Origin of the sequence: Zobellia russellii (genome assembly GCF_044597075.1) — a bacterium.
GTDB classification, from domain to species: domain Bacteria; phylum Bacteroidota; class Bacteroidia; order Flavobacteriales; family Flavobacteriaceae; genus Zobellia; species Zobellia russellii.
The window spans coordinates 1,795,319-1,910,661 of the sequence record NZ_CP139000.1; the positions used below are offsets into that span (position 1 = coordinate 1,795,319).

At 37.9% G+C, this 115,343-nt stretch carries 77 protein-coding genes, 2 tRNA genes, 1 other RNA gene and 2 pseudogenes (2 of these 82 running past the window's edge); 30 read left to right on the forward strand and 52 right to left on the reverse strand.

Annotated elements, in window-relative coordinates; translation table 11 throughout:
• The 3 genes from SJY45_RS07195 to SJY45_RS07205 form a co-directional block, all read left to right on the forward strand.
• Positions 1-898 carry the 3' portion of a sulfatase gene (locus SJY45_RS07195; RefSeq protein WP_400073828.1) on the forward strand. 839 nt of this gene lie to the left of the window's left edge, so the window shows 898 of its 1,737 coding nt (coding positions 840-1,737); its start codon lies off the left edge, out of view; the stop codon is at positions 896-898.
• 87 nt (positions 899-985) lie between these two features.
• Positions 986-2,419 carry a cellulase family glycosylhydrolase gene (locus tag SJY45_RS07200; protein WP_400073829.1) on the forward strand — a complete coding sequence of 478 codons (1,434 nt, stop codon included), beginning with the start codon at positions 986-988 and terminating at the stop codon, positions 2,417-2,419.
• 42 nt (positions 2,420-2,461) lie between these two features.
• The gene (locus tag SJY45_RS07205; protein WP_400073830.1) at positions 2,462-5,224 is read left to right on the forward strand and encodes a glycoside hydrolase family 78 protein; all 2,763 of its coding nucleotides are present in this window, start codon (positions 2,462-2,464) and stop codon (positions 5,222-5,224) included.
• A 131-nt stretch (positions 5,225-5,355) separates the two neighbouring features.
• Here the strand turns inward: SJY45_RS07205 and SJY45_RS07210 are convergent, their stop codons facing one another.
• The 7 genes from SJY45_RS07210 to SJY45_RS07240 all read right to left on the reverse strand — a co-directional run bounded on the left by SJY45_RS07210 (position 5,356) and on the right by SJY45_RS07240 (position 16,163).
• Positions 5,356-5,994, reverse strand: coding sequence for a gluconate 2-dehydrogenase subunit 3 family protein (locus tag SJY45_RS07210; protein ID WP_215912354.1), 639 nt, complete (start codon positions 5,992-5,994; stop codon positions 5,356-5,358).
• 9 nt (positions 5,995-6,003) lie between these two features.
• Positions 6,004-7,704 (reverse strand): GMC oxidoreductase, encoded by a 1,701-nt coding sequence (locus SJY45_RS07215; protein ID WP_215441592.1) that lies wholly within the window; start codon positions 7,702-7,704, stop codon positions 6,004-6,006.
• A gap of 372 nt (positions 7,705-8,076) precedes the next feature.
• Positions 8,077-9,513 carry a sulfatase gene (locus tag SJY45_RS07220; RefSeq protein WP_400073831.1) on the reverse strand — a complete coding sequence of 479 codons (1,437 nt, stop codon included), beginning with the start codon at positions 9,511-9,513 and terminating at the stop codon, positions 8,077-8,079.
• 23 nt (positions 9,514-9,536) lie between these two features.
• Positions 9,537-10,970 (reverse strand): sulfatase, encoded by a 1,434-nt coding sequence (locus tag SJY45_RS07225; protein ID WP_400073832.1) that lies wholly within the window; start codon positions 10,968-10,970, stop codon positions 9,537-9,539.
• Between the two features lie 17 nt (positions 10,971-10,987).
• The gene (locus SJY45_RS07230) at positions 10,988-12,391 is read right to left on the reverse strand and encodes a sulfatase (protein ID WP_303406817.1); all 1,404 of its coding nucleotides are present in this window, start codon (positions 12,389-12,391) and stop codon (positions 10,988-10,990) included.
• 405 nt (positions 12,392-12,796) lie between these two features.
• Entirely contained in the window at positions 12,797-15,316 is a 2,520-nt protein-coding gene (locus SJY45_RS07235) for a hypothetical protein (RefSeq protein ID WP_400073833.1), read from the reverse strand.
• Positions 15,317-15,344: 28 nt separating this feature from the next.
• A complete protein-coding gene (locus SJY45_RS07240) occupies positions 15,345-16,163 on the reverse strand; it encodes a hypothetical protein (protein ID WP_215912358.1) in 819 nt (272 codons plus the stop codon).
• A gap of 372 nt (positions 16,164-16,535) precedes the next feature.
• Between SJY45_RS07240 and SJY45_RS07245 the strand changes: the two genes are divergently transcribed.
• Positions 16,536-20,621 (forward strand): two-component regulator propeller domain-containing protein, encoded by a 4,086-nt coding sequence (locus tag SJY45_RS07245; RefSeq protein ID WP_400073834.1) that lies wholly within the window; start codon positions 16,536-16,538, stop codon positions 20,619-20,621.
• 316 nt (positions 20,622-20,937) lie between these two features.
• Here the strand turns inward: SJY45_RS07245 and SJY45_RS07250 are convergent, their stop codons facing one another.
• The 11 genes from SJY45_RS07250 to SJY45_RS07300 all read right to left on the reverse strand — a co-directional run bounded on the left by SJY45_RS07250 (position 20,938) and on the right by SJY45_RS07300 (position 44,342).
• Positions 20,938-21,114 (reverse strand): hypothetical protein, encoded by a 177-nt coding sequence (locus SJY45_RS07250; protein ID WP_400073835.1) that lies wholly within the window; start codon positions 21,112-21,114, stop codon positions 20,938-20,940.
• A gap of 476 nt (positions 21,115-21,590) precedes the next feature.
• Positions 21,591-24,656, reverse strand: coding sequence for a sugar-binding domain-containing protein (locus SJY45_RS07255; protein WP_400073836.1), 3,066 nt, complete (start codon positions 24,654-24,656; stop codon positions 21,591-21,593).
• A 129-nt stretch (positions 24,657-24,785) separates the two neighbouring features.
• Positions 24,786-27,584, reverse strand: a complete 2,799-nt coding sequence (locus SJY45_RS07260) for a sugar-binding domain-containing protein (protein WP_400073837.1) — start codon at positions 27,582-27,584, stop codon at positions 24,786-24,788.
• Positions 27,585-27,586: 2 nt separating this feature from the next.
• On the reverse strand, positions 27,587-30,907 hold the full coding sequence (locus SJY45_RS07265) for a DUF5107 domain-containing protein (RefSeq protein ID WP_400073838.1): 3,321 nt from the start codon (positions 30,905-30,907) through the stop codon (positions 27,587-27,589).
• A gap of 53 nt (positions 30,908-30,960) precedes the next feature.
• Positions 30,961-33,792, reverse strand: coding sequence for a sugar-binding domain-containing protein (locus SJY45_RS07270; RefSeq protein WP_400073839.1), 2,832 nt, complete (start codon positions 33,790-33,792; stop codon positions 30,961-30,963).
• Positions 33,793-33,804: 12 nt separating this feature from the next.
• Positions 33,805-34,530, reverse strand: a complete 726-nt coding sequence (locus SJY45_RS07275) for an SGNH/GDSL hydrolase family protein (protein WP_400073840.1) — start codon at positions 34,528-34,530, stop codon at positions 33,805-33,807.
• Positions 34,527-35,927, reverse strand: a complete 1,401-nt coding sequence (locus SJY45_RS07280; protein WP_400073841.1) for a sugar porter family MFS transporter — start codon at positions 35,925-35,927, stop codon at positions 34,527-34,529. The genes SJY45_RS07275 and SJY45_RS07280 overlap by 4 nt, the downstream gene beginning before the upstream one ends.
• Positions 35,928-35,963: 36 nt before the next feature.
• Positions 35,964-37,559, reverse strand: coding sequence for a sulfatase (locus SJY45_RS07285; protein WP_400073842.1), 1,596 nt, complete (start codon positions 37,557-37,559; stop codon positions 35,964-35,966).
• 61 nt (positions 37,560-37,620) lie between these two features.
• On the reverse strand, positions 37,621-39,144 hold the full coding sequence (locus SJY45_RS07290) for a sulfatase-like hydrolase/transferase (RefSeq protein ID WP_400073843.1): 1,524 nt from the start codon (positions 39,142-39,144) through the stop codon (positions 37,621-37,623).
• 166 nt (positions 39,145-39,310) lie between these two features.
• Positions 39,311-41,065, reverse strand: coding sequence for a RagB/SusD family nutrient uptake outer membrane protein (locus SJY45_RS07295; RefSeq protein ID WP_155599862.1), 1,755 nt, complete (start codon positions 41,063-41,065; stop codon positions 39,311-39,313).
• A 25-nt stretch (positions 41,066-41,090) separates the two neighbouring features.
• Positions 41,091-44,342 carry a TonB-dependent receptor gene (locus tag SJY45_RS07300; RefSeq protein ID WP_166521589.1) on the reverse strand — a complete coding sequence of 1,084 codons (3,252 nt, stop codon included), beginning with the start codon at positions 44,340-44,342 and terminating at the stop codon, positions 41,091-41,093.
• A 447-nt stretch (positions 44,343-44,789) separates the two neighbouring features.
• On the opposite strand from SJY45_RS07300, the gene SJY45_RS07305 reads away from it, so the two are divergent.
• From SJY45_RS07305 to SJY45_RS07345, 9 genes and pseudogenes are all read left to right on the forward strand, one after another.
• Positions 44,790-45,671 (forward strand): AraC family transcriptional regulator, encoded by an 882-nt coding sequence (locus SJY45_RS07305; protein ID WP_400073844.1) that lies wholly within the window; start codon positions 44,790-44,792, stop codon positions 45,669-45,671.
• Between the two features lie 239 nt (positions 45,672-45,910).
• On the forward strand, positions 45,911-49,000 hold the full coding sequence (locus SJY45_RS07310; protein WP_400073845.1) for a SusC/RagA family TonB-linked outer membrane protein: 3,090 nt from the start codon (positions 45,911-45,913) through the stop codon (positions 48,998-49,000).
• Positions 49,001-49,017: 17 nt separating this feature from the next.
• Positions 49,018-50,607: a RagB/SusD family nutrient uptake outer membrane protein gene (locus SJY45_RS07315; RefSeq protein WP_400073846.1), complete on the forward strand. Its 1,590-nt coding sequence runs from the start codon at positions 49,018-49,020 to the stop codon at positions 50,605-50,607.
• A gap of 103 nt (positions 50,608-50,710) precedes the next feature.
• A complete protein-coding gene (locus SJY45_RS07320; protein ID WP_400073847.1) occupies positions 50,711-54,271 on the forward strand; it encodes a VCBS repeat-containing protein in 3,561 nt (1,186 codons plus the stop codon).
• Between the two features lie 131 nt (positions 54,272-54,402).
• Entirely contained in the window at positions 54,403-57,177 is a 2,775-nt protein-coding gene (locus SJY45_RS07325) for a PSD1 and planctomycete cytochrome C domain-containing protein (RefSeq protein WP_400073848.1), read from the forward strand.
• A 23-nt stretch (positions 57,178-57,200) separates the two neighbouring features.
• Entirely contained in the window at positions 57,201-58,718 is a 1,518-nt protein-coding gene (locus SJY45_RS07330; protein WP_400073849.1) for a DUF1501 domain-containing protein, read from the forward strand.
• Between the two features lie 26 nt (positions 58,719-58,744).
• A complete protein-coding gene (locus SJY45_RS07335; RefSeq protein ID WP_400073850.1) occupies positions 58,745-59,629 on the forward strand; it encodes a sugar phosphate isomerase/epimerase family protein in 885 nt (294 codons plus the stop codon).
• 12 nt (positions 59,630-59,641) lie between these two features.
• Positions 59,642-61,036, forward strand: a complete 1,395-nt coding sequence (locus SJY45_RS07340; protein WP_400073851.1) for a c-type cytochrome domain-containing protein — start codon at positions 59,642-59,644, stop codon at positions 61,034-61,036.
• Between the two features lie 454 nt (positions 61,037-61,490).
• Positions 61,491-61,781 (forward strand): annotated as a pseudogene (locus tag SJY45_RS07345) (transposase); the annotation flags it as partial.
• 319 nt (positions 61,782-62,100) lie between these two features.
• On the opposite strand, the gene SJY45_RS07350 reads toward SJY45_RS07345, so the two are convergent.
• The 6 genes from SJY45_RS07350 to SJY45_RS07375 all read right to left on the reverse strand — a co-directional run bounded on the left by SJY45_RS07350 (position 62,101) and on the right by SJY45_RS07375 (position 66,934).
• Positions 62,101-62,610: a hypothetical protein gene (locus tag SJY45_RS07350; RefSeq protein WP_215440721.1), complete on the reverse strand. Its 510-nt coding sequence runs from the start codon at positions 62,608-62,610 to the stop codon at positions 62,101-62,103.
• An 89-nt stretch (positions 62,611-62,699) separates the two neighbouring features.
• Positions 62,700-63,176 (reverse strand): Hsp20/alpha crystallin family protein, encoded by a 477-nt coding sequence (locus SJY45_RS07355; RefSeq protein ID WP_215440723.1) that lies wholly within the window; start codon positions 63,174-63,176, stop codon positions 62,700-62,702.
• Positions 63,177-63,588: 412 nt separating this feature from the next.
• Complete coding sequence (locus tag SJY45_RS07360; protein ID WP_400073852.1) at positions 63,589-63,954, reverse strand: Hsp20/alpha crystallin family protein; 366 nt, start codon at positions 63,952-63,954, stop codon at positions 63,589-63,591.
• A 513-nt stretch (positions 63,955-64,467) separates the two neighbouring features.
• A tRNA-Pro gene (locus tag SJY45_RS07365) sits at positions 64,468-64,542 on the reverse strand.
• 70 nt (positions 64,543-64,612) lie between these two features.
• Positions 64,613-64,701 (reverse strand) — tRNA-Ser (locus SJY45_RS07370).
• Positions 64,702-64,885: 184 nt separating this feature from the next.
• Positions 64,886-66,934 carry an HD family phosphohydrolase gene (locus SJY45_RS07375; RefSeq protein ID WP_400073853.1) on the reverse strand — a complete coding sequence of 683 codons (2,049 nt, stop codon included), beginning with the start codon at positions 66,932-66,934 and terminating at the stop codon, positions 64,886-64,888.
• A 121-nt stretch (positions 66,935-67,055) separates the two neighbouring features.
• Here SJY45_RS07375 and SJY45_RS07380 point away from each other — a divergent pair, with 121 nt between their 5' ends.
• Together SJY45_RS07380 and SJY45_RS07385 are read left to right on the forward strand one after the other, a co-directional pair.
• Complete coding sequence (locus tag SJY45_RS07380) at positions 67,056-68,228, forward strand: acetyl-CoA C-acyltransferase (protein WP_400073854.1); 1,173 nt, start codon at positions 67,056-67,058, stop codon at positions 68,226-68,228.
• A 25-nt stretch (positions 68,229-68,253) separates the two neighbouring features.
• A complete protein-coding gene (locus SJY45_RS07385) occupies positions 68,254-69,006 on the forward strand; it encodes a C40 family peptidase (protein WP_215912364.1) in 753 nt (250 codons plus the stop codon).
• Between the two features lie 71 nt (positions 69,007-69,077).
• Here SJY45_RS07385 and SJY45_RS07390 read toward each other — a convergent pair whose 3' ends face one another.
• Together SJY45_RS07390 and gyrA are read right to left on the reverse strand one after the other, a co-directional pair.
• Positions 69,078-70,340, reverse strand: a complete 1,263-nt coding sequence (locus tag SJY45_RS07390; RefSeq protein ID WP_400073855.1) for a tetratricopeptide repeat protein — start codon at positions 70,338-70,340, stop codon at positions 69,078-69,080.
• A gap of 44 nt (positions 70,341-70,384) precedes the next feature.
• Entirely contained in the window at positions 70,385-72,925 is a 2,541-nt protein-coding gene (gyrA, locus tag SJY45_RS07395; protein ID WP_400073856.1) for a DNA gyrase subunit A, read from the reverse strand.
• 256 nt (positions 72,926-73,181) lie between these two features.
• Between gyrA and SJY45_RS07400 the strand changes: the two genes are divergently transcribed.
• The gene (locus SJY45_RS07400; protein WP_289040759.1) at positions 73,182-75,728 is read left to right on the forward strand and encodes an ATP-dependent Clp protease ATP-binding subunit; all 2,547 of its coding nucleotides are present in this window, start codon (positions 73,182-73,184) and stop codon (positions 75,726-75,728) included.
• Positions 75,729-75,930: 202 nt separating this feature from the next.
• Complete coding sequence (locus SJY45_RS07405; RefSeq protein ID WP_400073857.1) at positions 75,931-76,332, forward strand: STAS/SEC14 domain-containing protein; 402 nt, start codon at positions 75,931-75,933, stop codon at positions 76,330-76,332.
• 75 nt (positions 76,333-76,407) lie between these two features.
• On the opposite strand, the gene SJY45_RS07410 is transcribed toward SJY45_RS07405, so the two are convergent.
• Positions 76,408-77,961 (reverse strand): NAD(P)H-hydrate dehydratase, encoded by a 1,554-nt coding sequence (locus tag SJY45_RS07410; protein WP_400073858.1) that lies wholly within the window; start codon positions 77,959-77,961, stop codon positions 76,408-76,410.
• Between the two features lie 379 nt (positions 77,962-78,340).
• On the opposite strand from SJY45_RS07410, the gene thrA reads away from it, so the two are divergent.
• Genes thrA through thrC form a run of 3 tightly spaced genes read left to right on the forward strand, consistent with a single transcriptional unit; the run spans position 78,341 to position 83,006 of the window.
• Positions 78,341-80,785, forward strand: a complete 2,445-nt coding sequence (gene thrA / locus SJY45_RS07415) for a bifunctional aspartate kinase/homoserine dehydrogenase I (protein ID WP_400073859.1) — start codon at positions 78,341-78,343, stop codon at positions 80,783-80,785.
• 2 nt (positions 80,786-80,787) lie between these two features.
• Positions 80,788-81,711, forward strand: a complete 924-nt coding sequence (locus tag SJY45_RS07420; protein ID WP_400073860.1) for a homoserine kinase — start codon at positions 80,788-80,790, stop codon at positions 81,709-81,711.
• Complete coding sequence (gene thrC, locus SJY45_RS07425) at positions 81,711-83,006, forward strand: threonine synthase (RefSeq protein WP_400073861.1); 1,296 nt, start codon at positions 81,711-81,713, stop codon at positions 83,004-83,006. Before SJY45_RS07420 ends, thrC begins: the two co-directional genes overlap by 1 nt.
• A gap of 45 nt (positions 83,007-83,051) precedes the next feature.
• Here the strand turns inward: thrC and SJY45_RS07430 are convergent, their stop codons facing one another.
• Positions 83,052-84,665: an aminopeptidase P family protein gene (locus tag SJY45_RS07430; RefSeq protein ID WP_400073862.1), complete on the reverse strand. Its 1,614-nt coding sequence runs from the start codon at positions 84,663-84,665 to the stop codon at positions 83,052-83,054.
• 129 nt (positions 84,666-84,794) lie between these two features.
• Between SJY45_RS07430 and gcvT the strand changes: the two genes are divergently transcribed.
• The 4 genes from gcvT (at position 84,795) to SJY45_RS07450 (ending at position 87,946) form a co-directional block, all read left to right on the forward strand.
• Positions 84,795-85,880 (forward strand): glycine cleavage system aminomethyltransferase GcvT, encoded by a 1,086-nt coding sequence (gene gcvT, locus SJY45_RS07435; RefSeq protein ID WP_400073863.1) that lies wholly within the window; start codon positions 84,795-84,797, stop codon positions 85,878-85,880.
• A 9-nt stretch (positions 85,881-85,889) separates the two neighbouring features.
• Entirely contained in the window at positions 85,890-86,738 is an 849-nt protein-coding gene (locus SJY45_RS07440) for a sugar nucleotide-binding protein (RefSeq protein WP_394370257.1), read from the forward strand.
• An 81-nt stretch (positions 86,739-86,819) separates the two neighbouring features.
• Positions 86,820-87,107: a 4a-hydroxytetrahydrobiopterin dehydratase gene (locus SJY45_RS07445; RefSeq protein ID WP_289040772.1), complete on the forward strand. Its 288-nt coding sequence runs from the start codon at positions 86,820-86,822 to the stop codon at positions 87,105-87,107.
• Between the two features lie 128 nt (positions 87,108-87,235).
• A complete protein-coding gene (locus SJY45_RS07450; protein WP_215440843.1) occupies positions 87,236-87,946 on the forward strand; it encodes a YebC/PmpR family DNA-binding transcriptional regulator in 711 nt (236 codons plus the stop codon).
• A gap of 68 nt (positions 87,947-88,014) precedes the next feature.
• Here the strand turns inward: SJY45_RS07450 and SJY45_RS07455 are convergent, their stop codons facing one another.
• The 7 genes and pseudogenes from SJY45_RS07455 to SJY45_RS07485 all read right to left on the reverse strand — a co-directional run bounded on the left by SJY45_RS07455 (position 88,015) and on the right by SJY45_RS07485 (position 94,458).
• Entirely contained in the window at positions 88,015-89,043 is a 1,029-nt protein-coding gene (locus tag SJY45_RS07455) for a hypothetical protein (RefSeq protein WP_400073864.1), read from the reverse strand.
• 135 nt (positions 89,044-89,178) lie between these two features.
• Positions 89,179-89,715, reverse strand: a complete 537-nt coding sequence (locus SJY45_RS07460) for a 1-acyl-sn-glycerol-3-phosphate acyltransferase (RefSeq protein WP_400073865.1) — start codon at positions 89,713-89,715, stop codon at positions 89,179-89,181.
• Between the two features lie 77 nt (positions 89,716-89,792).
• Positions 89,793-90,920, reverse strand: a complete 1,128-nt coding sequence (locus SJY45_RS07465; RefSeq protein ID WP_400073866.1) for an iron-containing alcohol dehydrogenase family protein — start codon at positions 90,918-90,920, stop codon at positions 89,793-89,795.
• Positions 90,921-90,923: 3 nt separating this feature from the next.
• Positions 90,924-91,626: pseudogene (locus SJY45_RS07470) on the reverse strand (HAD family hydrolase).
• Entirely contained in the window at positions 91,617-92,330 is a 714-nt protein-coding gene (gene kdsB, locus SJY45_RS07475) for a 3-deoxy-manno-octulosonate cytidylyltransferase (protein ID WP_215912482.1), read from the reverse strand. The pseudogene SJY45_RS07470 and the gene kdsB overlap by 10 nt, the downstream one beginning before the upstream one ends.
• 47 nt (positions 92,331-92,377) lie before the next feature.
• Positions 92,378-92,953, reverse strand: coding sequence for a DUF4126 domain-containing protein (locus tag SJY45_RS07480; protein WP_400073867.1), 576 nt, complete (start codon positions 92,951-92,953; stop codon positions 92,378-92,380).
• A gap of 65 nt (positions 92,954-93,018) precedes the next feature.
• Positions 93,019-94,458: an ATP-dependent RecD-like DNA helicase gene (locus SJY45_RS07485; RefSeq protein WP_215441066.1), complete on the reverse strand. Its 1,440-nt coding sequence runs from the start codon at positions 94,456-94,458 to the stop codon at positions 93,019-93,021.
• Between the two features lie 101 nt (positions 94,459-94,559).
• Here SJY45_RS07485 and SJY45_RS07490 point away from each other — a divergent pair, with 101 nt between their 5' ends.
• The 3 genes from SJY45_RS07490 to SJY45_RS07500 are packed head-to-tail and all read left to right on the forward strand — an operon-like array spanning position 94,560 to position 96,569.
• Positions 94,560-95,213: a hypothetical protein gene (locus SJY45_RS07490; RefSeq protein ID WP_400073868.1), complete on the forward strand. Its 654-nt coding sequence runs from the start codon at positions 94,560-94,562 to the stop codon at positions 95,211-95,213.
• Positions 95,188-96,021: a DUF3822 family protein gene (locus SJY45_RS07495; RefSeq protein WP_400073869.1), complete on the forward strand. Its 834-nt coding sequence runs from the start codon at positions 95,188-95,190 to the stop codon at positions 96,019-96,021. The genes SJY45_RS07490 and SJY45_RS07495 overlap by 26 nt, the downstream gene beginning before the upstream one ends.
• Positions 96,021-96,569, forward strand: coding sequence for an RsmD family RNA methyltransferase (locus SJY45_RS07500; RefSeq protein WP_400073870.1), 549 nt, complete (start codon positions 96,021-96,023; stop codon positions 96,567-96,569). The genes SJY45_RS07495 and SJY45_RS07500 overlap by 1 nt, the downstream gene beginning before the upstream one ends.
• A gap of 20 nt (positions 96,570-96,589) precedes the next feature.
• Here the strand turns inward: SJY45_RS07500 and rnpB are convergent.
• Positions 96,590-96,901, reverse strand: an RNA gene (gene rnpB / locus SJY45_RS07505) — RNase P RNA component class A.
• Between the two features lie 124 nt (positions 96,902-97,025).
• Here rnpB and SJY45_RS07510 point away from each other — a divergent pair.
• Positions 97,026-98,858 (forward strand): DNA polymerase III subunit gamma/tau, encoded by a 1,833-nt coding sequence (locus SJY45_RS07510; protein WP_400073871.1) that lies wholly within the window; start codon positions 97,026-97,028, stop codon positions 98,856-98,858.
• Here the strand turns inward: SJY45_RS07510 and SJY45_RS07515 are convergent.
• From SJY45_RS07515 to SJY45_RS07545, 7 genes are read right to left on the reverse strand one after another with little or no spacing between them, the layout of a single operon-like run.
• Entirely contained in the window at positions 98,847-99,206 is a 360-nt protein-coding gene (locus SJY45_RS07515) for a transmembrane 220 family protein (RefSeq protein ID WP_215440861.1), read from the reverse strand. The two genes, SJY45_RS07510 and SJY45_RS07515, sit on opposite strands and share 12 nt — an antisense overlap.
• Positions 99,203-100,582: an alkaline phosphatase family protein gene (locus SJY45_RS07520; RefSeq protein WP_400073872.1), complete on the reverse strand. Its 1,380-nt coding sequence runs from the start codon at positions 100,580-100,582 to the stop codon at positions 99,203-99,205. Before SJY45_RS07520 ends, SJY45_RS07515 begins: the two co-directional genes overlap by 4 nt.
• A gap of 3 nt (positions 100,583-100,585) precedes the next feature.
• On the reverse strand, positions 100,586-101,779 hold the full coding sequence (eboE, locus tag SJY45_RS07525) for a metabolite traffic protein EboE (protein WP_400073873.1): 1,194 nt from the start codon (positions 101,777-101,779) through the stop codon (positions 100,586-100,588).
• Position 101,780: 1 nt separating this feature from the next.
• Positions 101,781-102,944 carry a 3-dehydroquinate synthase gene (locus SJY45_RS07530; RefSeq protein WP_252735676.1) on the reverse strand — a complete coding sequence of 388 codons (1,164 nt, stop codon included), beginning with the start codon at positions 102,942-102,944 and terminating at the stop codon, positions 101,781-101,783.
• A 30-nt stretch (positions 102,945-102,974) separates the two neighbouring features.
• Positions 102,975-103,877, reverse strand: coding sequence for a UbiA-like protein EboC (gene eboC, locus SJY45_RS07535; RefSeq protein WP_400073874.1), 903 nt, complete (start codon positions 103,875-103,877; stop codon positions 102,975-102,977).
• Entirely contained in the window at positions 103,877-104,785 is a 909-nt protein-coding gene (locus tag SJY45_RS07540; RefSeq protein ID WP_215912381.1) for a TatD family hydrolase, read from the reverse strand. The genes eboC and SJY45_RS07540 overlap by 1 nt, the downstream gene beginning before the upstream one ends.
• Position 104,786: 1 nt before the next feature.
• The gene (locus SJY45_RS07545) at positions 104,787-105,644 is read right to left on the reverse strand and encodes an EboA domain-containing protein (RefSeq protein ID WP_400073875.1); all 858 of its coding nucleotides are present in this window, start codon (positions 105,642-105,644) and stop codon (positions 104,787-104,789) included.
• Between the two features lie 180 nt (positions 105,645-105,824).
• On the opposite strand from SJY45_RS07545, the gene SJY45_RS07550 reads away from it, so the two are divergent.
• Positions 105,825-106,406 (forward strand): tRNA-(ms[2]io[6]A)-hydroxylase, encoded by a 582-nt coding sequence (locus tag SJY45_RS07550; protein WP_215440873.1) that lies wholly within the window; start codon positions 105,825-105,827, stop codon positions 106,404-106,406.
• A gap of 62 nt (positions 106,407-106,468) precedes the next feature.
• On the opposite strand, the gene ppk1 is transcribed toward SJY45_RS07550, so the two are convergent.
• The 9 genes from ppk1 to rpsA form a co-directional block, all read right to left on the reverse strand.
• Positions 106,469-108,571: a polyphosphate kinase 1 gene (gene ppk1 / locus SJY45_RS07555; protein WP_400073876.1), complete on the reverse strand. Its 2,103-nt coding sequence runs from the start codon at positions 108,569-108,571 to the stop codon at positions 106,469-106,471.
• Positions 108,572-109,057: a histidine phosphatase family protein gene (locus SJY45_RS07560; RefSeq protein WP_215912383.1), complete on the reverse strand. Its 486-nt coding sequence runs from the start codon at positions 109,055-109,057 to the stop codon at positions 108,572-108,574.
• Positions 109,058-109,120: 63 nt separating this feature from the next.
• Positions 109,121-109,768, reverse strand: coding sequence for a pyridoxamine 5'-phosphate oxidase (gene pdxH / locus SJY45_RS07565; RefSeq protein ID WP_289040804.1), 648 nt, complete (start codon positions 109,766-109,768; stop codon positions 109,121-109,123).
• Between the two features lie 69 nt (positions 109,769-109,837).
• A complete protein-coding gene (locus tag SJY45_RS07570) occupies positions 109,838-110,743 on the reverse strand; it encodes a ribonuclease Z (protein ID WP_400073877.1) in 906 nt (301 codons plus the stop codon).
• A gap of 4 nt (positions 110,744-110,747) precedes the next feature.
• Positions 110,748-111,221, reverse strand: coding sequence for a DUF3291 domain-containing protein (locus tag SJY45_RS07575; RefSeq protein WP_215440881.1), 474 nt, complete (start codon positions 111,219-111,221; stop codon positions 110,748-110,750).
• Positions 111,218-111,550 carry a ribonuclease Z gene (locus SJY45_RS07580; RefSeq protein ID WP_215440882.1) on the reverse strand — a complete coding sequence of 111 codons (333 nt, stop codon included), beginning with the start codon at positions 111,548-111,550 and terminating at the stop codon, positions 111,218-111,220. The genes SJY45_RS07575 and SJY45_RS07580 overlap by 4 nt, the downstream gene beginning before the upstream one ends.
• A gap of 7 nt (positions 111,551-111,557) precedes the next feature.
• Positions 111,558-112,484: an aspartate carbamoyltransferase catalytic subunit gene (locus SJY45_RS07585; protein ID WP_215440883.1), complete on the reverse strand. Its 927-nt coding sequence runs from the start codon at positions 112,482-112,484 to the stop codon at positions 111,558-111,560.
• A 2-nt stretch (positions 112,485-112,486) separates the two neighbouring features.
• Positions 112,487-113,026 carry a bifunctional pyr operon transcriptional regulator/uracil phosphoribosyltransferase PyrR gene (pyrR, locus tag SJY45_RS07590; RefSeq protein WP_215440884.1) on the reverse strand — a complete coding sequence of 180 codons (540 nt, stop codon included), beginning with the start codon at positions 113,024-113,026 and terminating at the stop codon, positions 112,487-112,489.
• A gap of 195 nt (positions 113,027-113,221) precedes the next feature.
• Positions 113,222-115,054, reverse strand: a complete 1,833-nt coding sequence (rpsA, locus tag SJY45_RS07595; RefSeq protein WP_215912387.1) for a 30S ribosomal protein S1 — start codon at positions 115,052-115,054, stop codon at positions 113,222-113,224.
• A 266-nt stretch (positions 115,055-115,320) separates the two neighbouring features.
• On the opposite strand from rpsA, the gene SJY45_RS07600 reads away from it, so the two are divergent.
• Positions 115,321-115,343, forward strand: the 5' end (the start) of a protein-coding gene (locus SJY45_RS07600; RefSeq protein WP_215440886.1) for a LysM peptidoglycan-binding domain-containing protein. The gene runs 358 nt beyond the window's last position; the window shows 23 of its 381 coding nt (coding positions 1-23); the start codon lies at positions 115,321-115,323; the stop codon falls past the right edge of the window.

The window sequence follows — 115,343 nt, forward strand, 5'->3', positions numbered from 1 at the left end:
CGGCATTGACCGAGAAATAAAAAAAATTAGAAAAGAACTAAAAAAGAAAGGGCTTGATAAGAACACAGTCATCATTCTAATGGGTGATAACGGATACTTTTTAGGAGAGCGCCAAATGGCCGGTAAATGGTTGTTATATGATAATTCACTAAGAGTTCCACTGATTGTTTTTGACCCACGTGTAAAAAACCAGAAGGACAGTAAAGAAATGGCCCTTAACATAGACATTGCACCTACAATTTTGGATTTGGCAGGAATTCAAATTCCACAAAATTGGCACGGTAAAAGTCTTATGCCCGTTGCCACAAAAGAACAAACCAGTTTGAAAAGAGATACCGTTCTGTTTGAACATCTCTGGGAATTTGAACATATACCACCCAGTGAAGGGGTACGCACCAAAGAATGGAAATATTTCAGGTATGTAAATAATATGTCGCTCGAAGAACTGTATCATATAAAAAACGACCCACAAGAAACAAAGAACCTAGCTAAAGACCCAGAATTTAAATCCGTTTTAGAGAAGCTAAGGACCAAGTGCAATGCACTTATAAATGAAAAAAGTGATACTTATTTCAATGGTCCTACAGCATTAAAGGTCAACATTACAGAAGCTCCACAATCTATACCCGAATTTCAATGGCAGGTACCCACTAAAAACTTTGAACAAACCTCCTATCAAATTTTATTGGCTTCCTCAAAGAAAAAATTAGACCAGAATATAGGTGATCTATGGAACAGTGGCCAAGTAATCCAAAAGGTTGCCAAAGCTTATAAAGATGGAAGAATATATCTAAAAGATGGCCAAACGTACTTTTGGAAAGTGAGGGTTTGGGATCAAGAAAATAGGTTCTCCAAATATTCAGAATGTCAAACCATTCAGCTTAATGGCTCCAAATAAACACGTGGCTATTGGCATAAGAACATTTATTAAACAGGATAGTACAAGATAGATATCACTATCCAAGAACGTATTTTACCTCCGAAAATGAAAAATAAATTCCAAGCTATATCAAATAAAAAAATTGTTGGGTTACTAGCATTGCTCTTAACCTCTATGACCGCAATATCTCAAATTAAACACGGACTTAGAGATGATTCCGGCAGGCACGTTATTACACGAGGTTTTGTAATTAACACTAACGACCATAAAGGAGAAGTTTTTTTTGATTCTGACGATTATAAAAGAATGGTGCGTATGGGCGCCAACGCTCAGGTCATCCGTTTAGAGTTGGGCAAGTTAAGTTCCTTTCCTGGTGGAAGCCTAGACCAAACGTACTTAAAAAAACTAGACTCACTTGTTTCCCTAGGAAGAAACTCTGGCATGAAAACTGTCTTTAAGCTAACAGTCTACGGGGTTACCAGATTTTCATGGGAAGAGTTTTGGACAAACAAGAAAAATGAACACCAAACCTATATTAACGCTTGGAAAGTAATTTGGAAAAGATATGCGAACGATACCTCTGTTCTTGGCTATGACATTGTAAACGAGCCACGAAAATTGACCATGAATATTTCCTATGAGGATTTGACCAATACGTACTTAATACCATTATATCAAAAAATTATAGACGAAAGCCATAATATAAATCCTGATAAAAAGATATTACTCCAATCCATTTTCATGAACAAAGGAGAAGGAATTGACAATAATCAATATGCAGAGATAACGGCACCAGTAAATCGGAAAAATATCATTTTCGCACCGCACATTTACCAAAACAAAATAGATTTCATCAAGCCTGTTATGGATAGGTTTGATAGGGAATCTGACATGCTTGAAGCGCCAATTTTAGTAGGTGAATGGGGCTTTCCCACCTTTGCAACTACAGACACTCTTACATCTGGTCACCTTGGCCAATTAGAGTACAGGGAGCTTTACATAAAAACAGCGGAAGTTTTTGACCGCATGGGAATAGGTTCTATAAAAGCTTGGTTTTTAGGAAACCGAAGCATGCAAAACTTCCTTCCTGGCGGCCCATCTACATGGGCGATTTTTAGTGATGAAACGGATGCGGGAACAGTAGAACGAAAATATATTACTGACATTATTTCAAGACCTTTCCCCCAAGTAATTGCCGGAGATATACAATCATTCTTATACAATTTTGCGACGCGTACACTCAATTTAAAGATAAAATCCAATAATAGTAAAGGAGCCTCTAAAATTTTCATTGGAGCAGACCGGCATTACCCTGATGGTTTCTCCATTATTATCAACGATGATTTTATACTGTATCACAACCCATTAAAAAACATAGGTCTTGAAGTCTACAAATCTCCTGAAAACGGAAATCCATCCGATTTTATTTGGGACGACTATAGCCAACAATTGGTAGTGCTAAAATGGCCTATGGATAATTCCATGCTGAACATTAAAATTGTACCGGGTCTTCGGAATTTTGAACCAGAGAAAAACTAAAATACTAATCAACTCAACAAGAACAACTCAAACTCGCTGAAAATGAAACACAAGACAGAGATCACCTCTTTACTCCTTATTATCCTAACCATGGGACTAACGGCCTTCAGCATAAAAAAGGCCCAGGTGTACCAGCTAGTTACAGAATACAAAACCAACCCTATTGGTATTGACGTCCTCAAACCTAGATTAAGTTGGCAATTGAACTCAGACGAGAGAAATGTGATTCAGACAGCTTATGAAATTCGCGTAGCGGACTCAAAGGTTAATCTGCAAGAAGGTAAAAATCTTATGTGGACTTCAGGAAAAGTTGAAAGTGACCAATCCGTAAACGTAATCTACGAAGGCCCTAAACTGCAATCTATGCAACGAGTATATTGGCAAGTCCGGGTTTGGGACAACAAAAACAGAGCTTCGGCGTGGAGTACTCCCGCCTATTGGGAAATGGGTATTTTAGACAAAGCCCTATGGACTGCATCGTACATTGCTATGAACGACATTACTGCAGAAAAAAAATCACATCCGTCGCAGTACTTTAGAACGGAGTTCCAAACGAATAAAACCATTGTTTCGGCCAAGGTACAAGCCACTTCTTTGGGAGTCTATGAACTTTACCTTAACGGGGATAAAGTAGGTAAAGACCTTTTTACACCTGGCTACACTACCTATAACAAAAGGTTGCAGTACCAGACCTACGATGTAACGAATATGCTGAAAGACAATAATGCCATAGGTGCGATTGTAGGCGATGGTTGGTATAGAGGAAACATAGGCTGGAAAGGCGATTATGCCTTTTACGGAAACCAACTTGCCCTTTTAGTACAATTACATATAAACTATGCCGATGGAAGTAGTGAAACTATAGTAAGTAATGGTGATTGGAAAGCATCTTACGGCCCTATACTTGAATCTGATATGTACAATGGTGAAAAATACGATGCCCGATTAGAAATGGACGGTTGGAATCAAAACGGATTTGATGATAGTAATTGGAAAAAAGTGGAAATATTAGACCATTCCAAAGATATTCTGGTAGCGCCACAAGGACCTCCGGTAAGAGCAACTGAAGAAATAAAACCCAAAAAGCTAATTACCACCCCCAAAGGAGAGTTGGTATTGGATTTAGGACAAAACATAGTGGGCTGGGCCAGAATGAAGGTTAAAGGTCCTAAAGGCCATAAGGTGACCCTTAAATTTGCGGAAGTCCTTGATAAAGATGGTAATTTTTACACCAAAAACCTACGAGCAGCTCAGGCAACAGACAGCTATATTTTAAAAGGTGAAGGAGAAGAAATTTTTGAACCACATTTTACTTCCCATGGTTTTAGATATATCCAGGTCATAGATTACCCAGGCAACCTAAATCCTGACGCTATTACAGGAATTGTGATTCATTCGGATATCACGCCTACCGGAAGTTTTACAACTTCAGACCCAATGATCAATCAATTACAGAGTAATATTCAATGGGGACAACGAGACAACTTTTTAGATATTCCTACGGACTGTCCACAGCGCGATGAACGAGCGGGTTGGACAGGTGATGCTCAAGTTTTTAGCATGACTGCTGCTTTTAATTTTGACGTAGCTACATTTTATACAAAATGGTTAAAAGATTTAGCATTGGACCAGCACGATAACGGATCCGTGACCAACGTAGTACCCGACATTTTAACGGGAGGAGAAGGTGTTAGTGCCAAAGGTGGCGCCACAGGCTGGGCAGATGCTGCGGTAATCATTCCGTGGACGGTTTACCAGTCTTATGGGGATAAACGTATTTTAAAAGAGCAATATGCCAGTATGAAAGGTTGGGTAGATTTTATGGCTCAGAAATCAGGTGAGGACTATTTATGGAACGACCCCAAGCATTGGCATTGGGGAGACTGGTTAGCCTATAATGCGGACAAACCCGATTACAATGGTTCCGTAACCGAAAAAGATTTAATTGCTACCGCCTATGCTTATTATTCCACATCACTCTTTAGCAAAATAGCCGAAGTATTAGGTAAGACCGAAGACATTGAGAAATATGCTCAGCAAGCCAAAAACATAAAAAAAGCTTTTGTACAGGAGTATGTTACCCCAAACGGGCGTTTGGTCTCTCACACGCAAACAGCTTATGCAATGGCCCTTTCCTTTGATCTGATTCCTGAAAATTTAAAGAAAAAATCCGCTGAATACTTCGCTCAGGACGTGAAAAAATTCGGGCATTTGACTACAGGGTTTTTAGGGACTCCCCTACTCTGCACAACCCTTTCCAAAATAGGACGCGATGATTTGGCCTTTATGTTACTCAACAGAAAGGAATTTCCATCCTGGCTATATCCAATAACCATGGGAGCCACTACTATTTGGGAACGATGGGACACGCAAAAACCCGATGGGACTATTATTGAAGGTATGAACAGTTTTAATCACTATTCGTACGGTGCCATTGGAGAATGGCTTTATACCCATGTAGGAGGATTGAGAATAGACCCTAAAAAACCAGGTTATAAACACATCATATTTGACCCTCACCCAGGTGGAGGGTTGACAGCTGCAAAGGCTGAATTCATATCCCTTTATGGAAAAATAAAATCTGACTGGGAGATAAAAGATGGCGAATTTCATTATGAAGTAACCATACCCGCTAATACTACCGCATCTGTAACGTTATCGGGAGCTACACTAGAAAACATTAAGCTAAACAGCGCTAAGTTAAAAGCCGAAATGCAAAAAAACTTAAAGCAAACACAGCAAGGTGTACAGCTTGAACTGGGTTCAGGAACTTACCGCTTTTCGTATCCTCAACCGGCTAAATAAAATTACCCATTACTATTTGGGAAGAACAACAAAGCCCAGCTTTTAAAGCTGGGCTTTGTTGTTCTCGGATAAATGTGGCAATAAGTTGGTACTAAAAATGTAATTGACCAAGATATGGAGCATAAAGAAAGTTACAAAGACCAAGCTCTGCCTCCCGATACTTCCTGTAAATCTACACATCCTTTTTGCGCGCCCGGAATAGGGTCATAGGCCAAGACCTCTTCCCCAATAATTTTACTGACTTTAAAAGCTTCTATTCCCCTGTTTCGTAATGAATTCAAAACAAAAAAATTAACCGCATCATCGGATAGTAGTTGAGCTCCCTCCTTTTCGGAGGCAGCTACCTCCATATTCCATTTCTTTTTATTCTCGGCATCAGCCTTAAAATAATGGGCCACCCTTTTTTCTATATCACCTTCCGTTAAATCAGTTGAAACGTTCTTTCCAGATTTTTCAAGGGTTGTAGACAAATACTGCTCTACACCTGCTTTAAATGCAGTTTTTTCTTTTTCCGTAGATATAACATCTAGATAGCCATCTATAAATTGGGCCAAGTTCAAATCTGTTGCTCCAGGCACATCTGGAGTCTTAGGTATCATTACCTCTAAGGTCTTTGAAACAATATCAGCTTCATCGGGTGAAAAAAATACAGGGTTCCATGAAACCTTTTTTTCTTGGGTACAACTTTGAATAAGTGTGACTACGGCAGATGACATGGTTAAGGAACCTAGCGATAACCCAATGTTCTTTAGTGCTTTTCTTCTTTCCAAAACAGTTGTTTAAATATTCATTTTCTTTAATTCCTCTACAGCATGATTGGCTGCTCTTGCCGTTAGAGCCATGTATGTTAGTGAAGGATTTTGACATCCTGCAGAGGTCATACAAGCCCCATCGGTAACATATACATTAGGCACTTCATGCAGCTGGTTGTATTTATTCAAAACCGAAGTTTTTGGGTCCTTACCCATTCTAGCCGTACCCATTTCGTGAATACCGCCTCCCATGTACGATTCCCTTTTGTTGGCCCTGACATCTTTAAAGCCTGAATTTTCCAACATTTCTTGGGCCTGCTCTATCCAATCTTTTTTCATCCGTTTCTCGTTATCTTTGAACTCGGCATCAAAAACAATTGTAGGTAAACCGTAGTCATCAAGCTTATCATAATTTAATGACATATGGTTTTCATGATACGGCAATACTTCTCCAAAACCGCCTAAGTTAATTCGCCAACCTCCAGGTTCCAGCATGGCTGCTTTCAATTCTTCTCCGTAGGCATACTCAGGAATCAAAGTACTAAAGTCATTACGCCCGGCACTACCTTGGTATCCGTAACCCCGTATAAAATCTACTTTTTTAGAGGTGGAATCTACATTTCTAAACCTTGGTATATAAAACCCGTTAGGTCTTCGTCCTTTATAGTACTTATCATCATAGCCATCTATTTTTCCGCTTGCACCACCACCTAATTGGTGATCCATGATATTGTGTCCCAATTCACCACTGGCATTGCCCATACCGTTTGGAAAAACATCTGACTTTGATTGCATCAAAATTGCCGTAGAAGCCATGGACGAAGCACACAAGAAGACTATTTTAGATTTAAACTCTATTACTTCCTTAGTATTGGCGTCTACAATCTTGACTCCTGTAGCTTTTTTTGTTTCCTTGTCGTACAATACCTCGCAAACAATAGAATCTGGTCTTAGCGTCATATTTCCTGTAGCCTCTGCCATGGGAAGTGTTGATGAATTTGAGCTAAAATAACCACCGTACGGACACCCGCGTTTGCAACGGTTCCTGTATTGGCAGGTTCCTCTTCCTGCCCCCGGTTTTGACCCTTCCGTAATATGAGCAACCCTACCTATGGTTAGTACACGATCATCATATTTTTCAGAAATACCATTCTTTAAATGCTCTTCCACGCAATTGAGTTCCATAGGTTTTAAAAACACGCTGTCCGGTAAATGGGGCAACCCTAGGGCCTCTCCACTAATACCTACATGTTTTTCCACATGCTCATACCATGGCTTTAAATCTTTATATCGAATAGGCCAGTCTACACCAATACCATCTTTGACATTGGCTTCGAAATCCAAATCTGACCAACGATAGGTTTGCTTGCCCCATATGAGGGAACGGCCACCAACCTGTGTACCTCGAATCCAATCAAATCTTTTTGTTTCATCATAATCATATTTTGAATCGTCATTAAAAAAATGACGTGTGGTTTCATCAAAACCCCAACGCGATTGCTTTGGATATTTTTCCTTTATTTTAGCTGGGGTCTCACCTCCATTTGGTAAGTCCCACGGATCAAGGTTCATAGTTGGATAATCAACTACATGTTGTACCATTCTTCCACGTTCCAGAACTAAAGTTTTAAGCCCGTTCTCGCAAAGCTCTTTTGCTGCCCATCCTCCACTGACTCCGGTACCCACTACAATAGCATCAAAAGTTGTTGTTTCTGGTTTAATTGACATTTATCTTTTTATTAGATTATTTTAATTCTAACCACAAATAGTTTTGCTTGACTATTTTTATCGGTAATCAATCCAAAGCATTTTTTTTAAGTCATCAAAAAAATTGCTTAGAAAAGAATTTAAAATTAGGCTTTTGCATAAAAAAAGGTGTCCTGCACTGTACTGTAAAGCTCGTTTGAGATATGTTATACACGCCCTTTATAAAAACTCCTTATTAAAAAACCACGGCTGTGTAGAACAAAAATTATTGCCGTTAAAAAAGAAAATCCTACTATAAAAACAGACATCATATTTACATTACTCTTTCCCATAGCAAAGAGCCGTTACTAGGTATTGAACGTGATACATTAAACTATTTCCTTAATTACTCTATCACTTATAAAACGAATAATCAGTTCTAGGGAAACGTTCTCTCAGCAAGGTTTTCATTTTTTTCTCAACCCTTTTATGCGCTGTCTTGCCCGCAAGATTTTCCACAGCTATTGGATTGCCATCACTATGATTGTAAAGTTCTACTGATTTAACCTGTTGCGTTTGGCTATCTCGCCACTCCGTGTACCGCCATAAACCATCCGTAACGGTACAACCCATAATTTTCTCTCCTCTTGGATATAAACTATATGCACCATCATTCCACGTTACATCTGGATTTTTAAGTAACGGTAATAAACTCTTTCCGTCCAAATAAGGCATTTTTAGATTGCAGGCTTCCACAAGAGTGGGAAACAAATCAACATTTTCAACCAAGGCTTTTGACACCTGCATTTCTTGAGGGGCGCTACCATCGTAATTGTTGCTAATTATCAAAGGTACCCGTACATCCAATTCAAAATTGGTATGCTTACACCATGCTCCATACTCACCGATTTTATAGCCATGGTCACTCATAAAAACAACAAGGGTATTTTTTCTCAAATCTAAATCATTCAGCGTTGTCATTATCTTACCAACTTGAGCATCCATATAACTAATTGATGCATAATAGCCATGTATTAAATCTCTTGTAAGATTATCGTCTAAAGTACCTTCCTGGGGAATACCATAATAGGCACGTAGTTCGTTCCAATTCGTAAGGGCATTAGTGTACATATTTATAGGCTCATTCCGAGATGGTACTACGAACAAATCTTTATCATATAAATCCCAGTACTTTTTAGGTGCATTAAATGGTAAGTGAGGCTTTGTAAGTCCTACGAACATTACAAAATCATCATTCTTCAGTTCTTTTAAAGTTTGTATGGCATGTTGGGTTGCCCTGCCATCCTTATAACCTTCATCAGGTACATCTGCATTTTCAAAAGCAGGGCCTCTTGTGTTTTCTCGACCTTCCTTTTGAAATTTTTCGATAAGCTCTAGATTGGATTGGCTTGCCCATGAGTTGGGTTCTTTTTGAGTAAAATTGGTCCAGCTTTCTATATCGTCCCTCCCATGATGGTAGACTTTACCAATACTTACGGTTTTATAACCATGCTCTTTAAAATATTTAGGCACCGTTAACATCTCCTTATGTACTGACCTAAGCGGGGTAAACAAATCATAAATACCAACGGTTTCGGGACGTAACCCAGTTAATATACTTATTCGTGATGGAGCGCAGATTCCTTGCTGGCTATAGGCACGGGTAAATAGTGTACCCTCACTGGCCAACTTATCAATATTAGGGCTTTTAACCATATCGTTTCCATAACAGCCCAATTCTGTTCTTAAATCGTCTATTAAAAATACTAGCACATTTTGCTTCTCCTGAGCCTTTATACTATGTAGGGTCATTATTAACAATAGAACACTCCAAATCGTGTTATTTTTCATTTTTGTAAACTTCAGTTAATTTGTCATTCGCTTAAAAAATCTTTGCCCCATTTTTCCCTTAAGTCTTTTGAAAGCGCCTTCACCTTTTCCCTATATTCGGGTTTCTCTGCCAAATTATCAAGTTCTAAAGAATCTGTTGAATGGTCAAATAACATTCTTGCGTAGGCAGTACCATCATCTTTGATCCATTCAGTATAAAATAAATCGCCTTTGATATATGTAACGGCATCTTTGAATTTACTTACTGCCCAATCTTTACTAGATTTTTCACCTTTTAAAAGAGGGACAAAACTTTTGCCTTGTACGGTTTTTGGAACATTTTCAATATCAACAAGTTCTGCAATACTTGGGTAAATATCTATATATTCTGTTATAGCATCTGTTGTTTGACCACTGGTTTTTCCTGGAACTTTTAGTAGTAAGGGTGTTCTTAAAGCCGTTTCAAATGTGACATGTTTACACCATAATTTATGATCTCCTAAATTCCAACCATGATCTCCCCAAAGAACAACTATTGTATCATCTTCTAAATCTAAGCGTTTTAACTCGTCTAATACCAAACCAATTTGCGCATCAACATAACTTACGCAAGCATAATAACCATGTATGAGTTCTTTTGCTAAATCATCAGGGATTTCCCCACTTTTAGGAATGTTGCCATAGTTACGCAATTCTCCAAAATTATGAAAGGCTTCTTTAGGGGTTGTTTCTGGTTGCTCATAATTTTGAGGTAATTCTATGTTGTTTCTATCATAAAGGTCCCAATATTTCTTTGGTGCAGTAAACGGTAGGTGTGGCTTCATAAAACCTAGAGCCAAGAAAAAAGGTTTTTTCTCGTTTTTCAGCAATTTTAGGTCGGCAATACCTTTTTGGGCAATTTTACCATCAAAATAAGCGGTGTCATTAACTTCTGCCATTTCAAATGCGGTAGCTCCTGCAACAGCTAGATTGGCATTTCCGTTTTCTTCAATATTTTTTTTAAGTTGATAATTACGAATATTACCGTCAGGAAACCAAATGGCATCCCAAGCTAAACTATCATCATCTATTTGATGATAAATTTTACCGTTTGATCGTGTTGTATAACCATTTTGTTTAAGAAACTTAGGTAATGAAGTAGCAAAGGGTACGTCTACATCTGCTCTAGTGCTATAATCAATGAAACGATTTCTTGTAGGTCTCATACCGGTAAGCAAGCTCGCTCTTGATGCCCCGCATACCGGTATATTACAATATGCGCGGTTAAAGACTAAACTTTCACTGGCCAATTTGTTCAAGTTTGGTGAAATTATGTGTTTGGCACCATAAAAATTTAATTCTGGGCGCAAATCATCCACAGCAATGAACAATATGTTTTTCGGTTTTTTTTCATGGGTTACAATAGGTTTATTATTTTCATTTTTACATGAAAGCAACAAGGTTGCTACAAATAATATGTTATATGAAAATCTATTCATTTTAAATACTTTTATCATTACCAATGCTCAATTATTGTATAGTCTTCTTTTTGCAATGTATTTTTTAGTGAATCGGCAATTTGTCGTGTTGGCGTATCTTGATCCAACTTAAATCCTTTATTACCACTAGGGGTTATAATGGGCATATTACCGGCGATTTTATTAAGAATATCGCCTTGAGAATCCATCCAATTGAACATTTTCTTTGAAAGGGTGTCTTTTACGGGTTTTAGTTCTTGAACGTTGGCCAAGTTGTGCTGTTCAAATGGATCGTTCTGAATATCATATAACTCTTCAAAAGGTTCATTTTTAAACGTATTTGCCCCTCTTTTAATAAAGTAATCTACATATGTTTTTCCCGTGAGATTGTTCTCTACTACTTCTAGAGAATTAAAGTTTCTAATGTATTTGTATTTCTTGTTACGAATCATTCTTGAGGGGAAAATTTCTGAATTCAGTATATTTTGATTGGTTCTAACACCGTATACATATTCGTTTATTTCAACATCCTTACCTTGAAGTATTGGTAGAAAACTTTTACCATCCATATCTGGCATAGCTTTTCCGCCTGCAATATCCAAAAAGGTGGGTAGTACATCTGTGTAATGAACAAGTTGATCAGAGACTGATCCGGCCTTTATTACCTTTGGCCAACGTACAACAAAGGGTACTTTAAGGCCAATATCCTTAACAGTGAATTTGCCCGAAACACCATGATCTGCACTATAAATAAAAAGTGTATTGTTACTTAAATACGTGTCAACTAAATTTAAAACATCTTCTAGTTGCGTATTATCTTCTTTTATACTTCTATAGTAACCTGCTTTAGACTTTACATATTCTGGGTTTGTCTTTTTATCCTCATTAAAGGGATAAAATTTAATATCCTCTGCTTTAGGGTTATCAACTTCAAAATATTTTCCGTGCGGATATTTTGAGGTTATGAACATACAAAATGGTTTAGTCGTATTTTTTAAATAATTTTCTATGCTATCTAAGGGAATGTAATCTCTTGGTACGTTTTCCTTAGGCACTGGTTCCCATTCTCTATCCCATTGATAAACATTAGAGGGTTTTACATGACTTTTTCCGGCCAATACTACTTCATATCCCAATTTTTTCATGTGGTCGGTAACACTTTCAATAGTTGGTCTTGTAGCCGTATGATTGGCAAAACACCCATTTTTTAATGGATATTTTCCTGTAAAGAGTTGAGATCTACTTGGTGCACAAATTGCTTGACCGGTAAACGCGTTTGTGAACAATAAACCTTCTTGAGCTAAACGGTCTACGGCAGGTGTATGTACTTTTTCATTACCATAGCAACCATAATCATATACATCTTGGTCATCTGCCAAATAGAAAATGATATTGGGTGCTTGTTCATTATTTGTTTCAGTTTTTTTTAAACGATTAGTCATATTCTTAGCGTTACTGCCACAAGAAAAAGAATAAAGAATTAGACAAAAAAGACTAGTTTTTAGAATTAGGTTCATCTTATATTTTTAGTACACAACAATTCTTATTTGTAAATAGAAATCAAATTATTTTTCTATATCTGCTTTTTTCAATTTAAACTTGAGGGGTTTAACGATCCTATGACAATTAAGTTCTGACTAAAGACTGGAAATTTTACTTTTCTCTGCTTATCTTGTTACGAACCTTCGCTCTAAATTCTACTTAAAAAGCCGTTGGCTTCAGTTTTTCCTTTAGAAATTTTACTAGTTTTCCAAATCCTGTCTAACATATCATTAGGTCTAGTGATTTTCTTGATAACTTAAAATTGAATCTATTACAAGTCATACCAGAAACATGCTCGATGTTTATTACTCCGCGTCAAATTGTATTACCCCTCTCTTTAAAGAGTTTGACTTTAATTCTTTAGAACCCAATTTTAACACCTCTCCTTCTCCTATGTATAATACTATATTAGCACCATGAGCTTTAGCCGTCTTACGAACTACACCAAATCGCCCTTTGAAATACAGGTTCAATTCATCATTTTTATAAATGGCATTGTCCCTGTCCTGTACAATGATAATGTCGGTTATAAGCGAATCTTCAACTTTGGAGATTACAATGGCACCTACAATCTTATCTTCGTCCCATAATGGTTCTACCTTTTGAATACTAGCTTCTTTTTGAGTTGAAGGTTCAAATATTCCAATATAGGGTCTATCCCAAGCTTCGCCCTGTTGCCTAACGGCCAATACTTGCGTCTTTTTATCTATATACCCGTTTTTTGCTTCGCGAGTTGGAGGTGCCAATGCTTTGGTGTATTCCCTAGAAACTCCTTCTGGAATAAAAAGGTGCATGTAAGTATTGTCAAATTCAATATCAAACCTAACCTTTATTTCTTTTTTAGTAGCCTTAGTTGATTGTGTGTCCTCATAATAACGCCATCCGGGAGACTTCACTACGTCACCAATGTCATTTTGATAGCGGTCTGTTTTTTTTAGTGCCAATTCCTGATTTTCCAAAGTAAAAATTTGAGTTCTATCGCCTATATTATGATAGACATAATCATGGAATTTATTCTCATCATTGGATTTAGAGCGAAACATATCAAAATAATATCCCGTAGTTGCGCTAGTTCTTATAATACTTAAGGTACGTTCCTGTTTTGCATTGTTTACGGTATCATCCAAGAATTGAGTAGCAAAATTGAACTCTTTGGATATTCTTTCTTCCAAATGCTTGGGTTCCGCTGCGATATTTACCGTTTTATTCTGCCAAACATTAGCCTTGCCCTTCCATGAACCCTCGTCCCGCCCATGGGAAGAACCGTTCACGATTACTGTATTATTTCCCGCGTATAATCTGAAATAGTGTTCGTGCAAAGGAATTTTTCGCTCAGGAACAGAAGCCGGCAGACCCGCATTGGGCGCCATTATATAGCCCGCTCCATACAATTCCATACTTATTCCCGTAAGGTGACTATGTACGTAGTGAGCTCCGCCTATAATACCGCATAATCCATACGTTTCATTATTTTCATCAACATAATTTCGTTGAAGAGCTATACCCGCATGGTCTACAATAACGGTGGCTTTATCCAAGTTAACCGAGTCTTTTATTTTTTTGGGTACGGACTGCCCCCAAAATAGCTCCAACAAATTAAAATTATCAAAGACACTACCCGTGGATAGGTTTGGTCTATGACCTCCATTGGCCTCATAAGAATTTTTAAGAGCTAATTCCGCTTTATTCTGCAATGTCTTATATCCTTTTCTTGATGCAAGGTTCAATGTGTATCTATACAAATCCCCTGTAAAGTCATTATACCGTTTTGAATCTCCGTATCTAACAAAGGTCCTGTTGGGGTGCCGTAAATAATCGAATAGAAAGTTTCCTTCAAGAACATGTTTATAATCTGCCGCTACGTTCATTTCCGGTTTTACACTATCTACAATATTCAACACCATCATAATAATGGGCATAAAACTGTAGCTAAGTGATTCCGGCCAAATTCCTTGCCCCGAGAACATAGGCAAGATGGTGTTCTTGAACGAGTTTTGATGCGCTGTACCCTTCTCCCAAAAAGTTTTGAACAAACGCTCACGTTCCATGTCATCTTCAATACATAAAATTCCAAATAGTGCTCCAGGTGCGGTAAGTATAGGATGGTTGGAAACTCTCTTAACATGTACATCCGGCTTTCCATATTCTTGCAGAACATTGCCTACCATATTGGCAATTGCCTTTTGTGCTTTAGTATTATCAAAAGCAACTAAGTGACCCTTGTCTTTATCAAAGACCTTTACATTTTTTTGCTTTAAATAATTGTAGATAAAATCGTAGGCTACGGCAAATGGGGCATATGTAGTTCTTGGATCAAAAAAAGCATACCCGCATATAGTAGTGGTTTCGGGCGTTTTAATAAACAAAACATCTGTGTACACGGCTAAAATATCAGCTGCAAACTGTGCATATTTTTCATCTTGTGTTATGAAATATAGCGCTCCTGCATTAGCCGCTAGAGACAATACCTCGTTATGCGCAGCTGCTATTGGGCCGGCTTCTCTTTCTTTGTTCTCATGGTCATGAACCTCAAACGCGGGTATTCTATTTAAAATAATCAACGGATGGGTCTGATGAACTTCCAAAGCTCCATCTACATGTTCATGCAATTGAGAGACGACACTTTCTGCCCAATCATATTTTTTAATTTTCTCTAAAACAAAATCTCTTTCCTGTTGTGTTGTATAAATTATGGGATGTTGCAATGACTGCCCCTTAACCGTAATTGCCGTTAAAAAGAGAACTATAGAAATCCCTTTAAGAAATAGTTGATTTATCAAATAACATCCTGTAAGAGATTCTATACTAGATTTTCCATGCTCCATATTAAGTTTAGTTCAAAAATTTTTGATTTTAATTCTTATCTATGAAATCCAACAAAAGTGCTTTTACATTTTTTACAGTTCCCAACTCCAGTCCTCCGTTCGTTGCTCCAGTTATCCAGTACAAAATCATACCTGCATCCGAACAATCCCATTTTCCCTTTTGAAACTTAACAACATCATCTACTTCGGCAATTTTCCCCTGAAGCCAGATTTGTTGCAGTCTAGAATCCGGATGGTTTTTGGCCCAATCCCATTCTGGCAATGCTACTTTTAAATGGGTGTTTTGATCCGGAATACGAACTTCTTCCACTCCAAAATCCAATATTTGCTGCCATGTGTAAAAGTCTCCCGCATTATCATTAGCTGGATGATGCGTTACTACTTTTACATATTTATGTTTTGATTTTTCCGATGCATCTAGGGCCATTCCAATAATATCGGGCTCCCCTGCCTCGATAATCCAAAGCGGATCCTTTTCGGATGAAGCGTTAATTGCAGTTTTTAAATCGTTCACCGTTTTTTCTTTTTGCCAACTAGCATCTAAAAAAGTTAAGTCCGAAAAACCACCCCACCTTCTTGCAGTAACATCGCACGAACTCTGCATTAATGCATGTCTTTCATTTTCCGCTCGTTCAGAAATTCGGTCACCCCTAACCAAATCACAACTATGGGAATAATGCACAAGTCTATTATCTAGATTTGCAGCTCTTAATAGTGCCAAAGAAACAGCAGTACCCCCTAAATCATCAGGATCAGGGGAATTCCCATCTGCAACAATAGCAATGCGCCCCGCTGGTGGTTGAATCTCCGGAAACGTTTTTGTCTCCTTTATATTAGTTTGCCCCATTAAGGTTCCACACAAAACCATGCAAAAAAGGAACAGGTAAACAACAATGCATTTTTTCATTTCCATTTGAAATCAATAGATATCTCTCAAAATTAACTTTCAAATAAAATGATAGCATCCTGTACTGTCCCGATGTAGTCATTTCTAAAACAGAATTAGCACTTCACCAAAAAAATAATTTTGGTAATTCCTTCTTTTCATTAATTTTGAAAACCGACATTGCTCCATTGTTAAAATTGCCCACTCCGTTTTTTGCATCATTTTAAGTTCCAAGGCTTTCTATAAAACCATATGGCTGCCAAGAAAGATTAAATCATTTTTTTATAATACTTGCTTCATATCAAAACTGTGTCAAGAAACTAAAAATCACGAATGTCAACACTGAATCGTAACCGGTTTATGATTTTTTTTCTCCTCCTAGGAGAATGCCTTCTTGCGCAAGAAAATGATTTCCATTTTCGCCATTTATCAGTAGAGAATGGGCTTTCAAACAATTCGGTAATTGCTATTGAACAAGACCGTTTGGGGCAAATGTGGTTTGGCACCCGAAATGGCTTAAACAGATATAATGGCACCAACATTGACATTTTTAAATATGTTTCTGGAGATTCGACCAGTTTAAGCAATAGCGACATTCTATCTATAAATGAAGATAGTGATGGATACATTTGGGTAGGAACCTATAATGGGCTTAACCGGTACGATCCCGTTAAAAATACTTTTAAGAGCTTTTATAAAAGAAACGGTCCTGATGGTTTATGCAACGCTGTAGTTATTTGCAGTAAAGAAATAGGGAATGGAGAAATTTGGTTCGGTACGGCAAATGGAATATCAATCTTTAACAAATCTAAAAACAACTTTACCCATATACTGTACAAAGAAGGTGATGCCAATGGCCTGCCAGGCGAGAACATACAACGTATTTTTATTGATGAAAACAAACGGATCTGGATAGCGACTACCAAGGGCTTGGCCAGATTGGAGAGTAAAAACAATGATAGATTTACCTTTAAACAGTTTAAATACAATGACGGGACTGAAAACCTTTTCATTCAAGATATAAACCAAATAGATTCTACCACCTTAGGTATAGCAACCAAATACAACGGCTATATGCTGTTCAACACTGAGAATGAAAAATTTCTTTTACACAACGAACAGATTATTCCCCTCTCTGCAGATGTGCGCGTTGTTCAATCTTCCAATGATGGATCCGTTTGGCTAGGAACTTCACATGGGGTACGGGTCATAGGGCCCGAAAAAAAGATATGGGATTTAAAAAGTAACAATAGGGCAAAAAACTCATTAAGTCAAAATTTTATTAAATCTGCTTTTAAGGATAAAAATGGAACCATCTGGTTGGGCACATATAGTGGTGGTGTTAATATATGGACAGAGTCTAATGAAAACTTCGTGAATTTTGTCAATCATGATATTGATAATAATATAGTTAACTCAATTGTTTCAGATGATTCCTCTAATATATACTTTGGCACGGAAGGAGGAGATATTACCATCCTGAATCCAAAAAACAAAAAACTTGAGACCCTTAATTTATCGGATGCTGAAGAACTTAGGCCTAACAACATTCAAACCTTATACCTTTCTAAGAAAAACGTACTGTGGGCGGGGGTTTTAAACTATGGTATTCTCGTGTATGATGTCCATTCAAAAAAAATGTTGGAAGATGTTATATCCAATGAGCTTAAAGACTACCTCAAGAATACGGGTGTATACGTAATAAAAGAAGCAAAAGACCAAGTATACTGGATAGGTACGTTTGGCAAAGGACTGGTCAGGTATGATTTAAAAACCAAGACTTTTAGAATCTATGGAAAAAAGTCGAAAACAGGCCCGGTACTCTCGTCAAACGTTATAAAAACCTTATGTATAGATAGTATGGGTAGGATTTGGGCTGGCGGTTTGGGAGGCTTAAACCTAATAACATTTAAAGATGAGGAAGAAAACCAATATGAAGTATCTCAATTCTTTAGAAGTACACTTTACGGTAATGATATTAAGACGGTGATTGAAGACAGTAAGCAACAAATTTATGTTGGCACAAAAACCGAAGGTTTATTTAAGTTTAACGGTTTAGATTTTGAACAAATACCATTAAATAAAGAAAACTCCGTTTCTTCAGTATTCACTATTATTGAAAATGCCAAAGATGAATTTTGGCTGAGTACTGATAAAGGAATAGTTAAATACAATGCTAGCTCCAAAGAGTCTGTGGTTTACGACCAACGCTATTCATTAAATAGTAATGAGTTTAGCCCAAACGCAGGTTTGCGATTAAATGATGAAAAAATCTATTTTGGAGGTAACGAAGGGGTCACATTTTTTAATCCTAAAAAACTAATTACCAATACCTATGCTCCAAAAATTATCCTCTCGGATTTGCAAATAAAGAACAAATCCATACCCATAAATGATGAACGGAAAATATTAACGAGCACCATAACCTATTCCGATGAAATTACCCTGAATCATCAGAACTCTCATTTTTCCATTAATTATTCCATGCCAAGTTATATAAGCCCCAATAACAATAGTTATGCCTACAGGCTGGTTGGTTTAGATGACACATGGACATTCACAAAAAATACTGAAGCTTTTTATACACTTCAAAAACCAGGAGATTACCTATTTGAGGTAAAAGGTGCAAATAATGATGGTATTTGGAATGAAAGCGCAACACAGCTAAAAATCACCATTAAACCTGCCCCATGGAAAAGCAATTGGGCTTTTGCCCTATATGGTCTACTAATTGCTATTGGCTCTTTCAGTTTATACCTCATTGTAAAATCTCAGGCGCGGTTGAAACAGGATTTACGATGGGAGCAGTTGGAAAATAAGAGACAGGAAGAAAATCATTTAGCCAAACTGCAGTTTTTCACCAATATATCACATGACTTTAGAACTCCCCTAACCCTAATTTTAGGTCCCTTACAACAAATACTTGCAGATTATAAAGGTAGTAGCCTAATGTATAAAAAATTGTTGGTCATAGAAAGTAGTGCCAATCACCTACTTCAATTAATCAATAAGTTAATGGACTTTAGAAAATTAGAAGACCGCCAATCCAAACTGCAAGCCGCCGAAGGAAATATCATAAAATTTCTACGGGAAATATATTTGTCCTTTACAGAATATGCCAAGGATAAAAAATACACTTATACTTTTGAGAGTTCCCACGAAGAAATCTTAGTTTTCTACGATAGATATAAACTAGAGCAAGTTTTTTATAACCTCATCTCCAATGCATTTAAGTATACGCCAAACGGTGGCAAAATTGGTATCTATGTTTACGAAAACCATGAAAACATTTTTATAGATGTAAAAGATACAGGAATTGGTATTCCCTACCCCTATCTTAAGCAGGTTTTTGATAGGTTTTTTGAAGTACCCGAAGAAAAAAACGTAGGCCCCAATTATACAAAAGGAACAGGCATAGGGCTTGCCATTGCCAAAAACACCGTTGAGTTGCACCATGGATCTATAAAGGCTCTCAATAATGAAGGAAAGGGAGCCATTTTTAAAGTAAGTTTACCGCTAGGAAAAGAACATCTTTCAGAAGAGGAAATCATTCCTGATTTTAAGTTCAGTGATGATATTGCACAATACACCTCTCAATTAACCCATGGGGATAAAGAGTTAATTTTTGATGACCCAATTGAAAACCTTCGCCCAAACAATGAATTGCCCTTAATCTTAATTGTTGAGGACAATGACCAGTTACGATCATTTTTTAAAAATTTCCTAGGTAAAGAATATGCAATTAAAGAGGCTAAAAATGGAAAAGAAGGGTTGAAAAAAGCACTGAAATTTAATCCTGACTTGGTTATAAGCGATGTAATGATGCCTAAAATGTTCGGAACAGAATTATGTGTGCACCTTAAGCAAAATATTAAAACAAGCCATATACCCGTAATTTTACTTACAGCTCGTACCTCCTTAATATATAAATTTGAAGGTCTGGAAAGTGGTGCAGATGACTACATTAGCAAGCCCTTTAATATTAAAGAATTTAAATTAAGAGTACGAAACCTGTTGGAATCTTCAAGACGTTTGAGAGAAAAATTCTCAAGTGAAACCCATCTCTTGGCCAGTGAGCTAACCGTAACTTCCTTAGATGAAAAATTACTGGAAAAAGCCATGACAATTGTAGAATCCAACATTTCCAACGCCGAGTTTGATGTTGCTACATTTTGTAAAGAATTAGGAGTAAGCCGTACAATGTTATTCTCTAAAATAAAAGCATGGACTAATTTTACTCCAAAAGAATTTATTAGCGAAATAAGGCTAAAACGGGCGGCTCTTTACTTTGAACAAAGTAAAATGAATATTTCCGAAGTAAGTTATGAAGTAGGTTTTCGAAACCCTAAGTATTTTAGCAAATGTTTTCGTAAAAAATATGGGAAAACCCCTTCTGAATATATTAAGAAGTTTTCTTGACATAAAAATAATGTGACCTCGTATTATTATATATGCTAAAAACTTGCCTTCTTGATTATTCGTTAGTTCGTAGAATCAAAACAGAAAAAAACTGTAATTTTTATTATATATCCTAGTTACGCAATAACACATAATATTTCCCGTAACAAAAAATACTCTTTGTACCAGTACAAGATAGAATTACAATGTTCATTCTCTCTACTTCTTGCCCCAAGGATCTTTATATTCTAGTTTTTCATTACTTATTAGCGATTTATAAATATGCCTAGTTATAGGCATCCAGATTGGTCTTTCGTTCCAAAGAAGTTCCATTAATTTAGTTCTCCATTTTACATATTCCTGGTAAATTTGTTTTTTCGGTTGGCAAAATTCTTGTTAAACCAAAGGTTTTTGCTAAACCATTCTTTAAGTCATACATAACACTAACAAAACCTTTTAAAGCTATGAACCTTTTATCTCCTATTCTAACAGCACTCTCATCTAACTTTCTCAAAATAACTTCGTTAAGTAGATGCAGACTTAGCCTTTTCAAATAAGGTAAAAGTTTCACTCCATCCTAAATAAGCTCATCATCAACCTAAATATTAGCAGCCTTAACTGCTGTTGTACTAAATATATTCAAAGAAGATGTTAAGCCGTCTAAAGAATTACCAGAGGGTAATTGACCCGACCAACTTACTACAAACGGCACACGATGACCTCCTTCAAACTTATTTCCCTTCCAACCTTTTAGAGGACCGGTACTGCTTTGATTGTTATTCGCACCAATAAAATAAACTTTAAGTTAATTTTCATAGATATCCGTTGACTTAAAATTTTGTTATTTTGCCGACGCTTTAGTTTCTTCTATATCTTACTCCTATAAATTTCAATAGGCCGTTACTTATTTACTTGCTAAATTGACCGATTTTATATTTCCCTAATTAATAAAATGAGTCTTGAATTATCGAATTTTAATTAAAACACTGCTTATTCTATTGTTACTAAATCTATATTGGGCGCTTTGGAACCGGTTGACTTTAACTCAATATAATTAGACCCTACCTGAAATGGTACTTTTACGGTAATACTATTCCAATCAGCATTTTGAGAGCCTGTTGGTTCAAACTCTATCTCCTTAATCAATTTATCATTTACTTTTAAGGTCATTGGACATTTATTGTTCTCAAAATTATGAGCATACCTGAATGTTAGAGTGTATTTCTCTGCATCTCCATCATTTTCCTGAAACCATTTTACATACCCTTCATTTCCACCAAAATCTAAAAAACCTTCACCCCTGTAATCCTTACCAACGGTTTGCTTTATAGCTCCTCCAAATGTTGCATCCTCAGCCTGAAGTGAGTACCCCCTTCCTTTCCATGGATTTACGGTGTTTTCATCACCAATAAAAAAACCTTCTTCCTTCCCAAAATTTTCTTTTAGAGATAATAACACCTTGCCATTTTCAATAACTACGGCCCTTACCGTAGTTTTATCACTAGCTTCAAAAGGCTTGGAGTAGTCTTTGCCTTCCTTTAATGGGTCTTTCCCGGAAATGGTGTACTTAATCGTCAATTCGCTATCCACTTTTTCACCAATTAAGTTAAATCGGTTCGCAACGATAGTAATCTTTTCAGATTTAAAGAGTGACTTGTCTCCCAATATTGCAGCCATAGTAACAGTTGCATTTTCAGGTTTATCCGTTGATTGAATAAATGCGCGCGTTTTTCCCATGAACATTTTTCGATATTCGGATTTAATTTGGTTTACAGAGTCTACAGGGTCTCCATTTTCTAGCGAAACCAATCTAATACTTTTGTCAAAGTGATAATATATCCTGTTCTCTGCATAAGGATATATATTATCATTACTGTCTACACCATTTGTAGTAATAATAAAATAATCATTAAAACCTCCTTCGCCATTTAATCTTTCGATGGAATTTCTTAATCTAGAAGGTTCCCCTGCCGTGACCATTTCATCCTTTGCCACTTGTTGTCCTCCTTGGTAAGCAATAGCTTCTAGCTTTCCTTCTTCGTAGGGGACTAACCATTCGCACTGCATTTCATTCCAAACCGTACCTGGTTTATCTTTCCCAAGGGATTTGCCGTTTAAAAAAAGTTCTACTTCGTCAGCATTTGAATATACCCAGACCGGGACTAACGTGCCTTTGGGCATATGAGGATGTGTCCAGTGCGGTAAGATGTGTGTCATAGGTTTCTCTGTCCATTGGCTTTGATAAAAATAGAAAAGATCCTTTTCAAAACCGGCTACATCTATAATTCCGCCCATGAATAAACGAAAAGGCCATCCGCCATGTGCTAGTTCAGCTTCTCCGTAATAATCAAATCCAGACCAACGGAACTGCCCACTGTACCAAGGAAGATCACGTGCTAGTTCCCAGCTTTTCCTGGCCGATATTCTAACGGTTGCATTGTCGTATGATGAGTTAAAATGCTGTTTACGATTATTCCATTTTAAAGGTGCGGCCCATTGATCAAAAAATATTTCTTTCTTTGTAAGGTTTGGCAGCTCATAATATCGAGGGTTATATCCATCTCTAAACCAAGATTGAGTGCGGTAATACCCACGAGTCTGCCACGTATGGGGTGCTTCTGTAGAAAGAAAGGGTTTTTTAAAATTAGCGGTCTCAAAGAAAGTTTTTCGCTCTGAGCCACCGTTAATGCCAATAATGTCCATATCATCAGGATTTGCAGTACCGGACGTGACCATTCTTGACGGATCAAGCGTGTGTACAAGGTCAACTAAACGGGGAGCAACCTCTCCGTCTGTTTCATTACCCAATCCCCATAAAATGATACTTGGGTGATTACGATCTCGTGTAACCCACTCTTCTACATCTCTCTCCCACCATTCATCAAATGCCTGTTGCCCATAATCATAGAGCGCTTTTTTACTCCAACCGTCAAAGATTTCATCAATAAGCAGAATGCCCATTTCATCGCATAAATCGTAAAACATAGGAGGAAATGGTTTTACGGTCACCCGAATGGCATTAACACCCATACTTTTTAGTAAGTTAATTTTCCATCGCAGTAGCGGTTTGGTCCAAGCCCCGCCAAAAGGACCTCCCTCGTAATGCTCGCTAACGCCTTTTAATTTGATGTTTTCTCCGTTTAAATAAAACCCCGTTTTTGTTTTCCATTCAATCTCTCTAATACCAAATTTAGTATGTATTTCATCCAAGACTACATCACCATTTTTGATACTAGTTATCAACGTATATTGTTTAGGTGATTCCAAATTCCACAGCTCCGGTTGTTTTACCGATAAGATTACATTACCGTATGGCTTTGAGCTATCGATTTCTTTATTAAAGGCGAGCAATTCTTGACCATCTGGAGAGATAACCGATATAGTTGTATAAGCACCAGGCCATTTATCGCCTAGATTCAGTATTTTAAAATCAATATTGATTTTTGCCGAGTCTTTGGATATTTTGGGTGTTCGAACAGCTATACTATTGGGGGCAAAATGCAATTTATTGGTCATAATCATTCTGACCGGAGCATAAATACCACATGGGTGATACCAACGTGCAGATGGTTCCTTCGAATTATCAACCCTAACCGCTAGAGTATTTTTCCCTTTTTTTATATACTTTGAAATTTCATAACGAAAACTTATATATCCATATGGCCGTTTTCCAAGATAATTACCATTAATCCACACTTCACTATTCATATAAACCCCATCAAAGTCTATGTAAATCGCTTTTCCTGTAGAGCTTCCTTTTAAATCAAACGTTTTTCTGTACCATCCGATTCCTCCATCATGGTACCCCCCGGATTGACCTTGTGTTCCTTTCTTTGATATCCCTTCTTCAAAAGACCAGTCATGTGGAACTGAAATAATTCTCCAATCATTATCACTTAATATCTCCTTTGAATAATCCGGGCTATCACCTCGCTTAAATTTCCAATTCTTATTGAAATCAACCTCTGAACGAGATGAAAACAATTGGGTGGGAATACAAAAAATTATAATGATAATGCATATAATTTTTGAATTGTAAAATTCCTTTGTAATCATTTCAATGTTATTGTTTACTATTCAATCACATACTTACTAAAGAAAAACTCTAATAAAGTACGCTCTATAAAAACCTTTATATTCGTTACTATATTAACAAGCCACTATTTAAAACAGTTCACTCAAAGCTTAATTATAAATATCTTCAGCAGAGAAAATACTCTTGTTTTTATTTATTAATATGTTTTCCAAATCTTCAATACGAATTGATTTGGAAGGAACAAAAGCATCGCTCTCCATATAATTCAGTAAACTGTGTCTCAATTGTCTAGCCCCTGGTCTATCCTTTAAATTATTTGTAATATCTGTGGACGAAAAAATTAAGCTACCAGAACCTACCTTTACCTCAAATACATTTGATAAATGATGGTTGGTTACAAAATTATCTATAACCCTAACCAAAGGCGTAACCTCTAAGGAATCTGTAATAACAGATTTTGATTTGATACATAAGTCCCACCATTGCCAGTCTGTATGCGAATCTGTGGGGAAATCATTAAAAGCGGGGTGCTTTTCATCCAATAGTAAGCCCATAGTAGCAGGTTGGTTAGGAAAGTGAACAGGGCTCCAAAAAACTGGCACGAAACGACCCTCAATACCTTTAATTCTCTCAAAATCTGGATTAAGCAATACTTTCTTTCCTTTTTGTAAAGCTGCCCACGCCTCTTCTATTGTATTTGTAAACAGTATGTTGTCTGATCTTATCTTTACCTTTTTTGGATATTCCCAAATAGACCAGCTATTTTTATACTTTGAATCTTTTAAAGAAACCGTAACCTTTACTTTTTTTGCCGCTTTTGTATTGATAGGATATTCAATAGTTCCTAAATTTAAATTATTACCAATTTGTAGATTTACATTGATAAATTCTCCACTCTTTAAAACGGCTCCTTGGTCGTCTGTAATGGTCCATTCTAAAGTTTTATTTTTGAGTTCCTTATAAAAATTGGCCACTTCAACACTGGCGGCAAATGTTTCTCCGTTTTCATATACAGCTTTATTAAAACGGATTAAGGGTACCAGCTCACTATTAAACTGGCTAAATTCTTCTGGGGAAATAATTCCTTTCGATTCCCAAAATGCATTTAACAGCCCCACTAATGCTGTACCCTGACCAGGAAAATCTTGCAATTGTAATAGCTGAAAACCATCAAAACTTGGAGTTTTCAATGCTCGTTCTATTTCTTCTTTATATAATATTGCTGCTAATTTCCCCGAAGCCTGTGTAAAATCTTGAGCAAGGTTTAAGAGTTTTTTATGTTCTAAATCATTCTTTATTGCAATGAAATTAAGCGGTTGCAATACACCAGTATATTTTTGAATCTCACTTAAATCTGGATATACAGAATATTGACCAATTTCATGCGAAATTAATGGTATCTGTATGTGCTCGCTATTTTCAGAATAGTCCGCATTAAAATGGGGGGGCTTGTCATTAAAAATGCCCTGCCCTCTTATCCACCCTCTATCTGTCCATTGGGCAATAAAGAATTCATCTTCCTTCTCTGGCCTTGTTCCCGTAGGTTTTTGAAATGAAAACGAAGTTGTTGCGTACAAATGACGATTGTCTATTTTCTTTAACTTCTCTGTCATTTTATTTAAAACATCAATATCACCTTGCAATTCGTTACCCATTGCCATTAATATAAATGATGGGTGGTTACCATAATCATTAAGAATTTTATTGGCTTCTTTCTGTAAGAACTCTGTAGTATTTTTGTCTTCCCCTACCCTTAAACTCCAATGGGGCAATTCTACCTGAAAATAAAAACCAGCTTCATCGGCAGCCTCAAAAGCTGCTTTGGGTGGGCACCAAGAATGGAAACGCAAATGATTAAGACCATAGTCTTTAGCCTGCTTTATCAACGTTGCCCATTCTTTCTTTTGCATTGGTGGGTAACCGGTCAACGGAAATATTACACATTCTAAGTTGCCTCTAAGAAATATTCGTTTATCGTTCAGTGTTAAATTACCCTTCTTCTCACCTACATATTTGTATCCGAATTTTTCAGTTAATCTTTGCTTGCCAATAATTACGCTAAGATTGTAAAGGACAGGGTTAAACTCATCCCAGTTCTGCAATTGCGCTGGCTTCTTAATTTGGAAGCTTATAGATTTATTTTTAACATCCAAATCTACCGCAACTCCTTTTGCTAGTTCCTTTCCGTTAACATCTGAGATTTGATACTGAATTTTTTGACTTTTTTCAAGAACATCTTTTTCGAAATCAACGCGTATTTCATTCTCTGCGCTATTTGGATAAATCTGAAGATTTGATGCTTCGCCTATTTCCGTAGCCGACAATACAATATCCCCTAAAATCCCGTTCCATTTTATCTGCGTATGGTTAGTATAGGCATGGGCCATATCCTGATTTCTCTTTTCAGGATACATTGTTCCTGGTACATTTATTAAAGGGAATTTATTTGAGTTGTCTATACTTATAGTTAATAAATGTTCTCCTGGCAGCAGAAAATTCGACAAATCATATGTATGACTTCCAATTAAACTATTGGAGCTACCTATCTTTTTCCCATCTACATAAACATTAGACTCCCAAATAACACGTTCCAGTTCTAATTCAATTTTTTTGCCTTTCCAAGAATTTGGTATTACAACTTTCTTTTGATACCACGCTTTACCTGTATAGTGCCGTCTTCGAGTCAAATTTGACATCACATAATTATTGATTGCAGGTTCTATGTTATTAGGTTTTCCAATATTTGCATCATCTAAAGTTCCCGGCAAATTTATCTCTTGCCCAGCAATTTCAGTATTGGCCCAATTTTCACTATCTCCAATATTCAATGAATCTAAGCTAACCCTCCACTTTCCCGCTAATGAAATACTGTTCCCGTTTTGGGAATCGCATTGAACAAAGAGAAACGCTATTGCTATAAAGAAGGTTCTAAGAAAAATGTTTTTCATTATTATATTTTTACGGATTGATTTATGATATCTGCAACCATTTCACGATGAATAAATGCCTGCATATTATAATGATCAGAACTCATAACACAATCAAACATTTTTGAACTGACTTCGTATTGCTGCAACCCAAGGTTGCCCAAGGCCATTAAATAGGAACAATTAATTTTGTTACGTTCGATTAAATCTTCTTCCCAAATCAGCAAATCTGGTAATGAAATGGCAAAATAATCGAGCTTTACGTCATCTTCCATATGATCTTCACCATAAGCTATAAGTTTTGTAAATCTATAATTTGCTTCTTCCTTCCTTTTTAACTTTAGCAATGCCAAACCTTGATAAAATATCTTGTCTGGCTGCTGGTCGTTATAAAACATAGCAGGACTAGGTTCTGAGATGCCTGTAGCTGCAAATTCCCAGCATTCCTTTGCTTTATCGACCTCATTTATCCCTTCATAGGCACAACCCAACCAATAAAATATATCATTCTCTTGAGTCCCATACAGTTTTCCTTCTCCAAGGTTTTCCGGGTATGCTTGCGCAGCTAGCAAATACTCTATGGCCTTATTGTAATTTTCCTGTTTTATATTTTTTTTGGCCAATTCCACATTTACCGTTACATACTGAAAAGGCACTTTACCCTCTCCTCCTTCCCAAGGATGAAATTGTCTTTGACTTATAAGCTCCAGAGCATTTTCATACTCGCCTCTGAATGTATGCAAGCTTAAATATTCTAGGTACAGGTCATCGCGGGATTGAACCAAGTCAATATTTTTTTCTAAGAGAATTAAGCGTTCATTTACAGAAACATTACATTTTTTATAGAATTGATCTAGCTCCATAAGTAAACGTGCATCCGTGTTGTCCAACTCAAATGCTTTCTCCAAATAAATTCTTGCTACTTGATGGTCGTTCTTCTTATTAAAGTTTAATAGTGCAAGGTTTCTATAACAGATTGCGTTGGAATTATCATACTCAATAGCTTTCTCCCAACACAAGCGAGCCTCTTCGTACTGTTTAGATGCGTACCAAAAATTACCCAAATAATAGTTTGTTTTAGCGTCTTGAGAATTACTTCTGATAGCCGCCTGTAATACCACTACTTCTTCCAATCGGTTTGGAAAACAATAGTCCATTGGCATTTTACTTCCTAGTTTGAAATTTTCATTGGCCTTGTCGTATTCGCTGTTCTCTAAATGATATGCCCCTAGAAAATAATATACCATAGGGTAATTGGCCAAATTTTTATCCACTAGAATATTTAACAGAGCTATAGCCTCATTGTATTGCCCCGCCTGCGCATAATCAATTGAGAACTCAATAAAGTTCTGTTGATTGGCCCTAGTGATATCCAATAGATTTTCTAAATCTTCCGAAGCACCAGTAATTTGATATCTTTCATAGATTACCCCAAAGTTAAAGGCATCTATGGCCAATGAATCATGTATTAACTGTTTTGCTTCATCTACATGACCCAATTTTCTTAAAATAATGACCTTAAGATGTCTTGCCTTATGGTTATGCCAATTTTTAATAAGTGATTTATCTACTAGTTCCAGTGCTTTTTCCAAGTTATCATTGGCACACTCTATTTGTGCACAGTTAAAATAGCCTGCATCCTGCCAAGCAGCATTCCAACAGGATTTATAAAATGCGGCATATGCTTCCTTCTTATTTCCTAAATATGATAGGGTCAATCCTTTATTAAAATACGGTTCGCCATCGTAAGGATTAGGGTTACGTTCTATCAATGTATCTATAGCTGCTTCAAAATACTTTAAGGCCTCTTCAAATTTCGCTCGTTTTAAATACCAAAGTCCCATAGCGTTATTGCAACGAACATCTTTAGGGTCGCGTGACAAGCCTTCCAAATAATAGGCAGTTGGATCGTAAGTAGCATGCCTATACTGTTCTAAATGAAGCCCTCTTAAGAACAACTGCTCAACACTATTAATTTCGTTTGGTTGCTTTGCAGCTTTTGCTGCTTCTGGTATTTCACTATCAGAGAGACTGGCCGGAGACCAAGACACCAAAATTTTACCATTGGCATCCTTTACCTTAGCCGTAAGGCTCTTATAGCTAATACCATTAACAGCAATCAGTTCCTCAAACCCATTTGCCGGGTCTAAATTTCGAACAGATTCAAATAAGATTTTATTCTCTGAATATAAGCTTATTACAGATTTTGGGTAATGAGAGGTTACATGGATTTTTAACCGCACCTGCTCTTCTTCCATTTCCAAATTCAACAAAGCTTCTTTGGTAGCATTCTTTACGATCCCAACGTTATAATAGGGCATAAAATACTGTTTAAAACTTTTTTCCTCATAAGGATGCATCCAAGAGAAATCTGGTTGATTATCAGTATATACTCCACACATTAACTCTATGTAAGGCCCGTCGTTATCCGTAAGATTACGGTCCCATGCCTTTCCAAAATCGCCATTACCCCAAGTCCATTGTTTTTTACCAGGTGATATATGATGATCTGCAACATGCAATAGTCCACCTTTAGAATCATTCTCATATCCACCTACAAAGTCATAATCAGAAGTTATAGCCATATACGATGTGGGAACGGGTATATTCTTATATCTAGAAATATCCGTACCCGGTGAATAATCTACTTTATAATATTCGCCCTTAGCTATAGGAAATTCAGAAACATCCCTTTTACCATGATCAAAAACCGCATTTACATCTGGTGGAAAAACAGATTGGTAATGGTCATTTACTGCCACCGCAGGATTTGCCCACCATAAAAAAGTTTGGGCTACAAATGTTCTATTATATAGTTGGCCTTTTATTTCTAGATATGCTTTATCCGGATATAGCGTAAAACCAGCCATACCTTTAGTTCTGAACATACGTTCTACTTCACTGACCCAAACCGTTATGCTACCATCTTTATTCTCTTCAATATGAAAATCTGTTGGATCATATGTACTAGGCCTATGGTGTTGTGGCCAGTTAAACTCTATACCTCCTGAAATCCATGGCCCTGTTAAACCAACTAAAGCAGGCTTAATTACATTATTGTAGTAAACAAAATGACGTTCCCTGATTTTATCATAGGCCATCTGGATCCTACCGCCAAGGGAAGGAATTACCATTATTTTAATAAAATCATTCTCCAAGTAAATTACATCCCATTCTTTATCAACTTTTTCATCGCTAATTTTTTCAATTACCGGATGGGGATAAACAACACCACTACTAGCCTGATATACTCTTTTTTCTAAAAAAACAGGATATTTCTCTGGTTTTCCAACTTCGTAGGTAGGTATAACTACTGTATCTTTCCAAGCCTTTACTATACTCATCTCGAATTCTATTATGTTCGACTTTGAACATCGAACCATTTAAACATAATTTCTTAATACTTTAATAAACTTTTGATTTCCCTAGGTTTCAACTGGATTTTTGGATTAAATTGGTTACTGACTATGTACCTTTTTAAACTATATAACAATTGACGTGCTTCGGGTCTGTCTTCCATACTACTATGTAAATCCACACCGGAGAACAACAATTTACCTTTACCTACTTTTGCCTCAAAAAGTAAGGCCGTTCTACGATTTTCAAACCAATCATCAATTACGCGAACAATTGGATGCAAATCAGAAGAAAAATCATCTAGAACAATAGCATTTGAATGGCTCATAGCATCCCACCATTGCCAATTGCTATGATACTCTGTTGGAAATTCAGCCAAAGCAGGATGGGCGGGATTGGTAAGAATACCAAGTGTGTGGGGTTTTTGCCCTTTAGTCCATGAGGTGTTCCAGAAAATACTCGAAAAGCCCACACCAATATCACCACCTTTATCAGCCTTAATATCTCCTTTGGTTATAGTAAGTAATACGTTGCCCCCGTTATTTAAATAATCAAGAGTTCTGGGATCTAGCTTCTGAACAACGCGAAAATTATCGCTACTTTTTATTGGTTCATTTTCAGAAGGGTACACCCAAACATCCCAACTGTTTTTATATTCACCAACATAGACGGTAAGTACTAATTTTTGAGGTGTTAAGAGTGAATCTAATTTTACTGAAATCTCACCTAGACTAAACCCATTTCCAACCGGAATAGTAGTTTTTGAGAATTCACCTTTCGCAAAAGAATTTTCTGTTTCGTCCGTGAGCTCCCAGGTAGGGGTTACATTATGTATTGGCTTCTCACCATAGTGAGCGACTTCTACTGAGGCTTTTAAAGTTTCATTGTTTAAGAAAATACGTTTGGCCAATCTTGCCAACGGTACAGTTTCTGAATTAAACTCACGAAACTCACTAGGAGTTACATAACCTTTCTCTTCCCAAAAGGCATCCAAAACCCCAATAAGTGCTGTACCTTGACCAGGAAAATCATGTAAGTCTAACAACTGAAAACCTGCCATGTCCTTGGTACGCAAGCCCGCTTCTATATCTGCCTTGTAACATAGTACCTGCAATTTACCTGATGCCAATAAAAGACTATCAGCTAAGTGACCTAGATGATTCTCGTTCAAGGTTTCTTTAAAAATCTCAAAATTTTTAGGCTTTAAAACACCGGTATATTTTGACATTTCCTTAAAGTTAGGATACACGCACCACTGTCCCATTTCATGACTTACATAAGGCATAGGGGTTTCTTCAATCAACTTTCTATAATCAAATTCCGTTTGCGGTGGCTCGGCATTTATAACACTGTTAAGTTCTTGGGCCCAACCTTGAATACGCGGTCCTTTATGATTGTAATAATCTAGATTATCCAACAAAGGCCAACCGGCAGCACTGGTGTATAATCTGCGGCTATCCAAATCTTTAAAATGTGATACAAACTTTTCCAGATATTTGGCGTGATTTTTACCTGACGGTTCGTTACCATAGGCCATCATCACAAAAGAGGGGTGGTTCCCATATGTATCTATTATATCTTCCGCCTCTTTATATAACCAATCGTCTATTGGTTTCCCATCCCCTATAGTTGCCCACGCAGATGCTTCTACTTGAATATACACACCTAATTCGTCCGCAGCTTGAAATGCCGCTTCCGGCGGACAATATGAATGAAAACGAATATGGTTTAAACCATGATTCTGTATCGTTCTCAGAATACGTTTCCATTCCTCAACATCGGTAGGTGGGTATCCTGTTAAAGGGAAAATAGAACACTCTAACGTGCCACGTAGATAAACTGGTCTTCCGTTAATCGCAAAGCGCTTACCATCAACTTTAAAATCACGCATACCAAAGGTTATTTCCTTCTCACTTATACCTAAATCGGATTTCAATCTTAATTGCATCTTGTACAAATTAGGATTGAACTCATCCCACAATAAAGGTGAGTCTCCCATAGGATAATCTATTTCAAATTTCCCATATTGGTCAATTTCAATTTGATGAACAACTTCTTGCAAGCCATTAGCACCACTAGCAACCTGCTTTGCCTGAAGCACTATTTCACCCTTTTGTGTATTTCCACTAAAATTGACAATTGTTCCCTTAACGCCAACAAGGTTGTTATTTACATCTGGATAAAGTTTTACATCTTTAAACGTAAAGAGTGGCGATGTTATCAACTTGATATCGCCTACTATACCGTTCCAATTAGTCTGGGTGTTATCTGAAATACTATGAGCGTCCACACCAGGATCTATATCCTTTACCCTATTGTCTATACGTAACGTAATTGTGTGTTCTCCTGGTTTAAGGTATTTATCTAAACGGTAATTGTGGGGTGTCCCTAAGCTATGTTGTGTGCCTACTTCCTTATCATCTACCCATAAGGTTGTTTCCCAATGAGGCCGTTCTAATTCTAGACTGATATACTGATTTTCCCATATAGTTGGAATGGTTACTTTTTTTTGATACCAAGCCGGGCCTGTATATACTTTGTCAGGGCTTAACCAAAATGATACTTTTACATTTCCAGGTTCACGGTACTTAGCATATTTAGGGTCTTTATACCAAAGACTGTCGTTCCACATACTACCTGTCCAATGCGTATTGACCGTTATTTCGTCACCTTTCCCATTTTCAGCCATTGAACCGGGTAATTCAATAACATCATTTAAATTATTTACGAACCATTGTTCAGATATACCTTGATCTAAGGAATCTATTTGAAACTGCCACTCACCGGATAAATCCAATTCTTTAATCTGTGCATCCTCACAAGAACAAAGTGCAAACAAGAGTCCGGAAAGCATAATAACTCTAAATTTCATACGCGTATATATTTATTTGCTTTGAAAATCTTCTATAAAAAAATCACGTATTGCTTTTGCAACAATTTCATGCCCTTTTTCATTGATGTGGTTACCTTGAGCCATATAATCTTTAAGGTTTTTTGTGTTAGCCAATTCCCGAAACAGGCCATAACTATCAACAAGACCTACTTCATGCTTTTGTCCCAATTCCCTAATCTGTTGCGTGTGTTTATAAAGTTTGGTGTCTATGGATTTAATATCTTCATTTAAATCTGGTGTAGGGGTCATTAGAATAACTTTTGTCCCATATTCCTTTGCCTGAACTATCATTTTTTCCCAAGCTATTTTGGCTCTTTCCAAGCCTATATTCCGATCGTTTAATGCATAATCTATAAACAATACATCCGGTCTGTGAACCAATACATCTTCTTTAAATCTTTTCTCTCCTTGTTCAGAATGCTCCCCACCAATTGATGTAGTAATACTATTGACCACAGCATGAGTATAAATTTGCTTGACTTCCTTAAGTGTCTTATAAGGGTATGACTCTAGCGTATGTACTTTTGGTGTCTTGAAATAGCCAGATGGCACAGAATGCCCATGAAAAACAAGGTTAACAGTCTTATTGTCAGGCCAAGTTTTCTTTAATTCGGATTTTACGGAATCAAGGTAATTGCAAGCATCATCTTTTTCCTGGGCAAAAGCACTATGGACCAACAAAAGCACAATAATCAGAACATTGTATTTATATTTCATTTTTCTTCCGTTAATTCAAATTCAATTTCTTCTAAACTTTTCCCTTTTGTTTCAGGTAATTTTTTCTTTACAAAAATGAAACCTGCCAAGCATATTAAGCTATACGTCCAAAAGGTACCGTAAGACCCTAATGTATTATTCATAATAGGAAAAGTAAACACTAGGATAAAAGAAGCTATCCATAATGAAAATGTTGCGATGGACATTGAAATTCCCCTTAACCTGTTCGGAAAAATTTCTGAAAGTATCACCCAAGTAATTGGAGCCAACGACATGGCATAAATAGCAATTGCAGTTATAACTAAAACTAAAACAGGCCAGCCACTGAACTCGAAAAAATATGCCCCACCTAGCAAAGCATACACTATTGAAAGACCAGCAGCCCCAAATAGCATTAATTTTCTACGGCCCCAACTGTCTACGGTACGCATTGCCACAAAAGTAAATAGAAGATTGACACTACCTGTTATTACTATATTGAATAGCATATCACCAACAGTATACCCTGCGGCGGTAAATATCTCATCGGCATAGTTGAATATTATATTAATACCACACCATTGCTGAAAAATGGCCAATACAATACCTATAATCATTATTGGCAATACTCTTTTGCTCTTTAATTCCGAAATATTAATTTTCTTTCCATCATCACTTTTAAGTGTAGACTTCATGTTTTTAACTTCATGATGCGCATAAATGTCCCCTCCTATCTTGGACAAAACCTTTTTAGCCGTTTCAAGTCTTCCTGTCTTAGCTAGAAATCTTGGGCTTTTCGGAACTAGGAACATTAGAAAGAAGAATAATAACGCAGGTATAAGTTCGACCCAGAACATATAGCGCCATCCCGTTTGCCCGTTCCATGATGTATGAATATCGGCATCGCTAAAATTAGCAGGTATTGCTTCAGCAATTCCCCAATTAGCAATTTGAGCAACCAAAATTCCTAATACCAGGGTTAATTGATTTATAGCAACGAACCTACCCCTGTATTTGGCTGGAGCCACTTCGGCAATGTACATTGGCGAAAGTGTTGAGGCCAAACCAATACCCAAGCCACCAATAATCCGATAGCTAATGAAAATGGCGAAATTATCTGCATAACCTGTGCCAAAGGCGGATAAAGAAAATAGTGCCGCAGCCAATATAAGACTGTTTTTTCGCCCCCATTTATCTCCTAAAAATCCTGAAACTACTGCACCAAATATACAACCAACCAAAGCGCTACTCATAGCCCAACCTTGTAGAGTTGGAATAGTAGAAATGTCAAAATAAAGCTCGTAAAACGGTTTTGCGCCTCCTATAACCACCCAGTCATAGCCAAATAAAAATCCGCCCATAGCCGAGACCATTGCCAAAAAAAGTAAATAGGTAAAATTGAATTTGGATTCACTCATAACATTATAGTGTAATTTTGTGGGCGTTCCTAAGCCTTAATCTTTTGTAGACTTACTATCGAACCAATTATTTTGAGGATTAAAATCCTTAGATAGTATTTTCTTTCTCTGCTTTTCTAAATTGGGAAGCATCTGGTTTTTACGTGTTTCATATAGTTCAATTGCCTTGGAGTTATTATACTTAGAATTAGACACTGGCACGGCCGCACCAGTTTCTTCTAAATTATTTTCCAATTCTTTCTTTAGTTGCCGGGCCACTTCCATATTCTGGGCTACTACATTTTCCTTTTCCCCAACATCATGCTTTAGGTTGTAAAGTTCATCATGACCATCTTCATAGTAATGGATAAGTTTCCAATCGCCCTTTCTAATCATACTAACAGGTTCACCTCCTTGATTGCCATAATGTGGATAATGCCAAAACAACGCTCTTTCATCTAAAGATTTTCCTTCAAACAATGGAACAAGACTCAACCCGTCCAAGTATTGATTTTTAGGCTTATCAACGCCGGCAAAATCTAATAGGGTGGGATAAAAATCTATACCTGATACAGGGTATTCTATAACACTAGGGGCATCTTTATACATTGGTGCTTTAATCAAATAAGGTTCTCTTATACCACCTTCCCATTGATAACCTTTGCCGCCTCTTAAGGGGAAATTACTGGTAGAAAAAGCATCACCGCTGGCAACACCTCCGTTATCCGATGTAAATACAATTATAGTATTATCATCCAAACCAAGTTCCTTTAACCTATTTAAAACAACGCCTACAGCATCATCCATAGATTCTACTAACCCAGCATATATTGGATTGTCCTGTACGTTTCGGATAGGTAGAATGCGTTCCATATCGTAACCCGAATCTTTAATGCCTTTCTGTTCTGCCTTATTTCTATATTTCTCCCATTTTGCTTCAGTTGTTTCTATAGGACCATGCACGGCGTAAAAAGACAAAAAAGCAAAAAACGGCTGATCTTTGTTCTCCGTAATAAAGTCTGCTGTTTCTAGAGCTAAACGTTTGGTTAAATTTTCACCATTATATTTATAATCCAGTTTGGGATTGTTCCAAGGGGCATAATAGCCTCCTTTAGGGCTACCTACTTCCCATCCCCCTTTATTGATTTCAAAACCGTTATTTTCTGGAGAATATGGTTCATCACCCAAATGCCATTTTCCAGCAAAGAAAGTTCTATACCCACCAGCCTTGAACGCTTCGGCTATTGTAATGTCTTCTTCTTTTAGTGCATGTTCATAATCTGGCGGAAGGACCTTGGTATTATAATATTCACCCCATTTTTCACCTGTAGCCGCTCCTATCCAATCTGTTACGCCATGGCGAGCGGTGTATTGCCCGGTCATTAAACTAGCCCTAGAAGGGCTACATACTTGTGCAGCAGCATAGCCTTGAGTAAAATGTACCCCTTCCCTAGCTATAGCATCTATATATGGGGTTTCATAGTAGTCACTACCTGCATAACTTAAGTCATGCGCCCCCAAATCATCCGCTAGTATAAAAACAATATTAGGCTTATTAGAATTTGTAGCCTTTGGCTTATCTTCATTTTGTTTACAACCGTAAACTAAGGATGCTATTACAAAAAGATAATTTAATATATATAATTCTCTCAAAATAAAAAGTTTTTAAAACGATGTTCACCTTATAAATCAAGACAGTAAGGTATCTTGATTGTTACTTTTCACTCAAAATATTTGATAATGCTTTCTGCATTTTCTTTAATACGTCCGGATACTCATCTGCTATGTTCTCTTCTTCAAAGGGATCTACATCCAAATTATACAATTGGGGTACTGTACTAAAGCCGGGATCTACAAACTTATTAGCAATCCACTGGGGTGTTTGTGCATTTTTCTGGGGTTTGATATACTTATAACTCCCCATTCGTAAACCAAAAGTATACGCCTCTTCCAAAAGAAAATCTCTACCTTTTTTATCAAGACCCAACCAAGCTTCTATATGATTTTCACTATCCTTGGCGTCACCATTTTTAAGTTTCTGACCAACCAAAGAAGCCAAGGAAGCGTATAAATCTACCTGAGACAATAAAGCATTACTTGTACCTGGACGTATTTTTGATGGCCATGAGACAATGGTCGGTATGCGTGTACCTGCCTCATAAACTGAATACTTTGCTCCTTTATATTTACCTCCCGGTTTATGCTCCCCAACTAATTCCCTGGCATAATCCAAATAACCATCGTCTAAAATTGGACCATTGTCACTTGTAAATATGACCATGGTATTGTTGTCCAGGTTCACTTCTTTCAGCTTTTGCATTATAGCTCCTACACACCAATCCATTTGCGCTATAACATCTCCTCTAGGCCCCATTGTACTGGCTTCAACAAATTTTATATTGGCAATTCTAGGCTGATGAATATCATGAAGAGAGAAGAAAAGGAAAAATGGATTTTTACTGTTTTTATCTATAAATTCATTTGCCTTTTTCGTTAAATCAAATGGAATATCTTCATCTACCCATAAAGCATTTTCCCCTCCATTCATATAACCAATACGACTTATTCCATTCGTAATTGAGCCTAAATGTTGTACATCTGTGTGCTGTTTTAAAAGCTCGGGATGTTCGGTTCCAATGGGGTACCCATCCAGTTTTGAAGTATAACTAACAGTTATTGGATCTTGAGCATCAAGTCCTACCACTTTTTGATTTTCCATGTATACCGTAGGTATACGATCTCCTGTTGCGGGTATAAGAAAACTATAATCAAAACCTACTTCTCTAGGGCCCGGTTTTACTTCCTCGTTCCAATTTGCTTTTCCGTCCCCCAGTCCTAAATGCCATTTTCCGACCACCCCGGTACTGTAGCCGGCATCTTTTAACATGTCCGGCAACGTACGTTTATCAACATCTATAATCAGAGGGGCATCTCCATTTACTATTGCTGCATTATTCCTAAAAGCAAATTCACCCGTTAACAATGAATATCTGGAAGGCGTGCAGGTAGCCGCAGTAGAATGTGCGTCGGTAAAATTTAAGCCGCTTGCCGCCAACCTATCTACATTGGGGGTTTCTACGCCAATGGCCCCATTAACCCCAATATCTCCAAAGCCCAAGTCATCCACATAAATAAGTACAATATTTGGCTTGGCTTCCTGCGAATAAACACCTAAAGTTGATGTAAAAAAAACGAAGAAGCATATAAGTTTTTTTATAGAAAATTCTTTTAAAGTCATGCTATTTTTTGTTACGGACAATCTAATTGCCTGTCCCTATTTATATCTATATGGAAAAATAATGTGTCATGGAGATAACATTTAAGAACTGGTAGTAATTTAAAATTACTACCAGTATGCAACAAGTCTACTAACTAAACATCACTACAAAACAATCAATATCAACTTAATAACCAGGGTTTTGAACCAAATTTGGATTTTCCGCCAATCTTTCCTGACTAAATGGAAGATAATACCTTTCCTCTCCAAATTGTCTTATATCACCTTCCGCATTTTTAAGCGTTATATTGTACATGTCCGTATCAAGATTATATCTGAATACCAAGCCTTTTGTACGAACATTTCCTAGAACTTCCGTAGCAACACGCCAGCGGATTAAATCCCAAAAACGATGCTCTTCAAAAGCCAACTCCACTTGACGCTCCTGCCTAATAAAATCTTCCGTAATTTCTGACCTAAGTGGCATTCCTGCCCGTTCCCTGACCATATTGACCATGGTCAAAGCTTCACCAGAGTTTCCCAAATAATAGGCCGCTTCGGCTAAATTCAATAAAGTTTCCGCATACCTAAATACATAGAAATCTTGACCCGAATTTTCTGATTGCGTAGCTATATTTGTTGGATCTAACCTTTTTCTAAGTAAGAGCGCAGTATTTCTAACGTTTCTTGCCGCCGCTGTAGCCGGTATTTCCTCTCCATTTTGTTTGGTAAGTATTGTACCCGTACCGTTTACAACCTCTCCATTTACTAAACTACTACTGTGAAAATATATTTTTTGGCCTTTCCATGTAGTCTCAGGGTAAAATACACTCGCTACAAATCGAGGATCTCTATTCCCGAAAAAGTCGGTAACATCCCATTCATTTTCCAATGTTAAATCTTCTCTGGAAATACTACTACCGGTTCGACCATCTATAAAATCAAAATTTTCTACGAAATCATACAAAACCGGAAAGTTAGAGTTCCACTCCAAACCAAGTCCATCAGGATTTGCCAACCAGTCCAAAGAATGCCCTTTTATAAATGGCTCAAAACGTTCAGCAAAAATTATCTCATTATTACCTGTACCTTCATTCAGAAAAATAGAAGCAAAATTTGCTGCTTTGTCATCCCCCTCATCAATTAGTTGAAATAATTGAGAATCTATAACCTCCTTAGAAGCATCGTAACTTTTCTTATAGTAATCTTGGGCACTAGCCGATGGGACACCCACAATACCGTTAATTTGCTCTTCCCCAAAATTTGCTATACTAGCAGCATAAAGCATAGCCCTACTTTGCAACATAAGTGCAGTAAAGCGATCCACCCTACCGTTGGCTCCCGTTTTAACTTCGGATAAATCCGGAAGTATTTCTGCCAATTCATTGTATATGAAATCATATATTTCCTTTTCTGTTGCCCTACTCGGAAAAAGAACCTCATCAGAATCATCTTGATCCTGTACGGTAGTAATAAGCGGCACACCTCCATAACGTTTTACCATTTCAAAATATTCATACGCCCGAAGAAACCTGACCTCTGCCATAGTAGTCCTAATAAAATCTTCTTCTAACGAAACGCTATTTGGCAGGTCACGCAAAAGAATATTCATGTTTCTTATATTAAAATACGGCCAGCGGTCAAGATTTCCCGGACCGGTAACCTCTGTATATTGTCTTGAATATGATAAATTAGGATATTGCCAATTAGCAAAATTAATATGTTCGGCTCCTGCAGCCGCAAACAAACCTATACCAACATTTCCAAACCCACCAATTTCTTGAAAGTTCATGTTTAGATATAAATCTGCAACATACGAATTTGTAAGTCCTTCATCCTCGAAGACCGTATTTTCCGAAATGAAATCCGGCTCTTTATCCAATTGATCGTCACACCCTAAACAAAAGAGTACAAGTACAAAATATAAACTTTTTGGTAACATAATTTTTAGTTTTAAGGTTGATAAATTATAAGCCAATACGGACTCCAAAAGTGAATGTTCTTAAGATTGGCAGAGTTAACCCGGTTGCACTAGATGCTTCTTCCGGGTCTATTATGTCCTTATAGATACCTAACTTAGAAAACGTTAACAAGTTATCGCCCGCAACATAGAATTCTAAGTTTTCAAACTTTATTAAATCCAACACTTCAGCCGGTAATTTGTAGCTTATATTAGCATTTTTAAGCCTTAGATAGGTTCCATCTTTATACCAAAAGTCTGATGATGCACCATTCCAAATGCGAGCCCCACTTCTCTCAAAAGCCGGTAGCTGCGCATTGGGGTTGGCCCCTACTCCTGGGTTAGAAGGGTCTTGCCTCCAACTATATTTTTCATGAAGGGTATATGGTACAGTTTCATTATTAAATGGATTTCTTGCTCCCGCGGTTATCAATACATTAAATTTAGAAGCACCTTGCCACAACATGCCTAAAGAAAAATTCTTATAGGAAAAATTAGTGTTCAAGGAAAAAAGCATTTCAGGTATATTTCCAAAACCTATTTCGTATTGATCATCCCTATTCAAAATATTATCTCCATTTCTGTCAATATATCTTATGTCCCCAGGCTTGGGAGATCCATTTAAATCCTCAATAGTAAACTGATTCAAGTATTCATCTACTTCTTGCTGAGTGTTAAATAAACCGTCCGTTTGATATCCAAATGTTGTGTTAACATACCGTCCAGATCGTTTATCCAACCTTACCTGCGTAGGGTCCGTAAAGTCTATATTTTCTTGATAGTCTCCATAACGTTCTCGCGCCAACGTAAAAGTACCGGCAATATTTACCCCAAAATCTTCCCAATTATTTCTGTACCCCACTAAGGCTTCAAAACCGCGATTATTTCTTGTATCCAAGTTCGTTGCCGGTAAGTTTGCGCCAAAAGTTGTTGGTAAACCTTCTATTGGCAACCTCAGCAAGCCTTCACGAAGACGGTAAAAAGCATCTATATTTGCATAAAGTTTACCTCCGAACAAACTTAGATCCAAACCAATATTATACATTGTTGTTTCTTCCCATGTAACTAATTGATTGGCTATACCCTCTGTTCTAATAGTGGGCGTAGGAGTATTTTCATCCAAGTAATACACTTGACCTGTTTCTGAAAACCCTGTTAAAAACTCAAAAGCCGTATTTCCGATATTACTATCTATACCGGTCTCGCTATAAGACAACCTTAATTTTAGTTCCTTTATAGTTTCGCTATTCTGCAAGAAATTTTCCTTGGCAATATTCCACCCAAGTGATAGGGACGGAAAGTATCCCCATCGCACATCCGGACCAAATTTTGAACTTCCGTCCGCTCTAAACGTACCTTCCAACAAATATTTGCCGTCATAAGAATAATTAAGTCTACCTGCCACACTTTGCCTAGTATAACTTAACGGCACACCCAATCCACCTGTAGTGGTAAGGTTATCGTCTCCTGCACTTACCTGTGGAACATCAGAAGACAGAAGATCTCTTCTCAAGACAGTCAACCGTTCATAAAGATTATCTTCTTTTTCTGCGAATGCGAGTGCCCCAATCGTATGCTTAGAAATATCTTTACTATAGTTTAGATAAGCACGGGACAGTATTCTTCTTTTGGGATCATCATTAAAATTGGCTCCACCAATATATTTATAAAAGTCATTTACAGAAATTGTAGCCTCTTTTGTATACCCATCATTATCAGCAGAAACCGCACTAGGATCAAAAGACCACACATCATAAGGCTGTCGTAATCTATCCTGCGTTATTAAACGAAACCTAATATTGTTTTTGACCCCAATACTTAACCCTGGAACAAAAGGTAAATTATATTTAATATCCAAAGCCGCAGCTAAAGTTTCTAGATCTGTCCTTTCATAACCTGCAAATTTCTGCTGTGTTCTAGCTACTGGAGACCTTTGTGAAAATCCTGAATATGGTGCTCTATCCGGATCAGGCAAAAACGGATTATACAGAGGTTGTGCTGTTCTAAGGTCATTCCAAACATCGTTTAAACCTATTGCTGCATAATCCCTTGATTCATCTATATAGGAACTATTGAAACTTAAACTTAAATCAGGAGTAAGATTGGCATTTATATTATTGGTTATACTAATTTTCTTGTAATCATAGTCTCCATTAAATATACTTGTTTGATTTTGCAACCCTAATGACGTGTAATATTGTACATTTTCCGAACCACCCGAAGCACTTAAGTTATGTTGAGCTATTTGAGCCCCACCATTTCTTAGCAAAGCATCTACCCAACTATAACTTTTTTGTTCACCTGACCTTATCTCGGCCAATTTCTCTTCAGTAAACAAGCTACCATAATCTATGACCGCGTCAGGTGTTTCGGGATTATATTGAGCATTAAAAATGGCATCCCTGCCCAAACTAACAAACCCCTCTGCGCCAGATATTTCAGGAAAAGTTAATCGGTTCTGTGTTCCGTACCAACCATGATAGTTGATTTTGGTTTTTCCAGATTTACCGCTTTTTGTCGTTACCAAAATCACCCCATTACCGGCTCTTGCGCCATAAATTGCCGCAGAGGCATCTTTCAAAATTGATATCGTCTCTATATCATTAGGGTCCAACCTATCCAGATAAGACTCTACACCATCAACTATAACCAAAGGGTCACCAAACCCCCTAATACTGAAAGCAGCATTATCTTGACCGGGCAACCCCGGATTTTGATTAGTAATCAACCCTGCCGCTTGACCAATCAACAAATTTTTCACATTTGTTGCCGGAACTTGGGTGATATTATCCACCTTTACACTGGAAATAGAACCTGTAACACTCTCTTTTTTCTGTACGCCATAGGCCACAACTACCACTTCATCCAAGAATGCCGCATCGCTCAGTAATGTAACTGTAACATTCTTGGCACTATCCAAAGTTACGGTAGCTGTTTTCATTCCAATATAAGAAACTTCAAGAATGTCACCTACGGTCGCTTCTATTAAAAAATTACCATCAAAATCTGCTACCACGCCACGTGTGGTACCTTTTACCAACACATTTGCACCCGATAATGGAACACCATCTTCATCTAAAACCGTACCTTTTACAGTGGACTGCTCTATACTTCCCAACATCTTTGTAGTATAAATTGTTGTATTTCCACTAAAGGCTCCGCACACAGACGCATTCAATAAAAACACTCCAAGCAGAGGATAACACTTACCAAGTGCTTTCCAAAATTTAATTAGATGTATGAGTTTTAAGTTTTTCATAGGTTCTGGTTTTATGGTTACATTATATACTTCGGTATTAAAACCCATCTTCAACTATCTTATTCAATCAAAAAAAACCAAAATATGGACTATTACACTCGAAAAGATGTAAATTAAAATAAAGTGACACAAGTAAACTTATTTTAAAATAAGCTCGAATACATTGATTATTTAATAATTTTTGAAAAAATTGAAGTTATTATTTTGCTAAATTATCTAAATTTGAATTATCAAAAATGGAGTATTTACACAAAAACATGGATTTTTTAATATAATAAAGGATAAGATTTAAAAAAACATCAAAGTGATAGAAAAAAGAATTATTGCACCTATAAAACCAGTTTCACCTCCATTTATGAAGATTTGGATTCATCTTTCTTAATTGAATCAATTTTAAAAACCAGACAAATCCATATACCTTATACTACAAAACAATGCTAAATTCTAATGGAAAAATCTAAGATTAAAGAGGGTTTTTTAGGGCAAAAAATGATTGTTCTTCCCGATTCAATAAGAAAAGAACTTCATACCATTTGTGAATCTTTTTATATAACGGACATAGGTTTCTACCCCAATGCCCAACATCATTACAGGTCTAGAAAAAAAGGAATTAAGGAATATATCTTTATATATTGTATTGAGGGTAAGGGCAATTTAAAAGTTGATGGTCAGCTTATTCATGTACTCCCAAATACATATCATATTATCCATAGAAACACACCACATGAGTACAACTCAGACAAAAATGACCCTTGGAGTATCTATTGGATGCATTTTGGCGGGAACTTAACAGACAATCTTTACAAGCGCTATATGGAACACCGAAGCAACAATGGCAGTATTGCTTTTGAACGTTCCAAAATAAACTTGTTCAATGAAATATTTCATATGTACAAGACTGAATACACAGTTCCAAAACTAGAATATTCCAATATATTAGGATTAAACTTTATTAGCTCCTTTGTATATACGTCTAAAGGAATAGCTACGGAGTCTACCTCTCATACGAATATGATAAATTCCGTAATTGATTTTTTAATGTCCAACTTAGACAAGACATTTAAGTCTAGTGAAATTGCCAAACAATTTAATTGTTCACCTTCCTACCTTTTTAACTTATTTAAAAAAAGAACTGGCTATTCCCTGATTCATTTTTTCAATCTGAAAAAAATACAAAAGGCTTGTGAATATTTAAAATACACAGATTTGAGCATTAAAGAAATTAGTTATAAGGTAGGCATACAAGACCCTCTTTATTTTTCTAGAACCTTTAAGAAAAATTTTGGTGTTTCACCCAAAGAGTACAGAAAAACACAACAAGAATTCTAAGCTCAGGATTTCCTCCTTAACCGGTCGTAACATAATATAGTTTTTAACTTTTATTTTATCAATTAGACAAAACCAGCATGCTATTTATATGGTTTTGTTATTAATAAATTAAAAAATCCATGTTTTAGCAAAAAACGTCCATTTGTATAAGTTAAATATATTCATAATATTGTGTTAAGGATTTAACACGAATTTTTAGTTTTCAAAAAATCCTTAACTAAAAATCAATTAACAATACTATGAAGCTAACATTCTCAACAAATCAACTCAAACTATTAGCTTTAGGAATTTCCCTATTATGGGGTAGCCTAACACTAACTGCACAAACAACTATTAATGGTACGGTAACCGATGGAGAAACTAATTCTCCTTTACCAGGAGTTAATGTCATTGCGGGAACCCAAGGGGTCATAACTGATTTTGACGGTAATTATGAATTATCTGTACAAAGTGAAATTACCACGTTAGAATTTTCATCATTAGGTTTTGCTACACAAAGCGTTGCTATTGATGGCCGTACCACAATTAATATAACAATGGACCCTGAAAGCCAAGCACTTGACGAAGTAGTCATAGTGGGGTACGGTACAGTTAAAAAGAGCGACTTAACAGGGTCTGTATCCTCCATTGACGGAGACGCCTTTAAAGAATTGCCAGTTACGTCAGTAGACCAAGCCATACAAGCAAGAGCTCCCGGGGTTCAAGTAACCCAAACATCTGCAGCTCCAGGCGGTGGTGTTTCAGTTCGTATTAGAGGTTCAAATTCAATTAATAGTGGTAGCGAACCACTATATGTTGTTGACGGATTTCCAATATATCCAGACAATAGCGCTTATAGTGCTGGTGGAGCTAGACAAGCAACGAATATCCTTGCCTCTATAAATCCAAACGACATAGAGTCTATTGAAGTCCTCAAAGATGCTTCTGCCACCTCTATTTATGGGTCAAGAGGATCCAATGGTGTTGTATTGATTACTACCAAAAGAGGTAAGGCGGGAAAGGCAAAAATCAGTTATGATGGATCATTCTCAACCCAGACCATAACCAATCCAATAAACGTATTGACCGGTTCAGAGTTTGCAACCTACTTGAACACTTTGGAAACTAGCCAAGGCGGTGCACCTATTTACTCACAAGATCAGATAAGTGCTTTTGGTAAAGGAACAAACTGGTTAGACGAAGTAACAAGGGTAGGTTCTGTTCAAAATCATCAACTTACATTTTCAGGTGGAAATAAAGAAAATAGATATGCGATAACAGGAAATTATCATGACAATAAGGGTATCATTAAAATGACAGATTTCCAGAGATATGGTATTCGACTAAATGTTGACAATTCTGTTTTCAACAATTTTTTAAACGTTAGTTCTAGCTGGTCTTACAACAGAACGGTCTCCAACAATGCTCCTACCGACCAAGGAGGACCTGGTGGTATTATTATTACTGCTTTGGGTCTGGATCCAACGGTACCTGTATTTAATGAAGACGGGACCTACGCATTGGCATCCTACGATGGTAGATTTTCAATAAATCCCCTACAAGAGCTTGAATTTGCAACCGATAAGGATATCACCAATAGAGTTTTGGGAAATACCACATTTACCTTTAACCTAACAGAACACTTAAAAGCCAAAACAAGTATAGGAGCAGATATCTTAAATATAAATAGAACAAGTTTTTTTCCATCTGTAAACACTAGAATAGGTAGAGACAATGCTGGCGAATTAACTCTTGCCAACAGAAATTCCGGGAATATCTTAAATGAAAACTTACTTACTTACAACAACCAATTTGGAAAGCATTTTGTAGATGCCGTTGCAGGTTATACCTACCAAAAAGAAGTCAATAATTTCTTCAGCAGTACCACACGCGGCATTACAGCTGCTTCTGTAGACCAAGCCACTTTACAAGGAGGACCAGATATCATAACCCCAACTTCCAACAGAAGAGAGTGGTTATTAGAATCTGTTTTAGGTAGAATCAATTATAATTTTGACAGTAGATATTTGGCAACCGTAACGTTTAGAAGAGATGGTTCTTCAAGATTTGGAACCGAAAACAAGTGGGCAAACTTTCCTTCCGTAGCTTTAGGGTGGAATTTATCAAATGAAAATTTCTTTGCCGATAAGGGAATTTCAGAGATAATGAACAACTTTAAACTTAGAGCAAGTTGGGGATTAACCGGTAACTCGGAAATACCAGTTTACAATTCTTTGGCAAACCTTAGCGAATTTAATTATGTAGTTAACGGTAGTTTGGTTTTAGGTCTTGCTGACGACAGATTAAGCAACGCCGATTTGAAATGGGAGTCAACAACAATGAGAAACATTGGTATTGACGCTTCCTTCTTTAATAGCCGTATGAACTTAACATTAGATTATTTTAGCAATAGAACTGAAGACCTTTTACTTTTTGTTTCTATACCAAGTAGCCTTGGATTCCAATCTATACTTAAAAACTCCGGTTCACTGGAAAACACAGGATTTGAAATTGGATTGGATGGTTATATAGTGAATGGAGAGGATTTTAAATGGAATGTTGCAGGTAACCTTTCAATCCTTAAAAACGAGCTTACAGATTTGGGCGATAGCACTCCTTTCTTCTCTAGCTCCACAAGTGGTCACCTTGGTGTAGAAGGTAGCTGGGTAGAAGCTGGCAACCCAATAGGTGTTTGGAGAGGATATGATTATGTGGGTATTTTCCAATCAGAAGATGAAATAGCCAACAACCCTTCAAGATCAGGAGACAAACCAGGTTACCCACAATATAGGGATGTAAACGGTGATGGCGAAATTACTCCAGATGACTATGTGATTATAGGTGACCCAAATCCTGATTTCACTTGGGGATTAAATTCAACATTTACCTATAAGAATTTTGATATGGGCCTATTTTTCAGAGGTTCTCAAGGATTTGATGTAAGAAACTTGCAAGCTTCTGAATTAGGTGATGGTGTTCAAAAAATAAATCAAATCAGCACAATCCTTACAAACTCTTGGACACCTACCAATACTGGAGCCTCAAGACCCGTAATAGACGGAAACAGAGACTTTGCCAACTCTTACAGAGATTCAGATTACTTTATTGAAGATGGATCGTTCATTAGACTTCAAAATGTATCGTTAGGGTATACACTTCCACAATTTAACGATCTCATATCAAAAGCAAGAATTTATGTAAGTGGTCAAAATTTATTCACAATTACAGATTATACTGGCTTTGACCCAGAAGTGAATAATAGAGGTCAGAATAACTTAAATAGAGGAGATGACTATGACGCTTACCCACGATCAAGAACTTTGACTTTGGGAGTAAATCTAGAATTTTAATATAAAAAACACCAAATATGAAAAAGCATAAAAATGCAATTCCATGGAGTTTTATCCTACTCCTGACCATTGCTATAAACTTAATAGGCTGTACGGATTTAGAGGAGAATCCCGACTTTACAACACAAGAAAATTTCTTTGCAACTGCTGAACAACTAGAATTAGGAGTAAACGCCGTATACGATGGTATTGGGTACGGGCAAGACTGGTTCAATCACTATTACAACAGATTTGTATTTGAGTGTTTAGCGGGTTACCAAGTAGGTTGGGAGAAAGGCCCCTTAAATTATCAAAATGGGAATGTATCTCCGGATGATGAGTATATAGAAGCGTATTGGAGAATTTCCTACGAAAACATAAACCGGGCCAATGCTGTTATTCAAAAAGCAGACGAGTTAAAAGAAGAGGGTGTTCCCAATATTGCCCTAGTGGACAGAGTTAAGGCCGAAGCTCAATTTTTGAGAGCATTTTACTACTTTAATTTGGTACGGTATTTTGATAATATACCAGTAACAACAACAAGAACTGAAAGTGACCAAGACTTACCTTCTAACGAAAATGGAAAAAAAGTGGCTTTGGATTTAATACAATCAGATTTAACCATGGCCGCAAATATTTTACCAGAGTCCCATGATTCAGAAAACCTAGGACGTGCTACAAAATGGGCCGCCCTAGCCTTGTTGGTCAAGGCATACTTACAAGATGAAAAATGGGAACAAGCCCTAACTACATCCGAAACAGTTATTAATGAGAGTGGCGTTACTTTATTTGATAATTTTGCCGATACATTTTCTGCTGCTATGGAAAATTCCGGCCCAAGAATATTTGAAGCACAAGTTTCAGCCGGAGCCAACGCAGGTGAAAACCAGAATTATCATCAACATTTTATTCCTGGAGATTTGCCTAATGACCTTGGAGGTGTTGGATGGCACTGGCTAAATTCAACTCAAGCGTTCCGTGAGAAATATGACCCGACCGACAAAAGAATTTCGGGTACTTTTATTGAAGAATATCCAACTACCAGAGTCGGACCAAATACAGCAGGCGAAAGACCTGTTGTTAAATGGAGTGCAGATGCATCATACAATTTGAGCCGTTTTGGCGGAATGGTAGCCGCAGATGCAGACCCAAATAACCCGGATGAGCTTATTTTCTCTAACGGATGGTCTGCAAAATATACAGAAATGGGTATCGACAACGCTAATTTAACGGAAAAGAATATTGTTTATTTAAGATTAGCAGACATATTACTAGGACACTCAGAGGCTGCTAACGAAAGTGGTATTGGAGACCCTTACTTTGGCATAAACGAAGTAAGACGAAGAGCAGGATTGGCTCCATTGTCTGGGTTGAACAAAGAAACTTTAAGGGATGCGATAGTAAATGAACGGGTTCTTGAATTTGCAATGGAGTGCGAAGTATATCCTGAATTAAAAAGAAAAAGTACGTTTGGAGGCTCTCCCGACTATCTTGGAGATTATATTCAAGAATTTATTGATACCTATGATGTAGACAGAACATTATCTGCAAAAGACTATGTACTACCCTTGCCACTTAACGAGGTTTTGGGCAACCCTAACGTAACCCAAAACCCGCAGTATCAATAAGAAGTTGTTTTAGTTTATTTATTACGTTTTGAAACCTGTCTTTTACAGACAGGTTTCTATTTTTTCTTAAATTATACAATATTCCTGTATAAAGTTTTTATTTATGAAAACAGCCGTCCCAACCTATATACTTGTTCTTTCCACAATTCTATTGGCATTCTCTTCGTGCTCGGATAAAACATTAGACCAAAAAAACAACAAAACAACATCTCCTTTATTTGAGCAAGCCAATATAGAAAGAACCAATATCAACTTTTCAAATGAAATTAGAGAAAATGATCAATTTAATATAGTCGACTATTTTTATGTCTATAACGGAGGTGGAGTTTCAATAGGCGATTTAAACAATGATGGGCTTCCGGATATATTTTTTTCAGGTAATATGGTTAGCGATGCTTTATACATGAACCTTGATAGTCTTAAATTCAAAGACGTTACCAAAAACTTAGGCAACTATAATAATGGTTGGTCTACAGGAGCAACAATGGTAGACATTAACCATGACGGACTTCTTGATATATATGTATGCCGCTCTGGTAATTTTGAAGAAAACAAACGTAAAAACCTCCTGTTTATAAATCAAGGTGATTCTTCTTTTAAAGAACAAGCAGAAACCTATGGTTTAGCAGATAGTAGTTATAGCACCCAAGCCGTGTTTTTTGATTACGACAAAGATGGCGATCTTGATATGTATCTTTTAAACCATACCAATACCGTAAGAGACCCTAACAGCATTAAACACTTGTTGTCCAATGGCAAAGGCCCTGCTAATGACCGACTTTATAGAAATGACGAAGATAAAGGTAATGGTATAAGATTTACTGAGATAAGTAAACAAGCTGGTATTTTACTGGATGGTTTTGGTTTGGGGGTAAGCATTGCCGATGTAAATGATGATGGTTGGGAAGACATCTTTGTAACCAATGATTTTTTAGCCAACGATTACATCTATATAAATCAACAAGACGGTACTTTTAAAGAAATGGCAAAATCTTATTTAAAACATGTAAGCCATTTTAGCATGGGCAATGATGTAGCAGACTTCAACAATGATGGCCTTTTGGACCTTGTAACGGTAGATATGCGTCCTGAAGATAATTTTCATGAAAAAAAAATGTCAGGCGCCCTTAATTTTGATTTGTTTGAAAAAGCCTCATCGTTTGGCTACTTGCCCCAATATATGCGCAACACTCTTCAAATCAATAGAGGTAAAAATGCCACAACCAAAACGCAATTTTCGGAAATTGGACAACTCGCCGGGATTGATGCAACAGATTGGAGCTGGGGGCCCTTGTTTGCAGATTTTGACAATGATGGACTAAAAGATTTGTTTATAACCAATGGCTACTTAAGGGATATCACTGACCTAGACTTCATTAACTATACCAATACATTGGCCAATAGTAAAATGCGCGACAGCCTAGACCACATTTTAAAAGAAAAAGCTAAAGAAAGACCATCAATTAAAATTCCTAATTACGCTTTTAAAAATTCAGGCGGACTTACTTTTGAAAATGTCACTAACAAATGGGGGGTTGACCACCCATCACTTTCAAATGGTGCTGCCTACTCTGACCTGGATAATGACGGCGATCTTGATTTGGTCATTAATAATATAAACGATTTAGCCACAGTATACGAGAACCGATCAAACTCTATTAGTGAAAATTATTACCTAACTATAAATCTCATAGGAGACAGTTTAAATTTGGACGGTCTAGGAACAGAAGTTCGCATATATCAAGCAAGTGGAAGTCAATTAAAAAGACAATCGGTAACGAGAGGGTATCAATCCTCCGTAGATAAAACCGTGCACTTTGGGTTAGGAACCGATCCAAAAATCGATAGTATTTTAGTTGCCTGGCCAAACGGTAAAATCAATAAAATCCTAAATCCTAAAACCAATCAAAAATTAACAATTTCCATGAACTCTGGTAGTGCTATTTTAAAACTGCACTCCACAGAAAATAAGAAGATTTTTAAAGATAATACCAATAATCTAAAACTAGCTCTATCACATGGCGAAACCATTTATTATGACTTTAACAGAACCTATTTACTTCCTCATAAATTATCCGAACAAGGACCTGGCTTGGCTGTTGGCGACATAAACAATGATGGTTTTGAAGACTTTTTCATGGGAGGTGGCTACAATCATAGTGGGCGCTTATTCTTTGGTTCGAAAAGCGGTACTTTCAGCAATAAATTACTTACACCTAATGAAAAAGAAAAGTATGAAGAGGACACCGGCGTCCTTTTATTCGATTATGATAACGACAACGACCTTGATTTATATATAACCAGTGGCAGTAATGAGTTTCATGAAAACTCAAAATACTACCAAGATCGTTTATACGAAAACGACGGTCAAGGAAATTTTAAACTTACGGAAGGGGTCTTACCAACACTTTTGAGCAGTACTTCTTGTGTTAGAGCTGCAGATTTTGATAAAGATGGAGATTTAGACCTTTTTGTAGGTAGTAGACTTACTCCTTTAAAATATCCCCTACCCTCCAAAAGTTATTTATTAGTTAATGAAGGGGGTAAATTTATTGATGCTACTAACAAATTAGCTCCCGTCTTAAGAAAACCTGGTATGGTTACCGACGCCATTTGGACAGATTATGATTCGGATGGTGATTTTGACTTAATTGTGGTGGGTGAATTCATGTCCATTGAATTTTATGAAAACCATAATGGAACTTTCAGTAACAGTTCCCTAAAGACTGGACTTACCCATACTGCCGGTTGGTGGAACAGTATTAACGGTGGGGATTTTGACAATGACGGCGATATAGATTATATACTGGGTAATCTTGGACTAAATTCAAAATACAAAGCCACTTCAGAAGAACCGTTGTCCATCTACGCCTCAGACTATGATAAAAATGGCACTATAGACCCAATTATAACAACATTTAATAAAGGCAAAGAATATCCTGTACACTCACGAGACGATATTATAAAACAAATTCCTCCATTAAAGAAAAAATTTCCTGACTACGCTAGTTATGCGCAAGCAACAATAAACGAAGTTTTAACACCTCAAGAAGAAAGCAGTTCTTATAGTGCCAAAGTATTTGAATTTGCATCTTCTATCTTAATAAATAATGGCAACGGAAAGTTCGACTTAAAACCTTTACCAGAATGGGCACAAATTGCACCAGTTTATGGAATACTAATTTCAGATTTTGACGGAGATGGCAATCTAGATGTTTTACTTTCCGGTAACGATCACGGTACCGAAGTAGGAATTGGAAGATACGACGCTTCCAAAGGAACATATTTAAAAGGTACAGGAAAAGGGAATTTTATTCCTTGCGCATTTTCAGATTTAGGACTATTAATTGATGGAAACGCGCGTGGGGCGGCGGCCATAACCATCAATAATAAACAAGGGTATTTATTCGGGTCAAACAACGGTAATTTAAAATCTTATATGTTATCTGATCAAGTTAATTCTAACAAAGCACTAACCATACCCGAAAAGAGTGTAATGGCTAAAATTGTTTTAGATGACGGTAAAATAAGAATGCATGAACTCTACAATGGCTCAAGTTACCTTTCTCAATCCACAAAAAGCATTCAACTTTCTGGAAGAGAAAAATCGGTGATTTTTTCAGATAGCAAAGCACGAAAAACCGGTATTTACAATAAACCATAAAATACGCTAACAACTTATCTTACAAAATATTAAAGTCCATATCCTATCATTAAAAATCCATGTATTTACGCAATTATTTTATTAATATTAAACTGATTACAGATGAACATAGAATTAAAATTTTCAGAAGAATGAATCCTTCATTATCAATGGAAAAACTTCCTAACTTAATAAAGTATTTTATTGAGAAATACTGGTGCAAAAAACTAATAATCGTTCTGGTTTTCTGCTCCCTATGGTCATGTAATCAATCCTCCGAAAAAATTGATTTTAGTTCTCAAGTAAAACCCATTTTAAATAATAACTGTATCACTTGCCATGGTGGGGTTAAGAAAAGTGGCAATTTCAGCTTACTTTTTAAGGAAGAGGCATTTGCGGTAACGGAATCCGGCAAATCGGCAATAATTCCTGGAGATGCAAAAAACAGTTCATTTATTCAAAGATTGCATGAAGAAGACCCTGAATTGAGAATGCCTTATGAAAAACCGAAACTCACGGACGAAGAAATAGAACTGTTGACGAAATGGGTTGACCAAGGAGCCGAATGGGGGCAACACTGGGCATATACTTTACCCGAAAAGGTTGAATTGCCGCCAATCACCGAAGAAGCTGGATTAATATCATCTGAAACCAACAATTTCCTACAAAATAATATTGACCGTTTTATACTGAATAGATTAAAAAATGAAGAACTATCTCCTAATGGACCCGCTTCAAAAAACATACTTATCAGAAGACTTTCTTTTGACCTAACAGGATTGCCTCCAAGTGCCAAACTGTATGAAGAATTTACTAATGGCAAACTATCTTATGAAGAAACAGTAGATCAATTAATGGCCCAATCTACATATGGTGAAAAATGGGCCAGTTGGTGGTTAGATTTGGCAAGATATGCAGATACAAAGGGGTATGAGAAAGATCAGGGCCGTAGTATGTGGCGTTACCGGGACTGGGTTATAAAATCTCTTAATGAAGATATGCCCTATGATCAATTTACTACTGAGCAATTGGCAGGAGATTTGCTACCAAACCCATCTGTAGATCAGCTAATTGCCACAGCTTTTCATAGAAATACAATGAATAATGACGAGGGAGGCACAGACGATGAAGAATTTCGCATAGCCTCTGTTTTGGACCGTGTAAACACCACCTTCTCAGTATGGCAAAGTACCACTATGGAATGTGTACAATGCCATAGTCATACTTATGATCCTTTTAAACAAGAGGAATATTATAAGGTAATGGCATTTTTTAACAATACCAAAGATGAAGACACACCAGATGAAAGCCCCACTCTTCGTTTTTATGATGAGAAACAAATTGAACTAAAAAACAAGATTATATCGTGGATAGAAAAATATGGTTCTGAACAAGACCGAAAAAAGTACAGTGATTTCTTGACTTTTTTAGAGCCGAAATATTTAGCTCACAACGCCACAAACTTTGTTAATGGAGAACTTGCGGACACGAAATATTTGGCACTGTGGGACGATGGGTCCTGTGTGCTTAAAAATGTAAGTCCGCGCGGAGCAACATCAATGTACCTTAATCACCAAGCCTTTATGAATGGCACCACTATGACCATTAGAAAAAATAACGCTGATGGGGAAATTCTGGCACAGTTCAAAATGAACAAGACGGACGGCTACAACATTAAAAAAATAACGTTCAAGCCTATAAATGAAACTGTAGACCTTTATTTTGAAGCCAATAATGATGCAATTGGAAAACAGGTTTCTACTAGTTTCATTACCTGGTTAGCTTTTTTAAATGACGTACCAGGTTCTTCCGAGAATGGCTATGCACAAATCAACCAGTCGTTTTTAGAATTATTAAATAATAAAACCCAAGACCTACCTATTATGATAGAGAACCCTAAAGAGATGCAAAGGGTTACACAGGTCTTTGATAGAGGAAATTGGTTAGCCTTAACAGATACAGTTAAACCTGGTACTCCAAAAATTTTAAATGAATATAATGAAGAATGGCCGGCAAATAGGCTAGGACTTTCTAAGTGGTTAGTAAGCAAAGAAAACCCCTTAACCTCCCGCACCCTTGTCAATAGGGTTTGGCATCAAATTTTTGGCAGAGGTATTGTTTCTTCGCTTGAAGATATGGGTACCCAGTCTTCCCCACCAAGCCACCCCGCTCTTTTAGACTGGCTCTCACTTAGGTTCATGAATGAACAAAACTGGAGCATAAAAACTCTAATTAAGGAAATTGTAATGTCTGGCACATATAGACAGAGTTCCATTATTTCCCCAGAACTATATCAAAAGGACCCTCATAACGAACTTTACGCTCGTGGTCCAAGAATACGTTTAACTGCTGAGCAAATAAGAGATCAAGCCTTGGCGGTCTCAGGCTTATTAAGCACAAAGATGTATGGCCCCGGTGTCATGCCTCCACAACCCGATGGTGTATGGCAATCTGTTTATAGTAATGCTTCCTGGAAAGTAAGTCATGGAGAAGACAAATATAGAAGAGCTATATATACATACCTAAAACGTACAAGCCCCTACCCTTCTTTTATCACATTTGATGCCGGCAGTAGAGAAGTTTGTACTATTAGACGTACGGTGACCAACACTCCATTACAAGCACTGGTTACCTTAAACGATCCGGTTTACTTAGAGGCGGCATACGCTTTTGCAAAAGTTATGAATACCGACGATTTAGAGAAAGGCATTTCAGCAGGATTTAAAAAAGCGACACTATCAGAAATAGATCAAGGAGAATTGAAGATTCTAATGAATCTATACGAACAGGCAACAATAGAATTCAAGGCTGGTGAACACCAACAAAAGTTTCTAGGACTGGAAGAAAAACCCAGCACAAAACTTGCTGCATTAACTATTGTCGCAAATGCCATAATGAACTTAGATGAATTTTTAACCAAAGCATAAAACCTAAGGAAATACCCATTACCATGAAAACAGATATTAACAGACTCTTAGCGGAAAAGCAAAAAATAGACCTGGAAGTAAATACTCGTAGACATTTCATAAAAAAATGCGCTACCAGTATGGGTGGTTTAGCCTTAAGTTCCATTTTCATGGGATGCGACCCTTTAGGAAGTAATAAACCAAAGGTAGGACTACAATCAGGATTTACTGAACGTGACTTAAACCCTCTTGCTACTTTACCACCTCCTTTTTCCCCAAAGGTTAAAAATGTTATCTATTTGCACATGGCCGGGGCCCCATCGCAACTGGAAATGTTCGATTATAAACCCGAACTAGCAAAATTGAATAACCAAGAATGCCCACAATCGCTTCTAGAAGGAAAGAAATTTGCCTTTATCCGTGGTACACCAAAATTATTGGGGCCACAAGCCTCGTTTAAACAAGAAGGAGAAGCAGGTAACTGGGTGTCGGACAATCTGCCACATTTCAAACAAGTTGTTGATGAGGTCGCATTTTTGAAGGCTGTTCATACCGATCAATTCAATCATGGCCCGGCCCAATTGTTTATGCATACCGGCAGTGCAAGATTAGGAAGACCAAGTATTGGTTCTTGGGTTACCTATGGCCTTGGTTCGGACAATCAAAACCTTCCTGGTTTTGTAGTACTTACTTCTGGCGGGAAAGCCCCTAGTGCTGGGAAAAGTGTTTGGGGAAGTGGTTTTTTACCATCTGTATACCAAGGTGTACAATGCCGCTCAAAAGGAGACCCTGTACTTTATATAGAAGACCCAGATGGTATTTCTAGAGATTTAAAAAAGAACACCATTAAAGCGATTAACGAGATTAATAAAAAGGAATACACCAAATATGCCGACCCAGAGATTTTGGCCCGTATTAACCAATATGAAATGGCGTATAGAATGCAAATTGCAGTACCAGAGGTAATGAACATTAACAATGAACCGGACCACATTAAAGAAATGTACGGTGTAGAACCTGGTAAAGAATCATTCGCCAACAATTGCCTTTTGGCAAGAAAATTAGTAGAAGACGGCGTGCGCTTTGTACAGCTATTTGACTGGGGGTGGGATTCTCACGGTACCGGAGCGGATACTGCGGTAGATTTGGGGTTGAAAAATAAGTGCCGAGAAATAGATAGACCAATGAGTGCCTTGTTGCTAGACTTGAAACAAAGAGGACTCTTAGAAGATACTTTAGTAGTTTGGGGCGGTGAATTTGGCAGAACCCCTATGCAAGAAAACAGAGAAGGCAAAGAAATGGGCTTTAAAGGCCGTGATCACCACGGTGATGCGTTTACCATGTGGATGGCCGGCGGAGGCATTAAAAAAGGGGCGACACACGGCCAAACAGATGCAATTGGTTTTTCTGGAATAGAAGGTCGTGTATCGGTACATGATGTGCACGCCACAATTTTACATCTTCTTGGTTTTGACCATGAACAATTTACTTTTGATTTTCAGGGCAGGCCCTTTCGGTTAACCGATGTAGAAGGTAATGTAATACGCGAAATACTAGCCTAGAATTTTGAAACAGCAAATTATAACTTATGCATTTACTACATCGCCTACTTATCCTAACGCTACTCGTTTTCATTAACAATGCTTTCGGTCAAGAAATGAAAACCGTTCAATTTTTTCAAACAGATTGGGGGCGAACTATTTCTTGGGATGCTTTTTGTAAAAAGACATCAGACGCCGGGTATGACGGTATAGAAATATGGTTTCCCGGCAACCCGAAAAATCAAGAAGAACTTAAAATCGCTCTAAAAAAATATAATCTTAAAGTTGGGTTTATAAATGGCACCAACAAATCAATATCTTTTAAAGAAGGCCTCAAAAGCTTCACCAACCATTTAAAGACCCTAACCAGCTGGTCTCCAGCTTACATTAACTCCCATACAGGAAGTGATTTTTACAGCTTTGAACAGAACAAGGCTTTTATAGATGCTGCCAATAAAATTTCAAAAAACACCAATATCCCAATCTATCATGAAACCCATAGGGGTAGGTTTAGTTTTAATCTACCGGATACGAAAATCTATCTAGAACAGATACCGGAACTTAAACTCAACCTGGACATAAGTCATTGGATGGTTGTACACGAATCTTTATTAGAACAACAAAATAACGAGCTTGAATACATATTGAAGCGCACGCAACATCTTCATGCACGAGTTGGACATGCAGAAGGACCACAAGTAAACGACCCTGAAGCACCTGAATGGAAAAAAGCCTTGGACAGACACCTCGATATCTGGGAAAAAATTATTCGTGAGCATTGGAAAACGAACAAAACCTTTACAATTACCACTGAATTTGGACCTGCGGGCTATATGCCAACCCTACCCTACACCCAAGTTCCTGTAGCCGACCAATGGAAAGCAAATCTTTATATGATGGCAACCATCAAAAAACGAATGAATATTGAATAGCCCATTACTACTATGGATGTTATAAAACAACTTTTAGGAAGACTCCATCCTCTAATTGTCCACCTGCCAATTGGTTTTATCATTGCCGGGCTACTATTACAATTTTTGGACAGAAAAAAGAAAGAGTCTACGCAAGTCATCTCAACACTTTATTTATGGGGCGGATATTTTGCCGTCACAGCATGTATTACCGGCTATTTACAGTATTTGGGCGAAGGGTATGCATTTGACTCCATCAAGATACATTTATGGTCAGGTATAGCCACTGCCCTCTTTTCCTTTGTTCTGTGGGCAAGGTTAGAAGCATTTTCATTCGTTTTATTTCTTACCAGAATACCAATTCTAGTATTGTCAGGATTAATTTTCATATTGCTTTCATTTACCGGACATCAGGGTGGAAACATTACCCATGGCGAAGAATATTTGGTAGAACCATTGCCAAATTCTATAAAATCCGCTTTGGGCTACGATGTTTTTGAGGCAAAAGAAATTTTACTTACAGATGAGACCTGGGAATCGGCCATTTTGTATTCGGATATAATCGAACCTATATTGAATAATAATTGTGTAAGCTGCCACAACCCAAAAAAAGCAAAAGGTGATTTAGCATTACATACGGAGGAAGGTATTTTAACCAGCGGGGAAAACGGCCCTGTAATTGTCGCCAATCATCCTAACAAAAGTGATTTGTTCACCCGTATGGAACTCCCAAAAACAGATGATAAACACATGCCACCAGATGGAAAAAAACAGCCTTCCAAAGAAGAAATAAAATTGGTAGGTATTTGGATTGAAAAAGGGCACCCATTCAACAAAACCATTGGCGAACTGGAACTACCCAAGTTACTTTTTCAATCCTTTTTTCCTAGAACTGAAACGACAGACTATCCGGCAATTAATATTCCACCCCCCTCCTTAGATAGCGTCAAAATTATAAAGAACATGGGTATTCATATTGAGCCCATTAGTAAAAAAACAAACTTCCTAAAAGTTTCCGCCCTTAATATGCCGAGCTTTAAAAATGCTGATTTTGGACCGCTCAACTCCATAGCTCCTCAGATAGCTATACTAGACCTTGGCGGAACGCAAATAACAGATGGAATTTTTAATGACCTTACCAAATTACCTAATCTTACCATCTTAAAACTAGACAACACTATGATTACAGGTAAATCTATAGAAAACTTAAAAATCCTAAAGCACCTTAAATCCATCAATCTTTCTAATTCCAACTTTAAGGAAGCGTATCTGAATAACTTACAAAATTTCGAAAGCCTAGAGAAGGTATTCCTATTTAAACTAGGTGTTAATAAAACAGGAACTGAAATTGTCAACGAAGGCAAAACAGTTATTGAATATGGCAATTATAGTTTACCTAGTATTGAATCTGATTCAGTCATATATTAACATATTGAATTACAAACAATTGTTTAAATGAACAAAAAATAATTTGCTTCGAAAAACTTTAATTTTCAAATTTGACTATACTTTTAACTGGTTAACTAAGCCATAGATACCCCCCATTCAAAAGTTATACAGTAACTTCTGTAGTTCCATCACCAAAAGGATAGTCTAAAATTTAGAAAAAAACTTATTGCCTACAATAACTTCTTAAATATAAGTTATATATAAGCTTTAAATGTTCAGCCAAACGAATGTTTCTTATAATTTCATAGTAATTGACCCAATAAAACTATTGTTAAAAACTGAAACAGAAACACATAACCCGAAAATTACTGGTTCGAGTCCAGTCTTCGCTACTAAGATCAACTGGACTTACTACATTTGACTGGACCATGAGAAAAGAGCATGTTGACTGTCTGAATTGATTTTGAAAACATGTTAAACAAAAAGAGACTATAGAACGCAATTTAAACAAAATGCTGTCGAACTGATCTATGCTAGGGGTAACATCTCAGAGGTAGGTAAGGAACAGGGACTTAACCCTTCAGAATTGGGTCACTGGTGCAGGGAGGCAAAAAAACAGAGGGAGAACAGTTTTCCCGGAAAAGGTAATCCTAAGCTAACCGGTAAACAAAGGGAGAGAGTCAAGCTCAAGAAAAAACTGAGGGATGAGGAAATCGAGTATGATATCCTTAAAAAGGCGATAGCTGTCTTCCCCCAAGGTAACAGGAAAAATATAGGTTTATAAAACATTACTGGTTCAGATATTCTATCGGGAAGATGAGTAAAATGTTTAAGGTAATCAAAAGTGGATATTAACATTAGTTAAACCTGTGCTCTTCCAAAAGGTGGTCCGAGAACAAGGCTCTAACCGTGGTCATATTTGGTATTTTCATGGATAGCTTTAGTTACAGGGCGCGAAGAATCAGGGAAGAGCCCTTGGACAGGGGTATTGGGCCTCAAGCCCCGGAGTGGACCGGATAATGAGGACCAACTTACTGCCAAAATAAAAAGAAAGTCCTGCATAGAAATGCCGGACTTTACCCCTTAATTGTTCTTCCATTTATCTACTGCCGTTTTGTTGAATCCTTATCGTCATCAGCCTCTATTAATGGTTTATACCGATTTAAAAAGTGTTTCTGCATCGCTTCCATTCGTTCGTGCATTTCGTCAATTCTCATAAAATCTTTTCCAAAATCACTTTCAAAAAAATCATCGCTAAAGAAACGTCTGGTAAAAAGTGAATCTTCTTTAAAGAAATCACCAAACCCTTCTTGGTCAAAGTTGAAGCTTGAGAAGTTCTTATAAAATCTTGATTGCATTGACTTTAGAACACTATCACGGTCAAATGAGGCAAGCTCATCCAGATTGCTGCCAGACGAATAAGAGTAGATAGAATCATAACGAATTAAGTTTCCCGCTTCATCAAACTCCTTATTAATTTTCCAGCTACCCATAGGTGTAGATGTCGTATTTTCTTTATTTTGAGCTATGTGTTCATTTCTGCTCTCTTTCTCTTGACTATTGCAAGCCGTGCATAAGAAAGCTGCCAATAGCATCACAGTGTATTTTTTCATCTTTATAATATTTACGGTTATACAATCCTATTTTAAATATAAAAGATAAGAAAGGCCGGCATTGCCGACCTTGAATAAGCCATTTTAGGTTATGAAATTTTAATACTTCGTGGCGGTTTTTGTATAGCTTCTTCCTTTTTTGGAAGGTGAATCGTGAGTACCCCTTCTTTATAACCTGCCTTGATTTTATCTTCTTTTACCGTTTCAGGCAATGTGAAAGAACGTTTAAATGAAGAATATCCAAACTCACGTTGTATATAATTGTCATCTTTATGTTCATTACTTTCTTCAACTTCACTGGTAATTGAAAGTACCTTATTGTCAATATCAATTTCAAAGTCGGATTTTTTGAGACCTGGAACGGCCATATCCACAACGTAAGCATCTTTAGTTTCTCTAATGTTTACCTTAGGCAAGGTCATTCCTAAGTTAAAATTAGAGGTAAAAACCAAAGGAAAATCTCTATTGAACACTTCATCTATCCAAGAAGACCAACTTGGGAGGCTAAGGTTGTTATAATTTGAATTAGCAAAACCTCCATTTTTTACATTCACTAGATTACTCATAGCTTTAAAATTTTTTAGTTAAACTTCATCCAAATGTGTGTACATTAAAAGGCAAAATAAATGCCAAGTAAAATTTGTTCTGTCAAAATTTCAAAAACTGAAAAAATGACATATTACACTGATATTTAAAGAACTAAACTTTCTATAGATAATAAATAGTATTTTATAAATGCAGAAATGAAAATCTGATGTTCTACATGAATTATTTTAAAAACCGATCTAAAAAACTATTCTCCCTAGGAATAAGCAATACCATTAAGACGAACATGCTAATCAACCCTAGAAGCAAAAAGAAATTTCCATAAGGGTAGTGCCAAAGCTTTAGGGATGCCCCAAAAACAGTAGTAAAAAAACAAAACACCCCCAACCCTATTTGATATTTGGTTTTTTTCATAACAAAGCATATTAAGGGTTAAGCCGTATTTAAAGTCAATATTCGCTGCAACTCTGGCTTAAGAGTAGATTTAAATAATGTCAGAGTCAGCACTCCGCTCTTAAAGATTTGCTTTCCTATTGCATTGTATCCAGATTTGGGAAGATAGAAGTCGCAGACTAGAGGAAGTGCAAATGGCTTGCGTCCGTCATCATTGCCGATGAGCTTGAGTCTAAGCTTGTCGTTCTTGATTTCAACACTATGGTTGTTAGGCTTTAATACGGGGGAAGCGATACGAACTTGAATATATTCATCTTGCACGTTCATATCAAACTTTTCTACCCGGAAACGTTGCTGAGCACTTTCATGATTCATTGCTCGATTATCAATAGCTTGTGTTTGCATAACAGAAGATATTTAATATTAAACAATAGATTATGAAACTCACCCGTTGGTGAGCTGAAAACAAAATACTTAATTTTCTATTTACAAAAAATATACCAAATTTATTGACAGGTACCAACTGTCAGTTTATGGTAAAATCAGGCTAGTATATCTACTTCTATTGCGTCATCCTGTTTTCTTGTAAAAGAGCTTCTTTAAGAATATTGGACCTGCTGCAAAATATATCGCTTTCACTTTGCTAGCTATTCGTTTAGTTTTTAGTAAGCAATGGGTTTCTTAGTCTAGATACTATTGGAATTTAATCCTTATTTACAGATAAAATGCAAGTGTATACAAACTTGTCATGGCTTTGGTTTTTCATTGAAAAAAAAGTTAAACGAAAGTCTAATTAACTTAAAAATTAAATAGAAGTTGAAAACTATAAATTTAGTAACTAGTTATTTGAGCAGCTATTCTAGGAGATTTATTTTCTTTGAAAACAAAAAAACCAGTTCATTTCTGAACTGGTTTTTGTCGGGGTGGCAGGATTCGAACCTGCGACCTCCGCGTCCCAAACGCGGCGCGATAACCGGGCTACGCTACACCCCGAGTGGTTATCAATATTATTTCAATACTTGAGAAATTTTTCTGCCCTCGCAATTTGCTTTGACAGCTATTGCGGAGAGACAGGGATTCGAACCCTGGGTAAGTGTTTCCACCTACGACGATTTAGCAAACCGCTCCTTTCGGCCACTCAGGCACCTCTCCAATAATCTCTTCAATGAACTTAATTTCAGTACGTCTCCGTGGCTAAAATTGCGGTTGCAAATGTATGTTTTTGTATTCAAGTTCGCAACTATTTTCTTTATTTTTTTCAATAAGTTTAAAACTATTTCTAGATGGCCTCTAAAATAATTTGAATCGCCTACTTTCTAATATTCATACCCCCTTATCATTCAGGATATTCCACTCGCAGATGGTAGATGTTTATCAATTTTTGCTTAAAAATCTTTTTTATCGCCTCTATCTCCTTAAAGGTAATATTAGCGTTCAAAAACTGTCCGGCGCTCATTTGGCCCGCTACAATTTTATCCACAAATTCTTCAATAATTCCCGAAGTAGGGTTCTTTAAACTCTTGGATGCGGCTTCAACCGAATCTGCCATCATAAGTATGGCCGTTTCTTTTGAAAAAGGTATGGGCCCAGGGTATCTAAAGTTAGCCTCATCCACATCTTCTTCCAACTCTTGTTGTTTTTTATAAAAATAATAAACCAAAGATGTACCGTGATGCGATCGTATAAAATCTATGACTCGATCCGGTATCTTGTTTTTTCTGGCCAGTTCAATTCCATCAATTACATGGTTGATTATTATTTTACCACTATCCTTTGGCGACAATTCGTCATGAGGGTTTACATTGGTAATCTGGTTCTCCGTAAAATAAGTGGGGTGGTTCATTTTCCCAATATCATGATATAGCGCCCCTACTCTGACCAACATGGCATTTGCACCAATTTCGTTTGCCGCAGCTTCCGCTAGGTTAGCTACTTGTAATGAATGATGAAAAGTTCCCGGAGCTTTATTAGAAAGCTCCTTTAATAGCTTAGAATTGGTATCCGATAGTTCCAACAAAGACACATCGGAAACCAATCCAAAGACCTTTTCATATACATATATAAGTGGTTGCACAAAAAGGGTTATCATTCCGTTCAAAAAGAAAAGCCCCAACGTAAACCATTGAATATTGTCTAGATTTCCTTCATGTATGATATGAAAAGCCAAATAGCCCACAACATATATCAAAGTAATCTGGCCTACGGATATAAAAAGATTGGCTCTTTTATAAAGTTCGGATACCGTGAGTATAGTAACAATTCCCACAATTATCTGTAGAAAGATGTATTCAAAACTGTTGGGAACTACAAAGCCCAAAATAAGTACGGTCAACACATGAACAAATAGACCTAATCTAGCATCAAAAAAGGTCTTAAGCACCAAGGGTAAAATGCAAATGGGCACTACAAAAACAAAGGCTTCATCATATTTAACTACCATAGTGGTAACAAATACCATGAACAGAATATTAAAGAAAATAAAAGTAACCTTAGTGCTATTCTCAAAATTCTCTCTCCTATACTTTTTTAGGAAGAGAAAAAGCATCATGAGCACTAGGGCAACCAAAACGGTATAACCGAACAATATAAAATAATAGTTGTTGGCCGTCCATAATTCGGACTCATATTCCGTTTTTAGAGAGTTCAGCACATTTAAATTTTCGGACTCTACAACCTCTCCTTTTGCTATAATGAGTTTTCCCTCATCTACCGTTCCCCTGGTATGTGATATGCCTGATAACGCTTCATTCAGCGCTTTTTCAGAGAGATTTTTATCATACGTAATGTTTGGCCTCACAATATCCAAGAACAAGTCTTGATATTCTTGAGCATATATGTCTAAATCTTTCTTCTGAAGAATTTTTTTAAGTACAGTTCTCAAGTCCTTAATCTGAACAAAATTGCTGACCGCAACACGCTCCGCTTGGTTATCATTTACAAGATAGAACTGTTCTTTTACCCCTGGTTTACTGTTTTTTGCTAGAACTCCGTTTTTATACAACTGTTCTAGGATATCCTTCCCCGCTCCATCCAAAGCTTCCAGGGCACTTGGACTAAATCGTTCGCCAGTAAATACCGTAGAAAATTTTTGCTCGTATTCTTGGGCTACTTCTTGTTTAACAGAAGTATCTAGTTTAAAATAATCTATTTGATTGTTAAGAAGCTCGGTCTTTTCCTTAGAAATATCTTCATTACTTTTTTGTATGGAAAAGTCAAAAGGAGCATACAGATTCTCATACTGCCATGGTTTTCCTTTTTGAAACTCGTATTTAAATTTCCCCCCTTGGGGAAAGAATAAAACTATACAAACCACCGATACCAAGTATAGAAAATACTTATATAAAAGCGATTGGTTTTTAAAAAGTCTATCCAAAAAATTGCGCATGGGCCATGTATCTGAGTCAAAAATAGAAAATTATAAACTTCCGAGGGGCTTTTATCAAAACAACGAAATGTATTGCCTATTAATTTCTTAGTTTTGTGATACGAGAAATTCTTGTCTTAATATGAAAAAAGTAGTCATTGTATCTGCCACCAGAACTCCAATAGGTAGTTTTATGGGAGCGTTATCCTCAATTCCAGCTCCTAAACTTGGGGCTTCGGCCATAAAAGCGGCACTCGCTAAAATAAATCTTGAACCCAATCTAGTTGAAGAGGTTTTAATGGGTAACGTTGTTCAAGCAGGAACCGGACAAGCCCCCGCAAGACAGGCGGCAATTTTTGCAGGAATTCCTGATAATGTACCCTGTACTACCATAAATAAAGTCTGCGCTTCCGGGATGAAAGCCGTTATGCAGGCGGCTCAAGCTATTGCCCTAGGCGATATTTCAATTGCAGTGGCCGGAGGAATGGAAAACATGAGCCTAATTCCGCATTATGTTCATATGAGAAACGGTCAAAAATTTGGCCCCACTACTTTGGAAGACGGAATGCAAAAAGACGGTCTGGTAGATGCTTACGACCAACAAGCCATGGGGGTTTGTGCCGATGCATGTGCAACAGAATACAAGTTTTCCCGAGAAGACCAAGATAATTTTGCCGTACAGTCTTACAAAAGGTCCGCAGAAGCATGGAAAGACGGGAAATTCAACAATGAGGTAACGCCAATAGAAGTACCTCAGCGTCGTGGAGAGCCTATAGTTGTTTCCGAAGACGAAGAATTCAAGAATGTAAGAATGGATAAAATTCCCGCACTGCGTCCAGCCTTTTCAAAAGACGGAACGGTTACCGCAGCAAATGCTTCTACCATTAATGATGGAGCAGCTGCACTGGTTTTGATGAGCGAAGAAAAAGCGAAAGAATTAAATTTAAAACCCTTGGCTACTATTAAAAGTTATGCTGATGCCGCTCAAGAACCAAAATGGTTCACTACCGCACCGGCCAAAGCACTTCCAAAAGCTATTGCCAAAGCTGGTATTTTAATAGATGACATAGACTTCTTTGAGTTTAACGAAGCGTTTTCCGTGGTAGGATTGGCTAATATGAAACTATTGGGGTTAACGGATAAAAATGTAAACGTAAATGGTGGTGCCGTATCCCTAGGACATCCATTAGGTTGTTCTGGGGCGCGTATTCTTATAACGCTGTTGAATGTCTTAGAGCAAAACAATGCAAAAATAGGGGCTGCCGCAATATGTAATGGCGGAGGTGGCGCTTCTGCAATAATTGTAGAACGATAAAGAACACCTTCATTCAACCAAACATATGCAATACGGAATTTGTCCCCTAAGTATAGTTTCCGTTCGTGTAAATGCCGATGAAACGTCAGAAATGGTTTCTCAATTGGTATATGGCGAACATTTTAAAGTCTTGGAGCGTAGAAAGGCTTGGAGCCGCATTCGCCTTGCTTTCGATAAATTTGAAGGATGGGTGAACAATCACCAAATGACCCTAATTTCCGAAGAGACATATAAAAGTATAGAATCTTCTAAAAATGTAAGTTACACTTCTGACCTTATTTCTTTCGTAGAAACGGAAAACTCAGTTCTCTTACCCGTAATTCTGGGATCAACAACCAGTAATTGCTCCATACTTTCCCATACTTTTGACGGTAAATGCAACGGTAACAAAAAAGACAAAAGCCAAATCATACAGACGGCATTACTATACCTGAACGCTCCATACTTGTGGGGCGGAAAAACTCCTTTTGGTATTGACGCCGCAGGGTTCACCCAAATGGTGTACAAAGTTAACGGGTACCGGCTACTTAGAAAAGCGGCCGATCAATCCGGCCAAGGTCATGCATTAAGTTTTATTGAGGAAACCGAAGCTGGGGATTTAGCTTTTTTTGACAACAATGAAGGTGAAATTTACCATGTTGGGATTATCATGGAAAATAACTACATCATTCACGTAGATGGAAAAGTACGGATAGATCGTATTGACCATACCGGAATATTCAATAATGAAACAGGTAGTTACACCCATAAACTTAGGGTAATCAAACAAATTGTTTAGACCCAAAAAAAACGGCATAAAAAAATCCCCTAGGAAATTCCTAGGGGATTTTTTGTGCTTATAAACAGGGATTACTCTCCTAAAAGCTTCTTAACTCTTGTAAAGTTCTCCGTGTCGCCCATTGCGCCATAGATGTTTTTCAACTGCGTTAAGATACCTTGGTTATCTGGGTTCAACTTTAAAGCGTCCTCCAATACAGTAGCTCCTTGAGTGAAAAGATTATCCTTCTTTTCTTTTAGCTCATCATAACGAGCAATATCTTTTTTAGAATTACCCAACGAGTTCATCTCATCAATTAGACCGTTACCTTCGTTAACGTAAGTTGTAGAAAGGTTTAACTGAGCATTAGTGTAACCAGGGTTGATTTCCAAAGCTTTCTTGTAAGAAGCTCTCGCATCTTCCAAGTTACCCTGCTCCATGTTAATTACCCCAATGTTGTAATGTAAATCTGGATTATCAGGAGCTACAGAAGCTGCTTCCGCCATTAACTCTTTAAACTTTTCCTTATCACCCATCTTGTAATACAGGTTAGCTTCGTTCAAGATCAGGTTTACATCCTCTGGATCGTTAGCTCTTGCCGCTTTATAAGCTTCCAAAGCTTTATCATCTTGTCCTAATTGAGTATAGATTAAAGCCGTATTCTTAACGATTTCAGCTTTCTTAGACGGAGATCTCTCATCTTTAGGGTCTTTGTAAGTTCCAGACTTTACCATCAAATCTCTTTGAGTTTTGTCCATCTCCTCTTCTTGACCTGTCTCTACATTAGTAGCTTTATAGATAACACCACTACCGTCGTAACCTATTTCTTGAAGTTCGTTATAGTAAGACAACGCCTCTTCATAGTGACCACCGTTTACAGCGCTACTTGCCGCATAGTAAAGGTAAGATGTATCCTTTGGGCTAATCTTGTAGCTGGTATACAACTTTTCTGCAGCTTCTTTAAACTTCTTGTTACCGTTATCTTCTACAGCAGAGTTTACCAAATCAGCACTTAAGGCAGACATGTGTTGTTGAGTTTCATCGGAATATTTTTTCTTTCCGCTTTTTTCTTCTATTTCAATCACTTTTTGAAAAGCATCCGCTGCTTTTTTGAAAGCACTGGCATCACCTTTTTTCGCTAAATCTGCATAAGCTTTACCGCTTACGAAATAGTATTGCGCCTGTAATTTTGCATCAGCTCCTGAAATGGAACCCGAAACAGCTTCAAGTGCGCTACTCGCAGAAGCAGCATCACCAGCTTTCATAGCCTTTTCGGCTGCTTTTATTTCGTTCTTCTGTGCGAATCCTACCATGCAAAAACAAAGGCTCGCAACTATTAAAAATCTACGTTTCATTTTCAATTTAATTAAATATTAGTGTTATAATTATAGTTCAAAATTTATTCTTCTTCTGTTCCTTCGGTATTGTCATTATCAAGAGCCGTGCCATCTTCTTCTGCCTTAACATCCATATCCAATACATCTGCATCCGTAAGATCGTCTTCGTCCTTCATCACCTTAGCTACTGCCGCAATAGAATCGTTACCTTTTAGATTGATAAGACGAACCCCTTGTGTGGCTCTACCCATAACCCGAAGATCCTCTACACTCATTCTAATAGCGATACCTGATTTATTGATAATCATTAGGTCATCCGAATCCGAAACATTCTTAATGGCAACAAGACCTCCCGTTTTTTCAGTAATAGAAATGGTCTTAACTCCTTTACCTCCTCTATTGGTTATACGGTAATCATCTATATTGGAACGTTTACCATATCCATTTTCAGAAACTACAAGAAGGTTATCTTCCATATCATGAACGGAAACCATGCCAATTACCTCATCATTATCGTCCGCTAGGGTAATACCACGCACACCGGAAGCGTTCCTACCCATAGGGCGTGTCTTACTTTCCTCAAAACGTATAGCCTTACCAGACTTCAAACCTAAGAAAATTTGGCTAGTACCGGTAGTCAATTTTGCTTCTAGCAACTCATCGTCTTCACGAATACCAATAGCATTGATTCCATTTTGTCTTGGACGTGAGTATTGTTCTAAGCTAGTTTTCTTAACCACACCTTTTTTGGTGGCCATAATTACGTAGTGGCTGTTTACGTACTCTTCATCCTTAAGATCTTGGGTACAGATAAACGCTTTAACGTTATCATCCTGCTCAATATTAATTAGGTTTTGGATAGCCCTACCTTTTGATGTTCTACTACCCTCCGGTATTTCATAAACCCGCATCCAGAAACACTTACCTTTCTGAGTGAAGAATAGCATGTACTGGTGGTTGGTCCCCACAAAAAGATACTCCAAGAAATCTTCATTTCTAGTAGATGATGCTTTTTGACCAACACCTCCCCTGTTCTGTGTCTTGTACTCAGAAACCGGGGTTCTTTTAATATATCCAGCGTGCGAAATAGTAATTACTACTTGCTCATCCGGTATCATATCCTCAATACTTAAATCTCCACCGGCCAAGTTAATTTCGGAACGACGTTCATCTCCGTACTTCTCTTTTACCTCTAACAGCTCTTCCTTAATGATTTCCATTCTACGCTCTTTTCTAGCAAGAATATCTTTAAGATCCGCAATAGTCACAAGAATCTCATCATACTCGGCACGTAGCTTATCCTGCTCCAGACCTGTTAGTTGACGAAGTCTCATTTCCACAATGGCTTTCGCTTGAATCTCCGTTAATTTAAAACGTTCCATCAAGTTCTCCCTTGCCTCATCTGCATTAGAAGATGCCCTAATAATTGCAATTACTTCATCTATATTATCAGATGCAATAATCAACCCTTCCAAAATATGGGCACGGGCTTCCGCTTTCTTAAGTTCAAACTCCGTACGCCTTACCACTACTTCGTGGCGATGCTCCACAAAATAATGAATCATTTCCTTTATGTTCAATAACTGCGGACGGCCGTTTACCAACGCAATGTTATTGACACTAAAAGAATTTTGTAGTGCGGTATACTTATATAAGGTATTAAGAACAATGTTAGGAATGGCATCTCGTTTTAAGATATAAACGATACGCATTCCATTTCTATCGGACTCATCCCTAATACTAGAGATGCCTTCTATTTTCTTTTCGTTAACAAGATCGGCGGTTTTCTTGATCATGTCCGCCTTGTTCACCTGATACGGAATCTCTGTAACTACAATGCATTCCCTACCCTGTACCTCTTCTACAATAGCCTTTGCTCTAATCTTTACCCTACCTCTACCGGTATGGAAAGCCTCTTTAACTCCATCGTATCCATATATAATACCTCCTGTTGGAAAATCAGGGGCTTTGATATGGGTCATGATCTCATCGATCTCAATATCATTATTCTCAATATAGGCTACGGTTCCGTTTACAACCTCTGTTAAGTTGTGGGGCGGCATATTTGTTGCCATACCAACCGCAATACCAGAAGCTCCGTTTACCAATAAGTTAGGTACACGGGTAGGAAGAACGGTAGGTTCTTTTAAAGAATCATCAAAGTTTAATTGATGATCTACGGTTTCCTTATCTATATCCGCCAACATGTCATCGGCAATCTTTCTCATTCTTGCCTCGGTATAACGCATTGCCGCAGGGCTATCACCATCAACGGACCCAAAGTTACCTTGGCCATCTACTAACATGTAGCGCAAGCTCCACTCTTGTGCCATACGCACCATAGAGTCATATACGGATGTATCACCATGCGGGTGGTACTTACCTAGAACCTCACCCACGATACGCGCAGATTTTTTATGGGAACTAGTGGATCGCACCCCAAGTTCGTACATCCCGTAAAGCACCCTTCTGTGAACTGGTTTTAAACCATCCCTGACATCAGGTAAAGCACGTGACACAATGACTGACATCGAATAGTCGATGTAAGCAGATTTCATTTCCTCTTCGATGTTAATCGGGATCAATTTTTCTCCTTCTGCCATTTTTAAATCCTAGAATTATTTTAGTTAAAAAACATGCCAATATACACAAAATGATAGCCTTTAAAGCACATACACCCTTCTTTATTAAACAATTTATCAACACTTTTTCAATACCAAAAAGCCACCCTTCTTACCCTAAGCACCTTTTAGGGGCATTCCTTTTTCAATATTTCAAGCTACTTTCTCTAATATTAGGTACACTATTTGCGTTAGATTGGTATAGTTTTACTAATTTTATAGATGAAAGGATAAATTTATGGATGATAATTTTTCACCGAGAGTAAAAGACGTAATTGCTTATAGTAAAGAAGAGGCGCTGCGGTTAGGCCATGATTTCATTGGTACCGAGCATCTAATGTTGGGGCTTTTACGAGATGGCAACGGCAAAGCAATTAGTATTCTTGACGCTATGGAGGTCGATTTAGATCATCTTAGGCGTAAGGTAGAAATTCTTAGCCCTTCCAACCCAAACCCGAACACTTTACAAAAAGATAAAAAGAACCTGCATTTGACGAGACAGGCAGAGCGCGCCCTTAAAACTACGTTTTTAGAGGCTAAGCTATTCCAAAGTTCATCGATCAATACTGCACATTTACTATTATGTATTTTGAGAAACGAAAATGACCCTACCACGAAGCTACTTCACAAACTAAAAGTAGATTACGATGGCGTTAAGGAACAGTTTAAATTTATGATTACAAGCGATGATGATATTGTAGACTCTCCAACTTCCGAATCATTTCCTAGTGATAATGATGACAGTGAAGGAAAAGAAGGAAGTTTTGGCACTACAGCCGGACAAAAAGGCAATAAAAAGTCTAAAACTCCTGTATTGGACAACTTTGGTCGTGACCTTACCCTTATGGCAGAGGAAAACAGACTGGACCCTGTAGTTGGACGAGAAAAAGAAATTGAAAGAGTTTCGCAAATTCTAAGCAGAAGAAAGAAAAACAACCCTTTATTAATAGGTGAGCCCGGTGTTGGTAAAAGTGCCATTGCCGAAGGTCTGGCTTTGCGCATCATAAACAAGAAAGTTTCACGTATTCTTTACAACAAAAGAGTAGTAACGCTTGACTTGGCCTCTTTAGTTGCCGGCACAAAATACCGTGGGCAGTTTGAGGAACGCATGAAAGCCGTTATGAACGAACTTGAAAAGAATGATGACGTTATTCTTTTTATTGATGAAATCCACACCATTGTTGGCGCTGGTGGCGCTACGGGTAGTTTGGATGCTTCCAACATGTTCAAACCTGCTTTGGCAAGAGGCGAAATTCAATGTATTGGTGCTACTACGCTAGACGAATACCGTCAATACATAGAAAAAGATGGTGCTCTAGAAAGACGTTTCCAAAAAGTAATCGTAGAACCTACTACTGTTGAAGAGACTATTGAAATTCTTCATAATATAAAAGGTAAATACGAAGATCACCACAATGTAAACTATACGGACGAGGCTATTGTTGCCTGTGTAAAATTAACAAACCGTTATATGACGGATCGTTTTTTACCGGACAAAGCCATTGATGCCCTAGATGAGGCCGGTTCGCGTGTTCATATTGTGAATATGGATGTTCCTAAGCAGATTCTAGAATTGGAAAAACAGCTAGAAGACGTTCGCGTATTGAAAAATAGTGTTGTAAAGAAACAAAAATACGAGGAAGCCGCTAAGTTGCGTGATGACGAGAAGCGCCTTGAGAAGGACTTGGCCACTGCTCAAGAAAAATGGGAAGAAGACAGTAAGCTCCATAAAGAAACGGTTAACGAGGACAATGTAGCGGATGTTGTTTCTATGATGAGCGGTATACCCGTAAACAGAATAGCGCAAACGGAAAGTAATAAATTAGCTGAATTGCCCAACCTCATAAAATCCAATGTAATTGGTCAAGATGATGCGGTTGCAAAGGTTGCCAAAGCCATACAAAGAAACCGTGCCGGACTAAAAGACCCTAACAAGCCTATTGGTTCGTTCATTTTCTTAGGTCAGACCGGGGTAGGTAAAACGCAATTGGCCAAAGTATTGGCTAAAGAACTTTTTGATTCGGAAGACGCTTTAATCCGTATTGACATGAGCGAGTACATGGAAAAATTCGCCATATCTAGATTAGTAGGTGCACCTCCGGGATATGTGGGTTATGAAGAAGGTGGCCAGCTGACGGAGAAAGTACGACGCAAACCTTATTCTGTTATCTTGTTAGATGAAGTTGAAAAAGCGCATCCAGATGTATTTAACATGCTCTTGCAAGTTTTAGATGATGGATTCCTTACGGATAGTTTAGGACGAAAAATAGATTTCAGAAACTCTATAATCATCATGACCTCCAATATTGGAGCCCGTAAATTGAAAGATTTCGGTCAAGGCATCGGTTTTGGAACATCTGCCATGAAGTCACAAGAAGAGAGTCACCAAAAGAGTGTTATTGAAGGTGCGCTTAAAAAAGCGTTTGCTCCTGAATTCTTAAACAGAATTGATGATGTTATTGTCTTTAATGCTTTGGAAAGAGCAGACATTCACAAAATCATAGATATTGAGCTTCGCAAACTATTCGCAAGAATTAAGGATATTGGATATGATTTAAATCTTACCGATAAAGCCAAAGATTATATCGCGGATAAAGGTTTTGATAAGCAATATGGAGCTAGACCTTTAAAAAGAGCCATCCAGAAGTATATTGAAGATGCTCTAGCCGAAGAAATAGTGAACTCTAAACTTGATGAAGGAGATACTATTTTGATGGATTTGGACGAGAAGAAGGAAGAGCTTACCATAGAGATTAAAAAAGCAGAAAAATCTTCTAATACATAAACTTAACGTAGGAAATGTGAGCAAAGGGAGTCAATTAATTTGACTCCCTTTTTTCTTATGATAAAATTTTGAAGTAAGAAACACAACACATTTATTTTCCAGCAATAGCACTATAAACGATATTTACGCTTTTAGTCTATTATTTTTCGCAAAAGATTACGATACATCTACATTCGTCACAGGACATTATAATATATTTAAAATGAAAGTGAGACGACCAAAAAAGACTGTTATAGTCAGGGAGTATCAATTAGATGTTGGAAAAATACAGGTTTACGAAAACTATATGGTTTCGCTGTTCGATGAAGGAGCAACACTTACATTGGAAAGAGTATACCAAATAATAGGAATTTCAGAAATACATTTTAGGGACAAAAACTTTGGTTACATAAGTCTAAGAAAAAATTCTTATGCTGTAGACCCTACCATATACACCTATTTGAGACAGTTAGACAACCTTAAGGCAATGGCTATTGTTTCCGTAAAGGAAATAGATATGCACAACTTTAAAATTGAAAAACTCTTCTACAAAAAACCAATGAAATTTTTTATTGAGTTTGATAATGCGGTAGCTTGGGTAAAAAGACGGGTTAAGACCAGATAATATTGTTTTATTCCATAAAAAAAGCCTCAAGATTCTAGAATCTTGAGGCTTTTTTTATGTCTTTAAGTCAGTCTATTATTCTGCTGACGCCTCACCACCGCTCTGCTCAGGCCTATTTTCCGGTTGTGCAAACAAATCTATAAAGGCCAAACCAATTGCGTCAACAACATGAGATGCCGTAAGTGCCTGATATCCGGTTTTTTCCACAGCAATATCTCCCGCTCTTCCGTGTAAATAAACCCCAAATACGGCCGCGTTAAGTGGGTTGTAACCCTGAGCTATCAAACCCGTTATCACCCCTGTTAAAACATCTCCTGTACCACCTGTTCCCATTCCCGGATTACCCGTTGTGTTTACATATCCCTTATCATCATAAATAGTAATCGTATGAGAACCCTTAATCACCAATACACAATCATATTTCTTTGAAAATTCTTTGGCTTTTTTCAGCTTGTCAAAATCATCTTTCCAGCTTCCAATTAATCGCTCCAACTCCTTTGGGTGCGGTGTTAACACGGTCTGAGCAGGAATTTTACCCAGCAATGCCTTGTTTTCTGAAAGAATATTAAGCGCATCAGCATCTATAACCAGAGGTTTTTTATTGTCGCCCAGAAACTCATCCAATGCTTTTACAGTACTCGCATCCTTTCCTAATCCAACACCAATACCTACTACCGTGGGGTCAATATCAAATTCAAGTTTTGAGATATGATTTTCATCATTGTCGGTTAAAACCATGGCCTCTGGAAAATTGGTTTGCAACGGAATATATCCGCATTTGGGCACAAAAGCCGTAACCAAACCGCTCCCCACATGTAAACAGGCCTTTGAAGCCAAGTGAACCGCTCCTATTTTTCCATAGCTACCACCCACAATCAATCCATGCCCGTGGGTGCCCTTGTGCGAAAACTTCTCTCTGGGAATGTAAATAGGAAGCATTTCATTTTTTCCTATCAGCTCATATTCCGTTTCCGTATTCACCAGAAATTCGGGGTCAAGACCAATATCTAAAACTTCCCATTGTTCCGTAAAAATGCCAGTTTCGGGCAAGAAAAAAACCAATTTGGGCACTTGAAAGCTCAAGGTATGGTTCGCTTTTACAACTGCTTTTTCGTCCTCTGGTACTCTATCTGTAAATAAACCGGAAGGAATATCCACAGAAAGCACAAAGGCTTTAGATTTTTCAATATGTTCAAACAAATTCACCACCCAAGAATCGGGAGCTCGGTTAAGTCCAATGCCAAAAATAGCATCAACAATAATATCATCACTACCAATTTCCGGAAGCACTGAGCTATCATCCAAAAATTCCGGCCATATTTTTCGGTCTTTTAATCGGTCTAAATTCACCAAAAAATCATCTGACCGCTTCTTGCTATAGTTTACAACATAGACTCCAATATTATAACCATGTTCTTGTAAATGCCGCGCCAACGCAATACCGTCTCCCCCATTATTACCTATTCCGCAGAACAAGTGAATTTTAACCGGCGCCCCTTGAATTCTAAGGTGCAACCAATTAAAAAGTTGAACGGCAACCCCTTCCATTAATTGGTCACTAGAAATATTGTTCTTTTTAATTGTAGCCTTATCAGCTTCATAAATTTGCTTTGACGAGAAGATTTTCATGTATAAAATTGTAGAATTATCTGGTTCTTAGGTATGTAACTAGTTCTATATAGTTAGCCGTTTTGCCGAAATATTAGACTTTAGCCATTAATTTTTTGCGAAAATCTCACAAAAATCTGAATAATGTAAGTAATTAACATTATCGCTCAATAACTAACAACAAAAATTTGATTAAGAATCCAAAAGTACTACTTTTGATGCTTTCATTTTTACAATGTACCAGCATATCGCAAACATATCAACTGAATTTTTCTTCACGACCAATGGTTCAATCAACACATTTGGCACCACCACCCCTTTGGGGTAGACAAAAACATATCAGTTCGTTTTCGCGTTATTTCGCATCCAATCTATTTTTTAAGAGTAAATTTCATCTAACATGAAAGTTTTAAAATTCGGCGGCACTTCTGTTGCCAACGCCTCTAACATATCATTAGTAAAAAATATTGTTGCTAACACAGAAGCCAAAAAAACCATTGTGGTAGTTTCGGCCTTTGGCGGTGTTACAGACCTATTATTGAATGCAGCACACTTAGCCTCATCGCAGAGCCAAGGGTACAAATCTATTTTGAAAGAAATAGAAGATAGGCACTTAGATACGGTAAAAGCTCTCATTCACGTAAGTGCACAAAGTAAGGTACTAAGTAAGGTGAAGAGCGAATTGAACACTCTGGAGACCTTACTGGAAGGCGCCTCCTTAATTGGTGAGACCACTCCAAGACTTTCGGATAAAATTGTTAGCTATGGTGAACTTTTATCATCTTATATCATTAGCGAATACTTTTCACAGGAAAAGTTAAATGCTGGTTATGTAGATAGTAGGGAACTCATAAAGACGAATAATATTAATGGTAAGGCTGCAGTAAATTTTGACCTGACCAATGCTAATTGTGAGCAGTTCTTTAATGCAGACGAGCATCAAATCATTGTCATGGGAGGTTTTATTGCTTCCTCAGAAAACGGAAACTCCACTACTTTAGGACGTGGAGGATCGGATTATACCGCCGCTATTGTAGCTGCAGCAGTGAATGCGGAATTCCTTGAAATTTGGACGGACGTTAGCGGCATGTATACTGCTAATCCAAAACTGGTGAAACAAGCCAAGGCCATCCCGCACATATCATACGAAGAAGCCATGGAGCTATCGCACTTTGGCGCTAAAGTTTTATATCCCCCAACTATTCAACCTGTATTGGCCAAGGGCATTTCTATCGTAATCAAAAACACTTTTGAACCTGAAAACGCAGGTACCCTTATTACCAAGAACAAGAATAAACAAGGTAAGACCGTACGTGGTATCAGTCACGTTGAGAATATTGCCCTTTTATCTTTGGAAGGCCCAGGAATGGTAGGGATACCAGGAACTTCAAAACGTTTTTTTGAGGTGCTTTCCCAATCAGAGATAAGTGTTGTTTTAATTACTCAAGCTTCGTCCGAACATTCAATTTGTGTTGGTATTTCCGCGGATGATATCGATAAGGCGACAGAAGTGGTAAACACTGCTTTTGAATATGAAATTGAGAGAGGCAAAATTAAACCTGTCATTGCGGAAAAGGACTTGGCCATCATAGCACTAGTTGGTGACAACATGAAAAGCCACCAAGGTTTAAGTGGTAAAATGTTTAGCACATTAGGTAAGAACAATGTTAATCTAAGGGTTATTGCGCAAGGGGCTTCAGAGCGAAATATATCTGCGGTCATCAAAAAAGAGGATGTTAAAAAGGCCCTGAATGCACTTCATGAAGAGTTCTTTGAAGAGAATATAAAACAATTAAACCTGTTTGTAATGGGTGTTGGTAACGTTGGCTCCAAATTTTTGAACCAAGTGCATCAACAAAAGAAATTTTTGAAGGAAAACCTAAAATTGAACATACGTGTAATAGGTATGTCCAATTCCCGTACCATGGTTTTCAATGAAACTGGAATTCCCCTTAAAAACTGGGAATCAGAATTAGCTGCTGGTGAAAAAGCGGATAAAGTTAAGTTCATGCAAAAAGTGAACGAACTTAATTACCGTAATAGCATTTTTGTAGATAATACGGCCAGTGAAGAGGTTTCAAAAACATATAACACCTATTTGGGTAACAGCATTTCTGTTGTTACTTGCAACAAAATTGCTTGCTCGTCAGCTTTTGAAAATTACCAAGAACTAAAATCATTGGCTAGAACTTACAATGCTCCATTTTTGTTTGAAACAAACGTAGGCGCAGGTCTGCCAATCATTGACACCTTGAAGCATTTGATTGCTTCAGGTGATAAAATCCTTAAAATTCAAGCGGTACTTTCTGGAAGCTTAAATTTTGTCTTTAATAATTTTAATGACAAGACTACTTTTCACGATATCGTAAAACAAGCCCAGCAAGAAGGGTATACCGAGCCTGACCCAAAGATTGATTTGAGCGGTGTGGACGTAATGCGAAAAATATTGATTTTAGCGCGGGAAAGTGGAAATCAGCTAGAGATAACCGATATCGAAAACAAATCTTTCTTACCACAAGAAAGTTTGGATACCGATAATAACGAAGACTTTTTTGCTACCCTGATAAAGCATGAAGAAGATTTCCAGGCCATGTACAAAGAAGCTAACGACGCTAATAGCAAACTAAAATACGTTGCACAATTTGAAGATGGTAAGGCAAGCGTAGGTTTACAAGCCATACCAAAAGGACATGACTTCTATAACTTGGAAGGAAGTGACAATATCGTTTTATTTTATACGGAACGCTACCCAAATCAGCCTATGATTATTAAGGGGGCAGGTGCAGGTGCCGATGTTACCGCTTCCGGTATTTTTGCCGATATCATCAGAATTGGAAATTTCTAATTATGGAGGAAATCAAAGTATTTTGCCCGGCCACAATTGCCAACATCTCATGTGGATTTGACGTATTAGGCGTTGCCCTTGATAATGTAGGCGACATTATGGTAGTTAGGAAAACCCAAGAAAAAGGCATTCGCATCACCAAACTGGAAGGTCAGGATTTACCTATGGAAACCGAGCAAAATGTTGCCGGTGTAGCAGGTTTGGCGCTTTTGGAAAAAAGTGATTACGCAGGTGGGTTCGAAGTAGAAATCTATAAAAAAATTAAAGCCGGTAGCGGCATTGGCAGCAGCGCAGCAAGTTCTACCGGTGCCGTCTGGGCCATGAACGAGCTTTTGAACAGACCGTTCACGACAGCTGAACTGGTTACATTTGCTATGGAAGGCGAAAGGTTGGCAAGCGGTGTAGCCCATGCGGACAATGTAGCCCCTGCCCTATTTGGCGGGTTTACTTTAGTACGCAGTTATGCTCCATTGGATATTGTCCCCATTCATACGCCACCCGAATTGTACGCTACTGTAATACATCCACAGATAGAAGTTAAGACATCTGATTCCAGAAAGATTCTTAAGACCAATATTACATTGGCCGATGGCATCAAACAATGGGGTAATGTAGGTGGTCTTATAGCCGGTCTATATACCGAAAATTACGACCTTATTGGCCGTTCTTTGGAAGACCATATCGTAGAACCTATACGCTCCATTCTTATACCTGGTTTTGACCAGGTTAAAACCGAAGCTTTAAAAGCAGGTGCTTTAGGTTGTGGCATCTCAGGGTCAGGGCCCTCAATTTTTGCATTCAGCAAAGGCATAGACACCGCTCACAAGGTAGGTGAAGCAATCAAAGAAGTTTACAAGAACATTGGTATTGACTATGACGTTCATGTATCTAAAATTAATAGTGAAGGAATTAAGACCATACAGTAATGAATTTTTACAGTCTAAATAAAAAAGCACCCGACGTTTCATTTAAAGATGCCGTAATTAAAGGAATTGCTCCTGACAAAGGCCTTTATTTTCCAGAACGTATAGAACCGCTTCCAAAGCGATTTTTTGAGCATATTGAAGACCTTACAGATCACGAAATTGCTTTTAACGCTATTCATCAATTTGTATCCAAGGAAATCCCTAATGATAGACTTAGAGAAATTATAGCCAAGGTGCTAGATTTTGACTTTCCAGTGGTAGAAATTGAAGAAAACGTAGCTACGTTAGAGCTTTTTCACGGTCCCACAATGGCGTTCAAAGATGTAGGCGCCCGTTTTATGGCCAACTGTCTCGGTTATTTTTCCGAAGGCGAAAAACAGGATGTGACCGTTTTGGTAGCGACTTCCGGCGATACTGGCGGTGCCGTAGCCAATGGTTTTTTAGGCGTAGAAGGTGTTCGTGTGGTAATTTTATATCCGGACGGAAAAGTGAGCGATATTCAAGAGCGCCAGTTGACCACTTTAGGTGAAAATATAACAGCCCTTAAAGTTGACGGTACTTTTGACGATTGTCAAAAAATGGTAAAAACCGCATTTCTAGACGAAGCTCTTCTAGAAAAAATGCAATTGACCTCCGCCAATTCGATTAATGTAGCGCGGTGGTTACCCCAATTGTTCTATTTTCTATTTGCCTACAAACAGGCAAAATCCCAGGGAAAAGAAATTGTATTTTCCATACCTAGCGGAAATTTTGGAAATGTATGCGCCGGAATGGTAGCCCAACGTTTGGGTATGCCCGTAAAGCACTTCATTGCCTCAACGAATGTTAACGATACCGTTCCCCAGTTTATGCAAACGGAAGAATACAAACCTAAACCGTCTACAGCTACTATCTCAAATGCTATGGATGTGGGTGACCCGAGTAATTTTATCCGTATTAGACATTTGTATCAAGACAATTTTGATACGCTAAAAGAGAACCTCAGCTCCTATTCTTTTACAGATACAGAAACAAGGGAGACCATGAAGAAGATATACGGTGAGAGCGGATATATTGCAGACCCACACGGTGCCGTTGGTTATTTAGGATTGAAAAAATATCAGGAATCACACCCAAATACCTACGGTATCTTCTTAGAAACCGCACATCCGGTTAAATTCTTGGATGTAGTAGAAGACACCATTGGAAAGTCCGTTGAAATCCCAGAGCAAATCCAAAAGGTAATGGACAAAGAAAAGAAGGCTATTTCAATTAAGGAATACGACGAGCTAAAGCAATATCTACTGAATAGATAGCAAACAAAAAGCCCCTAAAGAAAATTCTTTAGGGGCTTTTTGTTATTAGTTTAAAGTAGGAAGTTCAAATTTGTCCAGCGGACTTGGCTGTTTCATTACTTTCTCTATTTCTTCAGCTTTTCTAGGAGCCATAGCCGATAGATTAACCGGGCCATCTTTTGTAATTAGGATATCATCTTCAATTCGTACCGCAATACCCCACCATTTCTCATCACAAGCACTACCTTCCGGAATATAAATACCGGGCTCCACGGTAATAATCGTGTTTTCTTGAAAGGGCCTATAAGTGCCGGCATCATGCACATCTAAACCCAAATAGTGAGAAGTGCCGTGAGGAAAGTAAATACGGGCGTCTTCCTCTTTTGTAATAATGCCCAGTTTCATCAATCCCTCTGTGACCACTTTACTGGCCGCCTGACCCGGTGCCTGAAACGGAGCCCCCACTACACTAGCCTTAATACCGGCCTCCTGCGCGTCATAAACAATATCGTAAACTTCTTTTTGTTCTTTTGTAAACTTTCCATTTGCAGGTATAGTCCTAGTAACATCTGCAGTATACCCGTGATATTCCGCTCCCAAATCCATCAATACCAAATCATCACCTACCTTAGGTTTATTGTTTTCAATATAATGCAAAATACAACCGTTGTTACCCCCTCCTACAATGGAAGGATAGCCTTCATACTCGGCTCCATATTTCTTATAAACATACTCGTGCACCCCCTGAATCTCCGTTTCAGACATGTTGGGATGCATGGCTTTCATTACCTCAACTTGACCCACCGCAGAAATCTCAATAGCCTTTTTCAAAAGCACCATCTCCTCTGGAAGCTTAGTCTCACGAAGGCTCGCCATTACTTCACTTAACATGGAAGAGTTTAAGTTGTTCGCCGCTAATTTTAAGGACACTTTTTCCTTTATTTCGCTCCGTAACTTATCATCCTCAGCATTTACAAATCCATTTATGAGTTCATCTTCTTTCAAGCTTTCGTCCCTGCTCAAATAACGTCCTAAAATCTGAGCGACATTAGCACTGTTCTCAACATCCGTAGAGGTAATCATAGAGTAGAACCTATCTTTTGAACTATCATAATCCGCAGGGTAATTGGCCTTTTCCTTAAATGCCTGAATCAAATCGAACAAATCTGCTTCGTCCCTAGAATCGCGATAGTCATTTTCAAAGTCAAAGAACAATACTTTATCAAAATCCTTAAAATTAATTTCTGCCGCTTTAAAAGCACTTCCGTTAAAAGCAGTTTTAAAACCCAGTCTACCTTTCGCTCCTTCAACCCCTAAACGTTTTCCGTTCCATTGCTCGGCCCGTGGGTCCTTTTCTTGAACATATAATATTTCATTATCACTGGCCCCCGAAATTTGTTGGTCTTCCGAAAAAAGAACCAGAACGGCATTAGGCTCATTGTATCCCGTTAAATAATAAAAATTAGGGTCCTGATGATAAACATAATCCACATCATTTGCCCTATTTCGTACGGCATTGGCAAAAAATACGGCAACACTATTAGCCGGCATCATTGCGCGAACGGCGTCTCTCCTACCTTTATGAAAATCCGCAGGAAGAAAATCTGCAGGCCCTTCTTGTGCTATGTTGGCCAAAGGAACCAACAATAACGCCACCATTACATAAAGTAGTCTCACCATCCTATTTGTTTTTAGAAAATTAATTTTTGTGTTCGGGTAATTTACAAAGATTATGCAAAACATAACAAACTGCGGTTATACTATAGTTAAATATTTCAATAGCTTTGTGAACCTAAATATAGAAGTACAATGAAAAATACTGCATTAACCAAGACCCATGAAGCACTAGGAGCCAAAATGGTGCCCTTTGCCGGGTATAATATGCCCGTTTCTTACGAAGGCGTAAATGTAGAACATGAGACCGTTCGTAACGGTGTAGGCGTTTTTGACGTCTCCCATATGGGTGAATTCCTTATTGAAGGCCCAAAAGCACTTGAATTAATTCAAAAAGTAACTTCTAACGATGCCTCAAAACTCACTATTGGAAAAGCACAATACAGCTGCCTGCCCAACGAAACAGGTGGCATTGTAGATGACTTGATCGTATATCGCATTAAAGAAGAAACCTACCTCTTGGTAGTTAACGCTTCCAATATTGATAAAGATTGGGCTCATATTTCTAAATACAATGAAGAAATAGGTGCTACAATGCGTAATATTTCCGATGGGTTTTCTCTTCTTGCCATCCAAGGACCTAAAGCTGTTGAAGCCATGCAGTCTTTAACTTCTGTAGATTTGGCCAGTATAAAATTCTATAATTTTGTAGTTGCCGATTTTGCAGGAATTGAACACGTTATTATCTCTGCAACAGGTTATACTGGTTCTGGCGGATTTGAAATTTACTGTAAGAACAGTGAAGTTCAGCAAGTTTGGGACAAAGTTTTTGAGGCCGGTGCCGCCCATGACATTAAACCTATAGGACTTGCCGCTCGTGACACTTTACGCCTAGAAATGGGGTATTGTCTTTACGGAAACGACATTGACGATAGTACTTCTCCTTTTGAAGCAGGTCTTGGGTGGATTACTAAATTCACTAAAGATTTTGTAAACAGCGATGCTTTAGCAAAAATAAAAGCACACGCTCCTGAACGTAAACTCATTGGTTTTGAACTAGACGAAAGAGGTATACCAAGACAAGGGTATGACATTGTAGACGGACAAGGAAATAAAATTGGCGTAGTTACCTCCGGTACCATGTCACCCTCACTGAGCAAAGGCATAGGGCTTGGTTACGTACCTACCGTGTTTACAGAAGCAGGCAGCAAAATACATATTCAAATTAGAAAAAACGCAGTATCGGCTACTGTTGTAAAACCACCTTTTTACAAGGGGTAAACAACATATATGAGTAAGAGAAGGGGAAAGATGGACGACGGAAGTAAAAAGATTCTCATTTTGGGTGCCAGTGGTTTTTTAGGTAATGCTATATACAAGGAACTGTGCAATTATTTTGATACGTACGGTACGTACAACTCGGCCAGGCGCTCGTTTGAGGACAACCAACAGTTCTTCAAATATGATATGGAAGAGGATGACGTACATGAAATCTTAAACAAAATACGTCCTCAAATAATTATTTCTGCCGTTCGGGGTAATTTTGCCGCTCAAATCATGGCGCATCAACATCTGGTTGAATATTTAAACGAGAATGAATGCCGTCTCTATTTCCTGTCTTCGGCCAATGTTTTTGATGCGTACCGGAAATACCCTTCCTACGAACATGACAAGACGTTATCCGAAAGTGTATACGGACGGTTAAAAATTAAAATTGAAAACATGCTTCTTAGGCTGCCCCAAAAAAAAATGGGCATCCTTAGGGTACCCATGGTTTTTGGTAATAGTTCTCCAAGGATAAAGGATATTAAAAAATACATTTGGGACAACGCTCCCGTAGAAGTTTTCCCTAATTTGGTTTTAAACGTAACCAATGATGATAAGCTTACGCAGCAAATACACTATCTCATAAACAGGGATAAAACCGGAATCTTTCACTTGGGAAGTAACGACCTTGTTCACCATGAAGATTTTATAAAGGAAGTGGTTGAACGCATTGGAGAATTCACCCCTATTTACAAAAGGGTGTTTACTACCAATGAAGAGCGTTATCTTGCCGTATTGCCAAAGGATAACAAATTGCCCAAAAATTTACAGTACGGATATCAAGATATAATTGACCATCATGTAATGCGCTAATTTAAAATTATGCTCTTTTTTACATTGAATTGCTTACTTTCAAACTCCCTACTCACACGAACAAAAATTAACTAGAATACTATGAAAAAATTAACGGAACAAGAAATTGAAAGCCAACTTGCCAAACTTAACGGTTGGGAATATGTTGATGGCGCAATAGAAACTTCATTTGAGTTCAAGGATTTTAAGGATGCGTTCTCGGTCATGACCCGTATTGCATTTGAGTGCGAAGCACAGGGCCACCATCCGGATTGGAGCAATGTTTACAATTCTTTGAACATTAGACTCAATACACATGACGCAGAAGGCGTAACGGAAAAGGATTTTAAACTGGCACACAGCATTGAAGAGATTATAGAAAGCGAATAAAAAATGTGAAGATTTCACGTAAACCTGAGTCAAAATGCATCCTTATTGAATTGGTGACGCTCAGTTACTTGCAACCCTTACCATTTTTATTAAATTTGCTACGTTCAACAAATATTTAGTTACAGATTATGGGAAGAGCTTTTGAATTTAGAAAAGCACGTAAAATGAAGCGATGGTCCGCAATGTCCAAAGCCTTTACACGTATAGGCAAAGATATTGTAATGGCGGTCAAAGAAGGTGGGCCAGACCCAGACTCCAACGCAAAATTAAGGGCGGTTATACAGAATGCCAAGTCTGTAAACATGCCTAAAGACAACGTAGAACGTGCTATTAAAAGAGCAAGTGACAAAAGTCTTGGTGATTATAAAGTTGTTTTATTTGAAGGCTACGCCCCTCACGGAATTGCAATCTTGGTAGAAACGGCAACGGACAATAACACAAGAACCGTAGCAAATGTTCGCAGTTATTTTAACAAATGTGATGGTAGCTTGGGAACTTCAGGTTCTGTAGAATTTATGTTTGACCATACCTGCAACTTTAGAATTCCTGCAGAAGGAATTGACCCGGAAGAACTGGAATTAGAACTTATTGATTTTGGTGCCGAAGAAGTTTTTGTTGATGAAGATGGAATCCTTATCTACGCTCCTTTTGAGAGCTTTGGTGCTATTCAAAAAGAATTGGAAAACCGTGAAATAGAGATTCTTTCTTCTGGATTTGAGCGTATTCCGCAAGTAACCAAACAACTTACTGAGGAACAAGCGGCAGATGTAGAAAAGCTTTTGGAGAAAATTGAAGAAGATGATGATGTACAGAACGTATATCACACCATGCAAGAATAATTTATTCCAGCATCCATAAAACAAAAAGCGACCTTTTCAGGTCGCTTTTTTTATGCTCTACAATCTGTTTACTTGTTAGAATAAAAGTAAAGTGATGAAGCCGAAGCCAAACTGTTATTAACTGATGGAGCTATATCTCCACCAGCATCTGTATTTGAAAAAGCTAAAACTCGGCCTCCTCCATTAGCAGCTTCTGCTATAAATACCATTTTTGAATCTGCATCATATTCGGCGGAAACTGGATTACCTAAAAAGGTGCTGGCACCAGATACTCTAATTTGGTTATTGGCCACTGCCATAACCTCTCCGTTTGCGACCGCACCAAATTTAGAATCAAAATCAGAGATGATATGAAAAGCCCCATCGGAATCGGACGCGGCATCACCCACATCTGTCAGAATCATTGTTCCATTATCATAAGCCAAACCATGGGTACGGACAATTCCTTCTATTGCAATCCGTTTTGACGCACTCACTGTAGCATTTGTAGTATTCGTTGCTGTAAATTCTGTAAAAACAGCCAATTCATTGGTTTTATCTACTACGGCATATAAATCATCTTCTACCATTTCAATTCCCCAAAGTGCAAAATCTGTAGTTACTATATTTTGTAACGTAATTTCCCCATTACTTCTGGTGTATATGAACAACCTTCCATCGGGTGTGTCCGCATTTCCATCTACATCCGCATTATCGGCAACTACAATAAAATCATCGTTTACAGCAATATCTCTTGGGCTTTCTAAATCCGCAGAACTAGAAACTGATGCCGTAAGGGCTGCATCGACCAAAAAAGTAGAAATATTCGCAAATGCATTCAATTGGCCCGATGACCTGGATGCCTGGATAATTTCATCTGTATCATGATCATAATAAATACCTTCTGCGGCGGTAGAAGTTGTGGTCAATGTTTTGACTTCTCCCTTTGTCATATCATAAACCGTAACATTCCCATTGCTATTGTTGGAAGCAAATAACTGTACTTGCTCGTCTTTTTGGTCCATTTCAACCGTATCGTCATCATCTTTATCACATGAGACCATTAAGAAAGAACCTAAAGCGATTGCTAAACTGAGTTGTATTACATTTTTGTTCATCTATTCGTGTTTTATTTATCTATATCTACGAAGGACGAACTAGATGGTTTTAAAAAAAATGTTAAAAATATGGGAACCTAAGCAACTAAAAGATTTACAGTTGGTTGGCTCCTAAAAAGGATAGTTTATAAAAAGTTATGATCTACGTGTCCTACCTACAACCCCCTTAAAAAAGCTTTCGTAAACTTTAAAATCCGCTTCTTTATCATCGGTAGTAAGCATGGGCTCCGAAATTTTGACCTGTTTTTTTCCAAAATCAAAAGCTATCAAAACAATAGGCACTTGAGCACCTTTGGCTATATAGTAAAACCCTGTTTTCCATTTTTCTACTTTCTTGCGCGTACCCTCGGGTGCAATGGTCAACCTAAACTTTTCCCGTTTTTGGAACACCTTTACCGTAGCGGAAACCATATCATTGTTCTTACTGCGATCTATGGGTTCTCCTCCCAACCGTCTAAAGATATATCCAAAGGGAAATGTAAACAGGCTTTTTTTACCCACAAAATTGATTTGCTCGTTCCAAACTTTTCTGATGAGCAGGCCCAGAAAAAAATCCATATAACTGGTATGTGGCACCACTGCAATTACAAACTTGTTCAGATGACCAGGAAATTGACCTACCATTTTCCAGCCCATTACCTTGAAGTAAATAAATTGAGCTAGTTTTTGCATGAGTATACGTAGAGTTTCAACAAAGAAAAATTAGCGTTCCCAGCTAGGGAAACGATTGTGTTACACATCTAATAAGACTATATTTTTCTGTAGATGGATTCCAATTTCTCAGGAGTAATGGTGTCTCGCCAATTCTCTCCAAGTGCATTTTCCCATAGGGGAACCATGTTCATTGCAACAGAAATCATGGTGTCAAATTCTTTTTCGCTTAAATTAGAGCAAATACCTGTAGGTAGAACAATACCATGTTTTTCTTTCATTTTATTAAAAAGCGCCACACCTTCCGGATAGAACTCTTCCAAATGCTGAAAAACGAGACAATTTCCAATACCATGTTTAACACCTAACAAATATCCTAGGCCATAACTCAGAGCATGCGCTACGCCCACTTGAGAATATGCGATGCTCATGCCCCCATGCCAAGAAGCCATCATCAGCTTATCTCGTGAGTCCTCTTCAGATAAATCACCTAAATAAACTTCTTTACACAATTCCAAAGCCTTTTCTCCGTAACTCTGGCTAAAGGCGTTCAAATACGTACCTGTAAGCGATTCTATGCAATGGATGTAGCAATCCATACCAGTGTAAAACCATTGTTCTTTTGAAACCCCTTGGGTTAAATCCGGATCTAGCAGCACTTGACCAAAAGTGGTATGATCAGAGTTGATTCCCAGTTTTTTCTCAGGCCCAAGCAAAACCGTGGTTCTAGAAACCTCGGCACCTGTGCCACTAATTGTAGGAATACCAACGTGAAAAATAGATGGTTTCTGAACTAAATCCCACCCCTGATATTCTGATGAACTGCCCTCATTAGTCAATAAAATGGCCACTGCTTTTGCCAAATCCAACAAAGTGCCTCCTCCAATACCAACTATACCGCTTGGCAAGTCTTTATATTCTTTCTTTATTTTGTGAACCAAAGCATCAACTTGCACTGTCTTAGGCTCCTCTTCCGCAGAGATAAATATAATCTGATCGTTGAAAATTAATGGGATTCTTTGAGCCAGCTCGGTTCCCTCAAAAACATCATCTACCAAGAAAATAAAAGGAGCTTCGGAATGTTTTCTTTTGGGTAGTAAAACATCTCCCAATTGATTAAAACTTCCTTTGCCGAAAACAACTCTAGGTACCATTGGAAAATTCTTGAATTCCGGCTTTTTACCTACAGTTTTATGTTTTACCTGCACTTCTTTCTTTACCTCCATAAGCTATTTCAAATACTCAACTATATCCGATAATTTATTTATTTTCAGATATTTATAATCACCATTCTCTATTTTAACTTCTTCATGCTGCCATGTAGTATGAAAGGGCACATGCACCGCCTGAGCACCAATTTCAATAAGCGGCAACACATTCTGATTTTAATGAATTTCCAATCATCAAAAATTCATTCACATCAATCTCTAAATGGTTCAACAAATGTAGATAGTTTTCTTCTTTTTTATCACTCAAAACCTCCACATGATGAAAGAATTCCGAAAGTCCTGACCTTTCCAATTTACGCTCTTGGTCTAAAAGATCGCCTTTGGTCAGAACTATTAACCGATAATTATTGCTTAATTTACGTAAAACTTCTCTTACACCGTCTAATAATTCCACAGGTTGGCGTAACATCTCCTTCCCAAGATTTAAAATTTCACCTATTGTGTCTTGAGAAACCCGATTATTAGAAAGCTGCAAAGCGGATTCTACCATAGAAAGCATAAACCCCTTTACACCATACCCATACAATTCAAGGTTTTTAATCTCCATTTTAAAGAGCTCCTGATCAATGGTGTTCATGGTTTCGTATCCCTCTAGAAGCTTGGCGAACTTTTGTTCGGTATCCCTAAAGTAGGTTTCGTTTACCCACAGGGTATCATCGGCATCAAATCCAATTACCTTTATATTACTGTAATCTACTTCCATGCTGCTTGCGCTCTTTTCAAATCTTCGGGCGTATCTATTTCTATTCCCGAGACGGTAGTTTCTACCATTTTAATTTTTTTTCCGTACTCTAAATATCGAATGGCTTCAATTTTTTCAATAGCTTCCAAAGGCAGCATAGGCAGTCTCTGGAAATCCATTAAAGCCCTTTTCCTAAAGGCGTAAATACCTTTGTGCTTGTAGTATACACTTTCAATCTCTTTATTTCGGGGATAAGGAATTGGCGAACGGGAAAAATACAGTGCAAAATTACGGTTATCCACAATTACTTTTACCGTATTGGGGTTGCTTATTTCCTCTTTGTCCGTAATCCTGACCATTAACGAGGCTAAATCTATCTCTTTCTCCGGATCATTTTTAAACACCTCCAAGACCCCGGCCAAACTTTCCCTATCCGTAAAAGGTTCGTCTCCTTGAACGTTTACAATGATATCAACATCCATATTGGTTACCGCTTCCGCTATACGATCACTTCCACAGTCGTGCTCTTTTTGGCTCATCAGGACTTTTCCGCCGGCGTTGCTTATAGCATTAAAAATGACATCACTATCCGTTACCACGTATACCTCATCAAACAACTTGGTTCCTACTGCCGCTTCGTAAGTGCGCAGTATAACGGGCTTTCCCGACAAGTCCTGCATCAGTTTTGCAGGAAATCTAGATGCCGCATAACGGGCAGGTATCATGGCTATTATTTTCACTTTATATACAAATTATAGTTTTTATTCTATTGTTACGTCCGGTCATTTCTTTTGGGTCTTAATTTTCTGTAAATACGAAAAATCACTACCAAAATAATTATGACCAAAATTACGGCAAGTACAGGAGCGAATATGGATGCCGTGGTTACCACGACCGCCGTGCCCGTTTCTACGGTAGAAACCACAGGATTGGCCAAACCGCCTGTTGAAGCCGTAGAGGCCAACCTACCGGTTGCCCCGGCCCCTTTTATGGCCGTAGCCGTACCGCCACCTGCAATTATAGCCAAAGACCAAGTTACCACTGGATCTAGATCTGCCACCGTAGAGACCATTACGGCCGTACCTGCAACGGCCGCCAAAGGTACCGCAAAACTATCCAAAACATTATCTACCCACGGTATAAAGTAGGCGAAAATTTCCACCAAAGTTGCGACTCCAAATACTATTACGGCTGCAAAACTTCCTATCCACTGCCAACTTTCGTTTAATTCCCAAACTCCGGTATACGAGGCCAAACTAAGTGCAAATAGAGGCAGGAATACCCGAAACCCTACCGAAGCGGCTAAACCTACACCTAAAAAAATACTGATTATGGTTTCCGATGTCATCTTAACACTATTATTTCCGGTCCGTACGACCTTAAAATTAATACCCTGTACGAGTGCAATTTAGCCTATTCATCACCAACAAAAAAATCGTCCTTAAAACCTATAAGATACAATTGTTTTTTTGCCCTGGTAACCGCGGTGTACAACCACCTAAGGTATTCCTTGTCCACCCCATTTGGCAGATAAGGCTGTTCTACAAAAACCGTATTCCATTGGCCTCCTTGAGACTTGTGACAAGTAATGGCATAAGAAAATTTTACCTGGAGCGCGTTAAAATATTTATTATTCTTCACGCCCAGAAACTTCTTGTATTTAGAAGATTCATTCACAAAATCTTTCATTACCTCTTGGTAAAGCCTATTCCCATCTTCGTAAGGTAGCGATGGTGTTTCCGCTTTTATGGTATCCAACAGTAGAACTGTTTCAAAAGGTTTTTGATTAGGATAATCTACCATTTGCACCTTTACTTCCGCAAACCTAAAACCATAGAGTTCTTTTATTGCAAACAGCTCTAACACCTCAATTATATCACCATTTGCAATAAAACCGGCCTCCGTATTGGGCGATAACCAAAAATAATTGTTCTTGACCACCATCATATAATCCCCAACAGATATCTCATTCTCCAGGAACAAAATCCGACTACGAATGTTCTCATTGTACAGGTTGGCCCGCTTATTGGACCTCACGATAAATGCGGTTTCTTCTTTTCCGTTTTCAGAATAGCTTGAATCTATTGCCTCTTGAATCTCATACCCATCAACCAGTCTAACTATATCTCTAAAATTGCTTAAATGAAATTTAAACTCATCTACAAAACTACTCTGTAATTGCTCCCTAAGCAGGGTAGCATTAACCAAAATACCCGAATCTTCGGCTTGGCGCACTACCTCATCCAGTTCTAGGCGAACCACTTCCTTATCGTAATTTAACGCCAGTTTATCAGGGTCTAACGCCGGACTTAGGTTTAGGTGCACGGGTGGCAACTGAGCGGTATCACCAATTAAAATTAGTTTGCAATTATGTCCTCCATAAACAAATTGTATTAAATCATCTAAAAGCGAACCGTTACCAAAAAGCTTGGAATCTGTAGGTGCATCCGGAATCATAGAAGCCTCATCTACTATAAAAATGGTATTCCTATGCTTATTGGGGGCCAAAACAAATTGAATACCGCCTCCGCCCTGCTTTTTAGGGAAATAAATTTTTCGGTGAATTGTAAAGGACTGGGTGTTTGCATAGTTGGACATGACTTTTGCCGCCCTTCCTGTAGGTGCCATTAACACTGCCTTCATAGTGGTCTTCCACAAACTACTTACCAAGGTCCCCACCAAGGTAGTTTTACCCGTTCCCGCAAAACCTTTAAGTAGGAACACATCATCCTTTCTGTCAGAAAGTATATACGTAGCTAGTTTTTGTAGCGCTATCGCTTGCTTAAGGGTAGGTTCGTGCGGAAATTTTTCCTTTAAAATTTTGTAAAATGAAGCATCGTTCAACATTGTCATAGGTATCAAAGATAAACAGGATTTTTGGGCGAAAAACTTTTGCGATTGAAAAAAAATTGTAGATTTGTCACAACCACTTAAATATAATTAACACTTAAGAAATGAAGACCATAATTCAAATTGTACTGTGGGTAGCTTGTGTAGGTTTGGCATACCTTATATACCAATCAGTTACGGGGCCTATCGAATTCAACAAAGTAAAGGAAGAACGTTTCGGGCAAGTTATTGCTAAATTGAAAGATATAGGAAACGCTCAAGAAGCTTACAAAACTGTGAACAGAAAATACGCCGGTGATTTTAACAGTTTGATTAAATTTATCGATACTGCTGAATACACTATTACTCAGCAACGCGATTCTTCATACATGGAGTTTGATAAAACTTACCAAATTGACCTTCTTAAAGAAGTAAAGATTATTGATACCTTGGGTACCGTTTCAGTAAAAGATTCACTTTTCAAGAACGATACTCGCTACAAGACTCTTATGGAAGTTCCTTTCGCTAAAAACGGTGAGAAGTTTGAAATGAAAGCTGATGTTCTTGTTAAAGGAAATTACAAAGCACCAGTTTATGAGGCTAAAGTAGATAAATCCGTAGTTCTTTACGATCAACAACCTACTCTTTTAAAGAAAGAAAAAGCAGAAGTTGGTGTGGAAGAGGTAAATGGTGCTTACATAAAAATTGGTTCACTTACCGAAGTTAGTACTGCTGGTAACTGGCCCCCTATATATGACAAAAAAGCAGACAAAAAATAATACTGGAGAACCAGTGGAAAATTTTAAAAAACTGTCCATTCAAGTTAGCTTGAATGGACTTTCTTTTTGTGTATTTGATACCGTAGCGAATACCATACTAAATTCAGAAAAGGTAGTTTTTGCAAAAGAACTTACCCCGTATGAAATATTAAAACGGTTAAAGCTCTTATTTTCATCTCATACCATTGAAAAAGAGCAATTTTCAGAAATAGTTGTTGTTCACAGAAACAACCTCTTCAGCCTTGTACCAAAAGCTTTATTCAATGAAAACGAGCTGGCCAATTATTTAAAGTTCAATACCAAAATTTTGGCCAACGACCATTTGGCCTATGATGAACTTGAAAGTTTTGAGATCAACAATGTTTATGTTCCTTTTGTAAACATCAACAACTATATCTACGACCTTTTTGGAGAATTTACCTTTAAGCACAATGGCACCGTAATGGTAGAGTCATTATTGAACAACCATGCTACCAATAAAGAAGCTGTGTGTTATATACATACTTCGCAACGCCAAATGGACGTTACGGTAATCGCATCAAAAAAACTTTTGTTGTTCAACAGCTTCAATTTTGTAACCAAAGAAGATTTTCTCTACTACCTGCTCTTTACGTTGGAGCAACTGGAGCTTGATACGGAATCGGTTTGTTTAAAACTCTTTGGTGATATTGAAAAAGGCGATGATATTTACGACCTATGTTACAACTACGTAAAAGATGTTTCCATTTTCCACCCCTCATTTACCGAACACCCTGGCATAGACAGACCAGAAGAAACTATTGATTTTACCGTAATAAACGCCTTTTAATGCGCATCATTTCAGGTTTACACAAAGGAAAGCGATTAACAGCTCCCAAAAAATTACCGGTTCGCCCTACTACGGACATGGCCAAAGAAGCCCTGTTCAACATTTTAAACAACCGTTATTATTTTGACGAACTCATAGTAATGGACCTATATGCCGGAACAGGAAATATTAGTTATGAATTTGCCTCTAGAGGCACCACACAAATTAGTGCCGTAGATGCAGACTATGGGTGTATACGGTTCATTAACGAAACCTCGGAAAATCTAGAAATGGGTATTTCTGCTTTTAAAAGTGATGTTTTTAGTTACCTTGAAAAATCCCGGGAAAAATCAACTATCATTTTTGCGGATCCGCCTTACGACCTTCCTTTGGAGTCATTTGAAAAAATACCTGAACTGGTTTTTGAAAATGAATTATTGTTGGATAATGGCCTTCTTATTATAGAACATGCCAGCCAAATGGACCTATCCCATATCAACAATTTTGTGGAAAACCGAAAATACGGAAGTAGTATGTTCAGTTTTTTTGAAAATCCTGACCAAGATTAAAATTGAATTCTTGGAAGAAAAAATAAAGCAGGCCATAAGCCGGATTCTGTTAAGCCCCAAAGGAACTCCCTTATCATTTATCTAGTACTAACATTACTGTTAGGCTCAAACCGCCTACCCTTCGGCTCGGGCGTGCAGCCCTCAAGCACCGATTTACATGACGTTTCACCGCATAGAGTTTACCTGGTTTCACTACAGCATTACCTGTACATACTTTCTGCTGCACTTGTCCTATTCCGTTAAACGGACGACGGGCGTTACCCGCTATGCTGCACTATGGTGTCCGGACTTTCCTCTCCCGTTTTCACGGCAGCGATAAGGAGACCTGCTCAACGCGCTAAATTAGTACAATTGTTGATAAATAAAGACTTTATCCCACCGAAATAAAACACTGGTACCATTCCTATTTTTATATTTGTAGGATTGAATTGATGTAAATTCTAAACCATAGTTTTTTTGGAACCTTTTATTGTATCGGCACGTAAATATAGACCTCAAACATTTAGGGATGTTGTGGGGCAGCAGGCCATTACCAATACTTTGACCAATGCCATTGAACACAATCATTTGGCACAGGCCCTTTTATTTTGCGGCCCTAGAGGAGTTGGTAAGACTACCTGCGCCCGTATTCTTGCCAAACAGATAAATTCCGATGGAACGGAACGTGAAGGTGAAGATTTTGCATTCAATATTTTTGAGCTGGATGCCGCCTCCAACAACTCGGTAGATGACATCCGTAATCTTATAGACCAAGTACGCATACCACCACAAGTGGGCAAATACAAGGTTTACATCATAGATGAGGTTCACATGCTCTCGCAATCGGCCTTCAACGCTTTTCTAAAAACACTTGAAGAACCGCCAAAACATGCCATATTTATTTTGGCCACCACCGAGAAGCATAAAATTATACCCACGATACTCTCTCGTTGTCAGATATTTGATTTTAAGCGAATCACCGTTAAAGATGCTGCCGAATATCTAAAATACATTGCTGAGAACCAAGGCATTGTTGCAGATGATGATGCACTACATATCATAGCCCAAAAGGCAGATGGTGCAATGAGGGATGCCCTTTCAATTTTTGATAGGGTCGTTAGTTTTTCAGGAAAAGAACTGACCAGAAAGGCCGTGACGGAAAATTTAAATGTTCTTGATTACGACACTTATTTTGCTGCGACCGATTTAATTCTGACTCATAACATACCGCAACTACTCTTATTATTTAACAAAACCCTATCATTAGGTTTTGACGGGCATCATTTTATCAGTGGATTAGCCTCTCATTTTAGAGACTTAATGGTTTGCCAACACCAAGACACCATTAACCTTTTGGAAGTAGGCGATGTGGCCAAACAGAACTATTTAGAGCAATCAAAGAAGACCTCAATGCAGTTTCTTCTTCAAGCTTTGAATATTGCCAATGACTGTGACCTGAAGTATAAGACTAGTAAAAACCAACGGTTGCTGGTAGAACTTACCTTAATGAAACTAGCTTCAATTGGATTTGAGGCCGAAAAAAAAAATTCTGAATCCGACCTCTTAAACGGTTCTACCATTGATTATATAGCTCCAGCATCATTTTTCAAAGAAAATGGCGCAGTTCAAAATACACCGGCAAACACTAGTATTCCCGCTCTAAAAGAGCAACCAGAAGTGACTACTCCTGAACCTGTTGTTTCTGCCGAAAAACGAGAAGAAACCTATCAAAACGAGGAAAAAATTCCTTCTCCAAATTCAATTGCCGTTGCGGAGCCCAAAATACAGGAAACAGCACAGCCACAACCTGAAGCTGCACCCGTAAAAAAACTCAGTATAGGTGGAGAAAGAAGGGTTTCAGGGCTTTCCCTGTCTAGTTTAAAGGCAAAAAAAGAACACGAGCTTAGCAGAAAGGATGAAACAATTGATGAAAGTAAGCTCCCAAAAGATGCTTTTTCCGAAGAGGAAATGCAACAACATTGGGCAGATTATATTCAGAAAATTGATAACGACGGAAAGAAAATTTTGGCCTCCAACCTTAATGTAGATATTCCAAAACTAGTTCAGGGTAAAACCATTTGGATTGAATTACCCAATGAAACCATGAAAAAGGAAATTGAGCGCGAGCAATATGGACTTATGGAGCATTTGAGAAGAAACCTGAACAACTACTTTATTGAATTAAAGATTACCGTAAACGAAACCGTTGCGAAAAAGTTTGCGTTTACTCCAGAAGAAAAATATGAAAAGCTCAGGGAGAAAAACCCTGCCATAGATTTACTTAGAAAAACTTTTGATTTAGACCTTTAGCCCTTTTTCAAACCGGATTCTTAGAGCGTACACCAACATTATTACAGCAATAATCAGCAAACCACCTGCTTCCCTAGCCCGTTCAATATTTACAATATCACCTTCACCAATAGCAAAACCTTGAAATTGCTCTGGCCATTGGGTATACGTACCAATTACGGCCAAAAAGAAAAAAGATATAGCCACATAAACAGACAAACGGTTCATTGCGAACAAAGCAGAGGCCAATGCCGCAAGTCCGTAAATAAGATACCACGTAGTAGCATCCGGATCATTATACTGCATATAGGCGGCCCAAGCGAAAAGAATGGCGAATACCACGCCCACTATTTTAAAGAAGATTTTCATATTTCCTCCGTTACGTGCTCCTTAAGGATAGTATACACATCCGTAGCTTCTATATCATCCTTAAAAGAAGAATTGATCTGATCAGTTATCAATATAGGGTAATCTGCCTTGTCTTCAGGAATTCTACCATGAGAACCTTTTACTAAAGTAGCATCTAAGGGAATAATATTCATAACCGTTCTAAAGCCCATTTTTTTCTTCAACAACTTAGCTACAACTTTTGCCATAACCAATTTGTCTTTTGGGTTTGTCAACATTTCTACAGGGTCGTAACCCGGTTTTTTATGAATATCAACCATACGTGCGTAATCCGGTGCCTTGGCATCATCTAACCAAAAATAATAGGTAAACCAAGAATCGGCATCTGCTACTACAACTAAGTCTCCACACCTCTCATGATTTAAATTAGCTTTTTCCAACTCCTCACCTGTCAGAACCTTTTCTACTCCGGAAACGGTCTCTAATAAAGCTTTAACTTCTAGTTTTATAGATGGGTCGTTTAAATACACATGTGCAATTTGATGATCGGCCACGGCAAAAGCCCTACTCTGCCCCGCATCCAAAAGCTCCAACCCACGTTCTTCCCTAATAGCGATGTACCCCTTAGAACGCAAAATTCTATTTAAATGAACAGGGTTGTTTACATCCGTAATACCATATTCCGACAGTAATACAATACGCGCGTTACGCTGTTGAAAATGAGTCACCAACTGTTCAATAACAGCATCTATTTCCTTTAAATCCTTTTTTATTTTGCTGAAATCCAACCCGTGGCGCTGCAAGTTGTAATCTAGATGTGGAAGGTAGACAAGAGACAATGTTGGATTGTGCATCTCATCCGTACGAATAGCCGCATCGGCAATCCACTTACTAGATTTTATAGAGGTTTTTGGGCCCCAAAATTGAAATAACGGAAAAGTACCCAACTCATCTTGCAACGTATCCCTCAGCTCCGGAGGATAAGAGTATACATCCGGAATCTTTCGGCCATCAGCTAAATAGTTTGGCCTTGGCGTTAAGCTATAATCTACACTAGAATACATATTGTACCACCAAAAATGGTTGGCACATGTAAAATGTTCGTCTTCCTTTTTTAATTGGTCCCAGAGCTTTTCGCTCTGTACCAATTTATTGGACTGACGCCAGAATTTCACTTCACATTCGTCCTTAAAATACCATCCATTGCCTACAATACCATGCTCATTAGGTGTTTTACCCGTTAGGTAAGTAGATTGTGCCGAACATGTTACCGCTGGCAAAACTGGACTTATGTAAGCCGATTTTCCCTTTTTTAAGAAAGATTCTATAAATGGGGTATGTTCCCCAATAAGCCGCTGGGTCAAGCCCACAACATTAATCACTAGCGTTTTTTTCATCCTCTAAAACTTTTCAACAAACCACTCAATCTCCCTGATAATAGACTCCGAAAGATCTCTTTTCAAGGCGGAGGGAAGAACATCCCACGTATAGGTCTCTATTTCCAAGTGCTCGGAAACAGGATTATTTTTTAAATATTCCATCACTTTTAGGATATGGTCTTGCGTAGAATCCAACACCCCAAACCGTTCCAAAAATATAGGTACGTGAAAATGCGCACGTAACTCCTTAAAATCACGCATATCTTCCAAGACAATAGGCAGATCGTTATAGGTTTTTACCTTTCCATCCACCTGTTCGGTAACCTGATGCAGGTATGTAGGCTCATCAAAAAGGGCCAAGGCCTCCCATATTTGATCATTTCCTGACGGATTAGCAAGTATTTTCAGGGCCGCACTAACTTGAATTTTTCCAATCGCTATTCCCGCGTCGGCGAACTTCTTAAATGTGTCCACAGGTTCTTCATAGGCCAAAGAAAAATGACAGATATCATAGCAGACAGTAAGATACCGGTGTATAATTTTATTGGCTTCTGAAGCATTCAAACCAAGTTTATCGGCAATTACGGTCGTTCCTATGGGTATAAGGTAATCCGTAAAAAAACTTAGCACCTCGTCACTGTTTTCCAACATACCATCTGGCTCCGGTTCTATGTCCAGATGTACATACTTTCCGGTTCGCTTCTCTATGTCATGTAGATAAATGGCTACTTCCACCATATTCTTTGCTCCGGCCTCAAAAGCTGATTTTGTAGCCTCTTCGGTACAATGCCAATATTTATAACTTACCGGAGAGGTAGATATTCCACCGGAAATACCTTCAGGAAGTAAAGCTCCTAACTGATTGAACAAACGTTTGGTATAGATCAATCGTTCAGCAGTGGTCCAATCCGGGGCATGTACATCATCCTTTACCCGTTCATTATGAAAGTTGCCGTATGGAAAACCGTTCATAGTAAAAACATACACATTATTTTTGCCTAACCATTGCTTAAATTCTTCAAGATTACCATTCATGGCAAGCTCTTCACTAGCTTTGTTGGATAATCGCAACCCTAATCCAAAAGGCTTGTCCAAAGCTACTTTTTGCTTTATCCGGGGAACATGCTCCTTTAGACTATCAAACGTAGTCTTCCAATCGAATCCGGGGTGAATATTGGTACAATAAGTGAGTTGAAAATTGTTATCTATCTGCAAACTACCCTACTTTAAGTTTTGAAATTTCGTTTACCATGTCCAGTGCCTTTTTCATGGTCTGGCGGTCAATCTGATGAACATCATGCTTAACACCTAAATCAGAAATAAGTGTTATAGTAAGTTCTCCTCCTAAATGCTCGCGAAACTCTTCTATTCCGTTCAACAATTCATTTACCTCTTTCTCCGAAGCCAATGGAAAGCTTAAATCAAAACCAATGTTCTGAAAAACAGCCACCACACGGTCCAAATCCGCTTTATTAATCAAACCTGTTAAATGCGCATAAGCCACATCTAATACTATGCCTTTTGCAACGGCTTCGCCATGACGTAGGGCGTAATTGGTCATATATTCCAATTTATGGGCCGCCCAATGCCCAAAATCCAAAGGTCTGGACGAACCACTCTCAAAAGGGTCTCCGCCTTGGGCAATATGGTGCATATGCATTTCGGCACACCTATATATCGTGTACTGCATTGCTTCCATGTCTCTATCCCGCAATTTATATGCGTTTTCCTCCAAATACTCAAAAAAGACCTTATCCTTGATCAATGCAACTTTCAGGGCTTCGGAAATACCGGAAATCCAATCGCGTTGCTCTAAGGTTTTAAGAAAATCCGTATCGTTAATAATCGCATACGGTGGCGCAAAAGTGCCAATGAAATTCTTTTTCCCAAAAGCATTCACACTATTTTTAACGCCCACAGCGGAATCATCTTGAGACAAAACAGTTGTTGGTATCCGAATTAATTTTACACCTCTATGCGCAATTGCCGCGGCGTATCCTGCCATATCAATTACCGCTCCTCCGCCAATTACCACAACAAATGAATGTCTGCAAATAGCATATTCGCTAACTCCTTTAAGAATTGCTTCAACTTGACTTTCATCATTTTTACACGCTTCGCCCCCTTGGACTATCATGCTCTTCATGTGCACCAGATTTTCAGGATAGTGCTTACAGTAAGATTTTATATTGTCCATAAGTGCCGGGTGCGCAGCCGCAACACCATCATCAACCACAAAAAGAAGTTTTACAGGCTCATTTTTATAAGCCTTAATAATATCCTTGAACAAGGTATTTTCGGTACCGAACAAGTTTTGGGTAAAGTGAAGGCCATATTGATATGAAACCTCAAATTTTTGTTCTATCGTTTTAAACATCATTTTTCTTTTGAACGCCAATAACAATTGACCTTAGGTAACGGCAAATAATTTTGATAGGCTCTTGGACACCGGAAGCAGTGCCAAAATAACCAACCCATACCACCAGTCCGAAAAAGCTACGGCAATGGACGAATCCAATAAAATTAACGCTATGACACCCGTCATAACCGCTTTTTTGATATTCTCCGGTGAGTTTACGGAATGTGCCCTTATCAAAGGTCTGAAAACCGTGAACGCAAACAATATCAAAAACAATAACGGAAATAAAAGCGCATCCGTATGTAGAAAAGCCATAGTTGCAACGGCTAAAATTACGGTTCCGTAGAGGACTCCTGCCAATACAATATGATTTTTATTTTCCCCATGCACTTCACCTCTACTTATTAAAGTAATCGCAAAGATGTATACGATGGGTATAAAGGCCATGAACCAAAAACTAAAATCATTTAAGATGGACATGCCCAATAACAAGTTGATTCCCCTGCACAGCCCCATACTTAAAGGCCCGAAAAAATCATATTTCTTAGCAATTGCATCATACAAAAGTATGGCAAATGCCAATGCTACAGCAACCATTCCCGATGTTACGGACACCAGGAATGCCAACAGTACGCCAACAGTTAAAGTAACACCGCCATATAACGCCGCCGAATTATAAGGAACCACACCACTAGGAATGGGCCTTTCGGGACGTTCTACTTGATCGATCCTAAAATCGAATACATCGTTTAGAATTACGCCTCCCGCATAGAGAAGTACGGATGAGAATACCAGGTATATCACATTAAAAAACCGCTCCGAACCTAGAAAATCGGTTTGAAGACCACCCACAAAAATACCTCCAATAGCTACACCGGCCAAAATATCGGCCGCGGCAGTCGGTAAATTAGCAGGTCTTGCCAATCGTGCATAACCAAGAAACGTGCAATTCATTATGTAATCTGATCAGAATCTATTCTAGGCTCTTGCCCCCTCAAAACACTGTTATCATTAAAAAGTTGCGTTTGATTGATTCCATTAGGCTTTAACCAGTGCTCTTCCTTCATTTTACCATTGGAGCCAAAAATATCCAATGCATTTTGATAACATGTCTTTACAACGTCCTCTCTTGCAATTCCTCTTTTAAGCATAAGGTTCGCCGTCTTTGGCACTGCCAAAGGATCACTAACACCCCAATCTGCAGAGCTATCTACAATAATATTGTTGCTACCATATTTTTTGACCACTTCTACCATACGTTCGTTACCCATTTTTGTCTTTGGGTAAATGGTAAACGCTGCAATGAAACCTCTATCAAGAACGTCTTTAACGGTCTCCTCGTTATTATGGTCAATAACCACTTTTGAAGGGTCTAGACCATGCTCCAAACACACCTCCATACTTTTTAAAGTACCTGCTTTTTTATCTCGATGGGGCGTGTGCACTTGCACTACCATGTCTAATTCCTTGGCCATTTCCAGTTGCATACGGAAATATTTATCCTCCGCCGGGGTCTGGTCGTCATACCCTATTTCTCCAATAGCTACAACATTCTGCTTGTGCACGTACAACGGCAAAAGCTCTATAACCTGCTCCGCCAATGCTTCATTGTTGGCTTCTTTGGAATTTAAGCCGATGGTACAATAATGCTGGATACCAAATTGGCTCGCCCTAAAAGGCTCCCAACCTACCAAACTACTGTAATAATCTTGAAACGAACCCACTTGCGTTCTTGGCTGTCCTAACCAAAAAGAAGGTTCTATTATAGCTACTACTCCGGCCGCGGCCATAGCCTCATAATCGTCCGTAGTTCGCGATGTCATATGTACATGCGGGTCGATTATCATCATTTTATCTTCCATACTAATCTTTTATATTTTTCCAGGTAATAGTTTTACGCTCTACTTGAGTTTTTATTTCGGGATACTTATCCAGTAATTCTTTCGCTTTTGACGCTTCGGAATTGTAGCAACATAATGCGGCCACTTTATTTTCAACAGGATTATCACTTGCAAACAAGCGCTCCATATCTTTCAACAAGTTATCATCTAAAAATCCCGCGACCGGTCTCCAAAACAAAGGTTCGATCTCCCTTGAAGCCGCCCAACGTTCATGTGCATAATCTGAGATAATCCGTGCCAAATCCTTATTGGCCCGCTCGTCAATGCTTAAAATATTGGAGAGATCCAACTGCATAAAGGCAGCCTTTAAAAACATTTGGTTCCATTGCTGATCATTAAAATATTTTGCCGGGTAAGGGTTCTGCATACTGATCGCTTCAAAAATAGTAGCAATGTTCGTACGCAAAGCTTCAACTGCGGTCTGCTTATAATTATCCGCATTGGGCAATAGGATTAGAAACTTCAGAAAAGTTTCGAGCTCTCCAATATCAGCAACTTGAATTAAATCGGCCACTTTGGGTGCAAAAAATTCCTCATTAGCATATATCACCATTATCAATAGATAAATACGCGCTACCTGAAGCGTTGTGGCTTTTTGAGTTTTTAAATATTGGGTTACTTCATCCGTATCCTCGCTTAGCCTCAGAATAGTGCCTGAATCTATTTTACTAGCCAGCAGGCTATAGGTCATATACAGGTCCTTAGTAGAACTTGAGCCAATGATCTGCTCTAATTTTTGTTGCAACCATGAATTTGTTTCCGAGTCTAAATTAGTGCTTAATAAAGACTGGAGCTTTTGGTCTATTTTGGTTAATTCCATAATTTGTTATTCGGGTTTCTTGACAAGTGGTAACAACCCTGCTTTTTTTTAACCTTTCGGCCTAATAAAAAACAACTATCTACAAAACTAATTATTCTTTAGGGGAAACTGGATATTTAAGATGCTAAATTCTAGTTATAGTTTACAAAGATTCTTGCTAATTTTACGAAAAATATAATTATGCTAGGCCTTAAGTTACCAACTGATCCCAGATGGGTGAATATTGTTGAGAAAAATATAGATGAGATTTTGACCGATCACGCCTATTGCGAGCAAAAAGCAGCAAGCACGGCCATATCATTAATCATAAGTTTTCCCGAGTATACCGAGTTGGTAGAGGAAATGATAGCACTTTCTAGAGAGGAAATGGCCCATTTTAAAATGGTACATGACCGTATTACGGCTAGAGGACAAAGTTTAGGACGGGATAGAAAAGATGAGTACGTTCTTCAATTGATCAAATTTTTTCCAAAAGGCGGAAGCCGCACCACCCAATTGGTACATCGTCTTTTATACGCCGCATTGATCGAAGCCAGAAGCTGTGAGCGCTTTAGATTGCTATCCGAAGAACTGGAGGATAAAGAACTTGCTGAGTTCTACCATAAGCTTATGGTAAGTGAAGCCGGGCACTACACCATGTTCCTAAAATTTGCAAGGCAATATGGAAATCGTGAAGAAGTGGACAAGAAATGGCAAGCACTCCTAGATTTTGAGGCTGAAATAATGAAAAACCTAAGCAAGAACGAAAGCATTCATGGGTAAGAATTTCAGGTTTTAGAAAAGCCTATATGCTTTAGCCCAAAACCTGAAACCCTAATTATTCTTCACTCCGCCATTGAAATATCCGGACCTAGTTTATTTTTGTAATAGTCATATGTAGCAAACTGCGAACGTAGCTTAGGCTTATCATTTACACGATAAGCGTTATCCTGTTCTTCATTGAACACCCTAGCTTTTACATTATCGTTCCAAGAAATTTCATACGTATCTATTAACTCTTGTTTTACATCTTCGTCATAAATAGGACAACCTACCTCTACCCTGTTCTCTAAGTTACGGGTCATAAAATCCGCAGAAGAAATAAACACTCTGGTATCACCATCGTTACAGAAAATAAAGATTCTTGGGTGTTCCAAAAACTTATCTACAATACTAATGGCCTCAATATTCTCGCTCATACCTTTTATACCGGGTATTAAGCAGCAGATACCTCGCACGATCAGTTGTATTTTAACACCGGCATTACTGGCTTCGTACAATTTATCTATCATTTTATACGAAGTAAAGCTGTTCATCTTAATTTTGATGTACGCCTCTTTACCCGCTTTAGCGTTCGCAATTTCCTTATCTATCAGTTTTATAAAGAAAGATTTGGTATAATGTGGAGACACTATTAGATGCTTGTATTTATTAATTTTATAGGTTGTCTCAAAGAAATCGAAAACCTTGTTCAATTCTTTTAGAATACGCTCATTTGCCGTAAACAGCGTATAATCCGTATAAATTCTTGCAGTAGACTCGTTAAAGTTACCTGTGCTTATAAATCCGTAGCGCTTCAACACCCCGTTTTCCTCTCTTTCTATCATACATATCTTACTATGTACTTTAAGCCCTGGTACACCAAAAATGAGTTTTACACCTTCCGCCTGAAGTTCCTCGGCATATCTAATATTGGCTTGTTCATCAAAACGTGCGCGAAGTTCTATTTGCAAGGTCACCTGTTTTCCATTCTTAACCGCATTGGACAAACAAGCGGCCACCTGAGAATCGTTGGCAAGACGATATACCGTAATCTTGATCGCTTTTACCTTTGGATCTAGAGCGGCTTCCCTTAAAAATTTAAGCACATATGAAAATGTATGGTAAGGCGTGTACTGCAAATAATCCTTATCAGCTATTTTCTCAAGCAGACTACCTTCAAGATTTAAACCTTTTACCGGTAAGGGAGCTATTTTATTGTACATTAAATCTTCTCTTCCCAAACTAGGGAAACCCATATAATCCCGCTTGTTATGATATCTACCTCCCGGTATAACACTATCCGCATCCTCGATCCCCATTTTATCCTTAAGAAAATCCAACGTATCCAACTCTATGTTCTTGTCATATACAAAACGTACCGGATCACTAATTTTCCTATGTTCTACACTGGAGTAAATTTTCTCAATAAAACTTTTACTTAAATCATTATCTATATCAAGTTCCGCATCTCGCGTAATCTTAATCATATGAGAGGAGATGGACTTATAATCGAACATAGGGAAAACTCTATCCATACAATACCGGATAATATCATCCAGAATGATTACATAGTTCTTATCACCCTCTTTAGGCAGGACCACAAAACGGTCAATACCCTTAGGAATTTCAATAAGTGCATATCGTTTTTCCTTTTTCTCAAAGGTACGTTTGGTGCGATCATCACTTTTTAAAACCATCTTTACGGCTAAATATGCCGCTGTATCCTTCAACATTGGAAACTCTGCCAAATCATTTAAAATGATGGTCATAAGCTGCGGACTCACCTTTTGAATGAAGTATTTCTTAACGAACTCCCCTTGTTTCTCGGTCAATTCGTTTTCTTTAAGAAGATAGATATCCTGATTTTCTAACTCCTTCTGTATTTCGTCTAAAATCTCAACACTTTTGCGTTGCTGCTCAATTACAAATTTGGTAATCTCTTCCAATAAATCCTTGGCCTTCTCGCCACCTAAAACACTTTTACCCGATTTTCCCGCTTCAAAAATTCGTTTTACGGTAGCATAGCGTACTTTAAAAAACTCATCTAAATTGTTGGAAAAAATTCCTAAAAACCGAAGACGTTCTATTAACGGTACATTCTCATCCTCGCACTCTTGAAGCACTCTTTCGTTAAAACGCAACCAGCTTATTTCTCTGTTTATATATTTGTAATTTGTCTTTATCATTTATCTAAGGTCTTTCGGGAAAATGGTTTGTTTTGTTGTTCCTTTTGTTACTGAATTCCAGCTATTGACCGGAAAACTGAGCTGTACCAGGCCACTGGTCGTAACGTTGTCAATATAGGTATTTCCCAAAGAATTGGCAACATGGGTAAAAGCGTGATTATGACCAAAAATCATCACAGAATCTAACGAATCATCAAGGTTTGATATAAAGTCAAAAACCGATTCCCCTGAAAAATCATACAGTTCGTTCGTAATCTGTACCAAGGACAAAGAAATATTGAGCTGTCTAGTAAAAATCATAGCGGTGTGCAATGCCCTATTTGCGGGACTTGAAAAAACGGCGTCTATATTTTCTCCTTGAGAATTAAACTTGGAGGACACTAAAAGTGCATCGTTCACACCTCTTTCCTGAAGCGGCCGATCTTTATCGCTCACCGAATAATCCCAAGAAGATTTCCCGTGCCTGACCATTATCAATGTTTTCATTTAACCGAAATTTAAAGTTTTAAAAATGTTTAGCCCCTTCCAAATTTTGCTCTAACCTTGGGTTTAAGGTGCCAATCTTTCCATTTTCCAATCCAAACCATCAATTAAGCTGTACCTAATACGATCATGTAAGCGGTTAGGTCTTCCTTGCCAAAATTCTAATGATTGCGGTTTTACAATATACCCGCCCCAATAGTCCGGTCTTGTTATTTCCTTGTCCTGGTATTCTTGCTCTAATTGCTTTAACTTATTTTCCAAATCTTCCCTAGATGCAATAACAGAGCTTTGCTCAGAAACAATGGCTCCGAGCTTGCTCCCATCCGGGCGGGACTCAAAATAACCGTCAGACATATTTTCGGCAATCTTTTCGGCCTTGCCTTTTATAATAATCTGTCTTTCCATATTAGGCCAAAAAAAGGAAATACACACATTTGGGTTAGCGGCTATGGCCTTGCCCTTTTCACTATGATAATTGGTATAGAATATAAATCCCTCATGGGTAAACTTTTTTAAAAGCACCACCCTACTTTTAGGGTAACCGTCCAAACCAATAGTTGAAACGGTCATAGCATTTGGCTCATCCACTCCGTCCGATGCTTCTGTTTCATAGAACCATTTTTGAAACAACTCCATAGGATTATCCGAAATGGAATCTTCCAAAAGGGCACTCTTTTCATATGATTTGCGATAATCGCCTAAATCTTTCTGCATAATTTTCTTGCTAAAATCCTTTTAACCAAAGTTCAGCAAAAGATTGGTAACGAAAAAGTAGGAAGGAAACTAAAACTCAAAAAACTTGCCGTCATCGGCAAGTTCTACATTGGAGAAAACTTCCAATGCTTCGCCTTTAAAAAGCTCTATGGATTTATATCGGGTAGAATAGTGACCTAAAACCAGTAAACCCACGTTTGCCGCTTTGGCAATTGCCGCTGCTTCCTTGGCCGTAGAGTGCTTGGTTTTTACCGCTAAATGGGCCTCTGTCTCCAAAAAAGTGGACTCATGATACAATGCCGTAGCGTTTTTGATTTGACCAACAATATCTGGCTTATAACCGGTATCACTACAATAAGCATAACTCTTAGGGGTTGGCGGATCAAAACTCAACTTGGCATTAGGAACCACAGTTCCATTATCTAACGTAACATCCTTGCCGTTTTTTATATTTTGAAAATAGGCCCTATCCACCTTATACTTTGCAACCGCTTGTACATTAAGTTTACGCTCCCCCGGTTTCTCTTTGAATAGGAAACCGTTTGTGTATACCCGATGATTTAACCGAATAGTTTCTACAGAAATTTTATCGTCTTCAAAAACAATTTCCGATTCCCTATTTGAAAGCTCATGAAAATACAGTTGATAATTGGTCCATGAATCACCAAGCTTTAGGAGTAAGGTAATAGCTTCTTTAATTCCATTGGGGCCGTAAATATGTAATTCTTTTTCCCTACCTAACAGCCGAAAAGTAGAAACCAAACCTGGGAGACCAAAAAAATGATCGCCATGTAAATGGGAAATAAAAATATGGTTAATGCGCGAAAACTTTATTTTATGCTTTCGTAACTGTACTTGGGTACCTTCGCCGCAGTCTATCAAAAACATATGGTTCTTGACTTCCAAAACCTGAGAAGTAGGATTGGTTAACGTACGAGGTGTTGCAGCGTAGCAACCAAGAATATGCAGTTTCATTTTTCTAGTTCTTAGGCGAATAGCTTAAGGCTTCCTCAACCGTAAATTGCCCTTTAAAACTGAACGCATAAGGAGATTCACCATGCTCATTAAGGTACCTAAGACGTTCTTTAGCCTCATCCGGAGTGGGTTCATGACCTTCCTTTGTGTACCACAGACACATGTGCATATCTGACATTTGGTGAAACCATTCCTTTTTTCTTCTCATGACACCCGCATGTTGCGAGGCATAGGTAAAATTGAACAAAGCTTCTTTGGATTCCCAAACGGACATATTGATAATAAGAAAATCATCTTCAAAAACGCGCAGGGCGGTAGCATTGTCGTCTTCACCTTTAAGTCTCCAGACAAAACCCGTACTCTTGTCTGCAATGGCATTTATACGATCTAGGTCATTTACAAAATCGGCCATTACAGGGCTATCTATTGGAGCCCGCATCTTAGCTATGTTTACTTGAGACAGGTGATAGTTACTCATAGGTCTAAATCTCGTTCAATTTCTTCCATTTCTATGATATCATGGGCTTCTTGAATGGTTGGCACTACCATTATGGTATCCGGTACCTCATCATAAGAAACCTTATCTGTTACCAAAACAAAAGATTTCTTGGCTTTTTTATGCAAATCCGAAATTTGCAAAAACTCAAGAACATCATCTGCCTTTAACTTTGAAAAGGAAAAAAGGTTTACGACAATATTGTCATTTTTTATCTTTGGATAAGCGTCATTTAGGTTTTTTAAGAAAATAGAAAGCGTGGTATTTTCTTGAAAAACGATAGTTGTAGAACCGTCCGAATCGAAAATCATACTTTTATTATTTTATTTTTGAAGCTAATAAATAAATCACTGCCATACGAATGGCAACTCCATTTTCTACTTGATTTAATATAATGGACTGTTTTGAGTCCGCCACATCACTGGTAATTTCCACACCTCTGTTTATTGGACCTGGGTGCATAATTACAATCTCTTTATCTAAACTGTCCAGCAATTTTTTATTGACACCAAATTGCTGCGTATACTCCCTAGTGGTAGGGAAATAACTAATATCCAGTCTTTCGTTCTGGATTCGTAACATATTTGCCACATCGCACCAGTTTAAAGCCTTTCTTAAGTCCGTTTCTACTTCTACCCCTAATGATTCCACATATTTTGGCAGTAAGGTCTTAGGCCCACATACTTTTACGTTCGCACCTTGAAGCTTTAAAGCAAATATGTTGGACAACGCTACGCGGGAATGCAAAATATCCCCAACAATCACAACATTCTTACCTGCAACATCTCCCAATTTTTCACGAATGGAATAAGAATCTAAAAGCGCTTGGGTAGGATGTTCATGAGCACCATCTCCAGCATTGACTATAGATGCTTTAACATGTTTGGACAAAAATATTCCGGCCCCAGGATTGGGATGGCGCATAACCACCATATCTACTTTCATAGACAGGATGTTGTTAACCGTATCTATTAGGGTCTCCCCTTTTTTAACCGATGATTGGCCCGCCGAAAAGTTAATGACATCCGCAGACAACCTTTTTTCTGCAAGCTCAAAAGATAGCTTAGTTCGGGTACTGTTCTCAAAAAAGATATTCGCAATAGTAATATCCCTTAAGGAAGGTACCTTCTTTATAGAACGATTAATAACTTCCTTAAAATGATCGGCGGTTTCGAAAATGAGCTGAATGTCATTCTCATTTAAATATTTGATTCCCAGTAAGTGTTTTACACTCAGTTCCGCCATTGTTATTTATTTATCAAATATATCACGTCTTCACCATCGTTCTCTTTCCAAAGAACCTTAACTTTTTCATCGTTTATAGCATCTACCTGTCTGCCCCTGTAGTTTGGCTGTATAGGCAAATGTCTACTAAAACGCCTGTCTATAAGGGTTAGCAACTCTATTTCCGAAGGTCTCCCAAAAGATTGGATAGCCGTTAACGCAGATCTAATACTACGCCCGGTATACAGTACATCATCTATAAGTACCACTTTTTTATCCTCCACCAAAAAATCTATTTTGGTCTTGGTTGCTTCCAAGGTTTTATCACCCCTTCTAAAGTCGTCCCTATAAAAAGTGATATCCAAAAAGCCTAGCTTAATTTCCTTTACGCCGTATTCTTCCTGCAAAATTTTGGTTAACCTATCTGCCACAAAAATACCCCTAGGCTGAATGCCTATAAGTACGGTATCTTTAAAATCTAGATGGTTTTCGAGAAGTTGACATGCCAAACGATGGAGTATGATGTTTATTTCCTTTTCAGAAAGAAGTACTTTTTGCCCCATACTGCTCTATTGCTTTAGCTCAACAAAAATAGGGAATTCTAGTTAGAAAAAAAGTGATTTTTAAATGTATACCGTTTTCTTCCAAAGTAATAAAATCTAGAAGCTTCTTAAGTCCTTTAAAAATAGTTTTATAGACCAAAAAAAATCCCCATAACCAAAAGGCTATGGGGATTTCTATATAGATTAGTGTAAGATTTAGCTCTTACCTTCCATCTTATCTTTCAACGCTTGCAATGCTTCGTTAGCATCACCTAAAGTAGGCTTAGCTTCCTCTGCAGATGCAGCAGCTTTCTTCTGTGCCGCCTTAACGTTACGCTGCTCTTCTTCTCTGAAAATAGCAGTGTGACTTGCAACAACACGTTTGAAATCTTTGTTGAACTCAATGATCTTAAATTCGGCTTCGTCTCCTTTACCTAATTTCTTACCATCTTCCTTCTCTAAATGACGTTGCGGAATGAAAGCAGTGATATCTTCATTAAAGTCTATTGTAGCACCTTTATCAACGATATCGGTAATAGTTGCTTTATGAACAGTATCAACAGCAAATTCAGCTTCGTACTTATCCCAAGGGTTCTCCGTAGTCTGTTTGTGACCTAAGCTAAGCTTACGACCTTCAACATCCAACTCTAACACTTCAACCTCCATTTTGTCTCCAACAGAAACAAACTCAGATGGGTGCTTGATTTTCTTAGTCCAAGATAGATCAGAGATATAAATCAAACCGTCAATACCTTCTTCCATCTCTACAAAAACACCAAAGTTGGTAAAGTTTCTAACGATACCAGAATGTCTTGAACCAACAGGGTATTTAGTAGTAATATCAGTCCATGGGTCTGGAGTCAATTGCTTGATACCAAGAGACATTTTACGATCTTCACGATCCAATGTCAATACCACAGCTTCTACCTCATCACCAACTTTCACGAAATCCTGAGCTGAACGCAAGTGCGTAGACCAAGACATTTCAGAAACGTGGATCAAACCTTCAACACCTTCAACAACCTCAATAAATGCACCGTAATCTGCGATTACAACTACTTTACCTTTTACTTTGTCTCCAATTTTGATTTCATCGCTCAAAGCATCCCAAGGATGTTTCTCCAATTGCTTCATACCCAACTGGATTCTAGATTTGTTCTCATCAAAATCAAGGATAACCACATTGATTTTCTGATCCAATTCCACAACCTCGTTCGGGTGGTTGATACGGCTCCAAGACAGATCGGTAATATGTACCAAACCATCAACACCACCAAGATCAACGAACACACCGTAAGAAGTAATGTTTTTCACAACACCTTCCAACACCTGTCCTTTTTCTAACTGGCTGATGATTTCTTTCTTCTGCTCTTCGATATCTGCTTCGATCAACGCTTTATGAGACACTACAACGTTCTTGAATTCATGGTTAATTTTAACCACTTTGAATTCCATTGTCTTACCAACGTACTGATCGTAATCACGAATAGGCTTCACATCAATTTGAGAACCTGGCAAGAACGCCTCGATGCCAAACACATCTACGATCATACCACCTTTTGTTCTACATTTAACGAAACCACTAACAATTTCTTCTTTATCGTGGGCCGCATTTACACGATCCCAAGCCATAATGGTTCTAGCCTTTCTGTGAGAAAGTACCAATTGGCCACTTTTATCTTCACGGATGTCTATAAGAACTTCAACCTTATCACCTACTTTTAAGTTAGGGTTGTAACGGAATTCGTTCAAAGAAATAACACCTTCAGATTTGGCATTGATGTCTATGATCGCCTCACGGTCGGTCAAATAAACTACCTTACCTTCAACTACCTCTTCATCGGCAGTATCTACGAAGTTTTCAGCTACCAACTTTTCAAATTCCTCTAATTTAGAGTCATCTACTCTTTCAATACCTTCTTCGTACTTCTCCCAATCAAAGTTTTCCAAAAATTCTTTTGGATCTTGCTTAGGAGCTTGTTCTTTTACTTCTTGTTTTGCCTCGGTAGAAGTTTCCTCTACCTGAGCTGTTGCTTTTTCTTCAGCCATTTGCTGATCTTAAATTTGTATTCTACGATGGCACAAGAGTTAAACAATGATCGCAGAAGTTGTTATATGTCAATTTTTTATCTTTCCTTTTCGCTCTTGATGAATTTGTAAAAAAGGAGTGCAAAAATACATCTTTTTTATTAGTTTACCAACCTTATTACCACAGCATTGTTATTGCAACCTTTTTTTACTCCATTTTATACGTAAAACAGTGGTTTTATCGTTATCTTGGGGTCAAGAATATTAACCATTAAAAAGTATTACGTATGAGCGTTAAAGCAAAATATCA

Excerpts from the sequence above, each read along its gene's own strand:
- SJY45_RS07200 (WP_400073829.1), top strand. The coding sequence starts at position 986 with ATGAAAAATAAATTCCAAGCTATATCAAATAAAAAAATTGTTGGGTTA.
- SJY45_RS07205 (WP_400073830.1), top strand. The coding sequence starts at position 2,462 with ATGAAACACAAGACAGAGATCACCTCTTTACTCCTTATTATCCTAACC.
- SJY45_RS07215 (WP_215441592.1), bottom strand. The coding sequence starts at position 7,704 with ATGTCAATTAAACCAGAAACAACAACTTTTGATGCTATTGTAGTGGGT.
- SJY45_RS07220 (WP_400073831.1), bottom strand. The coding sequence starts at position 9,513 with ATGAAAAATAACACGATTTGGAGTGTTCTATTGTTAATAATGACCCTA.
- SJY45_RS07225 (WP_400073832.1), bottom strand. The coding sequence starts at position 10,970 with ATGAATAGATTTTCATATAACATATTATTTGTAGCAACCTTGTTGCTT.
- SJY45_RS07230 (WP_303406817.1), bottom strand. The coding sequence starts at position 12,391 with ATGACTAATCGTTTAAAAAAAACTGAAACAAATAATGAACAAGCACCC.
- SJY45_RS07235 (WP_400073833.1), bottom strand. The coding sequence starts at position 15,316 with ATGGAGCATGGAAAATCTAGTATAGAATCTCTTACAGGATGTTATTTG.
- SJY45_RS07240 (WP_215912358.1), bottom strand. The coding sequence starts at position 16,163 with ATGGGGCAAACTAATATAAAGGAGACAAAAACGTTTCCGGAGATTCAA.
- SJY45_RS07245 (WP_400073834.1), top strand. The coding sequence starts at position 16,536 with ATGTCAACACTGAATCGTAACCGGTTTATGATTTTTTTTCTCCTCCTA.
- SJY45_RS07255 (WP_400073836.1), bottom strand. The coding sequence starts at position 24,656 with ATGATTACAAAGGAATTTTACAATTCAAAAATTATATGCATTATCATT.
- SJY45_RS07260 (WP_400073837.1), bottom strand. The coding sequence starts at position 27,584 with ATGAAAAACATTTTTCTTAGAACCTTCTTTATAGCAATAGCGTTTCTC.
- SJY45_RS07265 (WP_400073838.1), bottom strand. The coding sequence starts at position 30,907 with ATGAGTATAGTAAAGGCTTGGAAAGATACAGTAGTTATACCTACCTAC.
- SJY45_RS07270 (WP_400073839.1), bottom strand. The coding sequence starts at position 33,792 with ATGAAATTTAGAGTTATTATGCTTTCCGGACTCTTGTTTGCACTTTGT.
- SJY45_RS07275 (WP_400073840.1), bottom strand. The coding sequence starts at position 34,530 with ATGAAATATAAATACAATGTTCTGATTATTGTGCTTTTGTTGGTCCAT.
- SJY45_RS07280 (WP_400073841.1), bottom strand. The coding sequence starts at position 35,927 with ATGAGTGAATCCAAATTCAATTTTACCTATTTACTTTTTTTGGCAATG.
- SJY45_RS07290 (WP_400073843.1), bottom strand. The coding sequence starts at position 39,144 with ATGACTTTAAAAGAATTTTCTATAAAAAAACTTATATGCTTCTTCGTT.
- SJY45_RS07295 (WP_155599862.1), bottom strand. The coding sequence starts at position 41,065 with ATGTTACCAAAAAGTTTATATTTTGTACTTGTACTCTTTTGTTTAGGG.
- SJY45_RS07300 (WP_166521589.1), bottom strand. The coding sequence starts at position 44,342 with ATGAAAAACTTAAAACTCATACATCTAATTAAATTTTGGAAAGCACTT.
- SJY45_RS07305 (WP_400073844.1), top strand. The coding sequence starts at position 44,790 with ATGGAAAAATCTAAGATTAAAGAGGGTTTTTTAGGGCAAAAAATGATT.
- SJY45_RS07310 (WP_400073845.1), top strand. The coding sequence starts at position 45,911 with ATGAAGCTAACATTCTCAACAAATCAACTCAAACTATTAGCTTTAGGA.
- SJY45_RS07315 (WP_400073846.1), top strand. The coding sequence starts at position 49,018 with ATGAAAAAGCATAAAAATGCAATTCCATGGAGTTTTATCCTACTCCTG.
- SJY45_RS07320 (WP_400073847.1), top strand. The coding sequence starts at position 50,711 with ATGAAAACAGCCGTCCCAACCTATATACTTGTTCTTTCCACAATTCTA.
- SJY45_RS07325 (WP_400073848.1), top strand. The coding sequence starts at position 54,403 with ATGAATCCTTCATTATCAATGGAAAAACTTCCTAACTTAATAAAGTAT.
- SJY45_RS07330 (WP_400073849.1), top strand. The coding sequence starts at position 57,201 with ATGAAAACAGATATTAACAGACTCTTAGCGGAAAAGCAAAAAATAGAC.
- SJY45_RS07335 (WP_400073850.1), top strand. The coding sequence starts at position 58,745 with ATGCATTTACTACATCGCCTACTTATCCTAACGCTACTCGTTTTCATT.
- SJY45_RS07340 (WP_400073851.1), top strand. The coding sequence starts at position 59,642 with ATGGATGTTATAAAACAACTTTTAGGAAGACTCCATCCTCTAATTGTC.
- SJY45_RS07350 (WP_215440721.1), bottom strand. The coding sequence starts at position 62,610 with ATGAAAAAATACACTGTGATGCTATTGGCAGCTTTCTTATGCACGGCT.
- SJY45_RS07355 (WP_215440723.1), bottom strand. The coding sequence starts at position 63,176 with ATGAGTAATCTAGTGAATGTAAAAAATGGAGGTTTTGCTAATTCAAAT.
- SJY45_RS07360 (WP_400073852.1), bottom strand. The coding sequence starts at position 63,954 with ATGCAAACACAAGCTATTGATAATCGAGCAATGAATCATGAAAGTGCT.
- SJY45_RS07375 (WP_400073853.1), bottom strand. The coding sequence starts at position 66,934 with ATGCGCAATTTTTTGGATAGACTTTTTAAAAACCAATCGCTTTTATAT.
- SJY45_RS07380 (WP_400073854.1), top strand. The coding sequence starts at position 67,056 with ATGAAAAAAGTAGTCATTGTATCTGCCACCAGAACTCCAATAGGTAGT.
- SJY45_RS07385 (WP_215912364.1), top strand. The coding sequence starts at position 68,254 with ATGCAATACGGAATTTGTCCCCTAAGTATAGTTTCCGTTCGTGTAAAT.
- SJY45_RS07390 (WP_400073855.1), bottom strand. The coding sequence starts at position 70,340 with ATGAAACGTAGATTTTTAATAGTTGCGAGCCTTTGTTTTTGCATGGTA.
- gyrA (WP_400073856.1), bottom strand. The coding sequence starts at position 72,925 with ATGGCAGAAGGAGAAAAATTGATCCCGATTAACATCGAAGAGGAAATG.
- SJY45_RS07400 (WP_289040759.1), top strand. The coding sequence starts at position 73,182 with ATGGATGATAATTTTTCACCGAGAGTAAAAGACGTAATTGCTTATAGT.
- SJY45_RS07405 (WP_400073857.1), top strand. The coding sequence starts at position 75,931 with ATGAAAGTGAGACGACCAAAAAAGACTGTTATAGTCAGGGAGTATCAA.
- SJY45_RS07410 (WP_400073858.1), bottom strand. The coding sequence starts at position 77,961 with ATGAAAATCTTCTCGTCAAAGCAAATTTATGAAGCTGATAAGGCTACA.
- thrA (WP_400073859.1), top strand. The coding sequence starts at position 78,341 with ATGAAAGTTTTAAAATTCGGCGGCACTTCTGTTGCCAACGCCTCTAAC.
- SJY45_RS07420 (WP_400073860.1), top strand. The coding sequence starts at position 80,788 with ATGGAGGAAATCAAAGTATTTTGCCCGGCCACAATTGCCAACATCTCA.
- thrC (WP_400073861.1), top strand. The coding sequence starts at position 81,711 with ATGAATTTTTACAGTCTAAATAAAAAAGCACCCGACGTTTCATTTAAA.
- SJY45_RS07430 (WP_400073862.1), bottom strand. The coding sequence starts at position 84,665 with ATGGTGAGACTACTTTATGTAATGGTGGCGTTATTGTTGGTTCCTTTG.
- gcvT (WP_400073863.1), top strand. The coding sequence starts at position 84,795 with ATGAAAAATACTGCATTAACCAAGACCCATGAAGCACTAGGAGCCAAA.
- SJY45_RS07440 (WP_394370257.1), top strand. The coding sequence starts at position 85,890 with ATGAGTAAGAGAAGGGGAAAGATGGACGACGGAAGTAAAAAGATTCTC.
- SJY45_RS07445 (WP_289040772.1), top strand. The coding sequence starts at position 86,820 with ATGAAAAAATTAACGGAACAAGAAATTGAAAGCCAACTTGCCAAACTT.
- SJY45_RS07450 (WP_215440843.1), top strand. The coding sequence starts at position 87,236 with ATGGGAAGAGCTTTTGAATTTAGAAAAGCACGTAAAATGAAGCGATGG.
- SJY45_RS07455 (WP_400073864.1), bottom strand. The coding sequence starts at position 89,043 with ATGAACAAAAATGTAATACAACTCAGTTTAGCAATCGCTTTAGGTTCT.
- SJY45_RS07460 (WP_400073865.1), bottom strand. The coding sequence starts at position 89,715 with ATGCAAAAACTAGCTCAATTTATTTACTTCAAGGTAATGGGCTGGAAA.
- SJY45_RS07465 (WP_400073866.1), bottom strand. The coding sequence starts at position 90,920 with ATGGAGGTAAAGAAAGAAGTGCAGGTAAAACATAAAACTGTAGGTAAA.
- kdsB (WP_215912482.1), bottom strand. The coding sequence starts at position 92,330 with ATGATACCTGCCCGTTATGCGGCATCTAGATTTCCTGCAAAACTGATG.
- SJY45_RS07480 (WP_400073867.1), bottom strand. The coding sequence starts at position 92,953 with ATGACATCGGAAACCATAATCAGTATTTTTTTAGGTGTAGGTTTAGCC.
- SJY45_RS07485 (WP_215441066.1), bottom strand. The coding sequence starts at position 94,458 with ATGACAATGTTGAACGATGCTTCATTTTACAAAATTTTAAAGGAAAAA.
- SJY45_RS07490 (WP_400073868.1), top strand. The coding sequence starts at position 94,560 with ATGAAGACCATAATTCAAATTGTACTGTGGGTAGCTTGTGTAGGTTTG.
- SJY45_RS07495 (WP_400073869.1), top strand. The coding sequence starts at position 95,188 with ATGACAAAAAAGCAGACAAAAAATAATACTGGAGAACCAGTGGAAAAT.
- SJY45_RS07500 (WP_400073870.1), top strand. The coding sequence starts at position 96,021 with ATGCGCATCATTTCAGGTTTACACAAAGGAAAGCGATTAACAGCTCCC.
- SJY45_RS07515 (WP_215440861.1), bottom strand. The coding sequence starts at position 99,206 with ATGAAAATCTTCTTTAAAATAGTGGGCGTGGTATTCGCCATTCTTTTC.
- SJY45_RS07520 (WP_400073872.1), bottom strand. The coding sequence starts at position 100,582 with ATGAAAAAAACGCTAGTGATTAATGTTGTGGGCTTGACCCAGCGGCTT.
- SJY45_RS07530 (WP_252735676.1), bottom strand. The coding sequence starts at position 102,944 with ATGATGTTTAAAACGATAGAACAAAAATTTGAGGTTTCATATCAATAT.
- eboC (WP_400073874.1), bottom strand. The coding sequence starts at position 103,877 with ATGAATTGCACGTTTCTTGGTTATGCACGATTGGCAAGACCTGCTAAT.
- SJY45_RS07540 (WP_215912381.1), bottom strand. The coding sequence starts at position 104,785 with ATGGAAGATAAAATGATGATAATCGACCCGCATGTACATATGACATCG.
- SJY45_RS07545 (WP_400073875.1), bottom strand. The coding sequence starts at position 105,644 with ATGGAATTAACCAAAATAGACCAAAAGCTCCAGTCTTTATTAAGCACT.
- SJY45_RS07550 (WP_215440873.1), top strand. The coding sequence starts at position 105,825 with ATGCTAGGCCTTAAGTTACCAACTGATCCCAGATGGGTGAATATTGTT.
- ppk1 (WP_400073876.1), bottom strand. The coding sequence starts at position 108,571 with ATGATAAAGACAAATTACAAATATATAAACAGAGAAATAAGCTGGTTG.
- SJY45_RS07560 (WP_215912383.1), bottom strand. The coding sequence starts at position 109,057 with ATGAAAACATTGATAATGGTCAGGCACGGGAAATCTTCTTGGGATTAT.
- pdxH (WP_289040804.1), bottom strand. The coding sequence starts at position 109,768 with ATGCAGAAAGATTTAGGCGATTATCGCAAATCATATGAAAAGAGTGCC.
- SJY45_RS07570 (WP_400073877.1), bottom strand. The coding sequence starts at position 110,743 with ATGAAACTGCATATTCTTGGTTGCTACGCTGCAACACCTCGTACGTTA.
- SJY45_RS07575 (WP_215440881.1), bottom strand. The coding sequence starts at position 111,221 with ATGAGTAACTATCACCTGTCTCAAGTAAACATAGCTAAGATGCGGGCT.
- SJY45_RS07580 (WP_215440882.1), bottom strand. The coding sequence starts at position 111,550 with ATGATTTTCGATTCGGACGGTTCTACAACTATCGTTTTTCAAGAAAAT.
- SJY45_RS07585 (WP_215440883.1), bottom strand. The coding sequence starts at position 112,484 with ATGGCGGAACTGAGTGTAAAACACTTACTGGGAATCAAATATTTAAAT.
- pyrR (WP_215440884.1), bottom strand. The coding sequence starts at position 113,026 with ATGGGGCAAAAAGTACTTCTTTCTGAAAAGGAAATAAACATCATACTC.
- rpsA (WP_215912387.1), bottom strand. The coding sequence starts at position 115,054 with ATGGCTGAAGAAAAAGCAACAGCTCAGGTAGAGGAAACTTCTACCGAG.